This window comes from Marinobacter salicampi (assembly GCF_011074795.1).
Taxonomy (GTDB): Bacteria; Pseudomonadota; Gammaproteobacteria; order Pseudomonadales; family Oleiphilaceae; genus Marinobacter; species Marinobacter salicampi.
In genome coordinates this window covers 115,343-229,967 of record NZ_JAAMPF010000002.1, presented here as the reverse complement: position 1 = coordinate 229,967, position 114,625 = coordinate 115,343, and the positions used below count along the sequence as shown (strand labels likewise).

The window sequence follows — 114,625 nt, the reverse complement described above, 5'->3', positions numbered from 1 at the left end:
GGCGCAAGCTTGGGCATGGGGGATTGAGTGTCTGAGAAGACTGTGAAGATGGCATCCAGCAGGCCGTACCTGGTGCGAGCCTTCAATGAGTGGATCCTGGATAATGATTGCACCCCTTACATCGTCGTGGATGCGGGTGTTCAGGGGGTGCAGGTCCCGACAGAGCATGTCGCCAACGGGCAGATTGTGCTCAATATCAGCCCTGGCGCAGTAAAAAACCTGGTGGTTGGCAACGGGGCGCTCGAATTTAGCGCTCGCTTTGGGGGAGTGCCCATGCAGGTCTTTGTTCCCCTTCAGGCCGTAATGGCCATCTATGCTCGTGAGAATGGGGAAGGGATGGTGTTTGGTAGTGAGCCCGGATCACCGGATCCGGACGGCCAGGCACCCGAAGCCGAGCCTTCGGCGGGCAAGGCAGGGCAACGCCCCTCGGGCAAGCCCAGCTTGAAAGTGGTCAAATAATCTCACCTTTTGGATAAGACTTTCTACATGGCTGAATTTGAGCGACTCCACGGGTCGCTCTTATCCTCCAAACAGTTTCCTGTCGATCAATCCGCATAAAGCATTGATGATCACCAGCATCAAGGGGCCCGCCTGGCTTGGTTCAAGGTTGGGCAGGGCGACCTCATGGTCGTCCCCATGAAGCAGCGAGGTGATGTCGGTTTTCTCCTTGGCGCTCAGAACCACCACCTTCATTTCGCGGTCATGTGCTGCCTGTATGGCCTGTATGAGATTGGCCTTATGGCCATCGTCCACCACGACAAGCAGGATATCATTGGCTTTCCCTATAGCGCGGACCTGGCGGGAGAACGTGTCATTGAAGCGGTTATCACGGCAGATTGCGGAGTAGGTGGTGCCGTCAGCACCAAGGTTGATAGCCGGAAGCGCAGGTCTGTCGTGTTCGTACCGGTTCAGTAACGCTGTGCAGAAGTACTGCGCCAGCACATTGGCATTGCCGTTCGCGCAGGCGATAACTTTGCTATCGAGCAGCAGCGCTTGCACGATGGCCTCTGCCGCACGGCTGATGTCGGCAGTGGTTGAACTGGCGACCTCTGCTGTGTGTTCCATGTGGGCTGCAAACCACTGACTTATTATGTTTTCACTGTCACTCATGGCTACGCCTGAATTGCATCTTGAATCCACTGAATGCGATATTGTTTGGTAATGCCTGGAGCCAACGCAACGACATCAATCCGACTCGGATAATCCCAGAGGCTGTGGCTGTGCAAATAGTATGATGCCGCCTTGATAATCCTCCGTTGCTTATGGTATCCGATCGACTCAGCGCCGGTACTGAAACTAGAGCGGCCACGGTAACGCACTTCAAAGAACACCAATACCTCGTCGTGGATACCAATCAGGTCAATCTCACCGCCCCGGCTATAAACGTTTCTCTCAATGATCTTGACGCCTTTACTTATAAGGTAGCGCGCGGCTACACCTTCAGCATGGGTGCCTGATACCTTGCTGCCTTCCTTGGCATTCATACTTTGACTCATATTAATCTATGGAGGTTGTGCCGAAACTAGAGAGTTCCGGTCTCCGGAATGCTGTCCTCTTTTTCCTGCGCCTCGGGCTGTTGTTCGTCCGACTGGTCAGTAGGCAGTAAAGTCTGCGGCTCTCCTTTCTGGAAAATGGCCCACATCTGCTCGCGCCTGATTCGCCCATCCTTCGACATGGTTAGACGCCCAGTCTGGCCTTCTAGTGCGCTACCTTCCACTTGCTTGAGGACCGGCAAGCGGGCGCTCAAGTGATAGGCATCTGCTCCCATTGCAAACAGACGGCCCAATTGCCCGCCCATATTCGGAAAAGCTTCCCCTGCGGTCTGCCGAAAGCGTTGGTCTGAATCCAGTACCCAGGGCAGATCGGTAAAGCGCACCTGGTCCAGATCGCGGTCACGGGAAGGATCGGGCTTGCCTTCATAAACGAGCGATGAGGAATAGACCGGTATGTTGCTCGCGAAATAGAACGCGAACAGTGGCTTGAACTGCCTGGCCAGTGTCGGCGGCGCAATCATCACAATGGCATCCACATCTTGACGTCGCCGGGGTTCGAATTCGATGTTCTGGCCTACAGTCTGTTCCACCGCGATTGCGCGCTGACGACTGGTGTTTATGCCCAGTAGGTCCGCGGTTACCTCACGCAGGTTATCGGTGCGGAAGAAACGCTCGATGCTGAGCGCAGTACCTCCGGTCTCTTCCAGGCTTGCCAGTAACGCAGCTTCGACCCGATCACCCCAGTCTCCGTCAGGAATCAGGACCAGTACCTGATCCAGATCTTCCTCTTCCAGTCGCTTGGCAATTTGTCGCGCTTCGTCCTCGGCAGACAGCCCGAACTGGTACAGTCGATCCGGTGCCTCGCTCTGCTGGTCGTAATAATTCAAGGCCATTAAAGGGACTGGCATGGAGTCGCGCTCCATAACTGAGGCCAGGGCCTCCTTCTCAAGTGGGCCAACGATAAGGTCCGGATTTTCGCGACGGAGTTGATCGTAGACCTCGGTAAAGTTCTTTTCATGAGTGTCGGTTACAGTGATAATAATGTCATAGTCACGTCGGGCTTCGTCGCCATAAAAAGCGGCCATGAAGCCCTCTCTGATCGCGGTGCCTGCGCTGGCCAAAGGGCCGCTAAGAGGAAGTGCCAGGGCGATAAGTTCTGGCCGTTCCTGGGACAGGTTCATGATTAGCGCAAGCTCACTGGGCAGTTGTTCAGCTGCGGGGTGCCCGGCCCAATTGTTCTGCCAGTCCCGAACTGCCCGGCCCTGAGATTCCAGAGTCATACCCGATTCCCGAAGAATCAGGGCGAGCTCGAGCCAACCCTGGGTATCAAAGCCGATGGCGCTCTCGCTCCGATCGGCTACGAGATCGGCAGGCGTTTTTTTGAGCAGTTGCCAGATTTCATCGTTTCGCTCGGCATCGTCCATGGCGAGCAAAGGCCCCGCGCTTATCAGTGTAAGGGCGGCCTGCAAAGGTTTCTGGGCCAGCTTGAAGGTCTCTGTCTGCAGTTGCGCCGCTTGCTCCTGAAGTCCATCCCGATAACGTTGGAATTGGTCGAGGTCCAGGGATTCAGCAAGGCTCGTTGCCCAGGTTCGGTCTTCCAGGGCAACAGCGCTCGCCATGGAGAGCAACAGGTGCTGCGACTTGCTCGTTTCAGTGGTGGGGTCGAAAATGTCGCTCTGTAACAGTTTACGTGCGTCCCGGTGCTGCCCTTCGCCCTGGAAGCGATCCGCAGCTTGCAGGAGGAGACGCTGGGCTTCAGCGCGGTCATTCATATCCCGAGCGCTGTCCAGCAGTTGATCTGGGCTTTGATCTGCCTCCGGGTTGAAGGAAACCGGAGTGCAGCCGGCCAGCAGGAGTAGCAGGGCCAGCACCAGGGTGGCGGGGTAACGGAGAGTCCGAAGTTGGTCTGTCATGTCTGGTTTACACAGCTCCCGGGAGTTACGCTTGTGGCACCGGTGGAAGGCCGGCATCATGCTCGAACTCAAAGTTTACCAGTTCGCGCTCCATTTCTCATGATGTTGCTTGCATTCAGAGTGATAAAAGAAGGTATCGAGTGAACCCCGACTCCGCTCAAACAGGCCCTAAAAAAGAAGGCGTGCTTTACATCGTTGCTACTCCCATCGGCAATCTTGACGACCTTTCGCCCCGGGCGATCTCGGTGATCAGCCAGGCGGATGTGATTGCCGCTGAAGATACCCGTCATACCGGGAGGCTCCTCCAGCACCTGGGCCTCAAGAAGACCATGATGGCGATTCATGATCATAATGAGCGCGATAAGGCCGGCGCTGTGGTCGACAAGTTGGTTTCCGGCGCCAGCATTGCCCTCGTTTCAGATGCCGGAACACCACTGATTTCCGACCCTGGCTATGTGCTGGTGCGGCAGGCCCGGCAAAGCGGTGTGCGCGTGGTGCCAGTGCCCGGGCCCTGTGCTCTCGTCGCCGCGCTCAGCGCTGCTGGTCTGGCGACAGACCGGTTTCTTTTCGAAGGCTTTTTGCCAGCCAAACGGGGTGCTCGCAAGGCTGCGTTAGAAGATCTGGCTGGTGAAACGGCTACCCTGATTTTCTATGAGTCACCCCATCGTATCCTGGAAACAGCTTCGGCTATTTCAGAGGTAATGGGGGCTGGGCGCCAAGTGGTTCTGGCGAGGGAGTTAACCAAGGCTTTTGAAACCTTTTACTCGGGCTCGGCTGCCGACATCTGTGATCAGCTAGCTGCTGATCCGTACGCCACGAAAGGGGAGTTTGTGGTCATGGTGGAAGGCGCCGAGGCGTCTGCAGAAGCGCATGCAGGGCTGGATGTTGATAAGTTTTTGCGGCTTTTGCTGGCCGAGCTGCCGGTCAAGAAAGTGGCCCAGCTAGGGTCTGAATTGACCGGACTGGCGAAAAACGACCTCTATCAACGTGCGCTGACGATAAAGAATGAGTAACGGGTATGGGTTGTGCCTGAGGCTCGTTATCTGGGCGGTACGAATTTACTTGCGCCGGACCGGAGCCGCCGGTATGGTCTCGCCTGAGCTCGCCAGACAGTCGCCGCCAGTCCGCTGGGGGAGGAAAGTCCGGGCTCCGCAGGGCAAGGTGCCAGGTAACGCCTGGGCGGCGTGAGCCGACGGAAAGTGCAGCAGAAAGTATACCGCCTAAGCGCCTTCGGGCGCCGGTAAGGGTGAAATGGTGCGGTAAGAGCGCACCGCGTGACTGGCAACAGTTCACGGCGATGGAAAACCCCACCTGGAGCAAGACCAAATAGGAGTCCGATGGCGTGGCCCGCGCTGGACTCGGGTAGGTCGCTTGAGGCCTGTGGTGACGCAGGCCCTAGACGAATGACTGTCCACGACAGAACCCGGCTTATCGGCGAGCTCGCCAAATTCCCGCTCACCCTCGCGATCGTGCGAGGCTGCAACATGTGACAGCGTTCGTGCGCATTCCCCGTCCGTTATAGCCAAATAATCTTAAACCTCACTTGCCAAGTTCAATATAAATTGCATGTCGTTGATTTATAGGTTTTTCTTATCCGTAATGTCCGGTTTGAGCTAGATCTTGGTCTGTAACCCCTTGTCTTAGAAGAAACTTTCTCATGTGCGACGCCTGTTGCGTCGCTTGCATTGTCCTCGACGTGTTTCTATAGTGTGCAGAAGTGGTAAAAAGTGGTTTCTAGTGGTTTTTGGTGGTTTTTAAGCGGGGATTGGTGGGAAAATAGACCACTTACCTGAGCCCACCTGGTACCCACCGCACCCGATCACGCACCTCAGAGTCAGCGCGGATGAGCAATTTTCTTGGCAGTCATGCCATTAACATGGATGCAAAGGGTCGCCTGGCGATCCCCGCACGGGTGCGTGAAGACCTTGCGCAAGTCTGTGGCGGCCGCATTGTGTTAACGGCAAATGCTGATGAAGAGCGCTGTCTGCTGATGTACCCCGAGCCTCAATGGGAGGCTGTCAGGGCGCAGATCGAGGGCCTGCCCAACATGCACAAGAAAGCACGCCGGCTTCAGCGTCTTGTGTTGGGCCATGCCACGCCGCTGGAACTGGATAGCGCCGGTCGTATTCTGGTTCCGCCGACGCTTCGCAGCTATGCCCTTTTGGAAAAGAAGCTGATGCTGATAGGACAGGGTAAAAAACTCGAGCTATGGAGCGAAGAGCGCTGGTTCTCTTGGCTGGATGAACCTGCTGATGATGATGAGCTGCCACCAGAAATGGAGGCGCTGTCTTTATGAGTGAGCCAAAACCTGACAATGGTGCGGGTGCTGGGCACAGGTCGGTGCTGCTGGAATCGGCTGTGGACTTTCTGGTGGGGCCTCTCGATGGCCGCTATGTTGACGGCACCTTCGGACGCGGGGGGCACAGTCGACTTATTCTCTCGAAGCTCGGCTCCGAGGGTCGTCTGTTGGGTATAGACAAGGACCCAATTGCTGTAGAGACAGGGAGCCGCCTCGCCCAGTCCGACGACCGCTTCGATATGAGACACGGTTCGTTCGCAGACGTCGAGGCAGAGGCCGACGCCAAAGGCTGGCAGCAACTTGACGGTGTGTTGCTTGACCTGGGCGTTTCGTCGCCCCAGCTCGACGACGCCAACCGGGGTTTCAGCTTCATGCGTGACGGCCCGTTGGATATGCGCATGAATCCGCATCAGTCACCCAGTGCAGCGCAATGGCTGAACAGTGCGGATGAAGCGGACATTGCAGATGTCATCTGGCGATACGGCGAGGAGCGTTTCTCCCGCCGTATCGCTCGTTCAGTGGTACAGCAAAGGCTGGAGGCACCGATTACGACCACGCGCCAGCTGGCGGAGCTGGTAGCTGCTGCTGTGCCTAAGAAAGAGAAGCACAAGCATCCGGCGACGCGTGCATTCCAGGCCATCCGAATCTTTATCAACCGGGAGCTGGATGACCTGGAGGTCGGACTGAAAGGGTCTGTCGCTCGTCTCGCACCGGGGGGCCGGCTGGTCGTTATCAGCTTTCATTCGCTGGAAGACCGGATCGTCAAAAGGTTTATGCGGGACCTGGTCCGGGGGCCGCAGCTGCCTAGGGGGTTGCCGGTAACCGCCAGTGAGACCGAAACGCCATTTCGGCTTGTAAGCAAGGCGTTAAAAGCGACGTCCGATGAAGTCAGTGACAACGTGCGCGCCAGAAGTGCCGTTATGCGGGTTTTGGAAAGACGCCCGGAGACAGTTCAGGCAGGAGGCTCGTCATGAGCGCAGTAACCATTGAACGGCCAGCTAAAGAGGCAGTTCTGAACAGGCAGAAAATGCGCCAGGGCGTATCCAGCGCTATAAGGCTATCGCGCAGGATCTTCACCGGTCTTTATCGCAAAGAAGTGGCCGTAACAGTGGGTCTGGTGGTTGTGCTTATCGCGTCAGCTATTGGCGTTATCGTCAGTGCTCATCAAAACCGTCAGCTTTTCAACACCTTGTCGGAGCTCCATGCCGAGCGGGACGCGCTGCAGAGGCAGTGGAGCCAGTTGCTGCTGGAGCAGAGCGCACTGAGCGCTCACAGCCACATAGAAAGACGCATAGCCGAACAGCATACGATGGTTGTGCCTGGCAGGGACTCTATTGTTCTTGTGCCGGGTGTCAGTGAGTCAGTCGCACTCATAAAATAAACAATGAATCGGGGTTCCCCCAGCCCGGCTAATAAGGTGGCGACGTGCCAGAGCAAGGAAAGACAAAAACCGTTTCACAGTATCTGATTGCCGGGCTCAGCGCCTGGCGATTTGCATCTGTGCTGGGTGTCTTCTTCGCGGTAGTGCTGGCATTGGGCTGGCGGCTGATTGATCTGCACGTGGTGGATCAGGCATTTTTGCGGCAGCAGGGGGATGTGCGGACCATTCGTGTCGAGCCTATTGATGCCCATAGGGGAATGATCTCCGATCGTTACGGTGAGCCGTTGGCGGTCAGCACGCCCGTCAATACCTTGTGGGTAAATCCTCAGGAGATGACGGTCGATGATCCCAGGCTTGCCAACCTGGTGCGTCTGTTGGGCTTGAGCGAAGGTGGTCTGAGAGAACGTCTGCGCACTTACCAGAGCCGTGAGTTCATGTACCTCCAGCGCAAAGTGCAGCCGTCCACAGCGAAGGCGGCAATGGCACTGGAAATCCCTGGCCTCTATAACCGTCGTGAGTACCGTCGCTACTACCCCGCGGGCGAGGTAACGGCTCATGTGGTGGGTTTCACTGATATTGATGAGCGGGGCCAGGAAGGCATCGAGCTCTCGTTCAATGACTGGCTGAGCGGAACTCTTGGCAGTAAGCGGGTTCTGAAAGATAACCGGGGACGGGTGATCAAGGATCTGTCACTGATCCGGGATGCCGATCCTGGTCGCAACATGACTCTGAGTATTGATCTTCGGTTGCAGTACCTTGCTTATCGTGAGTTAAAAGCTGTGGTCCAGGCACACGACGCCCGGGGCGGAACACTGGTCATGCTGGACGTGGACACCGGAGAAGTGCTGGCAATGGTGAACCAGGAGTCCTATAACCCCAACGATCGCAACCGGATCAGTGCTCAGGGGCTGCGCAACAAGGCCATTACCGACCTGTTTGAACCCGGCTCTACCATGAAGCCCGTTACCATCGCGGCTGCGCTGGAAAGCGGTCTTTACAAACCGGACACCAAAATTGATACCTCGCCGGGCTACCGGCGCTTCGGGCGTTTTACTATCCGTGATTCTGTTAATTACAACGTTCTGGATCTTACCGGCATAGTGGCTAAATCCAGCAACGTGGGCATCAGTCATATCGCAACCAAGCTGGGCGGCGATGCAATCCGGAACCTCTACTATCGTCTGGGACTGGGCCAGGCCACCGGTGTTGGCTTTCCCGGCGAGGCGGTAGGTGTTCTGCCGAGTCCTCCCAGGTGGCGGCCGGTAGAGGAAGTCACCCTGTCTTACGGTTACGGCATGAGTGTGAATGCCCTGCAATTGGCCCAAGCCTATATGGTGCTGGCAAACGGTGGTATTCGATATCCGCTGAGCCTGCTGAAGCTCGATAAGCCGCCAGTAGGAGAGCGGGTGTTGTCTGAGGGCGTGACGTCCGAGGTTCGCAAGATGCTCCAGGTGGCCGTGGAAGAAGGCACAGGCAAGCGTGCCCGTCTCGGCTTCTACACAGCAGGCGGCAAAACCGGGACTGTCCACCTGGTGGGTAGGGGCGGTTATGAAAAAAGTAAGTACAAGGCGATATTCGCCGGCATGGCTCCGGCAGAAAATCCCCGGATCGTAACGGTTGTAGCCGTTGACGCACCACAGGGTGGGGAGTATTACGGCGGTGAGGTTGCAGCGCCCGTGTTCTCCAGAGTGATGGGTGATGCGCTGCGCCTGCTCAATGTGAAGCCAGAACTGGATCTCGGGGATCAGCGCACGGCGTCCAGTCAGCGGCCGGTTGGGGAGCGGGGATAAAATCATGAGCATCACTTCACTTAGTACATTATTGCAGGGGATCGCGTCGGTACCGTCCGTTTTTGACGTCACAATCCATGGTTTGACCACAGACAGTCGCGAAGTCAGGTCAGGCGATGCCTTTGTCGCCATATCCGGAGCAAATACACCCGCTGATCACTATGTTGAGGCTGCCATCAGATCCGGCGCCACAGTGATACTGCTTGAGGCCGACGCCTCCGGTGAGTGCGAGGAGCGGCTGGGCGCTCTTGTGGTGCCGGTTGTGTGCCTCAAGGAACGGCTGGGGCTGATTGCCGACCGTTTTTATGAGCACCCGTCTCAACGCCTCCGGGTACTGGGTGTGACCGGGACTAACGGCAAAACGTCGGTAAGTCATTACGTCGCCCAGCTTCTGAGTGACACCGGCTACCCCTGTGGCCTTATGGGAACCCTCGGTTACGGCATGCTCGGTCGATTGAGTCCGGCCAGCCACACCACGCCCGATGTTGTAAGCGTAAATCGCAACCTGGCTCACATACACAGCCAGGGCGGACGTACCGCGGTCATGGAAGTGTCGTCACATGCCCTGGAACAGGGCCGCATCGACGGCGTCAGGATTGCCGGGGCCATATTCACGAACCTTACCCGTGATCATCTGGATTACCACGGTTCGATGGAGGCTTATGGCAGCGCCAAGGCCCGGCTTTTTGCACGGGAAGAGCTTCATTTCGCTGTCCTCAACTTCGACGATCCCTTTGGTCAGCAGCTATACGAACAGTTGGAAGGCCGTTGCGACCGGATCCGCTATAGTTTGCATGAGGCTCAGACGGAGCTTTGGCTGACCAGCCTGGAGGTTGAAGTTGATGGTTTCACGGCGTCCTTAGATGGCCTCTGGGGGAAGTTCACGGTTTCAGCGCCCCTGTTGGGGACCTTCAATATCAGCAACCTGCTTGCGGCAACCGGCGCCGTGTTGAGTCTCGGCGTACCTGTTGAGAGAGTGATTCAGGCTACCAGGCGTCTATCGCCACCGCCCGGGCGCCTCGAGTCCTACATGGGTTCTGGCGGTGTTCAGGTCGTTGTCGATTACGCCCACACTCCGGACGCCCTGAAAAATGCCCTGGCAGCTTTGCGACAGCATGTCCATGGCTCTTTGATCTGTGTTTTCGGCTGTGGCGGAGACCGGGACTCGGGCAAGCGCCCCGACATGGCCCGGGAGGCTGAAGCAGCTGCTGACCGAATTTTTATTACTGATGACAACCCGCGCAGCGAGCGCCCCGAAGCTATTGTCAGCGATATAATCGCAGGTTTTTCCCGGCCGGAACGAGTTCAGGTCATCCATGACCGTGCCGATGCCATTCGGACCGCTGTCAGCCAGGCTGAGCCAGGTGACGTGGTTCTGGTGGCTGGCAAGGGCCATGAATCCTGGCAGGAAATGTCCGGCCAGCGGATTCTGTTCAGTGACGCAGAACAAGTCAGGTCTGCCCTTGCTCTGACAGGAGGTGTGGCATGATTCGTCCCTACTCGTTGAAAGAGGCTGCTCAGTGGCTCGATGCCAAGCCCGCGGCCAGAGATGTAATTTTTACCGGCATTTCAACCGATACCCGGTCCTTGCAGCCCGGAGACCTGTTTGTAGCGCTGCGGGGCGAGAACTTCGACGGTCATCAGTTCGTTGCGGCAGCGACCAAGGCAGGCGCCGCAGGAGCGGTCGTGGACCATCCGCAAGCTGATGTAGCCCTACCGCAGATTCAGGTTGCTGACACAACCCGGGCCCTGGCAAGGCTTGCCCTGGCAAACCGTCAGCAGAGTTCAGCGAAGGTGGTCGCCGTGACAGGCAGCAGTGGCAAGACCACGGTTAAGGAAATGCTGGCACAGGTGCTCTCTCATCAGGGCCGGACCCTGGCTACCGAGGGCAACCTCAATAACCATATCGGCGCACCGCTGACCCTCTTTCGGCTTTTGCCGGAGCACCGTTACGCGGTGATTGAGCTGGGTGCCAGCGGGCTGGGGGAAATCGCTCATACGGTATCTATCACCCGGCCGGATGTGGCGGTGCTCACCAACGCCGGAGAAGCCCATCTCGAGGGCTTTGGTAGTTACGAGAACATCGTTCAGGCCAAGGGCGAAATAATCGATGGGGTATCGGAGCGTGGCTCCGTGGTTCTGAATGCCGATGACCCTGCCTTTGAAATATGGCGCCGGCGAGCCGGTCAGCGGCGGGTGGTGGCGATAAGCCGTAACCGTCAGACCCAGGCTGACTATCATGCCGGTCAGCAGCGGGTGGCCACCGGCGGGCAAGAGTTTGTGGTTACCGGGCCTGATGGCTGGCGTTGCGATATCAAGTTGAGACTGATCGGCGACCACAACATGACCAACGCGTTGCTGACTATCGCTGCCCTAAGAGAACTGGGGGTTCCTGATAGCAGCCTGATACCAGGACTGACCGAGGTGGAGCCGGTCAAGGGGCGCCTGCAGCCGGTAACCCTGGGGCCGGGGATCGAGCTGGTAGACGACAGCTATAACGCCAACCCCTCAGCCATGAAGGCAGCTCTTGAGGTACTTTCCACCCGCGCTGGTAAGCGCATCGCAGTACTGGGTGCCATGGCAGAACTGGGGGCCGAGTCCGAGCGCATGCATCAGGAAGTCGGTAGTTGGGCTAGAGATCTGGGAATAGAGCAGCTCGTGACCGTAGGGCCGGGTTGTGAGGGGTACAAGAAAGGGTTCGGTGACAGAACCAGTGTGTGCGCAGACCACGGGGAAGCCGTGGACCTGATAATAAAGCAGCTTGATCCACCGATGACAGTGCTGGTCAAGGGTTCTCGCAGTTCTGCCATGGATCGCGTGGTGGATGGGATAAAAGACAGGGTGAAAAACTAATGCTCCTCTGGTTGACCGGCGTTTTATCAGAATATTTTACCGCGCTGACAGTGTTCCAGTACCTCACGCTGCGGGGGATATTCGGCATCCTGACTGCGCTTCTGATCTCGCTGTTTATCGGCCCGGTGATGATTCGCAAGCTCAGCCAGTACCAGATCGGTCAGTCGGTAAGAAACGACGGCCCACAAACGCATCTGAGCAAGGCGGGGACTCCCACCATGGGAGGCGCGCTGATTCTGGTGGCCATTGCTGTAAGTACATTGCTGTGGGCAGACCTGACCAATCGTTACATATGGATCACGCTGTTGGTCACGCTCGGTTTTGGTGCCATTGGCTGGATTGATGATTACCGGAAAGTGGTCGAGAGAAACCCCCGTGGGCTGCCTGCACGCTGGAAATACTTCTGGCAATCCGTGGTTGGTGCCACGGCTGCTTTTGCGCTCTTCTATACCTCCAGTCTGCCTCAGGAAACGGCACTGCTTGTGCCTTTTTTCAAGGAAATTTCCCTGACCCTCGGGCCGGTCATGTTCATCGTCCTGAGTTATTTCGTCATTGTCGGTAGCAGCAACGCGGTGAACCTGACAGACGGTCTTGACGGACTTGCCATTATGCCGACGGTGATGGTCGCTGGAGCCTTGGGCTTATTTGCCTATCTTTCCGGTCATGCCCAGTTTGCAAGCTACCTATTGATACCAAACCTGCCGGGAACCGGTGAGCTAATCGTGTTTTGTGGCGCCCTGGTCGGAGCAGGCCTCGGTTTTCTATGGTTTAACACCTACCCTGCCCAGGTATTCATGGGGGACGTCGGAGCGCTTGCCCTGGGAGCGGCCCTTGGCGTCGTGGCAGTCATCGTTCGTCAGGAAATCGTGCTCTTCATCATGGGCGGTATTTTCGTGATGGAGACTGTGTCTGTAATCCTGCAAGTGGCTTCGTTCCGGCTCACCGGGCGGCGCATTTTCCGTATGGCGCCATTGCATCACCATTTTGAGCTGAAAGGCTGGCCCGAACCCCGGGTCATCGTTCGATTCTGGGTGATTACTGTCGTGCTGGTCCTGGTTGGGCTGGCGTCACTCAAACTACGCTGATCAATGCTGGAAACTGAATGAGTCTCATAACGTCAGATCGTCGCACATTGGTAGTAGGGCTCGGCAAGACCGGGCTTTCCTGCGTGCGTTTCCTGCGCCAGCAGGGGCGAGACGTTGCTGTGGCTGATAATCGGTCAGCGCCCCCGGGGCTGGACCAGCTCCGGCAGCAATGGCCTGAGGTTCCGGTTTATCTGGGTACGTTTGATGGGGAGGTCTTCAGTGGCTTCAACGAGCTGATTGTCAGCCCTGGCCTCAGTATTGAGGAGCCGGCAATCCAGCAGGCGGCACGAAAAGGTTCGACCATCTCTGGGGACATTGATCTTTTCAGTACCTTTGCCGAAGCGCCTATCGTTGCGATAACCGGATCCAATGGCAAAACCACGGTGACCACTCTTGTGGGTCAAATGGCTGAGGCCGCGGGCCGCCGGGTCGCCGTGGGAGGCAACATCGGTACGCCTGCGCTAGACCTGCTGTCAGAGGACATTGAACTCTATGTGCTGGAGCTATCAAGTTTTCAGCTCGAGACAACACGAGAGTTGGCTGCAGAAGTGGCGACGGTCCTCAATATCAGTGACGACCACATGGACCGCTACCCAACCAAGATGGCTTATTTTCAGGCCAAACAGCGGATTTTCAACGCCTGCAAGATAGCTGTAGTGAATCTGGACGACCCGTTGAGTACACCCATGGCCCGGGATTCCCTTCGTTTTCTGTGTTACGGCATGCACCGGGTCAATCCGGAGACTTTCAGTACCCGGGAAGATGATGGCGGCACATGGATCACCTGGGGCTTTGAGAATCTGGTCCGGGCCGAGTCTCTTGTTTTGATGGGAACTCATAATTTGAGCAATGTCATGGCAGCGTTTGCCCTTGGGCATGCGGTCGGGCTGCCCATGTCAGTCATGGTGGAAGTTGCCTGCAACTTCCGCGGCCTGCCTCACCGCTGCGAGCACATACGGACCCTGGGGCACGTTGACTACATCAACGACTCCAAAGGCACCAATGTCGGAGCGACTGTCGCTGCAATCAAGAGCCTTGCGCCCGCCAAAGGCAAGATCATCCTGATCGCCGGAGGCGAAGGCAAAGGTGCTGATTTCACCAGTCTGGCAGAACCTGTAAGGCAACATTGTCGCCACGTTATCCTGATCGGCCGTGATGCGGGTCTTCTGGCTGAAGCACTGGAGGGCTGCACGGAGATATCACTGGCGGATAGCCTGGACCAGGCTGTAAGCCGCGCTGCCAACTGTGCCCGGCCCGGGGATCGTGTACTGCTGTCTCCCGCCTGCGCCAGCTTTGACATGTTCAGGGATTATGAAGATCGCGGTGCCCATTTCGCCCGGCATGTGGAGGCCTTGTCATGAGCACGCGTCCGATGCTGGCAAGCCTCGCCTCTGTAAGCGAAATCCCGTTGCTCTCCGTTCTGCTGGGCAGCGCTGCGGCATTGCTGGTGATGGGTGTGGTCATGATCTCCTCGGCGTCCATGGATATGGCCGAAGAGCTGACGGGAGACAGTTACTACTTCATTGTGCGGCAGCTGATCTTTGCCAGCCTTGGTTGTGCGGTGGGTCTGGTCGCTGCCAACGTACCCCTTGGCTGGTGGGAGCGCAGTGGCTGGTTACTGTTGGGTATCAGCCTGTTCGTGCTGGTTCTGGTACTGACCCCCTTTGGTACCACGGTGAACGGCTCAACGCGGTGGATCTCCCTGGGACTGTTCAATGTCCAGGTGTCAGAGATTGCCAAGCTGTGCCTGATTGCCTATCTGGCAGGCTATGTAGTGAGGCGTCGGGATGAACTGGTGAATACCTGGATCGGGTTCCTCAAGCCCGTTGCGGTTCTGACCGTGGCGTCCATGCTGCTGGTGATCGAGCCCGATTTTGGCGCCACGGTCGTCTTGATGGCCGCGGCTCTCGGCATGATCTTCCTGAGCGGGGTCAGGTTAAGCCGCTTTTTGCCACTCATTGCGATCTGTGTCTTTGTCGGTACGCTGCTCATTTTTACCCAGCCGTACCGTCTTAAAAGAGTGGTCAGCTACCTTGACCCCTGGAAAGATCAGTTTGACTCAGGTTACCAGTTGACCCAGTCCCTTATCGCTTTTGGCCGCGGAGACTGGGCCGGCGTTGGTCTGGGCAACTCGATACAGAAACTGTTCTACCTGCCGGAAGCCCATACCGATTTCATCTTCGCCATCATCGCAGAAGAATTTGGGTTGATCGGATCATTACTTGTGCTGGCGCTGTTTACCATTCTGGTGCTGAGCGGTTTTGCCATCGCGCGTAGGGCAGAGCGGGCGCAGATGCCGTTTGCGGCCTGCTTCTCCTACGGCATTACGCTTTTGATCGGGCTACAGGCGAGCATCAATATGGCTGTGGCTACCGGTCTGCTGCCGACCAAGGGGCTGACTCTGCCCCTGATGAGTTATGGCGGCAGCAGTCTTCTGATTACCTGTGTCTCGATCGGGATTCTTGCGAGGGTCGAGATTGAACGTCTGGATGCCCAGAGTCCTGACGAATCTCCTGGTGTTGGGCATGTTGGAGGTGCGGTCTATGACTAGTAAGTGCTTCCTTATGATGGCGGGCGGTACCGGCGGCCATGTATTCCCGGCGCTAGCCACGGCTCGCCTGTTGCAGGAGCGGGGCCATCGCGTTCATTGGCTTGGCTCGGTCGGCGGAATGGAGGCCCGGCTGATTGGAGAGACCGACATTCCCCTATCTCTGATTTCAGTATCGGGCCTGCGGGGCAAAGGCAAGCTTGCCCTGGTCGCCGCTCCTGCGCGCCTGGTTCGAGGTCTGGCCCAGGCCTTGAAAATCATGGCGAATGTCCGGCCGGACTGCGTGGTCGGCATGGGCGGTTTCGTCACCGGCCCCGGCGGAGTCGCCGCCTGGCTTACCCGCAGACCTCTACTGGTTCACGAGCAGAACGCTGTGGCCGGCCTGACCAACAGGCTGTTGGCCAGGTTTGCCCAAACCGTTATGGAGGCTTTCCCGGGCAGCTTCGGCAACGATGTGGTGACCCGGTGTACCGGAAATCCGGTGCGTCCCGATGTGGCTGAGATTGCTATGCCACAGAGCCGGATGGCTAATCGCGCCGGGCCGCTGCGGCTGCTAGTTGTGGGGGGCAGTTTGGGCGCCCTGGCTATCAATGAATGTGTGCCGGCTGCTCTTGCACAGATGCAGGTGGATGACCGACCCCAGGTCCGGCATCAGTGTGGGGAGCGGCATCTCGAAGCCACCCAGCAGGCCTACAGCGTTGCCGGAGTCGAGGGTCAGGTGGACCCCTTTATAAAAGACATGGCGGAGGCTTACGCCTGGGCTGATCTGGTGGTCTGCCGGGCCGGTGCTCTGACCGTCGCGGAGCTTTGTGCTGCGGGCCTGGGCGCGATTCTGGTGCCCTTTCCCCATGCCGTTGATGATCACCAGACCCAGAACGCCAACTACATGGTCAAGGCCGGGGCGGCATTGCTGGTGCCCCAGGCAAAACTTACAGCGGACTTGCTGTCAGAGGTCTTGGGTGACCTGGCCGGCAACCGCGAGCAGGTCATTCGCATGGCGCAGGCAGCACGTACGCTGGCGCGCCCCGACGCAACGGAGAGAGTAGTGAACTATTGTCTGGAGGCAGCCAATGTCTGACCTGACCAACCCGCCTCTGGTCTTCCAGGTCCCTGAGATGCGCCGGATCCGCTGCATCCATTTTGTAGGGATTGGCGGCGCCGGTATGAGTGGCATTGCCGAAGTGCTCAAGAATCAGGGCTATGATGTGTCCGGGTCCGACCTGCGCAGCAGCACCGTGACCGAGCGTCTTGAAGCGCTGGGTGTTACCGTCCGGATAGGCCACGTCGCCGAAAATACCGCCAACGCGGATGTGGTTGTGGTTTCCTCCGCGGTGGGCGAGGACAACCCGGAAGTGGTCTCTGCACGTGAGCGCCGGATTCCTGTAGTGCCCAGGGCTGAAATGCTGGCGGAAATCATGCGTTACCGTCACGGTATTGCCGTCGCGGGCACCCATGGCAAAACCACTACCACAAGTCTGATCGCCTCAATTCTTGGAGAGGCGGGGCTGGACCCTACCTTTGTTATCGGCGGCAAGCTGAACAGTGCCGGAACCAATGCCAAACTGGGCGGCTCCCGCTACCTTGTTGCAGAGGCGGATGAAAGCGACGCTTCTTTCCTTCACCTCACGCCTGTGATTTCAGTGGTAACCAACATAGAAGCCGACCACATGGATACCTATGGCGGGGATCTGGGCAAACTGAAGCAGACCTTTATCGATTTTCTTCACAACCTGCCTTTTTACGGGATCGCCGTCATGTGTGTCGACGACGGTTACGTGCAGGAAATTATTCCGCGTATTTCCCGGGCCATTATTACCTACGGCATCGACAACCCGAGAGCAGACTACCGCGCAGTGGACATTGTTTCCGACTGCCTGCGCACCCATTTCCTGGTCAAGCGTCCGGGCGGCCGGTCTGACCTCAAGGTCGAGTTGCGAATGCCCGGCCGCCATAACGTGCTGAACGCCCTCGCAGCCATTGCCGTTGCGACCGATGAAGGGGTAGACGACCAGGCTATCTGCCAGGGTCTGGCGGGCTTTGCTGGCGTTGGCCGACGCTTCCAGGTTTACGGCGACTACCGCACACCCAACGGGACCGTGACTCTGGTGGATGACTACGGTCATCACCCCACTGAGGTAGCCGCGGTTATCCGTGCTGCACGTGATGCCTGGCCTGACCGCCGACTGGTCATGCTTTATCAGCCCCACCGCTTCAGCCGCACCCGGGATCTTTACGAAGACTTCGTGCGGGTCCTTTCCGATGTCGATGCGCTGCTGCTGATGGAGGTTTACAGCGCGGGTGAGCCAGCGGTTACCGGTGCGGACAGCCGCGCCTTGTGCCGCAGTATCAGGCAAAGGGGCGAGCTGGAACCGATTTATGTGGAAAGCGACGGTGAGATCGAGCGGCTTCTGACCACCACGCTTGAAGATGGCGACCTGCTGATTACCCAAGGCGCTGGCGATATTGGTGGCGTAGCGGCAAGACTTGCAGCTGCAGGAGTGATTGCATATGAGTGAAATGAACGCGCAGGGGCATCAGGTCGATGGTTACCAGGTGGACAGAGCCACCCGTAACGCCTTTGGTCGCGTTGCCGTCCTGATGGGCGGCGATTCCGCTGAGCGGGCAGTGTCCCTGAAAAGTGGCGAAGCGGTTCTCAACGCCCTGCTGGCTGCGGGTGTCAATGCGTTCGGGCTGGATGTCCGTGGTAGTTTGCTGAAGGTTCTGGATCAGCCAGAGTTTGATCGGGCGTTTATCGCTCTGCACGGCCGCGGCGGTGAAGACGGCACCATACAGGCGATTTTGTCTCAGGCGGGCATTCCCTTTACCGGCAGCGAAACCCTGGCCTCGGCCCTGGCCATGGACAAGTTACGTACCAAGTATGTGTTCGCCGGCTGTGGCCTGCCCACACCGCGTTTCCGGGCCATGGCTTCGGCCGAAGAGGCCGATGCCGTGCTGGCAGAGCTGAGAGCGCCATTGAGTGTCAAGCCATCCCGGGAAGGCTCCAGTATCGGCATTCGCAAGGTCGTCAGCCGAGATGAACTGATTGAGGCTTATGGGGCCGCCAGTGAGCATGATCCGCTGGTTCTGGTGGAAGAGTGGATCGAGGGGCCGGAATTTACCGTCAGCGTGCTCCAGGACCAGGCTCTGCCGGCCATCGGGCTGAGCACCGACCATGTATTTTACGACTACGACGCCAAATACCTGAGCAACGATACCCGTTACCAGATCCCTTGCGGACTGGCTCCGGAGCAGGAACTGCGCCTTCACAAACTTGCGGTCGACTCGTTCAGGGTGCTGGGCTGTCGGACCTGGGGGCGGGTCGACATCATGCAGGACAAGGAAGGCGATTTCTGGCTTCTCGAGGTCAACACCGTGCCCGGCATGACCGATCACAGCCTTGTGCCCATGGCTGCAAGGGCTGCTGGTATCAGCTTTGAAGAACTTGTTGTAAGGATTCTCAAGGACACCCTGGAGCATCGTCATGCATGACCGCCTGTTGTTGCGCAGCCGCCATGTTCCGTCCGAGCCTCCCCGGCGCCGTGGCGCCAGCGCGTCTGAGCCTGAGCATGATCGCTTCGGCATGCTCAAGGTCTTCTTCAGCGTGATGCCCTGGGGACAGGTGGCCCTAGGGGTGACGGTTCTGACACTGGCTGGGCTGGTGCCCTGGGGTACCGGTCAGGTTCTGTCCGCGATGGATCGTCAGATTGAATCGGTTCAGATTGAGGGAAGTCTTACCGGAGAGAGCAGGGAAGATCTGGAGGCACAGGTCAGCAAGTGGGTCGGCCGCAGTTTCTTCGCGACCGATCTCGCCGACATCAAGGTGGCGGTTGAACAGCGTCCCTGGATCGAAACTGCTGCTGTACGCAGGGTTTGGCCCGGTACCCTCGAAGTCGAGATACGGGAGAAAAAACCTCTCGCGTATTGGAATGACGCCCAGCTTATCAGTCGGTCAGGTCGGCTGTTCCAGCCTGAGAACCTGGACGTGGCAGGTGCCCTGCCAAAGCTCTCAGGACCTGATGAGCGGTTCGAGGAAGTCGTCTCCCTGGCCCGTGGCATGGCGGAGACACTGGCGGGACGCGGCTACGGCTTTGCGGGACTGAAGCTTGAAACCCGGGGAGCCTGGACTCTGGTGCTGGCCAACGGCATAGAGGTAGCCCTGGGACGGGATCAGGTACAAGAGCGCTTCCGGCGTTTCCTTACGGTTTATGAAGGCCAGCTCGAAGCAAGGGCAGATGAAGTAAAACGAATAGATGCACGTTACACCAACGGTGTCGCGGTGAAATGGAAGCAGTTGGGCCAAGCGCCTGGCAGCAACACATGATGTCTTTAATGAACCCAGGGTTTGGTGAAACACATGTCATCGGTTGAAACAGAAAACATGATTGTCGGCCTCGACATCGGCACATCCAAAGTGGTTGCCATCGTTGGCAAGCGCAAGGTGGATGGCACCATCGAAGTGGTGGGCATCGGTTCCCACCCGTCCCGGGGTCTGAAACGCGGGGTAGTGGTCAATATCGAGACCACGGTCCAGGCGATCCAGCGAGCGGTGGAAGAGGCAGAGCTGATGGCGGGTTGTCGCATTCACTCGGTCTACGCCGGTATCGCCGGCAGCCATATCAAGAGCTTGAATTCTCACGGCATCGTGGCGATTCGTGATCGGGAAGTGACTCAGGCAGATATCGACCGGGTCATTGACGCGGCCCAGGCGGTGGCCATTCCTGCTGACCAGAAGGTGCTGCATATCCTGCCCCAGGAATTCGTCATCGATAACCAGGAGGGCATCAAGGAGCCGATGGGCATGTCCGGGGTAAGGCTCGAGGCCAAAGTCCATCTGGTCACCTGCGCCGTGAACGCTGCCCAGAACATTGAGAAGTGTGTGCGCCGCTGTGGCCTGGAAGTCGACGACATCATTCTGGAACAGCTGGCGTCCAGCTATGCGGTTCTGACTGAGGACGAGAAAGAGCTGGGTGTCTGTGTCGTGGACATCGGTGGCGGAACTACAGATATCGCGGTATTCACCGGCGGAGCTATTCGCCATACCTCGGTCATCCCCATTGCAGGGGATCAGGTTACCAACGACATCGCGATGGCCCTACGCACGCCAACCCAGAATGCCGAAGAGATCAAGATCAAGTATGCCTGTGCCCTGACCCAGTTGGCAGGTGCAGACGAGACCATCAAGGTACCAAGCGTTGGTGAACGGGCCCCAAGGGATCTGTCCAGGCAAGCCCTGGCAGAAGTGGTCGAGCCTCGCTATGAGGAACTGTTTACGCTGGTCCAGTCGGAGCTGAGACGTTCCGGCTTCGAAGACCTGGTGCCTGCGGGCATCGTGATCACAGGCGGTTCATCGACCATGGAAGGAGTGGTTGAGCTGGCTGAAGAAATCTTCCACATGCCTGTCCGGCTGGCTTCACCGCAGCGGGTATCTGGCATGACTGAAGTGGTCAACAACCCGATTTACGCCACCGGCGTGGGCCTGTTGATTTATGGCTTCCGGCAGATGGACGTTGGCCGGGGGCCGGTGCTCAAGGGCGAGCATGTGCCGTCGTTGTTTGAGCGCATAAAAAGCTGGTTTACAGGGCATTTCTGACGGTAAACCAGAGTAACAGGACGGCCGGTAGTCCGGTCAAACGAAGGTATCTCGAAAAGAACGGCCATTCAAAAAGGCCGACAACAGCACGAAGGAGTAGGGGAATGTTTGAACTAGTGGATAATGTGCAGCAAAACGCTGTGATCAAGGTAATTGGCGTCGGCGGTGGTGGTGGTAATGCCGTCCGGCACATGTTGAATAGCGACATTGAAGGCGTGGACTTTATCTGCGCCAATACCGATGCCCAGGCACTGACCGACATGGGGGCCAAGCAGGTCATCCAGCTCGGCGGCAATATCACCAAGGGACTTGGAGCGGGCGCCAATCCGGAAGTGGGCCGGCAGTCTGCCATGGAAGACCGGGACCGTATCGCAGAAGCCCTTAAAGGTGCCGATATGGTTTTCATCACCGCCGGAATGGGCGGCGGAACCGGTACCGGCGCTGCGCCTATAGTGGCAGAGGTTGCCCGGGAGATGGGTATTCTGACCGTCGCCGTGGTCACCAAGCCTTTCCTATTTGAGGGCGGCAAGCGCATGAAGGTTGCTGAAGCTGGGCTGAAAGAGCTTGAGGAGACGGTGGATTCGCTGATTACAATTCCCAACGAAAAACTGCTTTCCGTGATGGGAAAAAAGACTAGCCTTCTAGATGCCTTTGCCGAAGCCAATAATGTCCTGCTGGGTGCGGTACAGGGCATTGCTGACCTGATCACCCGCAATGGCATGATCAATGTTGACTTTGCGGACGTGAAGACGGTTATGTCCGAAATGGGCATGGCAATGATGGGTACCGCTCGCGCAACCGGCGAAAACCGCGCCCGCGAAGCGGCAGAAGCGGCGATCCGCAGTCCGCTGCTGGAAGACATCAACCTGCAGGGTGCCAAGGGCATACTGGTCAATATTACGGCTGGCATGGACCTGAACTTGGGCGAGTTCTCGGAAGTGGGGGATATCGTGCGTGAGTTCGCATCGGATTCCGCCACTGTGGTTGTAGGCACCGTGATCGATCCTGAAATGACCGATGAGCTCAAGGTTACCGTTGTTGCAACAGGCCTTGGCGGCGACCGGGAAAAGCCCACCAAGGTGGTGGACAACACCCGCACGCTGGATGGTAAAACCGATTACAACCAGCTGGACCGGCCGGCCGTATTGCGACGTCGGGCAGTGGCTCATGGCAACGTTGCCATCGACCAGCGCAGTGACACAGAAGAACACGGGGTCGACTATCTCGATATTCCCGCATTCCTGCGTCGTCAGGCTGATTGATAAAGTGTTGCTATCAGGTTTTCTATGCTAATAAAAACCATTGCGGGTTTTGCAGCGTAGGAGACACATGGCGCCGGACTGAATCACAATTCGGGTGAGCCTGAATTGGTTAAATGGTGTTCAGCCCGATTCTTTGGTATCTTAGGGCACACTTTTGCCTATACGATATCTCACTTTTGTGACGGATTTATGTACTGATGATCAGACAACGGACGCTTAAAAACACCATCCGTGCGACCGGCGTTGGTTTGCACTCGGGTGAAAAAGTTTACCTGACCCTCAAGCCGGCTCCGGTCGAAACGGGTATCGTGTTCCGACGCACAGATCTGGACCCTGTGGTGGAAATCAAGGCCTGCGCCGAGAACGTTGGCGAGACCATGCTTTCCACCACACTGGTAAAAGACACTGTCCGGGTGGCGACCGTCGAACACCTTCTGTCCGCCATGGCGGGTCTGGGTATCGATAACTGCTACGTTGAGCTCAGCGCTGCTGAAGTTCCGATAATGGATGGAAGCGCCGGTCCGTTTGTATTCCTGTTGCAGTCAGCCGGTATTGCTGAGCAGGAGTCGGCCAAACGCTTCATTCGTATCAAGCGCGAAGTCACCATTGAAGAGGGCGACAAGAAGGCGACTTTCCTGCCGTTCGAAGGCTTCAAAGTCAGCTTTGGCATTGACTTCGATCACCCTGTTTTCAAGGGGCGCGCTCAGACGGCAACCGTTGATTTCTCAAGCACATCCTTTGTGAAAGAAGTCAGCCGGGCCCGGACCTTCGGATTCATGCGCGATATTGAGAAGTTGCGTGCAATGAATCTGGCGTTGGGTGGCAGCGTGGATAACGCCATCGTCGTGGACGACTACAAGATCCTGAATGAAGATGGTCTTCGGTACGAAGATGAGTTCGTCAAGCACAAGGTGCTGGATGCCATCGGCGACCTTTACCTGCTGGGTAACAGCCTGATCGGTGAATTCCGTGGCATAAAATCAGGCCATGACCTGAATAACAAGCTGCTGCGCAAGCTCAGGGCGGAACAGGATGCATGGGAAGTCGTAACCTTCGACGACGAAGCCAATGCGCCTATTTCGTATGTAAAACCTGTGTTGGCTGCCCAGTTCTAAGGCGGGATGCCTTAGTCACGGACGTGGCTTGCGAGTTTTTCGAGAACCTCGCGTAAGTTTTTATCCTTCGTGTGCCCGGCTTCCTCTTTGAGGAGCTGGGCATTTTTATGGCTGATCGGTTCTTTGGTGTGTGAAGCCCGGTTCCGGAATCGTGCTGGTACCACCTTTATCTGCAAGCGCCAGACGTACTGGAAGACGGGTTCCTGCCGAAGGTTTGCCATTATCTCATGCTGGCGCATACGTATCTGACTTGCGACCGCCGAAGTATCGGTGCTGAGAGTCATATCCCCCTCACGGAGACTGACGAACCTGACCCGGTTTTCCAGCCCGGTCGGCAGGGCGCGAAGGACTTTCTTCTCGACTTCCCGATGGGTTTCGGCCTTGTCCAGCAGGTTTCGCAGCGTGGGGTTGCGTGTGTGCTGATTAGGGCTCAGGTCCAGCCTTGGCTTCTTCATGATATGGAGAAAAACTCGACGGATACGGTTACTATTGGTTACACTTTTGCACGGTGAATCAGGTGCCCGTGTATTACACTCCGTTTTACATTGACTTGGAGTGTATGTCTACGGCGCCTGCACAACGCTTTCGTGAACAGTTGCCGCTGCACCCCAGGCATGCATTTATGAGGCACGCTCCGATCTTCGGGTCAGTGCCCTGCACCTGGCCAGGATGCCCGGAAGCCAGTTCATGAGAGACGCACGGCAAACGGACGACTTGCGGCTCCAGAATGAATTCACAACAGCCTATGAACGTCATCATCGTTGGCAGACGATATGGAAAATCCCGTGTGCTTCCGGTCAATATTCCAGTCGCGATTGCTGTGCTGGGTATGCTTGGCCTGTTGATAGGCGGTGCAGGCTGGTTTGGATACTCGCTGGCGTCGAAGGGGGTCACGGGTGATGAGGCGGTCGTTGTCGGCACACCGGTCCTGCGTCAGTGGCAGCTAAGACTCGACTCCCAGCGGGAAGATGTCCGTCGTCTCAGCGAAAAAAGCCGTCAGCAAGTGGACGCCCTGACCCTGCGTCTGGGTGAGATGCAGGGTCGGCTTTTAAGACTTGATGCCCTTGGCCAGCGTTTTGTTGAGTCTGGGCTTGTGAGTAATGAAGAGTTCAACTTTGACCAGCCTGCGGCCATGGGTGGACCCGAAGGTTCTGTCGATGGCGATTCGTTTTCGGCGCCAGAGCTCAGCCGGATGATTGATCAGCTTGATGCCCGTCTGGCAGACCGCGAGCAACAGTTGCGCCTCCTCGACAACCTTATCTCCCGTAAGAAGCTGGAAGACGACCGTTTCGTGGCTGGCCGGCCAATTACCTGGGGATGGCTTTCTTCCCGATACGGTTACCGTTCTGATCCGTTCACCGGCAAGCGTACCTGGCATGACGGGGTGGATTTGGCTGGTAAAGAGGGAAGTGACATTATTGCGGTTGCCGCCGGTGTTGTTACCTACGCCGGAGAACGTCATGGCTACGGCAATCTGGTTGAGATCGACCACGGTGATGGCCTTGTAACTCGCTATGCCCATGCCAAAACCGTGGAGGTTGGTCTGGGTGATGTTGTACAAAAGGGCCAGGTGATTGCGCTGATGGGCAGCACCGGTCGTTCCACGGGCCCTCACGTGCATTTTGAAGTTCTGCGTCATGGCAAAAGCCGCAACCCTGAAGACTACATCCAGCGCGCGAGCAGATGACTGGGTGACGATAGTGCCGAGGATGATAGCGTTTAGCGCCCACTTGAGGCACTGCCTTTTGTCCTCCCGTTAAATAAGGTTAGAATGCCGTCTTCACCGGTGCGGGTTAAGCATTGTGTCAGTGTGTTTTTCTGACCGCCACCTGGCCGTGACCGTGCGTTGGTTTCCTCGAATCAAACGCTCTCCGAAAAACCAGAGAAGCAGTGGTCTATGTTCACGAAGCTTGCAACCAAGATGTTCGGCAGTAAAAACGCACGCGAAATCAAACGCATGCGAAAGATTGTCACACGTATCAATGAACTCGAAGAGGGATTTGAAGCGCTGTCGGACTCGGAATTGCAGGGTAAGACTATTGAGTTTCGTCGCCGTCTTGATGAGGGTGAGAGCATCGACCGGATTTTGCCGGAAGCCTTTGCCACTGTCCGCGAGGGCAGTCGGCGTGTGATGGGCATGAGGCACTTTGATGTCCAGCTCATCGGTGGTATCACCCTTCATGAAGGCCACATTGCCGAGATGAAAACCGGTGAGGGCAAGACCCTGGTGGCCACCGCTGCTGTTTACCTGAACGCGCTTAGCGGAAAAGGCGTGCACGTGGTCACCGTCAATGATTACCTGGCACGCCGGGATGCGGAGTGGATGGGGAAGCTCTACCGTTTCCTGGGCATGCAGGTGGGTGTCGTGGTCGCAGGCCAGAGCACCGAAGAGAAGCGCAACGCCTATGCGGCAGACATAACCTACGGTACTAACAACGAGTTCGGCTTTGACTACCTGCGCGACAACATGGCCTTCAGCACCGCTGACAAGGTCCAGCGAGGTATGCACTACGCCATCGTCGACGAAGTCGACTCCATTCTCATCGATGAAGCCCGTACACCGCTGATCATTTCCGGTGCTGCCGAAGACAGCTCCAAGATGTACCGGGAAGTAAACACACTTGTCCCCAGCCTGGTGAAAGGTGAGATACCCGAGGAAGGCGATCCGGAGGGCGACTTTACAATCGATGAGAAAACCCGCCAGGTAGACCTGACCGAGGCCGGCCATGAGAAGGTGGAGCAGCTATTGTCAGAGCGCGGCCTGCTTGCAGAAGGCGAGAGTTTATACTCAGCCACCAATCTGAGCCTGTTGCACCACGTCCACTCGGCTTTGCGGGCCCATCATCTGTTCCAGAAGGATGTGGATTACATCATCCAGGGCGACCAGGTCGTTATCGTCGACGAGCATACGGGGCGTACCATGCCCGGCCGTCGTTGGAGCGAAGGGCTGCACCAGGCTATCGAGGCGAAGGAAGGGATGCCCATCCACGCCGAAAGCCAGACTCTGGCCTCGACGACCTTCCAGAACTACTTCAGGCTCTACGACAAGCTGGCCGGTATGACCGGTACGGCGGATACGGAAGCATTCGAGTTCCGGCAAATTTATGGGCTCGATGTGGTGGTTATACCGCCCAACAAGCCTATCCGCCGGATTGATTACAATGACCTGATTTATCTCACCCAGGAAGAGAAGTTCCACGCCATTATTGACGAAATCAAGGACGTGACCGCGGAAGGACGGCCGATTCTTGTGGGTACCGCCTCAATCGAAGCCTCTGAGTTGCTATCCATGCTTCTCAAGAAGGCCAAGCTTGACCACAAGATCCTTAACGCCAAGCAGCACGAGAGCGAAGCCCAGATCATTGCCCAGGCTGGCCGCCCGGGGGCGGTGACCATTGCGACCAACATGGCGGGCCGTGGTACTGACATCGTGCTCGGGGGTAACTGGGAGCATGAGGTTGCGGGTCTGGAGAATCCTTCCGAAGAAGAGGTCGCCAAGATCAAGGCAGCCTGGAGCGAGCGTCATAACCAGATTCTCGAAGCCGGCGGCCTTCACATCATCGGTACCGAGCGCCATGAATCACGCCGTATCGACAACCAGCTGCGAGGCCGGGCCGGGCGTCAGGGTGATCCGGGCTCCTCCCGCTTCTTCCTCTCCCTGGAAGACAACCTGATGCGGATTTTTGCACCGGACCGGGTCAAGAACATCATGCAGGCCATGGGCATGAAGAAGGGGGAGGCCATTGAGCACCGGATGGTGACCAACGCCATCGAAAAGTCCCAGCGCAAAGTCGAAGGCCGAAACTTCGATATGCGTAAGACCCTGCTGGAATATGATGATGTTGCCAATGACCAGCGTACGGTAATTTACGATCAGCGCAATGAGGTCATGTCGTCGGAAGACATTTCGGAAATGGTCGACACCATACGCGAAGATGTGGTGAATGCAGTGATCACTGAGTACATACCGCCTCAGAGTATGCCTGAGCAGTGGGATGTCTCCGGTCTCGAAGCCCAGCTGCAGTCCGAGATGGCCATCGACCTCCCCATTCAGAAATGGCTGGATGAAGACGAGAAGCTGTTTGAGGAAAATCTGCGCGAGCGTATTCTTGAAGAGGTCGTGGCGGCCTATCGTGCCAAGGAGGAAGTGGTCGGTGCCCAGCCCATGCGCAACTTCGAGAAGCAGGTCTTCCTGCAGGTGATGGATACGCTCTGGAAGGAGCACCTGTCCAACATGGACCACCTGCGCCGGGGCATTCATTTGCGGGGTTATGCCCAAAAGAACCCCAAGCAGGAATATAAGCGCGAGGCCTTCAATCTGTTCGAGACCATGCTTGAAACCATGAAGCGTGACGTGACCCGGGTTCTTTGCCACGTCAAGGTTCAGACCAAGGAAGAGATGGAAGAGGTGGAACGCCGTCGTCGCGAAGAGCTGGACCGACAGTTGGCGGCCGCCAAATTGCGTCATGATGAGACTAGCGCTACTGCAGAGCCGAAACCTGAAAGCGGAGAGGGCGCCCAACAGCAGGCCATTCGGGATACCTTCGTTCGACAGGAGCGCAAAGTGGGTCGCAATGAGCCCTGTCCCTGTGGGTCGGGTAAAAAGTACAAGCAGTGTCACGGCAAAATCAGCTGAGCTGGCGTCCGTGACAGAGGACTAACGCAGCGCCCGCACCCTGAAAACAGGCTGCGGGTTTTTGCTTGCAGGCTGACACAAATCCACGAGGAGGCACCCATGGCGGTAGGATTAGGACCGTTACCAGAATTTTTCCCGGTAGTCGGCGTTCGGCTTGGTGTGACCAGTGCCGGCATTAAAAAACCCGGGCGCAAGGATCTGGTGGTTATTGAAGTGGATGAGGGCAGCCACGTGGCCGGCATATTCACCCGCAACCAATTCTGTGCGGCGCCGGTGACCCTGGCCCGGCAGCACATGTCGGATGCAAGCCCGCGCTATCTGTTGATCAACACCGGTAACGCCAATGCCGGCACCGGTGCCCAGGGTCTTGCCGATGCCCGGGCCTGCTGCCAGGCTCTGGCCAAGGAAACTGGTGTTGAAGCGGCCCAGGTACTGCCGTTTTCCACCGGAGTCATCGGCGAGCCGCTGCCAACTGACCGGCTTGTGCCTGCGCTGCCGGCTGCCATCCAGGCCTTGGATGCTAACGGATGGACTGACGCGGCCCATGGCATCATGACCACTGATACCCTGCCCAAAGGGGCCAGCAAACGGTTCAGGCTGGGTGATGACACCATCACCATTTCTGGCATAAGCAAGGGCGCAGGAATGATTCGCCCCAATATGGCGACCATGCTGGGATTTCTGGCCACCGATGCCAACATTGAGCCCAGGCTCCTCCAGGTGCTCGCATCAGAGTTGGGCGAAGAGTCCTTCAACCGCATAACCATTGATGGCGATACCTCGACCAATGACGCCTGCATGCTGATAGCCACCGGCAAGGCCGGCAATGAAGAAATTAACAGCGACAGCCTGCTGCTGCCGGAACTCAGAGAGGCTCTGAGGGAGGTATTCATGACTCTGGCCCATGCCATCGTGCGGGACGGCGAAGGGGCGACCAAGTTCATCACCATTGAGGTCAGTGGCGCCGCATCCCAGAAGGAGGCGTTGGACGTGGCCTACACCATTGCCCATTCGCCATTGGTGAAGACTGCTCTGTATGCATCAGACCCCAATTGGGGTCGTATTCTGGCGGCGGTGGGAAGAGCCGGGGTTCCGGACCTGGATCTGGATGCGTTGACCATCCATCTGGGCGATGTCTGCCTGGTTCGGGGCGGTGGCCGTGCTGATGACTACAGCGAGGAACGTGGTCAGGCGGTGATGAATGAACCGGAGATTACTATTGCGATAAACCTCAACCGGGGTGAGATCAGGGAGCGGGTCTGGACATGCGATTTCTCCCACGACTACGTGACAATAAACGCCGAGTACCGTTCCTGAGGTTGCTTATGGTGGTGTTGAGCCGGCTTCCATGAAGGCTGAAGTCCATGTGGCCGTCGCGGTGGTGCGGTCCGGTGACAGAGTTCTTATTGCCCGTCGGCCGGATCATGTCCACCAGGGAGGCCTGCTTGAGTTCCCCGGCGGTAAAGTTGAGGCGGACGAGGACATACGCCAGGCGCTGGTCCGTGAGCTGGCCGAGGAGACCGGGCTGGAGACGGAGGCTGGTCAGTGGCAGCCGGTCATCGGTATCCGCCACGACTACGGCGACAAGAAGGTTTTTTTGGATGTCTGGCAAACCGCCGCATTTGAGGGGAACCCCGAGGGCAGGGAAGGACAGCCCATTGGCTGGCGCGTAATTGACGACTTGCGTGATGAGGATTTTCCAGCCGCCAACCGATCGATTATCCGGGCACTCCGGCTGCCTGACTATTATGGCATTACCGGTGGCTTCCGTACGGTCACAGAGGGCTTGGTCCAGCTCCAGGACAGTCTCGCCCGCAACTGTGTTCCGTTGGTAGTGCTTCGGGCACCCTGGCTGGACCGGGCAGACTACCGCGCAATGGTGACGGAAGCCCGGGAGCTTTGCCGTGAGGCGGGTTCAGAGCTACTGGTCCATGGCCCCCATGCCCCAGTCGAGGCAGCGGGTGTGCATCTCACCTGGGCCCAGGCGTCAGCGTGTGAAAAGCGTCCCTTTTCACCAGATCGCTGGCTGGCGGTGTCCTGCCACAACGCCTGCCAGATCAGCCATGCTGTCGCTCTGGGTGCCGACTTCGTAACCCTCGGTCCGGTTACGCCCACCGCCAGCCATCCTGGAGCGCCGGCTATGGGCTGGGAGCGCTTTACCGCTCTGGTGGAAGATTCACCCGTGCCCGTTTACGCCCTGGGTGGCCTAAGGCGCTCCGATCTGGAGAAGGTTCGGGCTTGTGGCGGGCAGGGTGTCGCCGGCATAGGAAACTGGTGGCGCGGGGCTAATCTGTTATGCTGACAGAAATGTCCGGACAGGAGCGTTTGTGAGCGAACTAACTCATCTCGATGAAAAGGGCGCAGCCCGGATGGTGGACGTTTCTTCAAAGTCCGAAACGGTGCGTGAAGCCCGCGCAGAAGCCTACATATACATGGCGCCTGAGACCCTTGCCATGATTGTAGAAGGTCAGCATCCCAAGGGTGACGTGTTGGCGGTCGCCAGGGTGGCCGGCATTATGGCCGCGAAGAAGACCCATGAACTTATTCCCCTGTGTCACGCCCTGAACCTCAGTTCAGTCAAGGTCGAGCTGACGCCATCCCATAATCCCGATGCGATTCATATCGAAACCTTCTGCAAGTTGTCCGGCCAGACCGGTGTTGAAATGGAGGCTCTGACAGCGGCCTCGGTAGCGGCTCTGACCCTTTATGATATGTGCAAGGCAGTGGACCGGGGCATGACCATCGAGCGCATTCGCCTGCTGGAAAAGAAAGGTGGGCGCAGTGGGCATTGGAAGTCAGCCTGATATGGGCGTGCAAAAAACCCTCGTCGATGATTTTGGTCGTCAGGTAACCTACGTCCGGATATCCGTCACTGACCGCTGTGATTTCCGGTGTGTGTATTGTATGTCCGAGGACATGCAGTTCCTGCCCAAATCGGAAGTGCTGTCCCTGGAGGAAATGGTCGTTCTGGCTCGCAATCTCGTGGCCTCTGGAGTCACCAAGATCCGACTGACCGGGGGTGAACCCCTGGTACGCCCGGGCATAGTCGACCTGGTCAAGTCCATGGCGACACTGCCGGGTCTAGAAGAGCTCTGCATGACCACTAATGGTGGGCGTCTTCAGGATCTCGCAGAGCCTCTTCGCAAAGCCGGTCTGAACAGGCTGAACATCAGTCTCGACAGTCTGGATACTGAGCGATTTCGAGAACTCACCCGAACCGGACGCCTGGGCCAGGTACTGAGCGGGATTGAGGCGGCCCGGGCGGCCGGTTTTGAGCATACCAAACTGAACGCCGTCATATTGCGGGGCCGCAATGACGATGAGGTTCTTTCCCTGGTTGAGTTCGCGCGGGCCAAAGGTCTGGACCTGAGCTTTATTGAAGAGATGCCCTTGGGCATTATTACTGAGCACAACCGGGCAGAAGCGTTTATCCCAAGTGCGGAGATCCGCAGCCTGATTGCTGAGCGGTATAAACTGGAGGCGGTCGGTGATGCAACCGGGGGCCCCTCCCGTTACTACCGTGCACCGGGTCACGACAACCGCATTGGCTTCATTTCACCCCACAGCCACAATTTCTGCGGTGACTGCAACCGGGTTCGGGTTACCACCGAGGGGCGGTTGCTACTCTGCCTTGGCAATGAGCACTCAATGGATCTGCGTCGGGTATTGCGCGAAGGCGATGCGGGCAGCGAGGCTGTGGATGCCAGGGTGCAGGCAGCGCTCCGTGAGGCCATGGCACTGAAACCTGAAAAACACCATTTTGATCTGGATGAAGAGCCTCAGATCCTTCGTTTCATGAGCGCGACCGGCGGCTGATCAAGCTTCGCTGATCCGGTTTCCCCGCATTCGTTCAGCTTATCGCCAATCTGTATGGCTTCAGTCAGCGTAAGTGTTCACGCTCATTAGGGTATCCGCGCCCCTGCCGTAGTTTGATAACCTTAAACAGGCCAATCAAACTACGCCCAAAGTACAGCTTCTGCTAAAATGCGCGGCCAGTTTATACACACGAGGGAATGCTGTGGTCGTTCGCTACATCCAGACCTGCCGATTACCGACGCCTTTTGGTGTGTTCGATATGCATGGCTTTGAGGAATTGGCCACAGGGAAGGAGCATATCGCCCTCACACTCGGTCCGCTGGATAATCCCGAGCCCATGCTGGCCCGAACCCACTCCGAATGCCTGACCGGCGATGCGCTCTACAGTATGCGGTGTGATTGCGGTTACCAGCTCGAGGAAGCATTGCGCAGCATCGCCCGCGAAGGCAGAGGCATACTGCTATATCTGCGTCAGGAAGGGCGGGGTATTGGCCTGCTCAACAAAATCCGCGCTTACAATCTGCAGGATCAAGGTGCCGACACAGTCGAGGCCAACGAGCAGCTGGGCTTTGCAGCCGACCTGAGAGATTACACCATGTGCCGGGACATGCTGGGCCACCTGGGCATTCGCAGCCTCAAGCTGATGACCAACAACCCCAAGAAGGTGTTGGCGCTTGAGGAGCTGGGCATCGAGATTGCCGAGCGAGTGGCGATCCATGTGGGCCGCAATCCCCACAACGAGCACTATCTCAATACCAAGCAGAGCAAGCTGGGCCACTGGCTGGAAACCCATCAGGATGACGACCCGGGGCTCTGACCCGGCCGCTTCCGGTTCTCTAGGGTAGGGCTTTGAGGGTTTTGCCTGTCTTCATGCGATCCAGTCGTTTTCGCACCGCTGCGAGCATGCCATCGCTGTCCAGGCCACACTCGGCCAGCAACTCTTCGCGCTTGCCGTGATCGACGAACAGATCCGGTAGTCCCAGGTTAAGCATCGGAATATCGACGCCCTGGGCGTTAAGAAATTCTGACACCGCACTGCCAGCGCCACCTGCAATGGCGTTTTCCTCAACGGTCACCAGCAATTCATGCTGCGTGGCCAGCTCCAGAATAAGCGCTTCATCAAGGGGTTTCACAAATCGCATGTCAGCCACGGTGGCACCGAGGCTGTTTGCCACATCCAGAGCCGAGCTCAGCAGTGTGCCGAAGTTCAGGATCGCCACGGTCTTGCCTTCTCTGACACGCTGGCCTTTGCCGATGGGAAGGGGCTCAAGGTGCTGGTTAACAGCCGCGCCGGGCCCTGTGCCACGAGGATAGCGCACGGCTGCCGGGCCGGAAAAGGTAAGGCCTGTGTGCAGAAGCTGCCGGGTCTCATTTTCGTCGGACGGGGTCATGACAATGAGGTTGGGGATGCACCGGAGGTAGCTCAGGTCGAATGCGCCGGCGTGGGTTGGGCCATCTTCGCCGACTAGGCCTGCTCGGTCGATCGCAAACAGTACGTCCAGATTCTGTATGGCTACGTCGTGTATGAGCTGGTCGTAGGCACGCTGCAAAAAGGTAGAGTAGATCGCGACCACTGGTTTGGCCCCGTCGCAGGCCAGGCCTGCAGCCAGTGTTACGGCATGCTGTTCGGCAATGGCAACGTCGTAATAGCGATTCGGGAAGCGCTGACAGAAAGCCAGCATGTCCGAGCCTTCACACATGGCCGGCGTAATACCAACCACACGCTCATCCAGTTCTGCCGCATCGCAGAGCCATTGGCCGAAGATATTGGCGTATTTGGGCTTTTTGGGTGTCGGGCTGGCGGAGGCAGGGGCTACAGGTGGTGCCGGTTCAATCTTGTTAATGGCGTGATAGCCAATAGGATCTGCCTCTGCCAGCGCGAAGCCCTTGCCTTTCTTGGTGACCACATGCAAAAACTGGGGGCCATCAAGCTCTCGTATGTTCTCCAGGGTTTCTACCAGTAGTGGTAAATCATGACCATCAATAGGTCCGATATAATTGAAGCCCAGCTCCTCAAACAGGGTGCCGGGTGCAATCATGCCCTTGAAGTGCTCTTCGGTCTTGCGGGCCAGGGCCATGAGGTTAGGCGTCGCCTGGAGCACCCGCTTGCTGCTGTCTCGAACCTGATTGTAGGTCCGGCTTGCCAGCAGTTTGGCAAAATAGTTCGATAACCCGCCCACGTTGTGGGAAATGGACATGTCATTATCGTTCAGGATAACCAGCAGATCAGCCCGAATATGGCCCGCATGATTCAGGGCCTCGAACGCCATACCTGCGGTCATGGCGCCATCCCCGATGACCGCTACGCTCTTGCGTGCGGTGCCCTGCATCTGTGAAGCAATGGCCATGCCCAGGGCTGCACTGATGGAGGTGCTGGAATGGCCAACACCAAAGGTGTCATAGGGGCTCTCTGCCCGCTTTGGGAAACCTGCCAGACCATTCTTCTTGCGAATGGTTGCCATGTGCCCGCGCCGGCCGGTCAGTATTTTGTGGGGATAGGCCTGGTGACCCACGTCCCAGACCAGGCGGTCTTCTGGGGTGTTATAGACGTAATGCAGGGCGACGGTAAGCTCCAGGACCCCAAGGCCTGCGCCGAAATGACCCCCGGTCTGCCCGACGGACCACAGCAGAAACGAGCGGAGTTCCCGGGCCAGCTGGGGCAGCTGTTCCTCTGACAGCAGGCGGAGCTGGTCCGGCGTGTCAATCTGGTCCAGCAGCGGTGTATTGGGCTGCTGTGACGGGATTTCCTTGAATATGTAGGTATCCTGCATCCGCTTGGGTCTTATCCAGGTAATGAGCGTGTGTCACGAAATCGTATTATATGGGATCAAGGCTGCTACTTTCACACCCAATGCGGTCATTATTCAATGGCTGCGGGCGACCACGAAATCCGCCATCGCTCTGAGCGCATCCGCTTCTTCGCCAAAACCGTCGAGATGTGACAGCGCAGTCCGCAGAAGCCCCGCCAGGTGCTCGCGGCTGCCCGCAATGCCCAACAGGGCCGGGTAGGTAGGCTTGCAGCGTGCCGCATCGGCGCCCTGGGTCTTGCCGAGGGTCTGGGTGTCGCCCTCCACATCGAGCAAGTCATCCTGAACCTGAAAGGCCAGACCCAGAGCTCTGGCGTAGGCATGCAGCGACTCGATACGGTTGTCATCCAGGCGGTTGGCGGTCAGGACCCCGAGCCTTACGCTGACTTCGATCAGGGCACCGGTCTTGCACCTGTGCATAAGCTCCAGGCGTTCAAGCGTAAGCGTCTGGCCAACGGAAGCAAGGTCTATGGCCTGGCCGCCCACCATGCCCCGATGGCCACTTGCCACCGCAAGCTCACGTATCATTCGCAAGCGAACCGGATCGGTGAGACCGGGTGCTTCACTCAGCCATTCAAAGGCGAGTGCCTGAAGTGCATCTCCTGCCAGAATGGCGGTAGCCTCATCGAAGGCAATATGGGTGGTGGCCCGGCCCCGGCGGAGGTCGTCGTCGTCCATGGCTGGCAGGTCATCGTGGATCAGCGAATAGGCGTGTATAAGTTCAATGGCGCAGCCCGGCAGCACAGCCCGGTCTTCAGGCTCTCCCATAGCACGGGCGGACGCCATGCAGAGGGCTGGCCGGATGCGCTTTCCACCTCCCAGCACACTGTATGTCATGGCTTCTTGCAGGCGGCCGGCACCACTGACCTGTGATAGCCTCAACGTCAGTTCAGTTTCCGCCCGGGAGCGGTAGCTATCCAGGAAAGGGGGGCGTTTATCGGACACGGTCGTTTTCATTCTGCCTCATCGGGACTGAAGGGCCGGGTCTCCAGGCTGCCATCTTCCCGTTGCACCAGTTGCTCCACCCTCTGCTCCGCGGTTTTGAGGGCATGCTGACACGCCCGCGTTAACCGGACACCTCGTTCGAAGGCACCCAGGGACTGCTCGAGAGTCAGCTCACCTTGCTCAAGATCCCTCACCAGGGTCTCCAGCTCATTGAGAGAACGCTCGAAATCGGCAATGGATGGCACAGTGGTCTGGTCGGCCATGACTATGGGCCTCCGGCGGTTGGACGAGTTTTGCGGAGTATACCAGAGCCTGATGTCTAATCAGACTGGTCGGATGATTTCTGCCAGCAAAAACGTAGGAGTTCACCTGGGTGCCCGCGCTCATGCCAGGTCTGCTCGGTAACTCTAACCTCGCCGGTACCGTTTATGGTGACTATGGTAGTCGCCCGTGTACCGTAGTCATCGCTGGCAATAAACGGTGAAGACAGAAATCGCTCGGTGGCAATTCCGACACCGGTATCCGGCAGCATGCTGTCGGGCGCAGGTGTTCTGTCGTGAAGTCGCTCAAGCAAGGTGCTATGCAAGGTGTCGGCGCTTGGTGCGGTCTTCGGAGCCAGCAGTTGGGCAAGCTCCCGGCGCAGCTTGACCAGCTTGGGCCACGGACTCTGGAGCAGATGGTTGCTGACGCCGTAAACACCCCGGTGCAGATAGCGCCCGGGGTGGGAATCGCGATTGCTGAAGTACCATCCACTATTGCCGGCAAGGCGCACCAGGTTGAAGCCGCTGTAGGCCGTACTGTCCTGGCAGAGTCGGGACTCGAGGTTGTCCAGGTCCGGGGTCAGGCCCCGAATGGGCAGCTCACCTCTGGATTTGACGCCGGGGGCCTGGCTGCTTTCCCGGACGTTGGTGACGGCAGTCACAATCCCGCTGGGCGTCACGCCGAGCCAGGTTCCGCCAGAGAGTTGGTCCCGTCCTGCCAGTAGGTCCTGATCCTGCCACCAGTGCATGGGTAAGGTCGGACGTCGGTAGAATTCATCCCGGTTGGCCGCAAGCACCAGGGGAAAGTCCGGGTGTTGCTCCAGGGCGAAGAGAATCAGACACATGCAGTGCTCCGGACATGGCAAAGGATGGGTTAAGTCGCGTTCTTGGTAATAATGCTGGCCGTGCTTGTGTATTATATCAACCTTCTAATCTGCACCGGTTCTGACGCCCATGTCCATAGCTGCGATGTTTGCACTGTACCTTGTCCTTGGCTCTGTGGCGGGCGTACTTGCAGGCCTGTTCGGTATTGGCGGCGGCCTGATCATCGTTCCGATACTGATCTTCAGCTTTGACCTTCAGGGCGTCAGTTCCGAAGTGTCCACCCATCTTGCGGTCGGCACTTCCCTTGCGACGGTCGTCTTTACCTCGCTCAGCTCAATCCGCTCTCACCACGTCAAGAAAGCGGTGAGGTGGGATGTCTTTCGTCCCATGGTGGTGGGCATCGTGATCGGGGCGGTACTGGGCGCCTGGACTGCTTCACTGCTCGATGGCAAAGCGCTGCAACTGATTATTGGGGTCTTCGTCATCCTGGTAGCAATAAAGATGTTTTTTGAGGTCAATCCGACGCCTGGCCGTGATGTACCAGGTAAAGTGGGCCTGGCTGGTGCTGGCACCGGTATCGGCTGGGCCTCTGCAATTTTCGGTATCGGCGGTGGCACCCTGACCGTGCCCTTCCTGAGCTGGAGCAACGTGCGCATGCAGCACGCCGTGGGCACCTCAGCCGCCTGTGGTTTCCCTATTGCATTCGCGGGTGCAGCCGCTAACGGGGTCACAGGTTGGGGCGATGAGGCCTTGCCTGCGTTCAGTATCGGATTTATCTACCTTCCGGCGCTGCTCGGGATCGTGCTAACCAGTGTCTTCTTTGCCCGTTATGGAGCAGAGCTTGCTCATCGTCTGGATGCCCGCATGCTCAAGCGCATATTTGCTATTTTCCTGGTGCTCGTCGGCATCCGTTTTTTGACCTGACACAAGAGTTTGAATAATGCTTCGTCATCCTGAATTTGATCCTGTCGCTATCTCTCTGGGGCCATTAAAAGTGCACTGGTACGGTCTTACCTATCTGGTGGGGTTCCTGGTGGGCTGGTGGCTAGGTCGCCTCAGGACACGAAAACCCTGGTCTCCCATTACGGAAGATCAAATGGGGGACCTGCTGTTCTATATTGCCGTGGGTGTCATTCTCGGTGGCCGTTTCGGCTATGTGCTGTTCTATAACTTCGGTAACTTTCTGGGCGATCCGCTTTCTCTGCTACGGGTATGGGAGGGGGGCATGTCCTTCCACGGCGGCCTGATCGGGGTGATGCTTGCGCTGGCGTGGTTTGCCCGCAAGGTGGACCGGACATTTTTCCAGATTGCCGATTTTGTGGCGCCCCTGGTCCCCGTAGGTCTGGGTGCGGGACGTATTGGCAATTTCATTAACGGTGAACTCTGGGGCAAACCCACTGATGTTCCCTGGGGCATGGTCTTTCCCCAGGCGCCTGATGCGCTCGCCCGCCACCCATCCCAGCTTTATCAGTTTGCGCTGGAAGGGGCATTGTTCTTTATTTTGCTGTGGTGGTTTTCCTCAAAGCCCCGGCCCCGCATGGCGGTCAGTGGCTGCTTCCTGGCCCTTTACGGGATCTTCCGTTTTGTGGTGGAATTTTTCCGCCAGCCGGACCCGCAGCTGGGCTATCTGGCCTTTGACTGGCTGACCATGGGGCAGGTGCTGTCATTCCCAATGATTGTTGCCGGCATTGCCATGGTCGCGTTTGCATACAGGAGAAACACCCCATGAAGGCCTATCTGGATCTGATGAGAGATGTGGTCGATAACGGCAGTGACCGGGGAGACAGAACCGGGGTCGGCACCCGCTCGGTATTCGGGCGCCAGATACGGTTTGACCTGTCGGAAGGTTTTCCTCTGGTGACTACCAAAAAAGTTCATCTGCGCAGCATCATCTATGAGCTGTTGTGGTTTTTGAACGGGTCGACGGACAACCGCTGGTTGCAGGAGCGAAAGGTCAGCATCTGGAATGAGTGGGCGCTGGATGACGGTGACCTCGGGCCGATCTACGGCAAGCAGTGGCGCAGCTGGCAGTGTCCCGATGGTGATGTGGTGGACCAGATCAGTGAGGTTGTTGCCCAGATAAAGGCCAAGCCAAACTCTCGTCGGTTAATCGTATCGGCATGGAATCCGGCTGAGTTGCCCGATGAGTCCGTCAGTCCACAGGCCAATGTCGAGGCCGGGCGGATGGCGCTGGCCCCATGCCACTGCCTGTTCCAGTTCTACGTAGACAAGGGCAAGCTTTCGTGCCAGTTATACCAGCGCAGCGCCGACCTGTTTCTCGGCGTGCCATTCAACATCGCCTCATACAGTCTGCTTACCCACATGATCGCCCAGCAGTGCGATCTCGGTGTGGGTGAGTTTGTCCATACGTTTGGCGACTGCCATCTGTACCAGAACCATTTAACGGACGATATTGTGTTCGAACAGCTGAAGCGCCAGCCTGGCCCGCTGCCAACGCTCAACATCCGGCGTAAGCCCGATTCCCTGTTCGACTATGAGCTGGAAGACTTTGAGTTTGAAGGCTACGACCCCCAGCCGGGCATTAAAGCCCCGATTGCCATCTGACTACTTGCCTGAGCAGGCCGGTCACGGGAGAAAACTATGCGCAAGGCCTTGATCGTCGCGATGGCGGCAAACCGGGTCATCGGACGTAACAATGCATTACCCTGGTACCTTCCGGGGGATCTTCGCTACTTCAAGCAGGCGACCATGGGGAAACCCATCATCATGGGTCGAAAGACCTGGGACTCCATTGGGCGGCCATTGCCAGGGCGGCTCAATATTGTTGTATCGCGGGATCCCGAGTGGCCGGCACCGGCTGGTGCTTGTGCAGTAAACTCGCTGGAAGCCGCGTTCAGGATGGCTGAAGCCCAGGCGGAACTAGAGGGTGGCGATGAGGTGATGGTTATCGGGGGCGGCCAGATCTACCAGGAGGCCTTACCTCAGATCGACAGGATGTATGTGACCCAGGTTCATGATGAGGTCACAGGTGACGCCCGTTTTCCCGAGGTCAACTGGGACGAGTGGGAGGAAATCGGACGGGAGGATTTCTCCGCGTCCGGTAACAATCCCTACGACTACAGTTTTGTGGTCTATCAGCGTTTGTCGTCAGCCTGACGGGCGGGCCGCTTGCTCGGCTGCTTACCGCTGGCAGCGGGCTTACCTGCTGGTGGTTTACCGCGAGCCGGGCTGTTAGGCCTGCCTTTTCCACCCGGACCTTTCTTGAATCCGGGTTTGGGACCTCCCCGCTCCCCTGGCCGTCCACCGCGAGTGTTGTCTCGGCCCCGGCGTTCCGGCGACGGAACCGGCAGGGCGGCCGGCTCTTCCAGCGGCAGGGTGCCAGGCTGGATCGATTCCAGCAGGCACGCCATGGCCCCGGCCAGTTGGCCAATATCAAGCTTGTTGCGCTCGGCTATGCCTTCCAGCATTTCGACAGCCTTGGCAACCTTGTGGTCTTCTGAAAAGGTCATCAACTGTGTTTCGAACTGGTCTTCCCGAAGCTTTTGAAGGTCCGTCGGTGAAGGCAGCTGATAGGCTTCCATAGGCGAATTGGTGGCGCGCTCAAGCGTGCGCAACCAGCTACGCTCCCGCGGCGTTACCAGCAGGATGGCCTTGCCCGAGCGCCCGGCACGGCCGGTGCGGCCAACCCGGTGGATATAGGCTTCAGTGTCGTAGGGCACATCGTAATTGATGACGTGGGTGATCCGTGGCACGTCCAGACCCCGGGCGGCGACATCGGTGGCAACCAGGATGTCTTTCTTGCCCCGCTTAAGCTCATCGACCGTGAGTTCCCGCTGCCGCTGGTTCAGGTCGCCGTTGAGGGGTGCAACCGCATGACCACGGGCAAACAGCTTCTCGGCCAGTAGGGTTGTCTCGGCCTTTGTCCGCACGAATATGATCGCCGCATCAAATGGCTCCACTTCCAGGATCCGGGTCAGGGCATCGAGCTTGCGCTCGGCATAGACCGGCAGCACAAACTGGCTGATAAGGTCATCGGTCTTGGCCTGATTCTCTATTTTTACTTCTTTGGCATTGCTCAGGTAGGTCTGAGCCACCTTGCGAATGGGGCCGGGCATGGTGGCGGAGAAGAGCGCGCGCTGGCAGTTTTCTGGCGTTGCCGCAAGAATGGCCTGAATGTCATCGATGAAGCCCATGCGAAGCATCTCGTCGGCTTCGTCCAGTACCAGGGCTTTCAGTGTATCCAGCTTGAGTGTGCCCCGCCTCAGATGGTCCAGCAGACGGCCAGGCGTGCCGACAATGACCTGAACACCACGCTTGAGCGCCTTGAGCTGGGGGTAGAAGTCCTGGCCGCCATAGATCGGCAGCACGTGGAAATTCTTGAAGCTGCTGGCGTATGTGGTAAATGCTTCGGCGACCTGGATGGCGAGCTCGCGGGTGGGCGTAAGCACCAGGATCTGCGGCACATTGCTGGTACGCTCAATACGGCTGAGCAGCGGCAGGGCAAACGCAGCGGTCTTGCCGGTACCGGTCTGGGCCGTTCCCAGCAGGTTGTCACCGTTCAAAAGGATGGGTATGGCCTGGGCCTGAATGGGCGACGGTGTTTCGTAACCAACAGTGGCAACGGCTTCGAGAACAGCCGGATCAAGGCCGAGGTCGGCAAAAGATTCTATTGACATGAAATAACTCGGGATTCGAAGAGTAAGGCGCGGCGTGGGCTGCGCGTGGTGTGGCACAGTATACCTCTTTGGCGTATTGTTTTGTACGCCTACGAGGCGACTGACGATAGGTAATTACAACGGGAACTAACCGAATGAATTTTGACGAGTTATTGGCTGGTGATGACAAAAGCGGCTTGACTATGCCGGCGTCCTGGGGACAGGGTCGGGCAACATTTGGCGGTTTGGTTGCCGCCCTGGCATTTGACCGGATGGAGAAGGCGGTAGCCCCAGGACGCCCGATGCGCTCAATGCAGGTGTCGTTTGTGGGCCCTGTGACAGCGGATGAGGAAGTGGTTGTCGACACCCGCCTCTTGCGGGAAGGCAAGGCGGTTAGTCAGGCCCAGGCCCATCTTTTGCAGAACGGCGAGACCAGGCTGGCGGCCCTGGCAAGCTTTGGTGGCGGCCGCGACTCCACCGTCAATGTGGAAGCCCTGGCGGCGCCTGAGGCCGCTGATCCTGAAACTTGCGAATCACTGCCTTACATCCGGGGGGTAACCCCGGAGTTTACCCAGCACATCGAAATGCGCTGGGCTTTCGGTTCCATGCCGTTCAGCGGCAAAGGCGGGCGCGAAATGGGCGGATGGATGCGTTTCCGGTCAGCGCCGGAAATCATGACCGACGCCCATATCGTGGCACTGATTGACGCCTGGCCGCCGGCTCTGCTACCTCATCTGAAGCAACCGGCGCCCGCGAGTTCCCTGAGCTGGGCCTTTGACATCGTGCACCCGCGACCGGAAATCAAGGCCGATGACTGGCTACTCTATCGCGCCACCATAGACCAGGCCGGGTCCGGCTATGGTCACACCCATGCCGGTATATGGACCCGGCAGGGAGAACTGGTGGCATTGAGCAGACAGACGGTGACAGTGTTTGGCTAGAACTCGTTGTGGGGAGAAACCAAAGCCCGAGCTGTCGTCAGGCGGCGAGCTCGTGTTTACAGGCATCGATGATGACTCTGGCGAAATCTTCAGGTGAGTCTTCCTGAAGAAAATGGCCCCCTCTCAGCGTGATATGAGGTTGGCCGTGGGCACCGGGAATATGGCGCTGGAGGTAGCGATCGCCGCCATGGTGAATGGGGTCACCGCTACTGAAACAGGTTATGAACGGTTTTTTCCACTTTCGCAGGATTTCCCATGCTGCCCTGTTGGCCAGGCTTGCCGGGTCTGCAGGAGCGATGGGCACGAGCCGTGGAAAAGCTCGAGCGCCCGCTTTATACATGGCGGTGGGGAAAGGTGCCTCATAGGCATCAAGTTCAGCGCGGGTGAGGGTGCGGGCTGTACCCAGCTGGATAATCCGGCTGATGGGAAACCAGGGACTGTAGCGGGCAAAGGCCTTCCAGACCGTGAATACTGCAGGCACGCTCTCCTCGCCCGTGGGTAGTGTGCCGTTACCCACGATAATCCGCTCGAATCGGTGCGGATGCTTGGCGACCAGCCGCAGGCCCAGTAAGGAGCCCCAGTTCTGGCAGACCAGGGTGATATGCCGGAGGTCGAGAGCTTCCAGCCATCTTTCAAGCCAGAGAAGGTGATTCTCATAGCTGTAGTCAGCTATATCCACCGGCTTGTCGGATTTGCCAAAGCCAATCAGATCCGGGGCAAGTACCCGGTGACCCGCTTCAGCGATCCTCGGGATCATGTGGCGATAGAGGTAGGACCAGGAAGGCTCACCGTGAAGCATGACTATCGGGTGCCCCGTGGCCTTGCCTTCGTCAACGTAGTGCATTCTCAGCCCAGGTCCGACGTCCAGATAGCGTGGTTCAAAAGGGTAATCTGCAAGCCCCGCAAAGCGGGCCTCGTCGGTTCTTAGGATACGCATGCCATCGACTGTCCTGACTGATTGGTGCGCGGCCGGTGCCCCGGCCAGATCAGGATTAGCTTAAATCAGATGGCCCGAAAATATGTTTCGTTTGCGTAACAGAGCGTTGCCCGATTGCGTCAGGATGCGATATCGACAATGCTGGAAGGATTTTCCAGGTTAGCGAGGGCCGCGTCACAGCAGTTCAGAACACCGCAGTCGTCTGCCTGGCAGAGCCCAACAACGTCGCAGGGGAGCTCAAAACGTTGTGCGCCTTCGTTACGAAAAACTTTGGCGCGGGAGAGCGTGGAGCTGCAATGACCACATAAAAGCGTGGGTACTACCGAACCTTCTGCCAGACGCGCCTCGAAATGTTCCTCTTTCACCATTTTCCTTCTCCTTTGTTCCCCTGAATCCCTGGGATGACTCTGATGTTGGTAACCTTGATTTTGAAATTCTATAGGCTCAATGCTCAATTATAGGGCTGTCTTATTACATTTAAAGGTTAGGAGTCAACTGTACCGTCGGGACGCCGATTCGAGCGTTTGTCCTCCCAGTCCAGTGACTTGGGGTCATACCAGCCCAGAGCGTCCATCACCCGGCGCCGTGTCGGATTGGACAGGGTGTCCCACAGCACCAGGAAGTCTTCAAGCCCCTGGTCCCGCTGTCTTTTCTGTTTGCTCTGCAGCCGTCTTAACAACAGTGGCAGGTGCAGGGCCTGGCCTAACTGGCCGGGCACCAGTACCTCCTGGCCCATGATCTTTTTTCGATGGGTCCGGCTTGCCAATACTCGCTCAAGCGCCCGAACAGCCTCCAGAGCAGTGTCTGTGTCCATGGTTTCGCGATCCAATGATCCCGCCTGTCTTGTCTGGTTCCCGTGATTGCCGCAATATTTCCAAGATCAAACTACCACTATAACGTGCCTTTGATGACGCTGACCATGACCGTCGTGCTAGGCTGTGATCAGCACCTGAGCACGCGCATCGCCGATCATGCCGGCTTCGGGGAGATGGAAGCGGGGAGTAAAAGAGGTTATGTACGAAGCTTTGGAGAGGCGGTCTTTTCTGGCTGCACTTTTATTGGTGTCCCTGGCATTTATCCTGTTGATGAAGCCTTTTGCCGGCCCTATCTTCTGGGCGGTGGCCATCGCGCTGATTTTTTATCCGGTCCAGCAGGGTCTGCTCAGGAGGCTCGGCGACAGGCCCAACACCATTGCTCTGCTCACGTTGCTTATATGCCTGATCATCGTGGTTATTCCGGTTATCGTCCTGATTTCCTCCCTGGTGGCAGAGGGCATGTGGCTATACCAGGCGATTCAGAGCGGTGAGCTTCGCCCAGGCGAGTATATCGACAAAATCAATGCCTCCTTTCCTGCGATAGAAGCGTTCCTCTCCCAGTTCAACATTGATTTTGCCTCCCTCAGGGATCGCGCCTCCAATGCCTTTGTCGGAGGCAGCCAATTTCTTGCCAAGCAGGCCCTCGGGTTCGGCCAGAACACCTTTCAGTTTTTCCTGGGACTGGCACTGATGGGCTACCTGGCCTTTTTTCTGCTGCGGGACGGTACCAAACTGGTTGAGTTGCTGATCAAGGCGCTACCCCTTGGTGATGAGCGTGAGCGCCTGCTTTTTGCGAAGTTTGCGGAGGTTACCCGGGCGACCGTAAAAGGGAATCTGCTAATAGCGATAATCCAGGGGGCGCTGGGTGGTGGCATTTTTTGGGCACTGGGTATTCAGGGCGCGCTGTTGTGGGGTGTGGTCATGGCTGTGGTTTCACTCATTCCGGCGGTTGGCGCAGCTATTGTCTGGATTCCCGCCGCGCTCTACCTTGCGGCTATCGGAAGTATCATTCCGGCCGTCATACTGACCGTTTTTGGTGTGGTGGTTATTGGTCTGGCCGACAACATCCTTCGGCCGATCCTGGTGGGCCGGGATACCAAACTGCCGGATTACATTGTGCTGCTGTCCACCCTCGGCGGAATCGTGATGTTCGGTATTAATGGGTTTGTGATGGGGCCGCTGGTGGCAGCCCTTTTCATGGCCTTTTGGGGCATCTTTATTCGTGAGTTCAGTGAGGGTTCGGGTTCCCGTCGGCAGGCCGAAGCCCTCCCTCCCGAGGAGAGACCGGGCCAGACTGAGGTTCAGTTGTCAGATTGTGACGCAGCTCACAAAGAGCAGGGCAAGCCAGACTAAGTTGAAGACATGGCACGCCCCCCGCGCCAAGTGTGCTAAGGTTAAGGATTAGTAATGGTTTTGCTCGGTGCAGCCAGGTTCGATGTGAATTGAGCCAGGCCAAGTCTTATAAAAACGCAGTAGGAGTTGCTCATGTTCGGTTCCGGTACCAGCTATTCACGCAAACTAATGGTTTCAGGTGCACTCGTCGTTCTTCTCACGGGTGCTGCGGTCACCGCTCAGGCAAGCGAGACAGTAGCGCTCAAGCATGCCCTTTATGGTGCGGGTTACGAGGTAAACAACGTCAATACTTCAATGGACGCTGGCACCCGGGCGTCCCTGGAGGCATTCCAGAGCGATCATCCGGATCTGACCGTTACGGGTGAGGTTGATGAAGCGACAAAAAAGGCGCTGGGTATCCTGTCAGTAGAAGTGGCGGCAATGTCCCAGGGCTCGTCCCAGACCGCCAGCGCCGACACCAATGCTGCACCAGAGCCCCGGGCTGAAAAGGCCCAGGCAGAGGAAGCGGTCGAAGAAGACGATGATGGCGGCTGGTCCTTCTTTAACTGAGCCATTTTTGGATGTAGCCGGGCCCTTTCATGATATTGGAGCATTCGGACCCAAAGCCTGAATTTGGGCCCGAGTGCTCAGCACCACCTCAGTCCAGTTTTGTCAGATCCCGGACAGCGCCCTTGTCTGCACTTGTTGCCAGCAGCGCATAGGCCTTGAGGGCAGCGGAAACCTTTCTAGGCCGTGGATGCTCAGGGTGCCAGCCTGACTGGTCGCGGGCCTCACGGCGGCGGTCAAGTTCCTGTTGGTCCAGCTGGAGATGAAGGGCTCGGTTGGGTATGTCAATGCGGATAAGGTCGCCGTTCTCCACCAGTCCTATTGCGCCCCCTGAGGCAGCTTCCGGCGAAGCATGACCAATAGAGAGACCGGATGTGCCCCCGGAGAATCGACCATCGGTCAACAGCGCACAACATTTGCCCAGACCTTTTGATTTAAGGTAGCTGGTGGGGTACAGCATTTCCTGCATGCCTGGTCCGCCTTTGGGTCCCTCGTACCGTATTACTACGACCTCCCCGGGTTGAACCTGGTCGTCCAGAATGCCAGCCACCGCTGCTTCCTGGCTTTCGTATACACGAGCGGGGCCTTCGAAGACAAAAATGCTTTCGTCGACCCCTGCGGTTTTGACAACACACCCGTCCAGGGCCAGGTTCCCGAACAGAACCGCCAGGCCGCCTTCCTTCGAGTAGGCATGCTCTGCACTGCGGATGCAGCCCTGTGCCCGGTCACCGTCCACCGAGGGCCAGCGGGTGCTTTGACTGAAAGCCTGCTGGGTCGGGATGCCCGCCGGCCCGGCCCGGAAGAACTGAATCACGTCCGGGCTCGGGTTACGCATGATGTCCCAGGCCTCGAGTGCTTGGCCCAGGGTTCGCGCGTGGACGGTAGGTACATCCGCTTTAATCAGTCCGGCCCGCTCAAGCTCGCCGAGAATACCCATAACACCTCCGGCCCGGTGCACATCCTCCATGTGGTAGAGCGGGGAGTTGGGCGCCACTTTGCATAACTGAGGAACTTTCCGTGACAGTTGGTCGATTTCGTTCAGGGTAAAGGCAACGCCGCCTTCTTGGGCTGCTGCCAGCAAATGCAGGATGGTATTGGTTGAGCCCCCCATGGCGACGTCAAGCACCATGGCATTTTCAAAGGCCGCCATGGATGCAATGCTCAGCGGCAACACACTGGCGTCATCTTCCTCGTAATAGCGTTTGGCATTCTCCACAATCTGTCGTCCTGCCTTCAGGAACAGGGTTTCGCGATCAGAATGTGTTGCCAGCATGGAACCATTGCCAGGCAGCGAAAGACCAATGGCTTCGGTCAGGCAATTCATCGAGTTTGCGGTAAACATGCCGGAACAGGAACCGCAGGTGGGGCAGGCGCTACGCTCATACTCTTCGACCATTTCATCGGTGGCGTTCGGGTCGGCGGCAATGACCATGGCATCGACCAGGTCGAGCTTGTGTTCGGACAGCTTGGTTTTGCCAGCCTCCATCGGACCACCGGACACGAAAATGGCCGGTATGTTCAGTCTCAAGGCGGCCATCAGCATGCCCGGGGTAATCTTGTCGCAGTTTGAGATGCACACAAGGGCGTCGGCGCAGTGAGCATTAACCATGTATTCCACGGAGTCGGCAATGATTTCCCGAGATGGAAGTGAGTACAGCATGCCGTCATGGCCCATGGCGATACCGTCGTCAACTGCAATGGTATTGAATTCTTTTGCCACGCCGCCGGCGGCCTCGATTTCGCGACAGACCAGTTGCCCAAGGTCCTTCAGGTGCACGTGCCCCGGCACAAACTGGGTAAATGAGTTGGCCACCGCGATAATGGGCTTGCCGAAGTCGTCGTCTTTCATGCCGGTGGCACGCCATAGGGCCCGTGCTCCAGCCATATTACGGCCGGCGGTGGATGTTTTGGAGCGGTACTGGGGCATGTCGAGAGTCTCTTATAACTGAAAATCGCAAAAGCATACCAGAATCATGACAGGGCGCATGGCTGTTTTGGCGGGCTCCGGTTACAATTTGCAACAAACTGCTCACTGACTGCACTGGCTGGTATTCGGTGGCCGACTTGACTCGGGCTACCAGGTGCGAAGGTGTGGGCATGGCGTTGTCTTGCTTGTCCCTGAATGGTTGGGTGCCCCGTATCCGGCACTCCTGAACGGAGAATGACGTTGGCCAGCCCCGAAAGTCTTATATTGCAGCGCCTGAAGAAGCTGCAGCCCCTGAAGCGCCTGACTGACGAGCAGTTGATACTGCTGGCGGATCGTTGTGAGCGTAAGCGTCATAGAGCTGGTGAGCGGGTTTTGCAACGCGGTGATCAGGATGGCCTGGAGTATTTTCTGCTCGAGGGCATGGTCGATCTATGCTCGGCTGATGGGCGGAATACCAGGATAGAGGCAGATACCGAAAAAGCCGTTAATGCCATAGCACGGCTTCAGCCCCGTATGTACGATGTGACAGCTGCCAGCGCCTGTGAGTTTCTTGTGGTCAACCAGGGCGTGTTGGCACAAATGCTCCGCTCGGCGCCAATTCGGCAGGTTGAAATGGACTCGCTGCAAGAAGAAAGCGGCGCAGGTGAAGAGCATCGTCTGCTGATGGAGTTCTACGCAGAGCTTAGGTCAAACCAGCTGTCCCTGCCCAGTGTTCCCGATGTGGCGTGGAAGGTTCGCCGGGCTGCGGACCGTGAGGATTCGACAGCTGAACAGATCGCCCAGGTAATAACGGCAGACCCGGCCATGGCGGCGAAGCTGGTGAGGGCCTGTAACAGCCCCTTATACCGTGGATTTAACGACATACGAAATGTGCGTGAAACGGTAGTCAGGCTTGGCACCCGGACCACCCGGCAACTGGTCACGGTGTTTTCCATGCGGGAGGTGTTCAAAACCCGTCAGCCCGAGCTGCAGAAGCTAATGGACCATCTCTGGCGTCACTCCCGCGAAGTTGCTGCCCTGTGTTGGGTTCTGGCAGATAGCGTGACCAGGCTGGACCCGGAGGAAGCGCTTCTTGCCGGACTGCTGCATGACATCGGCACGGTGCCAGTATTAGTGCGGGCCGAAAACCACGCCATTGAGCCCGAGCAATTGCAAAAGGCCATTGCAGAGCTGCGTGGGGATGTAGGGGCGGCAGTGCTGGAGAACTGGGAGTTTCCCGTCTCTTTTGTCGAAGCTGCCAGGCACGCCGAAGACTGGCATTTTGAGAGCAGCGGCGCGGCGCCGCAGCTTGTGGATATTGTCATTGTTGCCCAGCTACACGCTATGATCGGTAGCGATCAAGGCGCTGACCTGCCGGCTTTTGAGGCGGTACCGGCGTATCATCGGCTGGGGGAGCTGGAACTGAACGCCTCCCGTAGTCTGCAGATTTTGACCCAGGCCCGGGCCCGGGTGGACGAAGTCCACCGCTTACTGTCTATTCACTGAAGCCGGCGCCGCCATACGACTGACAGAGTTACTTATGCATGTACCACTTTTTCCACTCAACTCGATTATTCTGCCGCGGGGTCGCATTCCACTGCAGCTGTTTGAGCCCCGCTACGTTGATATGCTCACCCGCTGCCTGAAGGAAGATCGTGGCTTTGTGGTGGTGCTGCTTCGGGAAGGCCTGGAAACCAGCACAGCCGCCGCTTTCTATGATATTGGCACTTACGTCCGCATTGTGGATTTCCAGCAGATGGATAACGGTTTGCTTGGCATTACCGTGGAAGGCGAAGCCAAGGTCACCGTGGTAAAAACCTGGAAGGCCCCGGATGGCTTGAACATGGGGGATGCGGAGGTGCTTCTGGATGAAGTGGATCTGCCTGTGCCCCTGGCCTTTTCCGAACTCCCGGTCGTGCTCAGGGCTCTGCTGAAGCATCCGGTAGTGAATGAGTTGGAAATGAAAGTGAATTTCGAGGATGCACGGGAGGTTGGCTGGCGTTTAACGGAATTGCTGCCTCTGGATAAGCAGGAAAAACAGAAGCTGGTTGAACTGCAGGACCCGATTGAGCGCCTCAACAGACTCCATGCTCTTCTTGAGGCGCTCGAATAATTCAGCTTAACGCCGGGCTGTAGGCAATTACCGCGGTGGGCCAAACCAGAGTCACGTAGCCTGCAGCCAGGGCACACCAGGCGACCAGTAACAGCACGTTCGGTCCATCAAGCCGTAGCGGGTAGTGGTCGTATCTGCTGAAACTTGCGCGAACATAGCCACAGATCGCAAAGCCCAGCAGCAGGCCCCCTACAATGTCCGTAAGCCAGTGCACGCCCAGGTAAACTCGACTTAGCGCGACCAGGATCACGGGAGCCAGCACAGCAAGATAGACGCGCCAGCGTTTCTGGCTGGCCAGCTCCCTGGCCACAAAACTGCCGATCAGGCCAAACAGGACGGCGGCGCCAGCGGCATGGCCGCTCGGGTAGGCGGCCGATTCCGGTGGCGACATTATGGTTACCGGCCTAGGCACGGCAAACCCGTGCTTCATCAGCCACACGGCTCCTGTGGCAATGCCAAGCGCCGCTCCTACATGAAGTGCCGCAGCGTAATAACCCCGCCAGCTCAAGACCAGTATCCCGAGCCCTGCGCTCAAGGTAAGAAATAGGGCATCTCCGAGTAATGTCAGCCCAAGCGCCAACGGGTCGAAAAACGGATGCCGCAGAGTGAGAAAAAAGTCCAGGGCAAGAAGATTCAGAGGGTCGAGAAGGTCAGTGGCGACAGCCAGCACCGACCAGATAATAAACAGCGCTGTGGCAGCGACGGCCAGGGTTAGTGACGCCAGTGGAAATTCGCCGCCGCGGTCTGGCCGCTGGCTGGTCAGCGCTCGCCAAAAGGCATGGCTGGTGTCGTACTGAGCCATAAAGGCCTGCACCCGGCGGTATACGGCACTGCTATTATCCAGCCGCAACTGGACTCGCACAAACAGCAGATAGGCAAGGGCAAGAAGCCCTAGGCTGGCACCGAGAACGGGATAGAGGTGGGGCGGAAGGTCGATCTTCTCAGTCAGGGCGCTTCCCACCAGATATCCCGGCAGAACATACACCGGCGCCCACGCCAGAGCCGAGGCGAGGTTGAAGGCCAGAAAACGACGGCCATCCATGTCGAACGCCCCGGCGACGAGGGGAATGACCGGCCGTATAGGGCCGACGAAGCGACCGAGAACAACACTTTTACCGCCGTGTTGAGCAAAGAAATGTTCACCCCGAATCATCACGCCCGGGTATCGGCTCACTGGCCATATAAGGTGGAGGCGACCGCGAAAATGGCGGCCAAGCCAGAAGCTCACGTTGTCGCCGAGAACAGCCCCCAGGCCGGCCCACGCCAACGCTTCCATGACCGGCATGGAGGTTTTTCCGGCCAGAGCTGCTGCAGCAAACAGAAGTGCCACACCAGGGACCACCAGTCCGGCCAGGGCAAGGGATTCAATAAAAGCGATCAGTACCAAAGCCACGGCCAACCAGCCGGGATTCTGGGAGAGCCAGGCAGAGAGCGCCTGAATCCATTCAGGCATGATCAGCGGGCAGCGCCATGGCTGAACCAGATGGAGTCATGGCCGCGCTTCATGGCTTCCTGCAAGGCCTCGTGAGCCCGGTCCCGCAGGGCGTCATAGCGGGTATCTGACGATACCCGGGTGGTACAGCCCAGACTAACAGTCAGCCTTCCCACCACAGGCCAGCGATGTTCACCCAGAGTACGCCGAATGCGCTCGGCAATGACCCGTAGACCTTCCTCCGGGGTGAAGGGCAAAATCAGGAAAAACTCGCCGTTGTCCAGGGCGTAAAGGGTATCGCCCGCCCGGATAACCTCAAACAACTGCTGGGTTACCTCCCGTGTTAGTGCCTGCTGGCCATCCTCCCCGTGAAGGTTCCTTACCTCGTCCATGTAGTCGAGACCCAGCTTGATAACAGACAGGCAATGCCCCGTAACAATGGCCCGGCTGATTTCCTTTTGCAGGGTCTCGTCGAGAAACCGCGCATTGTGAGCACCGGTAACGGGGTCGGTTATGGCAAGATCCTCAGCGGACTGGGCCATGTGATTGTAGTGCCAGATGTAGAAGGCGGCCGTGCTGAGAAGAATAAGGGCTGACGCCATGATCAGCAGGGCATCCGGTAGGGCTAGCTGGGTAAAAACATACAAGGCCAGGGCGGCGCATAGGGCCAGAGAGAGCGCCACTCCCTGGCGTAAGGGCAGCACCAATACATTCAGCACCAGAGCCGGCAGGCACCAGTAACTGACGTCGGTCCGCTCCAGGGTCACCAGGGCAGCCATCAGTGCAATATTGAGGAGGCTCAGGATAACAAGGTGACCGGGAGCTCGAAGCTGATGCCGACGACACAGCAGCGTATAGATCGCGCCGCCGGCGGTCAGCACAACCAGGGTGCTTGCCAGGTAGAAGAGTTCGTAGAAGCCGTAGCGAAGGTTTTGGGCGGCCAGGCTGATAATGAACAGGGCCGCGAGAATATAGGCGGTAAAATGGGTATAGGTTCGTAACCGGGTTTCAGTCATGGTTGTTCGACTCCGTTGACCTGGTCGCTGGTGTCCGAATTGCGTTGCTCAGACCAGGCGCTATAGGACTGTACCCGGTTGCCACCCTGACGCTGGGCCCGTCGGAGGGCATTTGCTGCTGACTGCTGTAGGCTGTCGGCGTCGTCGCCAATGTTCAGCCCTGCAACCCCTGCGCTTACGGTAAGGTCAAGCTCATGGGAGGCCAGAAGTGCGCTCAGGCCCCTGCGAATCTGGTTCGCTTTGCTGGCCGCATCTGCGGAGGTGTTACCAGGCAGAATAACCAGAAACTGTAGGTCAGCCACCCGGTAGTAGCTGTCAAAGTCCCGCAACTGGGAGTGCAGAAACCGTCCAATTCTGGGCAGGATCGCCCTGATATCAGCATCAGGGTCGGTATCGCTAAGGTGGGTATCGAGACCGACCATCACAATGGCCATGTCGGTACCTTCCCGCTCGCTACGCTGTATTTCCTTGTGAAGGTCGGCAGACAGATACTCCCGGCTTGCTGCCTGGGTCAGTTCGTCTGTCCGGCGCAGGGGCGCGAGCTGAAGACTCTTGTATTCACGGAGGAAAACCAGCACACAGGACAAGGCTGTGGTCAGAAACATGGAACTGACCAATTGATGCCGATTGGCGCCCAGGCTGATGGTCATGCCCGAGGCGATGACCGCGAGCAGGCAGGCCAGGGTGACCGCTGCCGCGAGTCCCAGGGGCAGGGTTGCGAAAGCAGCCAGGGGTATGACAAACAACCAGTGGGTGAGACTGAGCGGCCCCAGCCAGAGGCTTGCCAGCAGTTCCAGGGCCAGCAGGATGACCAGTCCGCGATGCAGGGATAGCCAGGGCTGGCGGGCATGAACCTGGCGGGCAGCAGGTGTTGTCCAGATCAGGGCGGCACCGGTAACCGCCGCCAGGCCAGCCAGCCAGCCAACGGTCACGAATGCATAGACCGCCAGGGCGAGAAGAATAAAACAACTGACCCGGGCAAACCGTGTCAGTAGGAACTTTTCGGCCATCTGGGCCATGCTTTCAATCCTTAATCGTGGTCCGGTTCGGCCTGAAGCTGTCAGATCCTGAAGCCGTATTATCCAGTAATCTTTCATGCCGCGGTATGATAGAGCAACTCCCGGAATTGTCTAATCCCCTGAAGGAGTGATCCAGCGTACAATTGGTTCAGCGTACAGTTGCAAGGTGCGAACCGCGCACCCTACAGGTACAGTAGGCACTTTAACGTTAGATGTGGATAGGTCCAACAAAGGTTTTTTCGATGGATATCGCAGCTTATATGGCTGAAGTGGGCCAGCAGGCCCGTTCGGCGGCAACCGTGATGGCTCGTTCGACCACTCAGGTACGCAACGATGCCCTGCTGGCAATGGCCGAGGCTCTGGATGAGGCACGCCACGAACTGGCTCTGGCCAATATCAGGGATCTTGAGAAAGGGAAGGAAAATGGCCTGGAGTCGGCGATGATTGATCGCCTTGAACTTACGCCAGCACGGATTGATGCCATGATCGAAGGCCTCAGACAAGTAGCCGTCCTGCCTGACCCGATCGGTGAAATAACCGGCATGACCTACCGGCCCTCCGGTATACAGGTGGGCAAAATGAGGGTTCCCCTCGGCGTCATCGGTATTATCTACGAGTCCCGACCCAACGTGACGGTGGAGGCCGCGAGCCTCTGCCTGAAGTCCGGTAATGCCACCGTTCTGCGTGGGGGCTCTGAAGCCATTCATTCAAATCAGGCGATCGCTGCCTGCATCAGAAAGGGGCTGGTAGCCGTCGGGCTGCCCGAAACCGCCGTTCAGGTGATAAGGACTACGGACCGGGCTGCGGTTGGGGAACTGATCACCATGCCCCAATATGTTGATGTTATTGTCCCCAGGGGCGGAAAAGGTCTGATCGAACGTATCAGCAGGGACGCCCGAGTGCCGATGATCAAGCATCTTGACGGGGTGTGTCATGTCTACATAGACGGTCAGGCCGATCCCGGCAAAGCGCTAAGGGTAGCCGTCAATGCCAAAACCCAGCGTTATGGCACCTGCAACACCATGGAAACCCTTCTGGTTGCCCGGGATGTGGCCGAAGCCCTGATGCCGGAGGTTGTTCGCGCGTTTGAGGCCAAAGGGGTGGAGCTAAGGGCCTGCCCGGTCAGTCGCGACCTGGTCGGCAGCCTTCACGCAGCAACAGAAGAGGACTGGAGTACCGAATACCTGGCGCCTGTGCTGGCGATCCGGGTTGTCGAAGGCCTGGACGCAGCCATCGAACATATAAACCGGTACGGATCCCACCATACCGACAGCATCATTACCGAGAATTATACCCGCGCCAGGCGTTTTATCACTGAGGTGGATTCAGCCTCGGTCATGGTGAACGCCTCGACCCGGTTCGCGGATGGCTTCGAGTATGGGCTGGGTGCCGAGATCGGTATCTCCACCGATAAAATTCACGCCCGTGGCCCGGTAGGGCTGGAAGGACTCACTTCCCAAAAATACGTGGTTTTCGGTGACGGGCATGTGCGGACATGAGCGCTAGATGCACGTAATTTTCGGCGGTACCTTTGATCCTGTTCACCACGGGCATCTGAGATTGGCTGTGGAACTAAGAGAGCGCCTTGGGGTCACAAGGCTGGCCCTGGTGCCGTCACATGTGCCTCCCCACCGGGAGTCGCCGGGCGCAAGCAGCGAAGATAGGTTGCGACTGCTGGAGCTGGCGATCGAGGGCGAACCAGGCCTGTATATTGATGAGCGCGAGCTTGGGCGGGCAGGGTCTTCTTTCACAGCGGACACGCTCCGTCAGTTGCGGTCCGAGTTGGGCCCTGACGAACCTGTGGCCATGGTGGTGGGCGCCGATGCCTTTGCCGCCTTTGATCAGTGGCGGGACTGGCAAGGTATTCCGTCCCTGGCGCACATCATTGTTGTGAATCGGCCGGGTACCGTGGTGGACCCGGGCAGCGCGGCAGGCCGGCTTCTGGCGGAGCGCCGTGCCGATTCGCCTGACCAGTTGCACGGCCGGCCCGGTGGTTTGTGCCTGACGCTTGATCTGCCACTGCTGGCGATTTCAGCCACCGGCATTCGTGAGCGGATCGGCTCCGGTCGCTCGCCGCGGTATTTGCTGCCTGATCGGGTGTGGGCGGAGATCCGGGCGCGAAAGCTGTACGGAGCCGTCCGGTAGCCAAATTGGTGATTTTTTCACCTGCCATGGTGCGAAGGTTTAGTGCTACAATCTCGCCCATAAATTATCAGCCAGCCGGCGCATCCAGTCCCGGCGGCGCTCTAACAGGGTGATTATGCAGGCAGAGCAATTGAAGGAAATTGTGGTTAATGCGCTCGAAGACGTTAAGGCCCAGGACATCAGTGTGATTGATGTACGCGGCCGGACCAGTGTCACGGACTATATGGTTCTCGCTTCAGGTACCTCCAACCGTCACGTCCGGTCCCTGGCAGATTCGGTCGTTACGGAAGCCAAAGGCAATGGTGTTCGCTCTGCCAATGTTGAAGGGGCCAATGCCAGCGACTGGATTCTGGTGGATCTGGGAGACATCGTGGTTCATGTCATGATGCCTGCCACCCGCGAGTTCTACGATCTGGAGCGGCTCTGGCGGGACGCGCCAGACATGGGCGCTTCAGGCAGCGAATAAGTATGCGTTTACGGCTGGTCTGCGTAGGGCAGAAAATGCCGGAGTGGGTCAGCCTGGGTTTTCAGGAGTATGCCCGCCGTATGCCCCCTGAGTTATCCCTTGAGCTGGTGGAAGTAGCCCTGGCCCACCGAGGCAAGAACGCTGACGTCGCCCGTCTGGTTCTGCGCGAGGGTGAGTCGGTTCTGGCAGCTACAGGCAAGGCCGACAGGATTGTTGCGCTTGAGGTCAGCGGCCGGTCCTGGAGTACCGAACAACTGGCAGGCCAGCTTGAGGGATGGCAGCAGGACGGGCGAGACGTGAGCTTTTTGGTGGGAGGGCCGGATGGACTTTCTGACGCCTGCCGGGCCAGAGCTGATCAGCAGTGGTCTCTTTCCCCCCTGACTTTGCCCCATCCGCTGGTTCGGATTGTGCTGGCAGAGCAGCTCTATCGTGCCTGGTCCATTACCCGTAATCACCCTTATCACCGCGTTTAGATGTTTTTGACAGGATTTACGTATGCCCTGGGGTGAATTCAAGGACACAGCCGGCGAGCGCCGGGTCTTTCAGCGCCGAACCCTTGCTGTTGTGGTTATCCTTTTGTTGCTCATGGGGGTGCTGGTCGCCCGTATGTACCAACTTCAGATAGTCCAGCACGAAACCTTTTCGACCATGTCGGATAAAAATCGTGTCCAGGTGCAGTCTGTGGCGCCTACCCGGGGGCTGGTGTACGATCGCAATGGCGTGCTTCTGGCGGAGAACCGCCCGGTTTTTAGTGTCACTGTTGTGCCCGAACGGGTCGGCAGCCTTGACGAGACACTGATCGAGCTCCAGCGCTTCCTGAGCATCTCTGACGAAGATCTTGACCGTTTTCACCGCAGGCTGAAAGAACGGCGCCGTCCCTTTCAGGAGATCCCCCTGCGCTATGACCTGAATGAGCAGGAAATTGCCAGTATGGCGGTGCATCGACATGAACTTCCCGGGGTCGAGGTCAATGCCGAGCTTGTCCGCTATTACCCCCATGCTGAAATGACAGCCCACGCCCTGGGTTACGTGGGCCGGATTAACCGTGATGAGTTGCAGCGTATCGATCCCGTTGACTATGCCGGTACCAACTACATTGGCAAGTCGGGTATTGAGCGATTCTACGAAGACCTGCTTCACGGCACCGTCGGCTACCAGCACGTTGAAACCAACGCCCGTGGTCGGACGCTCAGGGTTCTGGAGCAGGAAAGCTCGGTCCCCGGGGCTGACATTTCCCTGCATCTTGATATGCGCCTGCAAGATCGCGCCTTTTCACTACTGGAAGGCCGGCGGGGTGCTGTTGTGGCCATTGAGCCGGAAACCGGGGGCGTGCTGGCGCTTGCCAGTGTCCCGGGTTTCGACGCCAACCTGTTTGTGACGGGGATTGGGGTAGAGGCTTATCGCGAACTCAACGAATCCCTCGATAAACCACTCTTCAATCGGGCACTAAGAGGTCAGTATCCTCCCGGTTCTACTATCAAACCGATGCTGGGCATTGCGGGGCTCGATACGGATACCGTAACCCGGGAGTTTACCATCTGGGACCCGGGCTACTACCAGATCAAGTCCAAGGGGCGTCGTTACCGGGATTGGAAGCGAAGTGGGCATGGTTGGGTCGATCTGAACGACGCCATCGCAGAGTCCTGTGATATCTATTTTTATGATATGGCCGTCAAGATGGGGGTCGATCATATGCACGATTACCTGACCCAGTTCGGCTTCGGGGAGCAGACAGCCCTCGATATCAGTGGAGCTCTGCCTGGGCTGGTTCCGTCACGGGATTGGAAGCGGGCATTTCGGAATGAACCCTGGTATCCGGGGGATTCGGTGAATATGGGAATCGGTCAGGGCTTCAACCTGGCCACCCCGCTTCAGCTCGCTACAGCCACTGCCACTATGGCCAACCGTGGTCGCTGGGCTCAGCCTCGTCTTCTGAAACAGGTCATAGGTGATGCGCCAACAACAGAAGCGCTGCCTGAGCAGCAACGCCAGGACATCGTGCTGAACAATCCCGACGACTGGAATTTCATCATCAACGGCATGAAAGATGTCATGCACGGCCCCAAGGGCACGGCGCGGGCGGCTGGCAAGGATGCCTCTTATCTTATGGCAGGCAAAACCGGTACCGCCCAGGTCTTCAGCCTAGCGGAGGATGAGGAATATGAGGAAGAAGAGGTCAGGGAGCGGCTAAGGGACCATGCGTTGTTTATTGGCTTTGCTCCCATCGATAATCCCAAAATTGCGGTGGCAGTCATAGTCGAGAACGGGGGCAGTGGCAGTGGAACTGCTGCGCCTCTGGCGCGGGCCATGTTCGATGCTTGGTTACTGGAATTCAACGCCGAGGAGGCCGGGCTGATTGTCGGTGCCGCTGAAGGGGTTTCACCCTAGTGGCCAGTCGTGATTTTCTGCAGAAGCTACCATCCCAGCAATTAACCCAGTCTCGCGGGTTCTGGTCCATGGTGCACCTGGATCCGATTTTGCTGGTGCTGTTAATTGGCCTGGTCGGCTTTGGCCTGGTCATACTTTACAGTGGCGGGGATGGCAGGATTGAACTGGTGAAGGGCCAGGGTGTCCGTATTGCTCTGGCTTTCCTGGTAATGGTGGTTTTTGCCCAGCTCGATCCGGCAGTGTACCGGCGTTGGGCCCCCTGGCTGTATCTGGTCGGTATGGCGGGTCTGGTGGCGGTCCTGTTGACAGGTGTCGGTGCCAAGGGTGCCCAGCGCTGGCTCGCGCTTCCGGGGTTGCCGCGATTCCAGCCGTCTGAGCTTATGAAGCTGGTGGTGCCTATGATGGCCGCCTGGTATCTGTCCCGGCACTTCCTGCCGCCAAGGCTTTCACGGGTGGCCTTGGCCCTGGTGCTTGTTTTCATACCCATGGGACTGATTGTAAAACAGCCTGACCTGGGCACTTCGTTGCTAGTGGTCGCCTCCGGGGTTTTTGTAGTCTTCTTTGCCGGCATCAGCTGGCGGGTGCTGCTGGCATTCGGCGGCCTGGTGTCAGTTGCCGTGCCCCTGATGTGGGTATTCGTGATGCGCGAATACCAGAAGCAGCGGGTGCTGACGCTGCTGGACCCGGAGAGCGACCCACTGGGCGCGGGCTGGAACATCATACAGTCAAAAACCGCGATCGGCTCGGGAGGCTGGAGTGGCAAAGGCTGGATGCAGGGAACCCAGTCTCATCTGGAGTTCCTGCCTGAAAGCCATACAGACTTTATTGTCGCAGTGCTGGCCGAAGAGTTCGGGTTTGTCGGTGTGCTGAGCCTTATGGGCCTTTACCTGCTGATTATTTTGCGTTGCCTTTACATAGCCGTGAATGCCCAGGACTCTTTCAGTCGGTTGCTGGCAGGCGCCTTGTCCATGACCTTCTTCATCTATGTCTTTGTCAATGTTGGCATGGTGAGCGGACTACTCCCGGTAGTGGGTGTGCCATTGCCACTGATCAGTTACGGTGGCACCTCGATTGTGACCCTCATGGCGGCTTTTGGGATTCTGATGTCAATACATACCCATCGGCGCATGATTACCTCATGATCCGTTCATCGACTGATTGGGGTTACCTTTTCGTTAGGTAGAAAAACACAGATGGAGGCAGCGGATTGCGTCATGTTATCTTTGCCTGCCGCCAGTCCTGGAGCCTAAACCAGCTCCGCGTAAGTAAGTAATGAAGGAAGTGCATGACTTTTTCAGTGATCCGCCGCTCTCTGACTGCCCTGATTTTTGCTGTAGCCATACCTTTTTCTGCCTTGGCGGACAGCAGCGAGGGAACATACCTCGACTCTCAGGATGCACAGGCTTTTATTGAAGAGATGGCATCTGAACATGGCTTTGAACGCCAACAGATCGAAGGCTGTCTCGGTCATGCGACGCGGCAGGACAAGATCATCGAAAGCATCAGTCGTCCGGCTGAAAAAACCCTCGAGTGGCACCAGTACCGTAATATCTTTATCAAGCCGGAGCAGATCGAGGATGGGCTCCGCTTTATGGCAGAGCACGAGTCTGTCTTTGCCCGGGCGGAATCGACTTTTGGGGTTTCCCGTTACATCATTGCCGGCGTACTGGGAGTAGAGACCCGGTTCGGGCGCTACCTCGGAAACTACCGGGTGCTGGACGCTCTGGCCACACTGGCGTTCGATTATCCACCCAGGTCACGGTTTTTCCGCAAGGAGCTTGGCGAATTTTTCCTGATGACCCGGGAGCAGGGTTTCGATCCGCTTACCGTCAAGGGTTCCTACGCTGGCGCCATGGGGTTCGGTCAGTTCATTTCCAGCAGCTACCGCCACTATGCGGTGGATTTTGACGACGATCAGGTCGCCGATATTCTCACCAACCCGGTGGATGCCATAGGCAGCATTGCCAACTATTTCGCGCGCCATGGCTGGAAAGAAGGCCAGCCGGTGGCAGACAGGCTCGATAAAGAGTCTCTGCCGGACGACTCCTTATTGCTCACCAAGGGACTCAAGCCAAGCAAGACCGTGGCAGACTACCGGAAAGCGGGCGTGGACGTGGCCCCAGCCCTGAAAGGCAGTGCGCCAGCAAGGGCGTTATCGCTGGAGGGCGCCGACGGCCCGGAGCTATGGCTGACGTACCATAATTTTTATGTGATCACCCGCTATAATCACAGTCATCTATATGGCATGGCCGTTAACACCCTGGCACAAGAGATTCAGGCTGCAGATGAGACAAGGCAAAATTAACAGGATGGCTGGGCGCATGGCTCTGAACATGCGGACAGGTTCGGTATTACTGGGCTGCCTTTTCATTCTGGCGGGCTGTGCTTCAGGTGGTGGCGGTTCCGGGGCCAAGCCTGACCCGTCCTCACGCTACTCCATCAGCCAGGACAGAGCCCCTTCGGACAATTTCGATGCCAGCGGACTACAGGACGCGGTACCACGCTATGAAGCGCCCCGCACAGCGGGCAACAAGTCACCTTACACAGTGTGGGGCAAGAGCTATAAGGTGATGCCCTCTGCCGATGGCTATGTTGAGCGGGGCATCGCCAGCTGGTACGGCGAGAAGTTCCACGGCCATAAAACCTCCAATGGCGAGGTTTTCGATATGTACACCATGACTGCTGCCCATAAGTCGCTGCCCATACCCAGCTACGCCCGGGTAACCAACCTCGACAACAACAAGTCGGTGATCGTCCGGGTGAATGACCGGGGGCCTTTTCACGGTGACCGGATTATCGACTTGTCCTATGCGGCGGCCACAAAACTGGGTTATCAGCCGAGGGGAACGGCCCGCGTGGAAGTCGCCGCGATTACTGTGCGCAAAGACGGTACCATGACCCTGGCGGGCAAGCCGTTCCCGGACGCAGACGCTCCGGTTCCGGTCTCACGGCCTGATCCCGAGCGGCGGGAGGGGCTGTTTGTCCAGCTTGGTTCGTTCAGCCAGCTGGAGGGCGCGCAGGGGCTTTCGAAGCAGGCAGGCCGCCATGCCACACGCTCGGTTCGGGTGCGGCGGGTAGAGACCGCCGCCGGCGCCTACCATCGGGTCCAGGTTGGGCCCTTTGACGACCCGAAGGACGCACGTAACGAGCAACAGGCCATGGAGAAGTACGGGTTTGGCCAGGCCACTGTATTAACGGATTCGCTGTAGCGTAGTGAGCCACTCGCCAGCTTACATTTTGAACCTAACCAGAAGATTATGATTAGAGCCATGGCAATGATTCGGTTTTCCCAAGCATTTTCCATCCTCCTGCTGCTCACGTTTGCAGCCGCGACCCATGCGCAATCCGTGTTGATACCGGCCCCGCCTGCCATTGATGCGACATCCTATGTGCTCATGGAGCCCTTCAGCGGCACTATCTTGATGGAGGAAAACAGCCATGAGCCTATGCCCCCAGCCAGTCTGACCAAAATGATGACAGCTTACATCGTGGAGCGAGAGCTGGATGAAGGGCGCATCGCCATGAGTGACCTGGTGCCTATCAGTGTCAACGCCTGGAAGACCGGGGGGTCCCGGACGTTCGTGAAGGAAGGCACCGAAGCCACCGTGGGGGACCTGCTGCGAGGGGTGATTATCCAGTCCGGTAACGACGCCAGTGTTGCCCTGGCCGAATTCATTGCCGGCAGCGAATCCGCTTTTGCGGATATCATGAACCAGCAGGCGCAACTGCTGGGCATGAACGACACCCAGTTTATGAACGCAACAGGTCTGCCGTCACCCGAGCACTATTCTTCCGCATACGATCTTGCGGTACTGGCGCGGGCAATTATTACTGACTACCCCGAGAATTATCCGCTCTACGCCGAGAAGCACTTCACCTTCAACAATATACGGCAGCCAAATCGCAACTCGCTGCTGTGGCGCGACTCTACAGTCGATGGCCTCAAGACCGGCCATACGGAAGAGGCGGGCTACTGTCTGGTGGCTTCCGCCAAGCGTGACGATACCCGGTTCATCGCCGTCGTGATGGGTACGGACAGCACCGCAGCCCGCGCCCAGGAAGTCCAGAAGATGCTCAGTTACGGATTCCGTTACTACACCAGCGAGCGCCTGTTCACCGCCAGCCAGCAGTTGCTCGACAGCCGGGTATGGGGTGGTGCTTCGGAGCAGGTCCAGCTTGGCGTTAAAGACGATGTGTTCGTGACCATACCCCGGGGCTCAAAGGCCTCCCTCGAATCCATAGTTGATGTCGACAGTGTCATCAAGGCGCCTGTCCAGACCGGGCAGGAGCTGGGTCGGGTTACCGTCAAGCTTAACGATCAGGTGATCGTCGATGAGCCGGTGATTGCGCTGATTGGCGTGCAGGAAGGTGGGTTCTTCAAACGCATCTGGGACGCCATCAAACTGTTCTTTGTCCAGCTGTTTTGACCGAGCCTGCCCATGACTGAACAGAAACCGCCAAAAATCGAGTTTCCCTGCGACTACTCCATCAAGGTAATCGGCACGGCTGCCCCTGATTTCCGTGATTTTGTCGTTGCGGTGGTGCAGCGGCACGCGCCAGAGCTTACCGATGCGGATGTATCGGTGAACAACAGCAGCAAAGGCCGCTTCTCGTCGATACGCCTGACCATCGTCGCTACGGGAGAGCCACAGCTCAAGGCGCTGTTCGAAGAGCTCAAAGCCAGCGGCCGTGTTCACATGGTGCTTTAGCCATGCCTCCCTTGCGCATCCGCTCACTGGCACTCCAGCCTTACGAAAGCACCTGGCGAGCCATGAAGGACCTGACTTCAGGCCGGAATGAGCTCACCCCGGATGAGTTGTGGTGCCTCCAGCATCCGCCCATTTACACCCAGGGCCAGGCCGGCCGGCCGGAGCACATCCTGGCGCCGGGTGAGATACCGGTAGTCCAGGTGGACCGGGGCGGGCAAGTGACCTACCACGGGCCTGGCCAGTTGGTTGTCTACCTCATGGTGGATCTCAAGCGCGCAGGATTGGGCGTGCGCTCACTGGTGGACATTATCGAGAGATCCATCGTCGCGGTGCTTGCTGATGTCGGTATCAGCGCAGCGCCACGTCCAGATGCTCCCGGGGTCTATGTCGGGACGGCGAAGATCGCGTCACTGGGCCTGCGGGTGCGCAAGGGGTGTTCATTTCACGGTCTGGCACTTAACGTCGATATGGACATGGAGCCGTTTGGCCGCATCAATCCCTGCGGTTACGCCAATCTGCCCATGTGCCAGGTTCGGGACTTTATACCTGAGGCCAGTGTACCGGAATTCGCAGAGCGGCTGGGGCGGACCCTGGCCCTGGCATTGGGTTATCAGCCCTCTGAGACGGAACACAGTACCCTAGCATACAGCGCGGGTCAGGCCAGGCCGGATCCGAATCCGACCAGAGCTACCCCAGACTGAAACACCGCATTGCGACCTGAGGTTTTAGCCTGATAAAGGGCCTCGTCTGCCCGTTGCAACAGCCGGTCCATGGATTCCCCCTGCTGAACCTCTGCAGCGCCCACGCTAATGGTGGCCGACAACAACTTGCCTTCAAATTCAATATGGGCGGCGGCAACAGCCTCGCGAATCCGGTTTGCCGAATTGCAGGCTTCCCGGCCACCGGTCTCCGGCAGGATGACCAGAAACTCCTCGCCGCCCCAGCGGGCTACGGTGTCGATTTTCCGGCACTGCTCCCGCAGCGTAGAGGCAACCAGAACAATCATTTTGTCACCGGCCAGGTGGCCGTAACGATCATTGATCTGCTTGAACAGGTCGATATCAATGAGCAGAACCGAGAAAGGTCGATCGCTGCGACGGTAGCGCTCGTATTCGATGTCGAGCTGAACATGGCCTTCGCGCCGGTTCGCCAGACCTGTCAGGGCGTCATGCTTGGCTGCGTACTCGAACTCGGATGCCAGTTTCAGCAACCCCAGCTTGCTACGTCTGCGGCTCTGGTCCAGGACATAACAGCTGACCATTTCAAAGGTGAAGGCGGCCACCATCACAATGCGGAAGCTGATGCTGTAGGGGTTTTCAAAAATCATGTCGCCGAGCGGGCTGAACAGCAATACGACCGCGAGCAGCCCGCCTGAGCAGGCAATCACGCCAACCCGGGCTTCGCTGATGTAGAAAATGATCGGGGGATAGGCGAACAGCCACATGATGGCGGCACCATCCTCGATGGCTGCGCTTGCTAGGTAGAGGAACAGAATGGTGATCAGGACGATGAATCCGCGACGCAGGAGGGTGTCCCGGCGACTGACCAGGTAAACGACGGCATTAAGGCTCAGCAATGTTGCGGCTGCGATCAGGGCGTAGAATGTGTCGGTTTCAGCACGGAAATACGCTCGCAGTGCGAAAAAACTTAACAGGGGAATGGCCCCGAGAGTCAGCCAGATGATCAGGCTGGGAACAGGAATTTCTCCCTTTACCCGATATTGGGAAAGGTCCGAACCAGAAACTGGCGTAGCGGACTCGGTCATTGACTCACCATTTGTTGTTCTTGATGCTTAGTGATAAAACTCGTACCAAGACAAGGTTGACCGGCTAGCATAGCCGTGGGCAGGTTCAGATTCTGTTGAGAAAACGTAAACTCGCATATGCTCCAACAAAGATAGTGCCTGACTCATTAGATACGATTGTATAACAGGATCATTGGCTCATGTGCCGGTCGGATCGCGGCTTGGCAGTGACCAACGATATCCACTTGCCAGGTATAATGATGGCAACATTCATTCTCCGGACTCGGAAAGGGATTAATGGCTTCAAAGCGCGGAACCCCCGTATCGCGAATCAAGACTGGCAGTTTTGAGCGTCGGCTGAGTCTGACCCGGGCCGGTCTGTTTGCAGGCTCCCGCATGGCCGGCCATATGGCCACCAACTGGTTCGGAAACAAAGAAAGCCGCGAGGCGCGTCACCGGGCGATGTTGTCCAGCCAGGCCAGGTTCCTGGTGGATGAGTTGGGCCAGCTCAAAGGCAGTGTGGTCAAAATAGGGCAGGTGATGGCCCTGTATGGTGAGCATTTCCTGCCCGAAGAAGTCACCGAAGCGCTGCATACCCTGGAAGACCAGACCACCTCTCTTGAATGGAGCGCCATCGAACGGGTGCTGAAAAGCGAGTTTGGTGAAAAGCGCCTGGCTGAGCTGGAAGTTGACCCTGAGCCTATCGGGGCCGCGTCACTGGGCCAGGTCCACCGCGCCCGTCGACGAAGCGATAACCTTGAACTGGTGCTGAAAGTCCAGTACCCGGGCGTAGCTGAAGCAGTCGATGGCGACCTCAACTCGGTAGCCAACCTTTTGCGGGTTGCTAGACTGGTCTCCTTCGGGCCCGAGTTTACTGATTGGTTGGAGGAAGTCCGGGCCATGATGCACCGGGAGGTAGACTACCGGCTGGAGGCCAGGACCACCGAGAAATTCCGGCAGATGCTGAAGAACGACCCGCGCTTCGTGGTCCCCCGGGTGTTGGAAGAGTATTCAACGGATCTGGTCATCGCCTCCACCTACGAGCCAGGGCACTCGGTCAGTTCACTGGCCGTGCGAGAGCTGCCGCTGGAGCGACGCAGCGAGTTGGGCAGGGCAGCGCTCGAGCTGTTCTTCCGGGAGCTGTTCGTTTGGGGAGAGATGCAAACCGACCCGAACTTCGGTAATTACAGGATCCGCATTGCGGGGGAACGCAGCGGAGATCCTGATTACGACCAGATCGTGTTGCTAGACTTCGGAGCGGTCCAGAACTATTCAAGTGAATTTCTGGACCCGGTTATCCGGATGATCAAGGCCTCTTACGAGCGAGACCTGCCGGGTGTAATCGCGGGCGGTGTCGAGCTGAGATTCATGGATCCGGCTTGGCCGGAAGAGATTCTCACCCGGTTTGGGGAAGTCTGCATGTCGGTGCTGGAGCCCCTGGCGGAGACGCCTGACCAATGGCCCCCGGAAGCAGTCAACGAGCACGGCCAGTACCGCTGGAAACAGAGCGAGTTACCGTCAAGGGTTGCCCGCCAGGCAGCTCGTTCAGCTATCAGCCGCTATTTCCGCATTCCGCCCAAGGAATTCGTATTTTTGAACCGCAAGCTGATTGGCGTCTATACGTTTATCGCTGTACTGAATGCCGAGTTCAACGGGGAAGACCTGCTTCGCAAGTATATGTACGGCAACCCCCCGGTTGACGACAGTGGTAGCTAGTGTCTCGTCTCGCCCTTCGGGAGCCAGTAGGTTAGCGAAGTTGCCACACGGGACCCTAGGCAGATGCACCGGCGCCAATGACCAGCCACAGTACGGCAGCGTAACGTGCGCCTTTGCCGATGGCGACCAGCACAACAAAATTCAGCCAGGGCACGCGCATCAACCCACCAACAAGGGTAAGGGCGTCGCCGCCGATCGGCAGCCACCCCATGAGCAAGGACCACTGTCCGTAGCGTTGGAACCGGTTCTGGGCGGACACAAGCTGTTTCTCGGTGATCGGAAACCAGCGTTTGTGCTTGAACCGCTCAATCTGCCTGCCGATGATGCCATTAACCACAGATCCGAGGGTATTTCCCGCTGTGGCCCAGAACCATAACCACCAGAGCGAAAAGCCTTGCGTCACCAATCCGCCCAGCAGAACCTCTGAGTAAGCAGGCAATAGCGTGGCAGCTGCGAAGGCGGTCAGAAAAAGTGTGAGGTAGGCCACCCGGCCCTCCCTTAGTTATGCCAAAAGAAAACCAAGATAACCGCCCGTCACCCTATCGGCCAACGCCGCCGACCTGCCCTGCGGAGCTCCGATTTGTGCCTGTCCATCGGCAGTATCTATCAAGGTCATTTTTTCTACTGCTTATGAGTCTCGGGGAAATGCTGTCATGCTGCTCAGGATTTCGAAGGTGCCGGACAATATGTTAGGTTCAACGCGTCGACGTTCTGTTTCTGGAGGTGAATGATGGATCAGGTAACCATTTACGGACGCCCAAGCTGTGGTTTTTGCGTTCGAGCCGTGGACCTCTGCGAGATGAAGAACTATTCCTATCGCTTTGTCGATATGGTGAAGGAAGGTATCAGTAAAGCGGATCTTGCCAAAACCATTGGTAGGCCGGTACATACGGTTCCCCAGATTCTCGTGGGGGAAGAGTATATCGGCGGCTTTGACAGTTTCTCCCAATACGTTCGGCAGCGCGACGCAGCCAGCGTACGCTAGGGGTGAGCCACAGCCGGGCTCGGCCCGGCCATGACCCAGTAAAAAAGGCGCCTTCGGGCGCCTTTTACATTAGTGCTTTAGTTCAGATCTCGAACGCAGTCTTCAGTTTTTTCTCGGCCAGCACAGCCCTGAGGTGAGCTACCCGGGGCAGGCCGTTGTCAAAGGGCGGGAAGCTCTCCCCGGCGATCAATGGTTCAAGGTAGTCCCGGCAATCCTGGGTAATACCAAAACCGTCATCGCTGATGTAGTGAATAGGCATCTTCTTTTCCTGGTTCGCCACTTCGCTCAGGGGCGCTTCGCCAATGCGCCAACGGTACGGCCTGGATTGCTCACGCACAATCACCGGCATGACAGCCTGTTTGCCGGCCAGCGCCATTTCCACGGCGGCCTTGCCGACCGCATAGGCCTGTTCCACATCCGTAGCTGACGCGATATGCCGCGCCGCGCGCTGTAGATAGTCAGCCACTGCCCAATGGTACTTGTAACCCAGCGCCTGTTTGACCATGTTGGCGAGGGCTGGGGCGACGCCGCCAAGCTGGGTATGGCCGAAAGCGTCCTTGTTGCCTGTATCGGCAAGGAAGCGGCCATCCTCATATTGTGCGCCTTCCGAGGCTACGATAACGCAATACCCGTAGCTCTTGACGCAGTGCTCCACGCGGGCCAGGAAGGCGTCGCGGTTGAAGGGAATTTCCGGAAACAGAATGATGTGAGGCGGCTCATGTTCGTTCTGTCCTGCCAGACCCCCTGAGGCAGCAATCCAGCCGGCATGCCGGCCCATGACTTCCATGATGAAGACCTTGGTTGAGGACTCGCACATAGATCGGATGTCGAGACTGGCCTCCAGAATGGAGGTGGCCACGTACTTTGCCACTGAACCAAAACCCGGGCAGCAATCAGTGAATGGCAGGTCGTTGTCGACGGTTTTCGGAATACCGATACAGGTGATCGGGTAGCCCATGCGATCGGCGAGTTGCGACACTTTGAAGGCGGTATCCTGAGAATCACCGCCGCCGTTGTAGAAGAAATAGCCTATGTTATGAGCCTGAAAAACTTCAATCAGGCGCTCATATTCACGGCGGTTTTCGGTGAAGTTCTTAAGCTTGTATCGGCATGATCCGAAAGCTCCTCCCGGGGTGTGGAGAAGGGCCTCAATGGTTTCGTCCGACTCTTCAGTGGTGTCGATCAGCTCTTCCCTGAGAGCGCCTATAATGCCGTTACGTCCGGCATACACAGTGCCGATCTGATCCGGATGCTTGCGTGCGGTCTGGATAACGCCGCATGCACTGGCATTGATCACGGCAGTTACGCCGCCGGATTGTGCATAGAACGCATTCTTGATGGCCATCTTGGCTAGAGCCTCCTGCTGGATTTACATGTGTCGCGATCATACGCCACTTTGCCGGGTTTTTCATGGCTACTCTGACAGGGACAGCAGCGGCGACGGACAAGATTCTTACCTTGACGGCTGGCTGTATAATGCTGGACGCTTGGGTCCTCGGAAAAGCCTGGCAGGCTGCCACACCGGGGATTCACCGATAATCAGGAAAGGACAGGAATGCACATTCACATACTGGGCGTTTGCGGCACGTTTATGGGTAGTCTTGCGGTACTGGCAAGGCAGCTTGGGCATCAGGTTACCGGCTCTGACCAGGGCGTGTATCCGCCCATGAGCACCCAGCTTGAAGCCCAGGGTATCGAGCTGATGGAAGGATTCGATGCCGGGCACCTGCAACCAGCACCTGACCTTGTGCTTATCGGTAACGCCATGTCGCGGGGAAACGTGGAGGTAGAGGCGATTCTCAATCGTGGCCTTGATTACATGTCCGGGCCTGAATGGCTGGCACGTGAAGTCTTGCGCAAGCGCTGGGTGTTGGCAGTGGCAGGTACCCATGGCAAAACCACAACCACCGCCATGCTGCTATGGATATTGGAGCAAGCTGGCTTCGATCCAGGTTACCTGGTGGGTGGTGTGCCGAAAGATTTTCCAGTGTCTGCGCGACTCGGCAGCAGCGATTTCTTTGTCATCGAAGCGGATGAGTACGACAGTGCGTTTTTCGACAAGCGGTCCAAGTTTGTCCATTACCGCCCCAACACATTGATCCTGAATAACCTTGAATTCGACCACGCGGATATTTTCGACAGCGTCGAGGCCATTGAACGCCAGTTCCATCACCTGGTTCGTACAGTACCCTCTAATGGGCTAATCATACGTCCGGCTCTGGACAAGCACCTGGACAATGCGCTTGCCATGGGCTGCTGGAGCAGCATCCAGAGCACCTCAGTGGGGGGGGAGTCGGGCTTGTCTGACTGGCGTGCTGAGCTGCTCAAGGATGATGGCAGCGAGTTTGTGGTCTCCCACAAGGAGCAGCCCGTGGCTACCGTCAGGTGGTCGCAGACAGGCTTGCACAGCGTTCGTAATGGAATGGCGGCCATTGTGGCTGCGCGCCATGTGGGTGTTACGCCGGACCATGCGGTCTCCGCCCTGTGCCGGTTCTCCGGGGTAAAACGTCGCATGGAGCTGCTGGCTGATGTGGGCGGGGTTCGGGTCTACGATGATTTCGCCCATCATCCCACCGCCATCGCCACTACCCTTGAAGGTCTGCGGGCGAAGGTTGGCGATGAACGCATCATTGCATTGATCGAACCCCGGTCCAATACCATGCAGCAAGGGGTTCACCAGGCCACCCTGTTGCCCAGTGCCGCCGCTGCCGATCGGGTATTCTGGGCCAATCTCGGTGTCATGCAATGGCTGCCTGCGCTGGTCAAAACCGTGTCGCCCGAAGGCCTCGGCCGTCATCAGGTAGCCGACACGGTCGAGCATCTGATTGAGTTGGTATTGGCAGATATGACTCGACCCTGCCACATTGTCGTTATGAGCAATGGCGGTTTTGGTGGTATCCACCAACGACTGATCGGTGAACTGGAGAAAAAGCTTGTCTAGCCATAACCCTGGGAAAGTCACCATAAAAACCATCAATCTTGCCATCACGGGCGCTTCCGGTGCCCAGTATGGCCTGAGATTGATGCAGTGCCTGGTGCTAGCCGGCTGTCGCGTCCATGTCATGGTAAGTCGGGCCGCTCAGGTCGTGATTGCCACGGAGACCGAGCTTCAGCTGCCTGGGGCTCCAGCGGCCATGCAGTCGAGGCTCAGCGACTATTGCTCGGCGCAGCCCGGCCAGATACTGGTGTTCGGGCGGGAAGACTGGTTCGCGCCGCCGGCGTCCGGTTCCGGTGAAAAAGCCCCTCTGGTTATCTGTCCCTGCAGCACCGGCACCCTGTCAGCGCTGGCCAGCGGAGCGAGTAATAATCTCATTGAGCGTGCCGGCGACGTGGCGCTTAAAGAGCGCCGGACCCTTATTTTAGTGCCCCGGGAAGCACCCTATTCCGAGGTTCACCTGGAGAATATGCTTCGACTGACCCGTATGGGTGCCATCGTCATGCCTGCCAGCCCAGGCTTCTACCATAAGCCAGAACGTGTCGAAGACCTGGTGGACTTTATTGTCGCGCGCCTGCTGGATCACTTGGGTATACCGCAAACGCTTATGCCACGTTGGGGCCAGGAACGGGTCGACTCGAAACTTGCCTGACTTCAGGGCGTCGCGGCAGTTCCACTGACCAATCGGTACTAGAGAGCGATGGTTTTGGTCACTGCGATTGTTGTTTTTCACTATTGAGCAAATACCGCCCGCACCGGAGACTCTGGGGATACTGACAAGACAGACATCCACAGAGGTTCCCCATGATTCCACGCACACTCTTTGATGCAGACCTGGAAGGCTTCCGCGACTCCGTCCGAAAATTTCTTGAACAGGAGGCGGTGCCCCATCAGTCCCAATGGGAAAAAGACGGTCAGGTCAGCCGAGAGGTTTGGCAGAAAGCCGGCGAGCTGGGCTTCCTTTGTCCCACCATGCCCGAGGAGTACGGTGGGGTGGGAGCGGACTTCCGCTACAGTGCGGTGATCATGGAGGAGCTTGCCAAGGCAGGCACCACAGGCATCGGTTGGAACCTGCATTCGGATATTGTCGCGCCTTACATTCTCAACTACGGGGCTGATGCCCAGAAAGAGATGTACCTGCCCAAGCTGGCTTCCGGCGAGATGATCGGCGCTATCGCCATGACCGAGCCCGGTGCCGGGTCAGATCTCCAGGGTATAAAGACGACGGCAGTTAAAAACGGCGACCATTACATCCTGAATGGTTCCAAGACCTTTATTACCAATGGCCAGATGGCCGACCTGGTCATTGTGGTTGCCAAAACGGACCCAAAAGAGGGCGCCAAGGGCACCAGCCTGTTTCTGGTGGAGTCTGCCTGGGACGGCTTCGAGAAAGGCCAGAACCTTGAGAAAGTCGGACTCAAGGCACAGGATACCTCTGAGCTGTTCTTCCAGGATGTCAAAGTGCCCGAAAGTCACTTACTGGGCGGACGTGAGGGGCAGGGATTCTTCCAGCTCATGCAGGAGTTGCCGGCAGAGCGTCTGCAGGTTGCCCTGACAGCGGTGGCCGCTGCCGAGGCGGCCTGGGAGTGGACCCGAACTTATGTGAAAGAACGCAAGGCCTTTGGTAAACCGATAATGGCATTCCAAAATACTCGTTTCAAAATGGCTGAAATGAAGTCTGAGATTACCGCGGCCAGGGTATTCACCGATCGCTGTCTGGAACTGCACCTGGACAAGAAACTGGATATACCTACCGCAGCAATGCTTAAACAGCACACCACCGACCTTCAGTGCCGTGTAATGGACGAGTGCGTCCAGCTACACGGTGGCTACGGCTATATGTGGGAATACCCCATCGCCCGGGCTTGGGCGGACTCCCGGGTACAGCGTATCTATGCCGGCACCAACGAAATCATGAAGGAGATCGTCGCCCGTTCATTCTGAGGTGGGGCACGCCAGTAACCGGGGCGGCCATGCTCCGGTTACCTAAATTTACAAATTGCCAATCCTATCAAGGTTCCACTTATCTACATCGCATAGCATGTCGTCACAACCTCTAACAAGGATAACGGTTGCACGATGACACGCCATTCAGCAGTTACTCTCGCCTTTGCGGCACTTGCCCTTTCCGGTTGCGGTGAAGAATCCACCGAGCTTCCGGTGGATGGCCGCGATATCGACGGAGCCAGTCTCCAGGCGCCGGCAAGCTACAGTGGCCGAGTCATCGATGGCTACCTGCGCAATGCTCGGGTCTGGCTGGATGTGGACGGCGATTATCAATATACCCCGGGTCCGTTGACTGTAGAGCTTGGATCAGGCATCTCCGTAACCTTGCCCAACGGTGAGCCGACCGCTATGAGTGGCGAAGGTGGACAGTTTACCCTCGACACCTCGGAGCTTAGCCGGAACGCGGAGGAGGCCGCCGACCTGGACCCGCGGGATTACGCCCTGATTGCGATAGCGATTCCCGGCACTACTGAGGAAGAAACCCGCTCAGGCAACCTGGTGCTCAACCGTGGCTACAGGATGAGTGCCCCTGCCGGCGTCACCAATATTACCCCACTGACAACGCTTCAGCGCGCTGCGGGCGACCTTGGCCAAGACCTACGCGGTTCGCTTGCGAATATCAATCTACAGGCTGACTACATTCTGGCCGGCAATGAGCGTGCTCATACTTATGCCCGGGCGTTGGCCCGCTTCATGGCCCTGCACTTTCCCGAGCAGGCAGGTAACGAACTGGGCGACGGCACCGAGACGGTGCTCAGTGGCGGTGCCCTGAATCTGCTTCGTATCGTACTGGTGGATAACGCCGCCGCTGTGGTTGATGCCGTTGATGAGTTTGTCGCAGGGGGGGCGTATACCAACGTTTCAATTGATGAACTAGCCTTGCCTCAGGTGAGGATCGACCTCGACGACCCGGTCCTTCTCACGCGCCAGGTCGTCCGCGCCCACGGCTCAGATGGGGGTATCCCCGCCTCCCGTCCCAGCGCCATCGCGGAGTCCGCCGAGCTTGAATTTCGGTACAACCCGGCAGGGCAGCTACAGGAAGTGATGGCCAACGGATGCATGGAGCCGGATATGAAAGATCTGGTGAGGCTTGCGAATGCCGGTGGCATGATGGCGGCCACCAACATGCAGGGTATGGTGAGCGTTTCTCTTTCCCAGGCCAGCCGGGATGAATATACAGATGAAGATGAAATAGACGAGCGTCTGGTTCTTGACTGGGCCGAAAACAGCGCCCGGTTCCATTCCAGTACGGCCTGTCTGCAGAAGGCGACCGGTGGCGACCCTGAGCGGGAGTATACCTGGACCCTCAACGACGCCGGACAGGTGAGTGCTATAACTGATGGCCAGAGCGTTCTCCGGCCAGACTACACCAACGCCTCTCAGGCCTTCTTTGGTTACACCCTTGAAAAGAACTCTGTAATCCAGGAGGTAACGATCAGCGACCCGCCTCCGGACGATAGCGCCCCGGTATGCGATGGTCCCTACGATCCGGAAGACCCTCGGGTGGTTTCCTATCAGCAGTCCTATTCATTCGGAGGGGGCTCACCGTACGCGGAACTCGATTGGGATATAAGGGGCCAACGGCGGAATTTGCTCAGCTATGGGTTTAGCGTGGAACTGGAAGGCGGCAGCAATCTGCTGGAATGGGAGTTTCTTTACCAGGCCCCTGAAACTACGCCCGATCAGGTGGGTCTTGTAGAAACGGCTACATTGTCTGAATACAACGTGCCCCAGACGCCTCAGACCTGTGGCCGTGAGGTAGGAACACTGGCCAGTACTGGGCTTTACGCTATTGTGACGTCAGAGTATTCGAAGTTATCTGACTACCTGGCACAGGCCGACAGTCAACCGTTCTAGAGCCGGGAGTGGTCCACGACGACGGAAGTGTCCGAGTGGACCTGTGCCTGGGTTATAGCTGATCGTTTTGGGTGTGTACTACCGCCATTTCCTGGGGAAGGAAATGGTGCCGAGGAGAGGACTTGAACCTCCACAGGGTTGCCCCTACTAGCACCTGAAGCTAGCGCGTCTACCAATTTCGCCACCTCGGCAGGTGACTACAGATGTTCCTTCGCTCCATCGGCATTCGTTCCTGGCCTGTTAAGCCAAGTCTCAGAATGTGCCAACAAGGAGGAAATCTGAGGTCGGTTCAGAGTGTGCCTGAACCAATGGCGCGTACTTTAATCATTCGGAAAATCACTGTCAAACATTTTTTTGGAGCTCTGAAATTGCGGCTCGGTTAGGCGCGAATGGGTACTCGCGTTATACTCAGGGGCACATTCAAATACGGCACCCAGCCATCCTGGGTGGCAGGGCAGATTAAAGGCATAGTCGGAATGGCGTCCAGGAAGAAAACGGATAATGATCCCCACGCTCAGCGTGAAGCCCAGAAATACGATAACCCTATCCAGAGCCGGGAGTTCATTCTCGAGCATTTACGCTCGCGTGGTGCGCCGGCGACCCACGAAACCCTGTGTGAAGAGCTTGGCCAGCATAGCCCCGAGGGCATAGAAGCGCTGCGTCGGCGTCTGATTGCCATGTGCCGGGATGGCCAGGCCATCTGTAATCGGCGCGGTGCCTATCTGCCCATCGACGAGGCTGATCTGGTGACAGGCCGGGTTGTCGGTCACAGGGACGGATTCGGCTTCCTGGTGCCGGATGAAGAGGGCACGGACCTTTTTCTGAGCGCCCGTCAGATGCGGCAGGTGTTTCATGGTGATCGGGTTGCTGCCCGGGTCGACAGTGTCGACGATCGCGGCCGCCGCGAAGGGGTTATTGTTGAGGTGCTTGAGCACCGTACCCAGCAGACAGTAGGGCGCCTGTTCCGGGAAAGCGGTATCTCCTTTGTAGTGCCCGAAAATGCCCGCATCAACCATGAAGTGCTGATTGCGGAAGAGCACTGCGGAGATGCCTACCACGGCCAGTACGTGGTGGTGGATATCCTGCGCCCGCCCACCATGCGTTCAAAACCCACCGGTAAAGTGGTTGAAGTGCTTGGGGATCACATGGCGCCAGGCATGGAAATCGCTGTTGCCATCCGCTCCTATGATATCCCCCACAGCTGGCCCCCGTCCGTCGGTGAGCAGGCCGCAGCCATTCCCGCCGAAGTGCCCGAAGCCGACAAGGCAAACCGGGTCGATCTGCGTAATCTGCGTCTGGTTACCATCGATGGCGAGGATGCGCGGGACTTTGATGACGCTATCTACTGCGAGCGCAGGCCCCGCGGCGGCTATCGGCTTGTGGTCGCAATTGCCGATGTATCTCACTATGTCCGGCCCGGTACGCCGCTGGATGACGAAGCCATCAATCGCGGCAACTCGGTGTACTTTCCGGATCATGTAGTTCCGATGCTGCCAGAGAAGCTTTCCAATGGGCTGTGTTCACTGAACCCAGGAGTGGATCGCCTTTGCGTTGTGGCTGACATGACGATCAGCGCGGCCGGACGGATCAGTGGTTACACCTTCTACCAGGCCGTCATGCACAGTCATGCCCGACTGACCTATACCAAGGTCAGCCACATGCTGGAGCATCCAGAGTCTGAGCAGGGCCAGAACCTGAGAGAACAGTATGCGGATGTGGTACCGCACCTTGAGGTGCTTTATGACGCCTACAAGCTGTTCCGCAAGGCCCGGACCGAGCGAGGGGCGATTGACTTCGAGACTACCGAAACCAAGATAGTGTTCGACCCGTCCCGCAAGATTGAGGAAATTGTTCCGGTCCACCGGAACGATGCCCACAAGATCGTTGAGGAGTGCATGCTGTGCGCTAACGTAGCCACTGCCCGATTCCTCAAGAAGCACAAGATTCCTGCCCTGTACCGCGTTCATGATGGCCCTTCGCCAGAGCGCCTGGCCGCGGTGCGTCTGTTTATCGGCGAGCTGGGGCTGCAACTGGGCGGTGGTGATAATCCGACCTCTGCTGATTATCAGGCTCTGCTGTCTTCCATCAAAGACCGTCCGGACGCCAATGTGATTCAGACTGTCATGCTGCGCTCCCTGAGTCAGGCGGTATACAGTCCGGAGGAGAGCGGACACTTTGGCCTTGGGTTTCCCAGTTACACCCATTTCACCTCGCCGATACGACGCTACCCGGATCTGATCGTTCACCGCGCCATCAAGTCCGTGGTGCATGGGCCTGAGGTTGCTGAGACTGTTGTTCAGCCCGCCAAGAAAGATCCGGAGCTGGCCCATTATCCCTACGATCAGGCACGGATGGTTCAACTGGGCGAGCACTGCTCAATAACCGAGCGTCGTGCCGATGATGCCACCCGCGACGTGATGGCATGGCTGAAGTGCGAGTACCTCAGGGATCACGTTGGCGAAGAATTCGAAGGTGTTATCTCGTCCGTGGTGCCGTTCGGGTTCTTTGTCGAGCTGAGCGGCGTTTACATTGAGGGGCTGGTGCATGTTTCCACCCTGAGCGGCGACTTTTTCCATCATGACTCGGCAAAGCATCGCCTGATCGGGGAGCGCACAGCGGTAAGCTTCCGTCTTGGTGACGAGGTCCGGGTGCAGGTCGTGAGGGTCGGCCTGGAAGACCGCAAGATCGATCTGGAATTGATCAGTGAGCCCCAGCGCCGCCAGGCAGATCGTGATGCTCTTGCGGTCAAGAGCCGTGATGGCAAAGGCAAGAAAGGCGAGGGTAAAGGACGCGGCAAATCAGAGAAATCCGGCAAAGGCTCAGGATCCCGCTCAGCCAAGCCCAAATCGGCCAAGGCAAAGCTGTCCGAAGAGGCTGCCCGGGCCGCTGACGCTGGTCATGGCAATAGTCGCAAGGCCGAAGCAGGGGCAGACAAACCTGCTGGTAAGAAGCCCAAGGCCGGTGGAGCGTCACGTCGGCGCCCCAAGGCACGGAAGGCGAGCGAATAAACCGTGGCTGACGAATTTGTTTTTGGCTGGCACGCCATCGAGGCGGTGCTGAAGCAGGAGCCCGGCCGTCTGCAACGGGTATGGATACAGACGGGCCGCGAGGACAGGAGAGTTCAGCAAATCACCTCAGTTCTTGATGAGCTTGGTGTGGCTTGGGAGGTGGTCCACCGTCGGGAACTCGATGCCCGGGTGGCCGGGGTCCATCAGGGTGTCGTTGCCCAGGTAGGCGTCAGCCGCGAATGGGATGAAGTGGACCTGTTGTCCTCTTTGTCGGCCGGAGGCAAACCACCCTTTCTGCTGGTTCTCGATGGCGTCACTGATCCCCATAATCTCGGAGCATGCCTGAGAACGGCGGATGCCGTGGGTATTCAGGCGGTCATCGTGCCGAAAGACAAGTCAGCCTCACTCAACGCCACGGTTCGCAAGGTGGCCTGTGGCGCAGCCGAGACCGTCCCTCTGGTTAGGGTTACTAACCTTGCCCGTTTTCTGCGCAGTCTCAAAGAGGAAGGTGTCTGGCTGATTGGCACGGCAGGCGAGGCGGGGGCAACCTTGTACCAGGCCGACTTCACCGGCCCGGTCGCCCTGGTGATGGGCGCCGAAGGCAAGGGCATGCGTCGCCTGACCCGGGAGCATTGCGATCTGCTGATCAGCATCCCCATGCAGGGGCAGGTGGACAGTCTCAACGTTTCGGTGGCAACCGGCGTCTGTCTTTACGAAGCCCTGCGTCAAAGGCTTGCATAGCAGCCCTTACCCGCCTAAAATGCGTCTCCCCCTTTTGTGGGGGCGGTTCCGTATTGTCTGAAAACACTTCAGTAAGCGTTTGCCGACTGTATAAAAACAGTAAAACCGGCGGCCCAAAGCTGCCACCTCCTTGCTTCTTCGGGCGTGATCCGAGGGAAGCTGTTCAAACCGTAGGGAGAACTCATGCGTCACTACGAAGTCGTTTTTATGGTACACCCGGATCAGAGCGAGCAAGTGCCCGCGATGATCGAGCGTTACACCAACGTCATCACTGAAGATGGCGGCAAGGTGCATCGCCTGGAAGATTGGGGCCGTCGTCACCTGGCTTACCCGATCAACAAGATTCACAAGGCTCATTACGTCCTGATGAACATCGAATGTTCCCAGGCTGCGATGGACGAGCTGACTCACAACTTCCGTTTCAATGACGCGATTATCCGTGATCTGATCACACGCGCTGATGAGGCGGTTACCGAGATGTCACCCATGAAAGCCTCTGAGTCCCGTGAAGATCGTCGTCCTGGCGGCGAAGACCGTCCGGCGCGTCGTCCAGCTGAATCCGACGAATCCCGTCAGGCTGATACCCAGGACGAAGAAGAGTAAACCACCACCGGAGTTGAGGAGTTTTTCATGGCTCGTTTTTTCAGACGTCGCAAGTTCTGCCGCTTCACGGCAGAGGGTGTGAAGCAGATCGACTACAAGGATCTGGACACACTGAAAGGTTATATTACTGAAACTGGCAAAATCGTGCCCAGCCGTATCACCGGCACCAAGGCACGTTACCAGCGTCAGCTATCCAGTGCGATCAAACGCGCTCGGTTCCTGGCACTGCTGCCTTACTCGGACAGCCACGACAAGTAAGCAATAACAGGACTCGGGACCATGCGTGCATTGGCACAATTTGTAATGCGCGGTCCCCTGCAGGCAGCCGGGGTAGCCGTTGTCACGATGGCGGTCCCCTTGTTGTTCTGGATCGGAGCCGCCGTCGTTGGCCTGGTGACCTTGAGGCTTGGTCTCAAGCAGGGCCTTAATATCGGCATCTGGGCGGTGCTGCCAGCATTGGGGTGGGCTATTGCGGGGGGCGACCCTACCGCACTGGCCGTACTGATACTGGTGTTCGTCATGAGCGCTGTGCTCGGGATTACCTTTTCCTGGGAGCGGTCGCTGGTGGTGGGCAGTGCGCTCACTCTGATCATTGGCTTTTTGTTGCCCCTGCTGTATCCGGGGCTGCTCGATCAGCTGGTGCAGGCCGGCGTGTCGTTTTACGAGCAGTATAATCCGGAAGTTGCCCAGGAACTGGGTGGTCAGCTGGAGTCGGCAGTGAGACAGACAATGAACGCCAGCATGGCAGGCGCTTTTCTGATGACGGCCATAGCGCTGACTATGCTGTCGCGGTCCTGGCAGGCGAAGCTCTACAACCCCGGTGGATTTCGGGAAGAGTTTCACAGCTTCAGGCTCTCCGGACCTGTGGCCACCTTGTCAGTCGTGGCCATGGTTGGTGGCCCGCTGCTGGACCTGAATTCGGTTCTGATCGTGTGGGTCGCTGGCACGCCCCTGGTGATTGCGGCCATCGCCCTGGTGCATGGGCTGGTCGGTCGGCGGGGGATGGGGGTGCAGTGGCTGGTAATGTTCTACATTGCATTGCTGATCCTGGGTCCGAGTCTGTTATTGGTATTGGTTGTTTTGGCATTTGTGGATAGCTGGCTGGATATACGGAGGCGAATCAAGCCTGCCGGACCGGCTGAATAAAGCACGAAGAGGTTAACGAGATGGAAGTTATTCTGCTCGAAAAAGTTGCAAACCTGGGCTCCCTGGGTGACAAAGTGAAGGTCAAATCTGGCTATGGCCGCAATTTCCTGGTGCCTTACGGCAAAGCCGTACCAGCCACGGAAACCAACCTGAAAGCGTTTGAAGAGCGTCGTGCGGAGCTTGAGAAAGCTGCCAACGAGAAGCTGGCCAACGCCCAGGCGCGTGCCGAGGCTCTTAACGGCGCCTCTTTCACCATCAGCTCCAAAGCCGGTGATGAAGGCAAGCTGTTCGGTTCTATCGGCGTCCGTGATATTGCGGATGCAGTTAGCACCAGCGGAACGGAAGTTGAAAAGAGCGAAGTCCGACTGCCAGAAGGCCCGCTGCGGGCTGTTGGCGAATACGACATCGAGCTTCAGCTGCACTCGGACGTCACTACCGAAATCAAGCTGGTAGTGGTTGCCGAGTAATCATCAGGTGGGGCCCGGCCACGCCGGCCCTTTCTGATGTAGTTCGCCCAATGCTCCGATTGGAGCAGTGGTGAACCGATCAGGCCCGGAGTCGCGAGAGCGGCTTCCGGGCCTGTGTGTTTCTGATATGCTTGTACGCCTATGCAGCCTTTCCGATTCCGGACGAGGGCTAACACGGGCCGTTAAACCACCTAAGATGCAGTCATGGCGAAACCCAACCTGAAACCGTCCCCAATAGATGCTGAAACCAGCCGAATCAAGGTGCCGCCCCATTCCATAGAGGCGGAGCAGGCCGTGCTCGGTGGTCTGATGCTTGATAATCGTCGTTTTGACGAAGTCTCGGAGATCATCACTGCAGATGATTTCTACCGTCAGGGCCACCGGCTGATTTTCGGCGCCGCAGAGCGTCTGGCAGGAGATAGCGAGCCTCTGGATGTGGTGACCCTCGCTGAGTTCCTGGAGCGCGCGGGGGATATAGAAGACGCAGGGGGGCTGTCTTACCTGGCTGAACTCGCCGAGAAAACACCAGGCGCGGCAAACATAAAAGCTTACGCCCAGATCGTTCGGGAACGCTCGGTAATGCGACAACTGGTGGAGGTGTCGGGCGCTATTGCGGATTCTGCCTTCAATCCCCAGGGCCGGAACAGCGATGAACTGCTGGATGAAGCCGAGCGCAATGTATTCCGTATTGCTGAATCCCGTACCAAGGCGGGGTCGGGCCCTCAAAGCATCAATCCCATACTGACCAAGGCCCTGAGCCGTATTGAGGCCCTGTTTGAATCCGGCGACTCCATCACTGGCCTGACCACTGGTTTCAAGGATCTGGATGAATGGACATCCGGTATGCAGCCCTCTGACCTGATCATCGTGGCCGGGCGGCCGTCCATGGGTAAAACCACTTTTGCCATGAACATCGTCGAGAACGCCCTGCTCAGTTCCGACGAGCCGATACTGGTGTTCAGCATGGAGATGCCAGCGGATTCCATCGTCATGCGTATGTTGTCATCGCTGGGGCGTATCGACCAGAGTCGGATGCGAAGCGGTCGGCTGGAGGAAGATGACTGGCCACGGCTTACCTCTGCTGTCAGCTTGCTGAAAGACAAGCCCCTGTACATTGATGACACCCCCGGCCTGAGCCCTACCGAAATGCGGTCCCGTGCCCGCAGAGTGGCCAGGGAAAACAACGGCAAATTGGGTCTGATCATGGCGGACTATTTGCAGTTGATGCGAGTACCGGGCTCCACCGAAGGCCGAACTGCGGAGATTTCCGAGATCTCCCGCTCCCTGAAGGGGCTGGCCAAAGAACTGAGCTGCCCCGTCGTGGCACTGTCCCAGCTCAACCGCAGCCTTGAGCAGCGGCCCAACAAGCGGCCGGTAAACTCCGACCTGCGGGAGTCGGGCGCCATTGAGCAGGACGCGGACGTGATCATGTTTGTGTACCGGGACGAAGTCTACAATGAAGACACCCAGGACAAGGGCATCGCAGAGATTATCATCGGCAAGCAGCGTAACGGTCCGATAGGAACGGTGAGGCTGGCCTTTATCGGCAAGTTTACCAAGTTCGAGGACCTTGCCCACGGCGACTACGGCGGAGACTATTAATGCCTCGTCCGACCCAGGCCATCATTGATCTTGAGGCCCTGCGTTTTAACTACGGTCTAGCCCGCGACCGCGCTGTCCCCGGCCAGGCCATGGCTGTGGTGAAGGCTGATGGCTATGGCCATGGCATTGCCAGGGTCGCCCAGGCCCTTGCCTCGGATGCACCGTGCTACGCGGTCGCCTGTCTGGAGGAGGCTTTGGCTATTCGCAAGGCCGGGCTGGCGCATCCCATTGTCCTGCTCGAAGGCGTGCACGCAGAAAAGGACATGTCCGTGTGTCTGGAGCAGTCCCTCGAACCGGTGCTCCACAGTGACATGCAGTTGAGTTGGCTGCGAGGAATAGCGACGCCGCCTGTGGTCTGGCTGAAGCTCAATACGGGTATGAACCGATTGGGTTTCGAGCCTCGGGATTTACCGGCGCTAATGGCCCGGCTGGACCAACAGGAAGTGCGGGTGCGAGGGCTTATGACCCACTTTGCCTGCGCCGACGATCTTGCCGATCCATTCACCCAGGTTCAGACTGCCGTGCTTGAAAAGGCTGCCGAGGCGTTCCCGGGCTTACTCCTGAGTGTGGGTAATTCGGCGGCACATTTTCGTCCGGAACAGCCGCTGTTTCACTGGAGCCGGCCGGGGATCATGCTTTACGGGGCGACGCCCATGCTGGATGCCAGCGGTCCCGAGCTTGGGCTGAAGCCGGTCATGAGTCTGGTCTCGGAACTGATTTCAGTACGCACGTTGGAGCCGGGCATGACGGTCGGGTACGGCGCCACCTGGCAGGCGGAGATACCTACCCCCATGGGTATCGTCGCCATCGGCTATGGGGACGGTTACCCGCGCCATGCAGGCACCGGTACCCCGGCCGTGGTTAACGGCACCCGAGTCCGCCTGATTGGCCGGGTGTCGATGGATATGCTGGCGGTTGACCTGTCCTCTGTGCCCGACGCCCAGCCCGGAGACCCGGTGGAGCTATGGGGCGGGCAGCTGGGTATTGACGAGGTTGCAGCGTCTGCTGGTACCATTGCCTATGATCTTCTGACGGGGGTGACCCCACGGGTGCCCAGGGTCTATGTGAACTGACCGAACAGTCAGATCATGCTGCTGGTTCTGGCTCGCAGATAATCTCTTCAATAAAATCAAGAATGTCCTTCAGGCTGCGGTCGTCGAGTTTTTTCAGTACCTTGTGGACAACCATTTTGCTACCTTTGAGCATACTGCCGATGCCCATGCGGGCCATGCTCATCATCATGTTGCCAGCCCGCAGGCGGCGCAGCGGCTCCAGAAAGAAAAAATCCAGCCCGGACTCGGTGAGCTCGACAATAAGATTGTAGAGCCTGTCTATGGCCTCTTTGTCAGCGGTGCCACGTTCACGCAGTTGGTTAACCGTATTGAGGGCACGGCTTTTTAGTTCGTCGGAGATGGGTGCGACAATATGGCTCTGCTGCTTCAACATATATAACCCTGCTAAGGTATCGGAAGTTCCGGAAACGACTGAAGTTGTGTCGCTTTTTGTAACTGCATTGTAACCCTGTGAAGCCTGATTCCATTGGCTTCAATGTGAATGCGCAACCGTCAGATAAGTGATACAAATAGGACGTGAAAGCCGGTGCTGCCTGAGGTGGCGCCGCCCGACCATCAAGAGAAAGTGGAATGGCTGACGCTCTGTGAATGTTCTTGTTGTACATGACTACGGCCCACTGGGTCATCTTCTGCTGGAGAGACTGAAGCAGACCTCTCTGCACATCAGTCCCTTGCTGATTAGCGAGCCGGAGAAGGTGGAGCTGTCGGTGCTGGCTGATTGGATTCCTGAAGAGACAGATCTGATCGTCAATGCCTTGTGGCTGAGCGACCCGGAGACTGCCGAGGAAGACAGTGAAACCACCCAGCAGGGTGCTTTTTCGATCCCCATCGCGCTGGCCGAGCATGCCCGTATTCACTCCATGGCCTTGTTTCAGCTTACGACCGGTTATATTTTTGACGGGCGCAAACAGAGCGCCTACATAACCTCCAATCCCGGGCAGCCGTTCAGCCAGTTGGGGAACTGGCAATGGGAATGTGAACAGGCACTGCGGACCCTGCTGCCCCGCCACCTGATTCTGCGCACGGGCTGGAGTCTGGGGCGGTACATCCAGAAGGTTCAGCACGAGGGTGAAACCAAGTCGTCCCTGCCGTTCTCAAGCCGCCACCGCGGCCAGCCGGTCGGTAGTCGTGATCTGGCGCGGGTAATAGCAGCGATGGTGTTGCAGGTAGACTGTGGCGCCGAGGTGTGGGGTACCTACCAGTATGCCGGCGCAGAGGAAGTGACCCAGTATGACCTGGGGCTTGCCATCCTTGGCCTGGGGCAGTTGCCGGATAACCGGAAGATCATTGACAAGGTGCCGGAATGGGCGGCGCTGGAGCCGGAGAATATGACGTTGGGCTGTACCAAGATCCGTAATACCTTTGGCATAAAACAGTTGCCGTGGCGTTCGAGCCTGGAGGATGAATACCGATTGCTTGAGGAAGACCTGGCGGCTACGAGCGGCAAAGAGCTTATCGGCTAGCCTGCGCCAAAGAGAGACTTGATCAGTGTCAGCTCAGGATTTACACCGGGCGAAGGTCAATGCCACCTCCTGCAGTAATTCCACATCCAGTAGCTCTACCTCCCGGCCTTTCGCATTGATCAGGCCCTGGTTCTGAAAACGGGTCATCACCCGGCTTACTGTTTCAACCGCCAGTCCCAGATAATTGGCGATGTCGTTCCGAGCCATGGGCAGGTTAAAACGGGTCGGCGACAGACGGCGGCGCTCAAACCGGGATGACAGCGATAACAGCAGTGAGGCGATCCTCTCCTCGGCGGTGTTCTTGCTGAGCAGCATGGCGTGCTGCTGGCTACTCTGGATTTCCGAACTCATGAGCTGAAAAAAGTGGTGTTGTAGCGTGGGTAGCTTGCGCGCCAGCACTTCCATATGGTCAATGGGAAGCTCACAGACACTGGTGCGCTCCAGGGCGTAGGCTGAACAGGCATAGCTGTTGCCACTGATGCTGTCCAGACCCATGATTTCACCGGGCAAATAGAACCCGGTCACCTGCTCATCGCCACTCTTGTTAATAATGGTGGTCTTGATGGCGCCGCCACGAACCGCAAAGCAGGAAGTGGCTTTTTCGCTCTGCTCGAAAATGGTTTCGCCCCGACTGAACGAACGCCCCTGCTTGATGATGTCTTCCAGGCGCTCTATATCATCCTCCCCGACAGCCAGAGGCAAACACAGTTTGCTCAAGCTGCACTGATGGCAGAGGGCTTTCAGTTGAGGACGGGTAGTGGCGATCGGATGGCCCATGGCAGCTCTCTCATGAACTTCAAGTCCCGTAAGCGTCCACCAAGACGCGTCAGGATGACTTGACGGATATCAAGTATACAGAGTAACGGTATAGGGCCATTGTGCCAAGTGTGGAGAATCAGCTTTCTGGGTCGGCTGCACCGATCCCATGGCACAGCCGTATGTTCTCTGTAGTCTAGCTGGGCTGTTGGAAGACCAGGGAGGCATTTGTTCCGCCGAAACCGAAGCTGTTGGACATCACGGTCTCCAGATGCGCGGATTTGGCCTCGGGACCTACCAGCGGCACCCCGGTGATCTTGGCATCAGTGGAGTGAAGATTGGCGGTACCCGATATAAACCCGTTCTGGAGCATCAGTAGGGAATAAATTGCTTCCTGCACCCCGGCCGCACCTAGGGAGTGCCCGGAAAGTGACTTTGTGGATGAGATTGCCGGAATATGCTCTCCGAATACTTTTTTAACGGCGCCCATTTCTGCCACGTCACCAACCGGTGTACTTGTTCCGTGTGCGTTAATATAATCGATCGGTCCCTTTACGGTGGCCATGGCCTGTTGCATGCACCGGATCGCGCCTTCCCCAGACGGTGCAACCATATCGTGCCCGTCGGACGTGGCCCCGTAGCCGGTCAGTTCCGCAATAATGTTGGCGCCGCGGTTACGGGCATGCTCAAGCTCTTCAATAACCACCATGCCCCCGCCACCGGCAATGACAAAGCCATCCCGGCCGCTATCGAAAGGCCGCGAAGCAGTTTCTGGTGCATCATTGTATTTGGTAGAAAGTGCTCCCATGGCATCAAATAGCATGGTCAGGCTCCAGTCTTCTTCCTCGCCTCCACCGGCAAACACGATGTCCTGCTTGCCAAGCTGGATCTGCTCCATGGCATGGCCGATACAGTGAGCACTGGTTGCGCAGGCGGACGACATGGAGTAATTGACCCCCCGGATCTTAAAAGCGGTGGCCAGACACGCTGAAACAGTGCTGGTCATGATGCGCGGTACCATATAGGGGCCAATCCGCTTGACGCCTTTCTCCCTCATGATATCGATGGCTTCAACTTGGCTGGCGCAGGAGGCGCCACCGGAGCCGGCAATGATCCCAGTGCGGTCGTTGGAGATCATCTCGTCCGTCAGTCCGGAAGATTCGATGGCTTGTTGCATGGATAGATAGCTGTACATGGCGGACTGCCCCATGAACCGTCGCAGTTTGCGGTCGATCTGGGTCGTGTCCACGTCAACGGAGCCGGACACCTGGCTACGAAAGCCTTTGTCCCGATAAGCTTCATTGAACTTTATGCCCGACTTGCCCGTGCGAAGGCTTTCAAGCACCGACTCGGTAGAATTGCCAAGGCAGGAAATAATGCCCATTCCTGTTACGACGACCCTTCTCATAATTTCCTCCTTCCGATCGTCGACCGTATGAGACGACCGAGCGTGTTTGTTCAGTTAGAAACAGTGTAGGGATATTATGCGTCTGCGCATACCTGACCTTGGTACAGGTGCAGGCCACCGGCCCATGTTACCTTTTCTTCCTCTTCAGATTTTTCTCGCTCTCGACCTGCTCCCGCTGTGCTTTGGCTTGCGCCTCCAATCGGGTCTCTTCGGCCACCATGGCGGGGGTTTCCAGACTGATGGCCCCGAGTTTCCCAGAGCGGAACTCATTGAGCAGTACCTCGGAAACCTTATGCAAGTCAGGCACGCCACCGCGGGAATAGAAGTTCCGCCTGGCGGCTATGGCGTCCATGACGGCAAGACCGCTCTCTGGCAGAGGGTCGAGTCCATAGCGCCCTTTAAGCGCGTCCGGATAGGCCGTCAGAAGGTACTCGGCGGCAAACAAGGCAACATCGTCAAACTCTAGGACTGCTGCCCGAATGGCTCCGGTAACCGCAAGACGATAACCGCAGGCTTCCGGAGACAGTTTGGGCCAGAGAAATCCGGGTGTGTCGTATAAAAGGATGTTGTCCTGCAGTTTGATGATCTGCTGGGCCCGGGTCACTGCCGGTTCGTTTCCTGTCTTGGCGACCACCCGTCCGGCCAGGGTATTGATCAAGGTTGACTTGCCGACGTTGGGAATCCCAAGAATCATCACCCGCAAGGCGCTGCGTTCCAGGTTGCGGTGTGCGGTCATCTCACGCGCCAGCTTGAGGATCGCCATGGCTTCGGCACGCTGGTTGTGGGTCAGGGTTATTGCCCTGACAGCTTTGTCCTGTTCGAGGTTTTCCTGCCATTGGCGGGTAACCGCGGGGTCTGCAAGGTCACGCTTGTTGAGGACCTTGATAACCGGCGTGTCCTGCCTTAACGCCGGGACCAGCGGATTTTCACTGCTGAACGGAATACGTGCATCCAATACCTCGATGATTAGGTCCATCTGGGGCATTATTTTTTTGATTTCCTTTCGGGCCTTGTGCATGTGGCCGGGAAACCAGTTGATGGCCATGGATCTTTTCCTTGCTTGAGTTGACAGTGGTGAACCGGGTGGCAGAGAGTAACCTGGAACCTCGTCATTGTTTAATTTGAGGGCAACTGTGCGGGACTGGCGCCATTATGGACGTGAATGAAAAAATTTTCACATAGCCTCGTCGGCGCTCCTGGCGCGGGCTGGGTCCCATTTGGTCGCATTATGTGTAGATTTTCAGGGCACACCGGGGTGAAATTTTGCGAGCGTTTGTTTTAGGGTGTACCCATAACGGATGTCATTAAATGATTAATTCACTCGGAGACGGTTATGAAGCTTAACAAAATGTTTGCAATTGCAATCCTCAGCTTGGGCCTTAGCATGCCGCTGGCAGCCCAACAGACTGCCCCTGGTGGCCAGCCGGACCAGGTTGACCAGTTGGCTGAAATCGTCGGGTTGAGCGAAGACCAGCAGAAGGAAATCCGCGGTATTCTGGACGAGATGCAGAGCAAAATTGCCGAGCTTCAGGCTGAAGCGCAGCAGATGCAACAGCAGCTCCAGGCCCAGATCAAACCTGATTATGACGAAGATGCTATTCGTAACGAAGCCGAGGAACTCGGCGAGCTGACCGGTGAAATTTCAGCGCTCTCAACGCTCATGCAGGCCAAGGTTGATGAGGTATTTACCGAAGAGCAGCGTGAAAAGCTGAACCAGCGCATGCAGCAGATGCAGGAGCAACAGCAGCAAATGCGTCAACAGCAGCGTCAACAGCAGGGCATGCAGTAAACTGGCTTATTGCTCGCAGCTTCTCGCTGCCGGGCAGCGTCAGAAAAAGGCCACCCCAGGGTGGCCTTTTTCATGTGAACGCACAAAAGTATAGACCTCTGGCCTTGAAAATCTGCTACCGAGACCAAGGTTCAGGATAGAGACCGGCAACGGCGGTATACAGGAAAGGATGCTGTCCGAGGCGCACTTGCTGCCCTAAACTGGGACCCGTCTGGTGCGACATTTCGAGCGGAAAGCAAAGGGAGATTGATGCTGAGGATATTGACTCTCAATACCCATAAGGGCCTTAGCCATTTCAATCGTCGGTTTCTCCTGCCTCAACTTCGGGACGCTGTGCGCGAGGTATCAGCTGACGTCGTGTTCCTACAGGAAGTTCTGGGGGCCCACGAACTGCTTGCTCTTCGGCATGCGGAAAGCTGGCCCGAAACATCCCATTATGAGTTTCTGGCAGATACGGTCTGGCCCCACCACGCCTATGGCAGGAATGCGGTCTATCCCATGGGGCACCACGGCAATGCTCTGATGTCCCGGTATGCCATTAGCGGGTACGAGAATATCGACATTTCCGTGGACACCGCCGAAAAGCGGGGGGTGTTGCATTGCCGAATTGAGCATCCAGAAGGCGAAGACACGGTTCTGCATGGCTGCTGTGTCCATCTGGGGCTGCGTGAGCACCATCGGAAGCGGCAACTCGCCATGCTCTGTGATCTGGTGGCATCCATTCCGCAGAGCGAGCCCATAATAGTCGCGGGTGATTTTAACGATTGGCGAGGCAAGGCTCATGAGATAATGAAAGGTTGCGGACTCATCGACGTTTTCGCGGCTGAGCATGGCGCCCCTCCCAAAACCTTCCCGGCGGTCTTTCCGCTGCTGCGCCTCGACCGCATCTATGTCAGGGGAATCAGTGAGCACTGTCCGGTGAAACTGCCGAACAGGCCCTGGTCGCGCCTGTCAGACCATGCACCGCTGGCCGTGGACATTGTGCTGTGAGCAAGGAGCTGGTGGAGGGGAACGCCATTTCGTTGATGACAAATGGCGACGAATTTTTCGCCCGTGCCCTGGAGATGGTTCGAGCCGCACGTCAGGAAGTGCTGATAGAAACTTTCATGGTGATAGACGATTCGGTCGGCCGGGAACTCCAGGAAGCACTGATTGCCGCCGCAAAAAGGGGCGTCTGGATTTCAGTATTGGCAGATGGTTATGGTACGCATTTTCTGCCAGAGGGTTTCATACAGGAAATGGAAAGGGTTGGGATTCACTTTTGTCTTTATCATCCCCAACCCAGATGGCTGCGTGTAAGAGCCAATATTTTCAAACGGCTCCACCGCAAGATTCTTGTAGTCGATGGTCATACCGCTTTTATCGGCGGAATCAATTATGAAGCCGACCACCTGTCCCGGTTTGGCGCCGAGAGTAAGCAGGATTATGCCGCGGAGCTCACCGGACCAATAGTCGACGAGATTCACCTGTTTGCCCGGGAAGCGATTCAGGAGTATTCCGGAGGAAGGCTTCGGTTTGTGGAACTGGTGAAAGAAAAAGCCTCCAAAGCTGGCGGGCAAAATGCGGCAATGCGTTTTGTGGCCCGAGATAACCGGAGCCATCGCAACAGTATTGAGAATGCCTATCTGGCGAGAATCTCCGCAGCCGAGCATCGTATTGTCATTGCCAACTGCTATTTCTTCCCGGGCTACCGTGTGCTGCGTGCGCTGCGTAACGCAGCGCGCCGGGGAGTTGAGGTGACGATTCTGACCCAGGGGCGCCCGGATTCCCGCCTGGCGAGAGCCGCAGGTTCCCTTCTCTATGACTTTCTGGTGGAGTCCGATATCCAGGTGTTTGAGTACTGGGAACGACAGCTCCATGCCAAGATAGCTGCGTTCGACGATGAATGGGCCACCATAGGATCAAGTAACCTCGACCCGCTAAGCCTGTCCCTGAACCTGGAAGCCAATGTGTTCGTGCAGGACGGGGCCTTTAACTCCCGGATTCGAAAAGCCATTGGGGAACTTATATACGGCAGCGAAGTGGTTCTGATCAATGATTCCTGGTGGAAACGGCGAACCCTGCTAAAGGGCTTTATCAGTTTCCTGGTCTACCATTTTCTACGCCACCTTCCGGGCTTTACCGCCTGGGTGCCAAAGCTTGAAAGGAGGAGCTCGAGCTTTCGCTCAAGGCACCCTTCTGGACCCTCCGGACCCGACGAGTGCTCCCCCCATGAATAGCGAGCGTCCGAACACCGGGGCCCCATCATCCGGTCCGCCGGGCTTCTCCCGGCCAAGGCCAGCGAAGCTCAGGCTCTGGGGGCGGCGCATTCTGACGACTGGTTTTCTACTATTGGTAGCATGGCTGCTGTTCACCCATGCCAGGAGAACCGACTGGGAGGCGGTATGGGCAGCACTCGCCGGATATGACCTGACTCAGATCGCGATTGCCTGCCTTCTGGCAGCGTGCTCCTATCTGGCCTATGCCTCCTACGATCTCTTTGGGCGCTATTATGTCGGCCATAGGATCCCAGTTGCCAGAACCATGTCCATCGCATTCATCTGTTGCGCTTTTACCCTGAATCTGGGAGCGCTGATCGGTAGCATTGGTTTCCGCTACAAGCTTTACAGTCAGCGGGGGGTCGGAAAGGGTGACGTTGCCCACATTGTGGGCATGAGCATCACCACCAACTGGCTCGGTTATAGCCTGTTGGCGGGCCTGGTTTTTCTCAGCGGCAACTTCTCGATTCCAGCAGGCTGGGCTGCCAGCGATGCTTTAATGAAACTTCTCGGGGGTGCGTTGGTGGCTGTGGTGGTCGGTTACTGGCTGCTCTGCATGTTTGCGCAAAAGCGTTCCTGGAACATCCGGGGCCAGGTCATCACACTGCCGTCCATAAGGATGGCTTTGCTCCAGATAGCTGCTTCCGCGGCACACTGGCTTTTCATGGGCGGCGTGGTTTTCACTTTTCTGTACGGTCATGTGGGCTATTTCTCACTTCTGGGTGTGCTTCTGTTGAGCAGCATCGCCGGCCTCATTGCCCATGTACCGGGCGCACTGGGCGTGCTGGAAGCGGTTTTTCTGGCACTATTAGCCGATACCGTGGCCCCGGCACAGCTGCTGGCCGCTCTGATCGCTTATCGTGCTGTATTTTACCTTCTGCCTCTCCTGATCGCCGTTGTTGCCTATGTACTGAATGAAATATCAATGAAAAGAATAAGCTCAGACCCGCAGCAGTAACCGCGACCATGAGCCGGAACGAAATCAGTCATCATCACTAGCCAGTCCGTCCTGCCAACCGGTTGCTCACGGCATTCAAGTCGGCCATGGCCGGCGCCGGACGGCCAGTGATGCGGTTCAGTCAGCTCGCTCTGGCCCAAAAGGCTTGAACATAAGGATCAGTTTGGGCAGCAGGGTCAGGGCAGCGAGCAGGGCAGTCAGCATGGCGAAACCGGTAAACAGGCCGAAGTAGATCGTGGGTATGAAATTGGACAGCGCCAGGATGGAGAAGCCCATGATGATCGTCAGCGACGTATAGAACATGGCCCGACCGATGCTCTGGTGGGACGCGTGCATGCTCTGGAGATACCTGCCGCTTCGTTTGAATTCCTCCCCGAAGCGGTGAATGTAGTGAATGGTATCATCAACTGCGATGCCCACGGTTATGGCCGCCACTGTAATGGTCATCAGATCCAGGGGTATGCCGAGCCAGCCCATGAGTCCCAGCACACTGCCGGCTGCAAGAAGATTGGGGGCGATACCGATCAGGGCAAGTTTGAACGACCGGAACAGCACCAGGAACATGATGCTGATCGCCAGAAAAACCAGGCCCAGGGTCTTGATCTGGGAGTCAAACAGACTCTGCAGCATGTTGTTATACATGACTGTCATGCCGGTAAGCATCACCTGATCCTCTTCGTAGCCAAGGTCTGTGACCAGATGCTCCCGGATCCGGCCAAGCAACTCATCACGCTTGAGGTCAGGGGAGGAGTCCATCAGGCGCAGGCTGAAGCGGGCCTGGTCGTGCTGTTCGGAGATGTACGGGGTAAGCAGTATGTCATGGAGGTCTGTCGGCAAGGCTGAAGGTACAAAAGCGAGCTCCAGGGCATTGAGCGGTTCACCCTCGTTTATCTGCGCCAGCAGACGCAATGTGGTGGTAATGGACAGGGTTTTGCCCACTTCCGGGAGACTGTCCAGATAGTCATGGACCTGCTCGAGTTTCTGCATTTTCTGGTAAGTGAACCAGGTATCCCGGTAGTCACTTTCCTCCCCACACTCGTCCACAAACGGATCACAGTCACTGGCGAAAGGGTCGTCCCCGGCCGCTGACTCAGGCGGCGACTCGTCATTGATGATCACATCCAGTGGCGATGTGCCGCCCAGCTTGTTATCGATGGTGATCATGCCCTGATAGATCTCGGTATCCGATTTGAAGTAATCGATAAAACTGTTTTCAACGGAGAGCCGGCTAATTCCGACAACGCACAGCACCGCCAGAATCAGGCTGACCACCAATACGCTGCTGCCGAAACGCTCGGTCAGGCTGGCGAAAATGCGGGTGAATGCCCGGCCCTCGTCAGCCGGAAGATTGCTGGCGGGAGGTGGCATGAGGGAGATCAGAGCCGGGAAAACAACGAAGGCAATAATAAAGGCGAGCGCCAGCCCCAGCGTCATCATCCAGCCGAAATCAATCACCGGGCGGATACCGCTGAAGGTCAGCGAACCAAAAGCGACAATGGTGGTTACGGCCATGTAGAAACAGGGCCTGACCATGGTCCTTACTGTATTCATGAGAATGTCCCCGGGCTCAGCCTCGGGGGATTCATGCTGGAACTCACGGTAGCGCACGATCAGATGGATGGTCAGCGACAGGGTCATGATCAGCAGTAGCGACACGTAGTTCGACGATATGACGGTCACCGGCCAGTTGGTCCAGGTGAGATAGCCGGTCACCAGCCATACGGTAAAGAGGCAGCATAGCAACGGCACAACAACCCATTGCCATTGCCGGAAGATCACCGCGAGTGTCACCAGCATGAACAGCAGGACACCGATACCGAAGGTGGACAGATCACTCTCGATGAAGCTGATCATGTCGGCGACGATCATGGGCACTCCCCCAAGGTGCAGCTCTGCGGAATCCTGGTACTGGTCGAGGATGTCCCGGACCTGGGCGATGGTCTCGTCCTGGCGTTCGGTGAGGCGCTCCTTGAGTTCAATGAACCGGGTATCGACCGTTTCCAGTTCCTGTCTTTCCGATTCTGGCAAGTCCCCCCTGTCGACTTTTTCCTGAAGCCTGTTGCGCTCGTACAGAAGCTCAAAGTACTTGTCCGGCGTCGGTAGATTTACCTGTATCGCCGTGGTCTTGGCGTCTTCACTGATGAGCAGGTTCGGGTAGAGCGGATTGTCCAGAAGAGCCTGACGGGCGGTATCAAGGGGCACATCATCCTCGTCCAGAGTTTTGAGCTCCGTGTCGACGGTGTCCAGGGTGAGCTGGGGGCTGTGCAGTAAAGGAACACTGAGAATGCTGTTGGTGGAGCCCGCCGCCTCAAGTTCCGCCAGGTCATTTCTCAGGTTACGAAGTGTGCTGATGGCCGACTCGGTGAATAGGTCGCCGGCAGGGGTATAGGTAACAACGAGAAAATCATCGGAAGCGGTAAAGCGCCGATTGACCGTTCGGTATTGCTCCAGGGCCTTGTCTCCTTCCAGAACCAGTGACTCAGCCGAGGCATCAAGGCGGAACTGGTCAAGGCGCAGGCTTGCCAGTACCAGTAAAAGACCGAAGCCGATGAGAACGAAAGCAGGACGGGCAATGACAATTCTTCGGTACATCGAGACAAGGGTGGTCATAAGCATCCATGGCCTGGAGTTCAGATGAACGCAGTCTGCCACAGATTGAGGCGAAATGGTGCCCGGAAGGCCTGTGATAGGCCTCGTCGGGCAGGGCGGTAAGCGGTCAAACCCGAACTTTTCGGGCTGCGAGCTCCAGTTCCTGTATCAACTGCCTGAGGCGCTGGCCCATAGCGACGCTGTCGCCCAGCTGGGTCACCATCTCCTGAGTCGTGCTGCGGATGCTCTGAAGGTTTGTGCGGGTGTCCTCTGTACCGGCAGTCTGCCTGGCTGAAACGCTGGCAATTTCGTCGTTGCTGTCGGAAATACGAGTCACCAGGGTCGTTATTGCATCCAGAGCGCCGGCGCAGTCGTTGGCCTGCTCGACACATAGACTGGCGTTCGCGGAGCCATCCTTCATCTGCTGGACGCTGGTTGCCATAGCCGCCAGTAACCGGTCGATAAGCCCCTGGATCTGGTCCGTTGAAACCTGGACCCGCTGCGCCAGCCTGCGTACTTCATCAGCGACCACAGCAAAGCCACGACCCTGTTCCCCGGCCCGGGCCGCCTCTATGGCAGCGTTGAGGGCAAGCAGGTTGGTCTGGTCGGCAATGCCCTTAATTTCGGCCACGGCCTGGCCGATTTCCTGACTGTTTGCCGCCAGCGACTGCACGCTTCGGGCGGACCCCTCGATTGCGGTGGCCAGTTGCGTGATGGCCTGGGCCGTAGAGGCAACCTGATCATTTCCTTTAACAGCGGACTTGCGTGCTTCCTGGGACAGAGTGTTGGCCATGCCGGCCTGCTCGGCGATGCCGGCAAAGCTCAGCATCATGGAATCGACGGCCTGGGCCGAGCGTTCAGCGCCGGCTTGCTGGCTGACAAGGTCATCCCGGCGTCTGACCGCACTCTCTGAAAGCTCACGGGCCTCCTCGTGCAGGCGCCCTATAGCGTCCTTCATGCTGCGCACTACAGACATGGTGCGGTCTTGCATGGCGTTAAATGCTCTTCCCATCTCGCCAATCTCATCCCTGGAATCCACCAGGGCCCGTTGTGAGAGATCTCCGGAGGCTTGCACGGCCACCATGGTATCTTTCAAGCGATTGACGTGGCGTTCGATAAACGAAATGAGGAGCTGAGAGCCGGCCATTTCCATCAGCATGAGGATCAGAAGGACCAGGGCAAAGCCAGGCGCCTTTTCCACCAGCACATCAGCAAAGGGCTGCTCTGTTGCTGTCGCTATTTCATTGATGGCGTACAGTGACAGAAGCCCGAGCGCCAGAAGGACCAGGATGTTCAGGCACCAAAATTTGTACTTCAGGCGGGCATTTCGGAATATGTTCAGCATGCGGAATCCGTATCAGTATGACCTGGTGACCGCGCTCCAACACGTCACTCAGACTGGACCTTCAAATTAGCAGCAGCCCGAAAGGAATTCCTTGTCGCAGATCATGGGATTGGGTCTTTTGTGTGGCCAAGTTTTGTTCAGCAATGACTCAGTCCACGGCCCGGATGGGTATCTGGTTAGCCATGTCGGTTTTGGGTACCGCAGGAACCGCCAGGCCAAGATTGTTTTTTTCGAAAACCCGGTCAGCGCGGTAGCTCGAACGAACCATCGGGCCGGAGGGCACTTCCATAAACCCCTTGGCCAGGCCCAGGTCCCGGTACCGGTTGAATTCTTCCGGCGGAACGTAGCGCTCGACCGGAAGATGGTTGGGCGTGGGGCGGAGGTACTGGCCCAGGGTCAGGATATCCACACCGATGGCCCTGAGATCGTCCATGGTAGCCAGAATCTCTTCGTCCGTTTCCCCCAGCCCCAGCATCAGGCTGGTTTTGGTCAGCACATCCGGGCGGTAGCGCTTGGCGTGGGCTAGTACATCGAGGGTTTTCTGATAGCCGGCCCTCGGGTCCCGGACCGGGTGGGTGAGGCGCTCGACAGTTTCCACATTCTGGGCAAACACATCGAGGCCTGAGTCCACCACTTTTTCCACATGAGCCATAACCGCGTCAAAGTCCGGTGTCAGCGCTTCTACCGCCACATGGGGGGTTCTTGTCTTGATTGCGGCGACGCAGGCGGCGTAGTGTCCGGCGCCGCCATCCGCCAGATCGTCCCGGTCGACCGAGGTGAGCACGATGTAACGCAGGCCCATCAATTCGACGGATTTGGCGGTGTTCTCGGGTTCGTCGTGATCAAGCCAGCCGTTGGGGTTGCCGGTATCCACTGCGCAGAAGCGGCAGGCCCGGGTGCAGACTGAACCCATGACCATGATGGTCGCAGTACCATTGCTCCAGCACTCGCCAATGTTGGGGCAGTGGGATTCCTGGCATACAGTGCTGAGCTTGTGGTCCTGGACGTTGCGCTTCACCGCTTCAAACCGTTCTCCACCAGGCATGCGCGCGCGCAGCCATTTGGGCTTGCGGGTCACCGGAGTATCGGCATGGGCTGACTTTTTCTGGCCATCCTTGATGGCAGAAAAACCATGCTCGTTACGGAACTTGGAACCACTGGTGACGCGGGGCTTCACGCTGTCGCTCATGACAACCGGACTCTTTCGGAGAAATTGGATAGTCTTCAAGGGTAATGCCCAGGGGCATGCGATACAAGCCACATACGGGGAAACACGGGTGCGGAACTCACCAGACATTTGGCTAGTCAGGCGCGCGCCCGGAAGTCAACCGGGCTGCAATCAACCGGCCCTCCCCGGCCGGGAATATACCCGATCGGGGAGGGCCGCGAGTCAGGCGGTGGCGGCATCCAATGCCTGGGTGATGTCGGCCAGGATATCATCGACGTGTTCCAGCCCGATGGAAAGCCGGACCAGATCCTCACTCACGCCCGCGCTTTTGAGCTCGTCCGGGCTCAGCTGGCGATGGGTGGTGGTGGCAGGGTGGCAGGCCAGGGACTTGGCGTCGCCGATGTTGACCAGCCGGTAGATCAGCTTGAGCGCGTCAATAAACCGTGCCCCTGCCTCGCGTCCGCCCACAATGCCGAAGCTGAGGATGCCTGAAGCACGGCCGCCGCAGATTTTCTCGCAGGTTTCACGGTAGGGGCTGTCGGCCAGGGTGGCGTAGTTTACCCAGGAGACCTTGTCATGGCTGGCCAGAAAATTGGCGACCTTTTCAGCGTTCTGACAATGGCGCTCCATTCGAAGCCCCAGGGTTTCCAGCCCTTGCATGATCAGGAATGCATTGAACGGTGACAGCGCAGCGCCTGTGTTTCGCAGGGGCACGACCCGACAGCGACCGATAAAGGCAGCATCGCCCAGGGCTTCGGTATAGACGACTCCATGGTAGGAAGGGTCCGGCTCATTGAGCATGGGGAATCGCTCCCGGTTGGCGGCCCAGTCAAACTTGCCTGAATCCACCACGATGCCTGCCACGGTAGTGCCATGGCCACCGATGTACTTGGTCAGGGAGTGGACGACGATGTCTGCTCCGTGTTCGAACGGCCGGCACAGGAAAGGTGTGGCCACGGTATTGTCGACGATCAGCGGAATGCCGTGGCGATGGGCGATCTCTGCCCAGCGCTGGATATCAACGATGTTGCCAGCCGGGTTGCCGATCGATTCGCAAAACAGCGCCCGGGTATTGTCATCAATGGCTTTCTCCACCGCGTCGAAATCATCATGCCCGGCAAACCGGCATTCGATGCCCTGGTTGGGCAGAGAGTGGGCAAAGAGATTATAGGTGCCGCCGTAGAGCTGGCCGGTGCTCACTATATTGCTGCCAACCCGGCAGATGGTCTGGAGGGCATAGGTGATCGCAGCCATGCCTGACGCTACCGCCAGGGCGCCGATACCACCCTCCAGCTGGGTCATCCGCTCCTCGAGCACGGCATTGGTCGGGTTCATGATCCGGGTGTATATGTTGCCCTGGACTTTCAGGTCAAAAAGATCGGCCCCGTGCTGGGTGTCGTCGAAGGTGTAGGAGGTGGTCTGGTAAATGGGCGTAGTAGCCGCATGTGTGGTCGGGTCGCCACTAAAGCCCGCGTGAAGAGCCAGTGTTTCCAGCTTCATTATTGAGGTTCCTTATTGGTCTTTTGCAAAACGCATTAACTGAAGGGTCAGCCGGGTAACTATGCCATAGCTTAGAAACAGGAAGCATGTGTTATATCAGAGGGAAGTCCTGGATGCCCAGCAAAGTATTCCAGTAGCATACTGGCTTTGTCTGCAAACAAAAAAAGCCCGACTCTTGCAAGCCGGGCTTTAGTAATACTGGTAGCAAGGGGCGGAGTTGAACCGCCGACCCCAGCATTATGAGTGCTGTGCTCTAACCAACTGAGCTACCTTGCCAAATCATTCCGGGCAAACGGGCCCCAAACGAGGCGCGTATTTTCAGTATTTCCTGATGTGGTGTCAAGGCCCTGGCCGGATGCCAGATGAAATTTCTCAAAATAATCAGACGTTGAAACGGAAGTGGATAACATCGCCGTCCTGGACGATGTATTCTTTTCCTTCCAGTCGCCACTTGCCCGCGTCTTTGGCACCCGCCTCACCGTTGTACCGTACAAAGTCCTCGTAGCCGATCACTTCGGCCCGGATAAAGCCCCGCTCGAAGTCTGTGTGGATCACTGCCGCTGCCTGGGGGGCGGTCGCTCCGATGCGCACGGTCCAGGCACGGACTTCTTTTACCCCGGCGGTAAAATAGGTCTGCAGGTCCAGCAGGCGATACCCACCACGGATGACACGGTCCAGCCCGGGCTCATCCATGCCCATCTCTTCCAGAAACACGGATTTTTCATCGTCTTCCAGTTCCGCAATTTCCGCTTCCAGCTTGTTGCAGATAGGGACCACCACTGCATTCTCAGCAGTCGCAATTTCGTTGACGGTATCAAGGTAAGGGTTGTTCTCGAACCCGTTCTCATCAACATTGGCGATGTACATGGTGGGCTTGATAGTCAGCAGGCACAGCTCCCGCACCAGGGCACGCTCTTCGATGCTCAGGTCCATGCTGCGCACAGGCTTGCCTTCGTTGAGTACCGGCAGCAGGCTTTCAAAGACCTCCAGTTGTGCTTTGGCATGCTTATCGCCGCTCTTGGCGACGCGCTGGACCCGTTTGATGGCTTTTTCGACCGTGTCCATATCCGCCAGGGCCAACTCGGTATTGATCACTTCGATGTCCGAGGCCGGATCGATCTTGTTGGACACGTGGATGACGTTGCTATCATCAAAGCACCGGACCACATGGGCAATGGCATCGGTCTGGCGGATATTGGCCAGAAACTGATTGCCAAGGCCTTCACCTTTGGAGGCACCGGCCACCAGGCCGGCGATGTCCACAAATTCCATGGTGGTCGGCACCACCTTCTGAGGCTTCACAATTTCTGCCAGCCGGTCCAGACGCGGGTCGGGCATGCCTACCACACCGGCGTTGGGCTCGATGGTGCAGAACGGAAAATTCTCAGCTCCGATGCCGGCCTTGGTCAGCGCGTTAAAAAGGGTAGATTTGCCGACGTTGGGTAGGCCGACGATGCCGCAGTTGAAACCCATGAAAAGCCTCTGCTGGATGCGAATGCTGAATGAAGAAATCGAGAGCGGGATTATACCGAGGTGACCGGTCCGGTGCGAACAGGATCAGTTTTTTTCCGGGCGGAATGAGTGCAGGGCATTCATGGCTCGTGCCATCTGCCCCTCAGCGGCATCCGGGAGTACCCGAATGGCCTGGTTGATGACGTCCTCAAGGTCTGCGGTTTCCTGCTTGCCCAGACGCCCCAGCACATAGTTGGTCACCTGGCGGCTGTCACCGGGATGCCCTATGCCCAAGCGCAGGCGGTAGAAGTTGTTGCTGCCCAGATGGGCAATGGTATCTCTCAAACCGTTATGACCACCGTGTCCACCACCCTGCTTGAGCTTGGCCGTGCCCGGGGGCAGATCCAGTTCGTCGTGGGCGACCAGAATCTGGTCAGGTTCAATCTTGAAGAAATCAGCCAGGGCCTTGATGGCGAGACCGCTGCGATTCATGAAAGTGACGGGGTTCAGAAGGTGAAGGTCGAGGCCCTGCCAGTGGATACGGGCATAGAGTCCATGGTATTTCTTGTCGGGTCGGAGACTCTGGCCCGCATGGCGGGCCAGAGCTTCAACGAACAGGGCTCCGGCGTTGTGGCGGGTGCTTTCGTAATCGCTGCCGGGATTTCCCAGCCCCACCACCATGACGATTTGCTGTGCCATGTGCCTTCGCCTCCGGAGTGGTTACTCCTTGTTTTCGCCTTCTTCGCCTTCGGCGTCTTCGGCTTCATCAACCTTGCTGCCACGTGGCTTGTGGATAGAAACCACTGGCTGGTCGTGATCTTCGCCCTGAAGCAGGGCAGCGATACGAACACCTTCAGGCAGTTTCAGGTCGCTCAGGTGGATAACCTGATCCATTTCCACAGTGGCCATATCCACTTCGATAAACTCAGGCAGGTTCTGTGGCAGACAGATGACTTCCACTTCGTTCATCTGGTGCAGAGAAACGCCGCCCTGCAACTTGATGGCAGGTGCTGATGCTTCGTTGATGAAGTGCAGGGGCACGTTGACGTGGATCTCGTGGTCCTTGTCCACACGCAGAAAGTCGGCGTGGGTCAGCAGCGGCTTGTATGGATGGCGCTGGAGATCCTTCAGGATCACGCTTTCTTTCTTGCCGGCCAGATCGATGGTCAGAATGTGAGAAAAGAAAGCTTCGTTTTCCAGGGCTTTCTTAAGCTCGTTGTGCCAGATCGAAATGGACACGGCTTCACCCTTGCCACCATAAATGATTGCCGGGATCTTCCGTTCCTCGCGACGCAGGCGGCGGCTCGCACCTCTCCCCTGTACGTCCCGAGGGAATGCTTCAATTAAAAATTCCTGGGCCATGATATGTACCTCATTGACACCTGAAGGACTCGCGACCAAGTACACAGCAGGTGTTGTTCTGGAGTTTCCGGATATAAAACAGTTAGTTCCGGAGTATTAAACAAACAAGGAGCCTAACGAGGCTCCCGGTCTGAATGCTTTGTGCAATAGCGCTTATTCGAACATTGCGCTGATCGATTCCTCATTACTGACACGACGGATCGATTCAGCGAGCAGTTCGGCCATTCCAAGGGGGCGGATTCTATCACAATTGGCGGCCTTGTCACCCAGCGGGATGGTATCGCAGACCACCAGCTCATCCAGTTGCGAGGCGTTGATGTTATCAATCGCCGGGCCCGAAAGAACGGGGTGGGTAATGTAGGCGATCACCCGTGATGCACCGTGCTCCTTCAAGGCATCTGCAGCCTTGCACAGGGTGCCGGCGGTATCGACAATGTCGTCCACCAGGATGCAGGTCTTGTCCTTGACGTCACCAATGATGTGCATGACCTGGGAGACGTTGGCCTTGGGGCGGCGCTTGTCAATGATAGCCAGGTCGGCGTCGTCCAGGCGCTTGGCAATGGCGCGCGCGCGAACAACACCGCCGACGTCCGGAGACACAACAATGAAATTCTCGAACCGCTGTTTCTCGATATCTTCCAGTAGAACCGGCGTGGCGTAGATGTTGTCCACGGGAATATCGAAGAACCCCTGGATCTGGTCGGCGTGGAGGTCAACGGTCAGTACCCGGTCAATCCCGATGCTGGTGATCATGTCCGCCACCACCTTGGCACTGATCGAGACGCGGGTGGAGCGAACCCGACGATCCTGCCGTGCATAGCCGTAGTAGGGAATAACCGCAGTTATACGGGTAGCGGAGGCCCGGCGCAGTGCGTCGGCCATCACGATCAGTTCCATCAGGTTATCGTTGGTCGGATAACAGGTAGGCTGAATGATGAAGACATCGTGGCCGCGAACGTTTTCGTTGATTTCTACAGTGGTTTCGCCGTCGCTGAATTTTCCGACGGTTGCCTGTCCCATTGGGATGTGCAATTTCTTCGCGATACTTTTTGCCAGGTCCGGGTGGGCATTACCGGCAAAGATCATCAATTTGGACACGATGTCATCCTTCTCGATGTCAGTGTTGGATTCAGAAGAAGCGGAAGAAAGGTGGCTGGGGTGGCAGGATTCGAACCTGCGCATGACGGGATCAAAACCCGTTGCCTTACCACTTGGCGACACCCCAGTATCGTGCTCTTTTGGCATCATTTCAGCTCTGTCAGCTTTTTGTGTAGAGGTGAAAGGTTCACCCCTCTAGCTACGAACCCGGTGATGCCGGAAGGTCTGCTTGCCCAGACTTTTTGGGCTTTGGATTCTGTTGGGAAACGTCCAAATATGCAAGCCCCGGTTCCGGTTAATCTTGCAGGTCCGAATTGTGCCAGCCAATCCAGGCTTCGCTTAACCTCCGGATACAGTCTGCAAACTACATCCTCGCAGTCGTTTCGGTACCTCGATGCGTCTCCCTCAAAAGCGGGCGCTATTTTGATTCTCGGGGTGTCTCTTGTCAACCCTTGCTCCGAAAAAATCAATCCGGTGCTGATGTTGCAGTCAGGCTTAAGAACAAGGTACCAGATTTCCGGGGGCTCTGCCGGAGTCAGTTTCTCCCCGATGCCTTCACCCCAGGCAGCGAAGCCGCGCACGAAAACCGGTACGTCGGCACCCAGTTGCAGTCCGAGCTCTGCCAGCTCTTCACAGGATCTGCCGAGCTGCCAAAGACGGTTCAGCCCCAGCAGGGTAGTGGCCGCGTTGGAGCTGCCGCCACCCAGTCCGCCACCCATGGGGAGGCGCTTGGTGAGACTGAGGTTAACTCCGCAAAGGGGTTGGTCGACGGTTCTGCGCAGGGCCAGGGCAGCTAGCAGGATCAGGTTGTCACGGTCAGGCACCCCCGGAAGTGCAGGGTCAAGCAGGATCCGGTCGTCATCGCGGGGTGAAAAACCCACGTCATCGCCATAGTCCAGAAACTGGAAAAGCGTTTGCAGTTCGTGATAGCCGTCAGGTCGGCGACCGTTAATGTGAAGAAACAGATTGAGTTTGGCAGGGGACGGCAGTGTGAACATTACCGGGCCGAATCCGGACGTTGCCAGGCAGTAACGGCTACACGAACCCGCTTGTCATCCTTCAAGGCGGTGATGCGCGCAGGCAGCGGCTGCAGGTCCTCGACAAAATCCCGCCATCGGTCGTAACGAATCTCCCAGCCTTGCTGGCGGATGACTGTAAGTATCTGTTGATCATCAAACAGCAGTTGATAGTCGCCCTCAGGGGCGGGCAACCCGCGGATCCACCAGATAAGGCTGTCAATTGGCAACTGCCAGCCGGTTGCGGCCGCAATCAGCTCGGCGGGCTCGTTGGATATATAGGTTTCACCATCCGGCAGCGTCAGCTCAAGGTAACCCGGAACCCCTGAAAGTTCCGTGCGGCCCATGCCCAAAAAGGCCGATGACAGCGCCAGGTCATAATGCTCGCCGTCCTGGACCCAGCGGTTGATGATGGCGGTGCCGCTGTCTGAGTCTTGACGGACCGCCAGCTTGCCCTGCAGCTGCCAGTGCTGGAACCCTGCCAGTTGCCGCTGACGCTCTCCCCAGTCCGCCGGCGGCTGGTCTGTCAGGCCCTCGGGCAGCGGCTCGGTCGGGGTTGTGGCACAGGCTGACAGAAGCAGCATGCACGCCATCACCCAGAATACGTGGAGCTTAGTCAAGATCCGCCTCCGCCCCGAGACGTTCAATGGTTTCAATAATCAAGGTGTCGTCCGGGTAGGCCTCGAGCGCCCGGCGCCAGACGATTCTGGCCTGCTCTTCCTGGCCATCAGCCCACAGGGCTTCGCCCAGATGAGCGGCCACTTCCGGGTCAGGGAAAGCTTCATAAGCCTCCATAAGGTAGGTCAGGGCCTCCTGAACCTGGCCCTTCTGGAACAGCACCCAGCCCATGGAGTCGAGAATGGCCGGATTGTCCGGGTCCAGGCTGAGCGCACGCTCGATATAGTCCTGGGCTTCATCAAGGCGTTCGGTACGGGTGGTGAGTATGTAGCCCAGGGCGTTCAGTGCGACGGCGTTATCAGGCTGTAATTCAATGATGCGGCGGAGGTCCTGTTCGGCGGCCTCGAAGTCGCCCTTGTTGTCGAGCAGCATGGCGCGGGCGTAAAGCATGCGCACGTTGTCTGGATAGGCTTCCAGGGCCTGGTTGGCTACAGCCAGGGCGTCTTCGTTATTGCCGGTATCCAGTAGCAGGTTGATTTCCAGCAACCAGAAGTTTTCGGCTCTGTCGGGGTTTTTCATCCGCAGGCTCTGAATCTGGCTGCGGGCTTCCTCAAGTCGCCCTTGCTCGGCCTTGAGCGCACTGGCCCGTGCCAGGGCGGGGAAAAAGTGGCTGCCCTCCAGTACCTGTTCATAGTAATCAATGGCCGTTTCCGCATCGCCTGCTTCGTCGGCGATGCGGCCAAGGTAGTAATGTGCCTCACTGGTATGATGACCCTGCTCGATTAGCCGGGAAAGACCTTCCTTTGCGACCTCTGTTTCACCATTCTCAAGTGCGACCAGGGCATGTGAGAGCTGCAAGCCGGGCACATCGGGGAAGCGCTTGACCAAACGAGCAAATTCATCCTGGGCAGCCTGTAGCTCACCTTCGCTGATCAGCATGCGGCCGTACAGGGTTCCCATCTGGCGATTGTCCGGATAGCGGCGAGTGTTGCGCAACAAGTGGGTCAGGGCCTCATCTTTTTCGCCCAACTGATAGAGCAGGTCGGCTTTGAGAACCAGCGCTGGCTGAAACTCGGGATCTTCTTCAAGCAGAGGCTGTAGCTGCTCCAGGGCCGCTTCGAAGGCGCCGGTGATCTTGAGCAGCAAGGCAATGCTGTACTCGATTTCCGGGTTGTCCGGGTGGCGTTCTTCCAGGGCCCGATAAAGCTCCAGCAGTTCCTGCTGGTCGCTCGGAGGCAGATTGCTGGCCATGGCCGCCAGGCTGTCAAAGTCGGCATCGCCGCCCAGCGCCATAATGCGCTCCATATGCTCCAGGGCAGCCTCCAGGTTGTTCTGCTTGACCTCCTGGATGGCGGCCACGCGGTGAGCCTCAAGGCTATCCGGATCAATGTCCAGCCAGAGCGTCGCAAGCTGGCGCTGGGCGTTGTCTGCGTTCAGGGATTGGGCGACGCGCATGGCACGCTCGGTGACACCTTTGTCCAGCGAGCGTTTGGCCGCTTCCACGTAGTTCACCAGGGTGATGTCATAACGGCCGCGCTGGGCCGCAATTTCCGCGGCCAGGAGCAGGTAGAGAGTCTCCGGTTCGAACTCGGCATTGCCGGTTTCAGGCTCGGGGATGTCGGTCTCTTCAAGAACGACAATCTGGTCGGCAGGTGCCTGATCGGGAAGAGACTGGTCGGTGCCTGAGTCACCGTTCAGGCCGGCACAGCCGGTCAGAGTGAGCCCTATCACGCCGGTGACCAGCAAAGAGGCAAGTTTTTGCATGTTACATCCTGAAGTCGTTAAACGATGCGCCCGAAAGGCTGCTATCAGTGCCGGCTCCTATCATGGCACAAGCCTCTTTCCATGCCCAATCTGATGCGGGTTCCGGGCCGTAAACATGGTAATTGCCGCAACCTTCGTGGGATTGGCTGGCACCCGGCCCAGCGCCCCGGTAAAATGGGTTGTGGCGTCTGTAAACGCCATCATGTGACAATACAGCAGTGCATGCCTGCTGGCACAAACCCCCTGGCAAAAGGCAATTTTTACGGCATATGGCCTTGCTCACTCTGGGAATCAACCACCGAACCGCTCCAGTGGAGTTGCGGGAGCGTATTGCCTTTACGCCGGAACGCATGGCTGAAGCCTTCTCTGAACTCAGGGTGGCCTCCGGAGCCTCTGAAGCGGCAATACTATCTACCTGCAACCGCACCGAGCTCTACCTGGCCGGGGACGATGACTGTGCGGCTGCGGTTTTGCGCTGGCTATCCGGCTTTCATGGTCTGCTGCCGGCAGAGTTGGAAAACGCGCTCTATGTCTATCGTGACTCGGAGGCGGTCCGGCACATGATGCGGGTAGCTTCCGGCCTTGATTCCATGGTGCTGGGTGAGCCCCAGATACTGGGCCAGCTCAAGGACGCTTATGCCCTGGCTCGGGAACACGGAGCGAGCGGTACCTTTCTCACTCGCCTTTTCGAGCAGACGTTCACGGTCGCCAAGCGGGTAAGAACGGAAACCGCCATTGGCGAGAACCCGGTCTCGGTGGCCTATGCAGCAGTGAGCATGGCACACCATATTTTCGCCGACATGTCCCGTAACCGTGCCTTGCTTATTGGTGCCGGCAAGACCATCGAATTGGTGGCCAAGCATCTCGCCGAGGCCGGTGTGCGCGATTTTCTGGTGGCCAACCGCACCCTGGAGCGGGCGCAAGTGCTGGCAGAAGCCCGGGGTGGCCGGGGTATCCTCCTGTCCGAGATTCCCGGTGTATTGGCCGACGTGGACATGATTATTTCCTCCACAGCCAGCCCGCTGCCGATTCTGGGCAAAGGCGCGGTGGAACGGGCACTCAAGGGCCGCAAGCACCGGCCCTATTTTATGGTCGATATCGCGGTACCCAGGGATATCGAGCCGGAAGTGGCCAATCTCGCTGACGTCTATCTTTATACCGTTGATGATCTCCGGCACGTCATTGACGAGAACCTCAAGACTCGGGAAGGCGCAGCCCGGGAAGCTGAAAATCTCATCACTGCAGGTACCCAGGAATTCCTGTCCCAGCTCCGGGCGCTGGATGCAGTGGCCACGCTCAAACAGTTCCGGCAACGGGCCGAAATTCTTCGGGATATCGAAACCGAAAAAGCCCTGCGGGCCCTACGCAACGGCGGAGACCCAGAAACGGCCCTGCGGGCGCTGGCCCGGGGCTTGACCAACAAACTGCTACACGAGCCCTCGGTCCAGGTACGCAAGGCTACCGCAGAGGGCCGGGTGGAAGTGACCAACTGGCTGCGTGAACTGCACCAGTTGGAAACCCAGGACGAACCTCTTTCCACCACCCCGGAAAATTTATGAAAGCATCGTTACAAACCCGGCTCGAGCGGCTTGATGACCGTTTCGAGGAAGTCCGGGCGCTACTCAGTGACCAGGGCATAATGTCGGACCAGAACCGGTTCAGGGATCTTTCGCGGGAATTCTCGGAAATCGAGCCTGTGGTTCAGTGTTATCGCATCTGGCGGGACAGGCTCAAGGATGTGGCTGAAGCCGAAGAACTGGCTCGCGATGGCGATCCTGACATGCGTGCCATGGCAGAAGATGAACTGGCCAGTGCTCAGGAACACAGTGTGCAGCTGGAAGATGAACTTCAGGCCTTGATGCTGCCCAGGGATCCCAATGACACCAAAAATGTGTTTCTTGAGATCCGGGCCGGCACCGGCGGCGATGAGGCGGCGATTTTCGCGGGCGACTTGTTCCGCATGTATCTGAAGTACGCTGAAAGACGTCAGTGGCGGGTGGAGGTTCTCAGTGAGAGCCTGGGTGAACATGGTGGCTATAAAGAGATCATAAGCCGCGTGGCGGGCAATGGTGTCTACGGTGCCCTCAAGTTCGAGTCCGGGGCCCACCGGGTCCAGCGCGTTCCGGAAACAGAATCCCAGGGCCGTATCCATACCTCTGCCTGCACGGTCGCGGTCATGCCCGAGGCCGACGAAGCCGAAGCCATCGAGATCAACAAGGCCGACCTGCGCGTCGACACATTCCGCGCTTCCGGGGCAGGGGGGCAGCATGTCAACAAGACCGATTCGGCTATCCGCATAACCCATATTCCCACCGGCCTGGTGGTTGAATGTCAGGAAGAGCGCTCCCAGCACAAGAACCGGGCCAAGGCTCTGAGTCTGCTGCAGGCGCGGCTTGATAATGCCGAAACCGAGCGCCAGGCCAAGAGCCAGTCCGAAACCCGTAAGAGCCTTGTGGGCAGCGGCGATCGGTCCGAGCGCATACGTACCTATAACTTTCCCCAGGGGCGAGTGACGGACCATCGAATCAATCTCACCTTATACAAGCTGGAAGAAGTGGTTGGGGGCGACCTTGATCCGGTCGTCAAACCGCTCCAGCAGGAACATCAGGCCGAAATGCTGGCCAGCCTGGCAGATGAGTGACGCCCCGCTGACAACAGAAGCCCTGCTACGCATTGCCGCGGCTTCGTTCGAAAGTGACACCCCCCGCCTGGATGCCGAGCTGCTGCTGGCGGATGCCACCGGCTGGAGCCGTACGTCATTTCGCGCCTGGCCTGAGCGGGTCCCGGACACAGCGCAGCGGGCCAGGTTCCAGGCGCAGGTTGAAGAGCGGCGGCGGGGTCGGCCAATTGCCCATATTCTTGGTGAGCAGGGCTTCTGGTCATTGTCTCTGGTGGTCAATGACGCCACGCTCATTCCCCGTCCCGATACCGAATGCCTGGTGGAGGCCGCTCTTGCCCTGGCACTGCCAGCGCAAGCCCACGTGCTTGACCTTGGCACAGGCACTGGGGCGATCGCCCTGGCGCTTGCCAGTGAACGTCCGTCGTGGCAGATAATGGCGTGTGACTGCGTCCCGGCCGCGGTCGAGCTTGCCCGGCTCAACGCCAGCAAACTCGGCCTCCCCATTGACGTTGTTACGAGCCACTGGTTTGCCGGCCTGTCTGGGCAACGGTTTGATTTGATTGTCAGTAATCCGCCCTACATCGCCCGTGCCGATACCCACCTTTTCCAGGGCGATGTGCGGTATGAGCCCGAGACCGCCCTGGTTGCCGGTGCCGATGGCCTGGACGACCTGCGCCACTTGATTCTCCATGGGTCTGACAGGCTTGTCGCCAATGGCTGGCTGCTGGTAGAGCATGGGCACGACCAGGGTGAGGCGGTACGTGATCTTTTTAAGGCGTGCGCCTATGCCGATATTGCGACCGGTCAAGATTACGGCGACCGGGACCGCTATACACTTGGGCGCAAGCCATCGAACACCACTGCTGCAAATCCTAACAGGAGAGACCCTCATGCTGGATGATGACGAACTGATGCGTTACAGCCGGCAGATTCTTCTTCCCGCCTTCGATGTGGCCGGCCAGGTGAGGCTCAAAGAGTCCCGGGTGCTCATCGTCGGTGCGGGTGGGCTGGGTTGCCCGGTGGCGCTGTATCTGGGGGCGGCCGGGGTAGGTGAGCTGATCATTGCTGACGACGACGTCATCGAGGTGACCAACCTGCAGCGCCAGATCGCCTTTAATAGTAGTCAGATCGGCATCCACAAAGCCGAAGCCCTGGCTGAGCATGTGGCGGCCACCAATCCACTCGTCAAAGTGACAGCCTTGCCCCGGCGCTTGTCGGGCGCCCTGCTGGACGAGCAGGTAGCCGCAGTCGATCTGGTGATCGACTGCACTGACAATTTCTCAACCCGGTTTGCCATTAACCAGGCCTGTGTCGCTGCAAAGACACCGCTGGTTTCCGGCGCCGCTATACGGGGTGAGGGTCAGTTGAGCGTGTTTGACTTCCGTACCCCCGGTGGGCCCTGCTATCAGTGCCTTTATCCTGATCTCGGAGATCAGGAGCTCAGCTGCTCTGAAGCGGGAGTCATCGGGCCGCTGGTTGGCATCATTGGCACGTGTCAGGCCATGGAAGCGATCAAGCTACTGGCCCAGGTAGGCCATCCGGTGACCAGTAGGCTGTTGTTGCTGGATGCCTGGCGTCTTGAGTGGCGGGAAATGAAGTTTGCCCGCGACTCCCGATGTGCCGTCTGTGGAGACGGCGACTGAAGTTTGGCGCGGTCCATCAATCCTTCAGGGCTTGGAAGTTGGCTATGGCCTGTTTGCGGCTTTCCTTAAGATCCACGATGGGTTTGGGATAACCTTTAGCCGGGCCACCCTTCAGCCATGGCTGATGGATACGTTTATTGTCCAGTGATGCCAGCTCTGGCACGTAGCGGCGAATAAACTCACCTGAGGGATCGAATCGCTCGCCCTGGGTTGCCGGATTGAATATTCGGAAATAGGGCGCCGAGTCAGTGCCCGTGGACGCGCTCCACTGCCAGCCTCCGTTATTGGAGGCAAGAAATCCGTCCACAAGCCGATTCATGAAGTAGGCCTCACCCAGACGCCAGTCGATGAACAGGTTTTTGGTCAGGAACATGGCCGTCACCATGCGAAGGCGGTTGTGCATCCAACCGGTCTGATTGAGCTGGCGCATGGCGGCATCCACCAGGGGGATCCCGGTCTGTCCCTCTTTCCAGGCCTCGAAGGCATCGCCTGGATGGTTCCAGGGCAGGGCCTCGGTTTCTGGCTTGAAGGCCCGATGCATGCTGACCCTTGGGTAGTGATAAAGAATGTGTATGTAGAAGTCCCTCCAGGTTATCTCGTTAAGCCAGGTATCGAGCCCGTCACGTGCGTTACCGGCACCAGTCATGGCTTCCAGCGCCGCAGCCCAGCATTGCCGGCCTGACAGCACGCCATTGGCCAGGTAGGGAGAAAGAAGGCTGGTGCCGTCAACGGAGGGAATGTCCCTGTGCCTGTTGTAATCAGCGGCGCGTTCCTCGAGAAATTCAGCCAGTTGGTTATGGGCCGCCTGTTCGCCGACGGGGACGAGTGGTGGCGGTGCTTTACTGTATCCGTCTATTTGCGAGGGGAAGCGCGCTGGCTTCATCGCCTCGCCCTTGGCCTTGGGCACCGGATGAAGCTCTGGCATGTTATCGCCGGTCCACTGGCGCCAGCGTCTGGCGAAAGGTGTAAAAACCGAGTAGGGCTCCTGCTGTTGGGTCAGGATGCTGCCGACGGGAGCCACGGTCTGGTCGCGGTACTTGCAGGCGGTGACGTTGTCTTGCGCCAGCTTATCCCGGAGTGCCTGGTCCCGTCGCCGCTCATTCACGCCCAGCTCTTCATTAAAATGCAGCTGGCGGACCCTATGTTTCCTGCACAGGTCCGAAATTAGCGGTATGCAGTCGGAAAACCAGTCTCCCTGAAGAATATCGAAAGGAATCCCGACCCCCGCCAGGTCTTCTGCAAGACTGTTCACATGGTCGACCACAAAGCGGATGCGGGCAGGCGACCAGTCGTGACTGTGCCACTGGGCCGGAGTGGCAATGAAACAGGCGCGAACGGGTTGGTCCTGGGCACAGGCGGCGGTCAGGGCGGCGTTGTCCGCGGTACGGAGGTCATTTCGGAACCAGACGAGTTGGGTCATCACGATATCCACTTGGGCTGAGACAGGAACTTCAGCTATGTATTCGCGGGCCGGCACCGATTGGATTATAGTAAATCCCCAAGGAGCTGTTTATCTTCAATAGCTTAATGCGCAGTTGTGCGTATTGAGCTGCAACTGAAGGCCTCCTATAAAGGCGCCTCACGCCCATACCTGTACGACACAGACGGCAAGTCGGCATTTTCTGGCCAGGCCTGCGGTCTACATTAACCACGGATTGGAGAAACCAATGCCAGTGACACCGGATGACGACGCTCACCAGCCCCTCGCCCTTGAGGACAAGGTGGCTCTCGGCTGGCGGGAATGGGTGGCCTTACCGGAACTGGGCATTGATCGGATCAAGGCGAAGGTGGATACGGGTGCGCGCACTTCCTGCCTGCACACCTTCCGGATGGAACCCTACGAGGACAACGGCCAGCGCCGGGTGAAGTTCTGGGTCCACCCAATCCAGAACGATCTTCATGAGGTGATCGCCTGCGATGCCCCCGTGGTGGATGAGCGAATGGTGTCGGACTCAGGCGGACATCGGGAGTTGCGACTGGTTATTGAGACACTGTTGCTGGTGGGGGAAACCCAATGGCCAGTAGAGATGACGCTCACAAACCGCGATTCGATGCGGTTTCGGATGTTGATCGGAAGGACCGCAATGGCGGGTCGCAGTATTGTGCTGCCTGAATCCTCCTACCTGGCCGGAGATCCGGCCCTAAGGACCCCAGAATGAAGATTGCCGTACTCTCTCGCAATAAATCCCTTTACTCCACCCGGCGTCTGGTTGAAGAGGGGCTGAACAGGGGTCACGAAGTGCGGGTGATTGATGCCCTGCATTGCTATATGAACATCACCTCCGCCAACCCCCAGATTCACTACCACAGTGAAACCCTGGACGATTTCGATGTGGTGATTCCCCGTATTGGCGCCTCGGTCACGTTTTATGGCACCGCCGTCCTGCGTCAGTTCGAGATGATGGGTTGCTTCCCGGTCAACGAGTCCGTGGCTATTTCCCGGTCACGGGATAAATTGCGGTCTTTGCAGCTGCTGGCACGCAAGGGTCTGGGTATGCCGGTCACCGGTTTCGCCAACAAGCCGGATAACGTGCCCGATCTTATCAAGATGGTGGGCGGCTCGCCGGTGGTGATCAAGCTGCTTCAGGGCACCCAGGGTATCGGCGTAGTGCTGGCGGAGACCCGCAAGGCCGCCGAAAGCGTTATCGAGGCGTTTATGGGCCTGAAAGCCGACATACTGGTGCAGGAATACATCAAGGAAGCCGGTGGCGCCGATATTCGCTGTTTCGTGATCGGGGACAAGGTGATTGCGGCCATGAAGCGCCAGGCCGCCGAAGGGGAGTTCCGCTCCAATCTGCACCGGGGCGGCACCGCGTCTCTTATCCGCATTACGCCGGAGGAACGCCGCACGGCCATTGCCTCCGCCAAGGCCATGGGCCTCAATGTGGCCGGCGTCGACCTGCTGCGTTCCAGTCGCGGTCCTCTGGTGATGGAGGTCAACTCGTCGCCTGGTCTCGAAGGCATCGAGTCCGCCACCGGAAAAAATGTGGCCGGCATGATTATCGAGTGGACCGAGCGCAATCAGAAACCCTGGAAAACCCGCACAAAGGGAACCGGTTGATATGGCAAGAGCACCGTTCAATTTTGCCGGCACTGAGATCAAGGCAGGTACCCGGCAAACGGTAGAGTTCCCGGTGGCCAAACTCTATACCCATACGCCGCTTCACATTCCGGTAGAGGTGGTGCATGGGCGTCGCGAGGGGCCGGTGCTGTTGGTCTGCGCGGCGCTTCATGGCGACGAGATCAACGGTGTCGAGATCATTCGGCGGGTCCTGCGTAATGCCTCCCTGCGGCATTTGCGCGGAACCCTCATTGCGGTGCCGATTGTTAACGTGTTCGGCTTTGTCCAGCGCACCCGGTATCTGCCCGACCGGCGTGACCTGAACCGGTGTTTTCCAGGCTCTGAAACCGGTTCACTGGGCGGCCGGATCGCCTACCTATTCCGCACACAGATCATGCAGAACGTCACCCATATCATTGACCTTCACACGGGTGCGATTCACCGCTTTAACCTGCCCCAGATCCGGGCTGAGCTGAAAAATCCGGAGACTGCACGGATTGCCGAAGCTTTTGGTGCCCCGATCATCCTCAATGCCAGCCTCCGTGAAGGGACGCTTCGCGAGTACGCCGACTCCCGGGACATTCCGGTAATCACCTTCGAGGGGGGCGAGGCGCTGCGCTTTGACGATGTCGTGATCTCAAGCGGTGTGCGAGGGGTGAATCGGGTCATGCGGGCACTTGAGATGCTGCCGGCAAAAGCCGGGCGCGCCAAGCCGAGAAACCGGTCTGAGATCGCCGCAACCTCAACCTGGGTCAGGGCTGAGATCGATGGCATCATGCGTCCCATCGTCCGGCTTGGTCAGCGGGTTCGCAAAGGCCAGAGACTCGCCCTGATTGCGGATCCTTTCGGTGAAACAGAAACGGCTTTGATCACCCCCTATTCCGGTATTATCGTCGGTATGAACAACCTGCCGCTTGTTAATGAAGGCGAAGCCATCTATCACATTGCCCGGTTTGACGAGCTGGCCGAGGCCGAGAAAGCCATGGATTACTTTCGCTCTTCCATGGATCCTGAGGCTGGTGCCGATGCGGTCATGCCGGTGCACCCCTGGGACGAACAGCAGAAATAGGAGAGTTGGCAATGATCTGGGATCAGGCAACCATCGAACTCCGGGCCCGAAACCGTGGTTTCCACCTGATTACAGACGAGGTGCTCAGCCAGGGCCCGGACCTGAGCAACTGCCAGGTTGGGCTGCTGAATCTGTTCTTGCAGCACACGTCGGCGTCGCTGGCGATAAACGAAAATGCCGATCCGGATGTACGGGGGGATCTTGAGCGACACTTCAATGTCATGGTGCCCGAAGACCAGCCCCACTATGAGCATGTGCTCGAGGGACCGGACGATATGCCAGCCCATATCAAAAGCGTTCTGGTGGGTGCGTCCCTTACCATCCCGATCACCGCCGGTCGTCTGGCGCTGGGCACGTGGCAGGGCCTTTATCTGTGCGAGCACCGTGACCGGGCAGGTGGCCGTCGGGTGATCGCAACCTTGCAGGGGCGGTGGTAGCGCCCCCGTCGACGTTTAACCTGCTTGAGTAAATGTATTAGCGGGACCAGCCACCCGCCAGCGATGAGACGACCGTCGCCAACCGCAGAACTCCTTGAAACCCTGGACCGAATCACCCTCGAAACGGAGGTGTCCGACCGGTCGGCGGGTCCCCTCGGAGACAAAAATCAACAAAACTTCACGTTAGCCTGGCGATTTCTGGTTCAGTTCCTGCTTAACTCAATCAGAGCTGCGCAATTAAGTCTGTGGCGCTCGAGTCATCAGGCTTGAGGTCCGGATGAACCATGACCCGAAGTATCGAGGCAATCGATGAGTCTGACCTTCTTCAAAAACCTGTTTTCCAGCCG

Annotated in this window: 107 protein-coding genes, 3 tRNA genes, 1 other RNA gene and 1 pseudogene (1 of these 112 only partly in view); 74 read left to right on the top strand and 38 right to left on the bottom strand. The window is 57.7% G+C overall.

Features of this window, described 5'->3' with window-relative positions; all coding sequences use genetic code 11:
• Positions 1-48: 48 nt before the first annotated feature.
• Positions 49-459 (top strand): ClpXP protease specificity-enhancing factor, encoded by a 411-nt coding sequence (locus G7W63_RS01380; RefSeq protein ID WP_166251977.1) that lies wholly within the window; start codon positions 49-51, stop codon positions 457-459.
• Between the two features lie 60 nt (positions 460-519).
• Here the strand turns inward: G7W63_RS01380 and G7W63_RS01375 are convergent, their stop codons facing one another.
• The 3 genes from G7W63_RS01375 to G7W63_RS01365 are packed head-to-tail and all read right to left on the bottom strand — an operon-like array spanning position 520 to position 3,406.
• Positions 520-1,110, bottom strand: coding sequence for a D-sedoheptulose-7-phosphate isomerase (locus tag G7W63_RS01375; protein ID WP_166251974.1), 591 nt, complete (start codon positions 1,108-1,110; stop codon positions 520-522).
• Positions 1,111-1,112: 2 nt separating this feature from the next.
• Complete coding sequence (locus G7W63_RS01370) at positions 1,113-1,484, bottom strand: YraN family protein (protein WP_166251971.1); 372 nt, start codon at positions 1,482-1,484, stop codon at positions 1,113-1,115.
• A 38-nt stretch (positions 1,485-1,522) separates the two neighbouring features.
• Positions 1,523-3,406 carry a penicillin-binding protein activator gene (locus tag G7W63_RS01365; RefSeq protein WP_166251968.1) on the bottom strand — a complete coding sequence of 628 codons (1,884 nt, stop codon included), beginning with the start codon at positions 3,404-3,406 and terminating at the stop codon, positions 1,523-1,525.
• A gap of 140 nt (positions 3,407-3,546) precedes the next feature.
• Here G7W63_RS01365 and rsmI point away from each other — a divergent pair, with 140 nt between their 5' ends.
• The 18 genes and pseudogenes from rsmI (at position 3,547) to lpxC (ending at position 23,329) form a co-directional block, all read left to right on the top strand.
• Positions 3,547-4,419, top strand: a complete 873-nt coding sequence (rsmI, locus tag G7W63_RS01360) for a 16S rRNA (cytidine(1402)-2'-O)-methyltransferase (protein ID WP_166251965.1) — start codon at positions 3,547-3,549, stop codon at positions 4,417-4,419.
• Positions 4,420-4,503: 84 nt separating this feature from the next.
• An RNA gene (gene rnpB / locus G7W63_RS01355) (RNase P RNA component class A) lies at positions 4,504-4,853 on the top strand.
• A gap of 396 nt (positions 4,854-5,249) precedes the next feature.
• Positions 5,250-5,702, top strand: a complete 453-nt coding sequence (gene mraZ / locus G7W63_RS01350) for a division/cell wall cluster transcriptional repressor MraZ (protein ID WP_166251962.1) — start codon at positions 5,250-5,252, stop codon at positions 5,700-5,702.
• Complete coding sequence (gene rsmH, locus G7W63_RS01345) at positions 5,699-6,679, top strand: 16S rRNA (cytosine(1402)-N(4))-methyltransferase RsmH (protein WP_166251959.1); 981 nt, start codon at positions 5,699-5,701, stop codon at positions 6,677-6,679. The genes mraZ and rsmH overlap by 4 nt, the downstream gene beginning before the upstream one ends.
• On the top strand, positions 6,676-7,086 hold the full coding sequence (gene ftsL, locus G7W63_RS01340) for a cell division protein FtsL (RefSeq protein WP_166251956.1): 411 nt from the start codon (positions 6,676-6,678) through the stop codon (positions 7,084-7,086). The genes rsmH and ftsL overlap by 4 nt, the downstream gene beginning before the upstream one ends.
• A 44-nt stretch (positions 7,087-7,130) precedes the next feature.
• Positions 7,131-8,876, top strand: coding sequence for a peptidoglycan D,D-transpeptidase FtsI family protein (locus G7W63_RS01335; RefSeq protein WP_166251953.1), 1,746 nt, complete (start codon positions 7,131-7,133; stop codon positions 8,874-8,876).
• A 4-nt stretch (positions 8,877-8,880) separates the two neighbouring features.
• A complete protein-coding gene (locus G7W63_RS01330; protein ID WP_166251950.1) occupies positions 8,881-10,365 on the top strand; it encodes a UDP-N-acetylmuramoyl-L-alanyl-D-glutamate--2,6-diaminopimelate ligase in 1,485 nt (494 codons plus the stop codon).
• Positions 10,362-11,729 (top strand): UDP-N-acetylmuramoyl-tripeptide--D-alanyl-D-alanine ligase, encoded by a 1,368-nt coding sequence (locus tag G7W63_RS01325; RefSeq protein ID WP_166251947.1) that lies wholly within the window; start codon positions 10,362-10,364, stop codon positions 11,727-11,729. Before G7W63_RS01330 ends, G7W63_RS01325 begins: the two co-directional genes overlap by 4 nt.
• Positions 11,729-12,814, top strand: coding sequence for a phospho-N-acetylmuramoyl-pentapeptide-transferase (mraY, locus tag G7W63_RS01320; RefSeq protein WP_166251944.1), 1,086 nt, complete (start codon positions 11,729-11,731; stop codon positions 12,812-12,814). Before G7W63_RS01325 ends, mraY begins: the two co-directional genes overlap by 1 nt.
• Before the next feature lie 17 nt (positions 12,815-12,831).
• Positions 12,832-14,175 (top strand): UDP-N-acetylmuramoyl-L-alanine--D-glutamate ligase, encoded by a 1,344-nt coding sequence (murD, locus tag G7W63_RS01315; protein WP_166251942.1) that lies wholly within the window; start codon positions 12,832-12,834, stop codon positions 14,173-14,175.
• An 11-nt stretch (positions 14,176-14,186) separates the two neighbouring features.
• Positions 14,187-15,365, top strand: coding sequence for a putative lipid II flippase FtsW (gene ftsW / locus G7W63_RS01310; protein WP_423202266.1), 1,179 nt, complete (start codon positions 14,187-14,189; stop codon positions 15,363-15,365).
• Positions 15,358-16,440, top strand: a complete 1,083-nt coding sequence (gene murG / locus G7W63_RS01305; RefSeq protein WP_166251938.1) for an undecaprenyldiphospho-muramoylpentapeptide beta-N-acetylglucosaminyltransferase — start codon at positions 15,358-15,360, stop codon at positions 16,438-16,440. Before ftsW ends, murG begins: the two co-directional genes overlap by 8 nt.
• A complete protein-coding gene (murC, locus tag G7W63_RS01300) occupies positions 16,433-17,878 on the top strand; it encodes a UDP-N-acetylmuramate--L-alanine ligase (protein ID WP_166251936.1) in 1,446 nt (481 codons plus the stop codon). The genes murG and murC overlap by 8 nt, the downstream gene beginning before the upstream one ends.
• Position 17,879: 1 nt before the next feature.
• Positions 17,880-18,851: a D-alanine--D-alanine ligase gene (locus G7W63_RS01295; protein WP_166252053.1), complete on the top strand. Its 972-nt coding sequence runs from the start codon at positions 17,880-17,882 to the stop codon at positions 18,849-18,851.
• Positions 18,844-19,683, top strand: coding sequence for a cell division protein FtsQ/DivIB (locus G7W63_RS01290; protein WP_166251933.1), 840 nt, complete (start codon positions 18,844-18,846; stop codon positions 19,681-19,683). Before G7W63_RS01295 ends, G7W63_RS01290 begins: the two co-directional genes overlap by 8 nt.
• Positions 19,684-19,716: 33 nt before the next feature.
• Positions 19,717-20,952 carry a cell division protein FtsA gene (gene ftsA / locus G7W63_RS01285; RefSeq protein WP_166251930.1) on the top strand — a complete coding sequence of 412 codons (1,236 nt, stop codon included), beginning with the start codon at positions 19,717-19,719 and terminating at the stop codon, positions 20,950-20,952.
• A gap of 104 nt (positions 20,953-21,056) precedes the next feature.
• Positions 21,057-22,043, top strand: a pseudogene (gene ftsZ / locus G7W63_RS01280) (cell division protein FtsZ); the annotation flags it as partial.
• A gap of 368 nt (positions 22,044-22,411) precedes the next feature.
• On the top strand, positions 22,412-23,329 hold the full coding sequence (lpxC, locus tag G7W63_RS01275; protein ID WP_166251924.1) for a UDP-3-O-acyl-N-acetylglucosamine deacetylase: 918 nt from the start codon (positions 22,412-22,414) through the stop codon (positions 23,327-23,329).
• 11 nt (positions 23,330-23,340) lie between these two features.
• Here lpxC and G7W63_RS01270 read toward each other — a convergent pair whose 3' ends face one another.
• Positions 23,341-23,784, bottom strand: coding sequence for a DciA family protein (locus G7W63_RS01270; protein ID WP_166251921.1), 444 nt, complete (start codon positions 23,782-23,784; stop codon positions 23,341-23,343).
• A gap of 272 nt (positions 23,785-24,056) precedes the next feature.
• On the opposite strand from G7W63_RS01270, the gene G7W63_RS01265 reads away from it, so the two are divergent.
• The 7 genes from G7W63_RS01265 to ribA all read left to right on the top strand — a co-directional run bounded on the left by G7W63_RS01265 (position 24,057) and on the right by ribA (position 32,598).
• The gene (locus tag G7W63_RS01265) at positions 24,057-25,016 is read left to right on the top strand and encodes a M23 family metallopeptidase (protein ID WP_242634267.1); all 960 of its coding nucleotides are present in this window, start codon (positions 24,057-24,059) and stop codon (positions 25,014-25,016) included.
• A gap of 210 nt (positions 25,017-25,226) precedes the next feature.
• Entirely contained in the window at positions 25,227-27,965 is a 2,739-nt protein-coding gene (secA, locus tag G7W63_RS01260; RefSeq protein ID WP_166251918.1) for a preprotein translocase subunit SecA, read from the top strand.
• A gap of 99 nt (positions 27,966-28,064) precedes the next feature.
• Positions 28,065-29,282 carry a bifunctional glutamate N-acetyltransferase/amino-acid acetyltransferase ArgJ gene (gene argJ / locus G7W63_RS01255; RefSeq protein WP_166251915.1) on the top strand — a complete coding sequence of 406 codons (1,218 nt, stop codon included), beginning with the start codon at positions 28,065-28,067 and terminating at the stop codon, positions 29,280-29,282.
• Positions 29,283-29,313: 31 nt separating this feature from the next.
• Entirely contained in the window at positions 29,314-30,267 is a 954-nt protein-coding gene (locus G7W63_RS01250) for a Nudix family hydrolase (protein WP_166251912.1), read from the top strand.
• Positions 30,268-30,292: 25 nt separating this feature from the next.
• On the top strand, positions 30,293-30,769 hold the full coding sequence (moaC, locus tag G7W63_RS01245) for a cyclic pyranopterin monophosphate synthase MoaC (RefSeq protein ID WP_166251909.1): 477 nt from the start codon (positions 30,293-30,295) through the stop codon (positions 30,767-30,769).
• A gap of 1 nt (position 30,770) precedes the next feature.
• Positions 30,771-31,781: a GTP 3',8-cyclase MoaA gene (gene moaA, locus G7W63_RS01240; RefSeq protein WP_166252047.1), complete on the top strand. Its 1,011-nt coding sequence runs from the start codon at positions 30,771-30,773 to the stop codon at positions 31,779-31,781.
• Between the two features lie 202 nt (positions 31,782-31,983).
• Entirely contained in the window at positions 31,984-32,598 is a 615-nt protein-coding gene (ribA, locus tag G7W63_RS01235) for a GTP cyclohydrolase II (RefSeq protein ID WP_166251906.1), read from the top strand.
• A gap of 19 nt (positions 32,599-32,617) precedes the next feature.
• On the opposite strand, the gene dxs is transcribed toward ribA, so the two are convergent.
• The 4 genes from dxs to G7W63_RS01215 form a co-directional block, all read right to left on the bottom strand.
• The gene (dxs, locus tag G7W63_RS01230) at positions 32,618-34,552 is read right to left on the bottom strand and encodes a 1-deoxy-D-xylulose-5-phosphate synthase (RefSeq protein ID WP_166251903.1); all 1,935 of its coding nucleotides are present in this window, start codon (positions 34,550-34,552) and stop codon (positions 32,618-32,620) included.
• 93 nt (positions 34,553-34,645) lie between these two features.
• Positions 34,646-35,545: a polyprenyl synthetase family protein gene (locus tag G7W63_RS01225; RefSeq protein ID WP_166251900.1), complete on the bottom strand. Its 900-nt coding sequence runs from the start codon at positions 35,543-35,545 to the stop codon at positions 34,646-34,648.
• On the bottom strand, positions 35,542-35,796 hold the full coding sequence (locus tag G7W63_RS01220; RefSeq protein WP_166251897.1) for an exodeoxyribonuclease VII small subunit: 255 nt from the start codon (positions 35,794-35,796) through the stop codon (positions 35,542-35,544). The genes G7W63_RS01225 and G7W63_RS01220 overlap by 4 nt, the downstream gene beginning before the upstream one ends.
• 56 nt (positions 35,797-35,852) lie before the next feature.
• Positions 35,853-36,638 carry an NRDE family protein gene (locus G7W63_RS01215; protein WP_166251894.1) on the bottom strand — a complete coding sequence of 262 codons (786 nt, stop codon included), beginning with the start codon at positions 36,636-36,638 and terminating at the stop codon, positions 35,853-35,855.
• A 109-nt stretch (positions 36,639-36,747) separates the two neighbouring features.
• Here G7W63_RS01215 and G7W63_RS01210 point away from each other — a divergent pair, with 109 nt between their 5' ends.
• From G7W63_RS01210 to G7W63_RS01195, 4 genes are read left to right on the top strand one after another with little or no spacing between them, the layout of a single operon-like run.
• Positions 36,748-37,542, top strand: a complete 795-nt coding sequence (locus tag G7W63_RS01210; RefSeq protein ID WP_166251891.1) for a sulfite exporter TauE/SafE family protein — start codon at positions 36,748-36,750, stop codon at positions 37,540-37,542.
• A gap of 16 nt (positions 37,543-37,558) precedes the next feature.
• Positions 37,559-38,347, top strand: a complete 789-nt coding sequence (gene lgt / locus G7W63_RS01205) for a prolipoprotein diacylglyceryl transferase (protein WP_166251888.1) — start codon at positions 37,559-37,561, stop codon at positions 38,345-38,347.
• Positions 38,344-39,183: a thymidylate synthase gene (locus G7W63_RS01200; protein ID WP_166251885.1), complete on the top strand. Its 840-nt coding sequence runs from the start codon at positions 38,344-38,346 to the stop codon at positions 39,181-39,183. Before lgt ends, G7W63_RS01200 begins: the two co-directional genes overlap by 4 nt.
• Before the next feature lie 36 nt (positions 39,184-39,219).
• Positions 39,220-39,735 carry a dihydrofolate reductase gene (locus G7W63_RS01195; protein ID WP_166251882.1) on the top strand — a complete coding sequence of 172 codons (516 nt, stop codon included), beginning with the start codon at positions 39,220-39,222 and terminating at the stop codon, positions 39,733-39,735.
• Here the strand turns inward: G7W63_RS01195 and G7W63_RS01190 are convergent.
• Entirely contained in the window at positions 39,714-41,255 is a 1,542-nt protein-coding gene (locus G7W63_RS01190; protein WP_166251879.1) for a DEAD/DEAH box helicase, read from the bottom strand. The genes G7W63_RS01195 and G7W63_RS01190 overlap by 22 nt on opposite strands.
• Positions 41,256-41,389: 134 nt before the next feature.
• Here G7W63_RS01190 and G7W63_RS01185 point away from each other — a divergent pair, with 134 nt between their 5' ends.
• Positions 41,390-42,175 carry an acyl-CoA thioesterase gene (locus tag G7W63_RS01185; protein WP_166251876.1) on the top strand — a complete coding sequence of 262 codons (786 nt, stop codon included), beginning with the start codon at positions 41,390-41,392 and terminating at the stop codon, positions 42,173-42,175.
• Between the two features lie 37 nt (positions 42,176-42,212).
• Here the strand turns inward: G7W63_RS01185 and G7W63_RS01180 are convergent, their stop codons facing one another.
• From G7W63_RS01180 to G7W63_RS01170, 3 genes are all read right to left on the bottom strand, one after another.
• Positions 42,213-43,112 carry a haloalkane dehalogenase gene (locus tag G7W63_RS01180; RefSeq protein ID WP_166251873.1) on the bottom strand — a complete coding sequence of 300 codons (900 nt, stop codon included), beginning with the start codon at positions 43,110-43,112 and terminating at the stop codon, positions 42,213-42,215.
• 119 nt (positions 43,113-43,231) lie between these two features.
• Positions 43,232-43,480, bottom strand: coding sequence for a hypothetical protein (locus G7W63_RS01175; protein WP_166251870.1), 249 nt, complete (start codon positions 43,478-43,480; stop codon positions 43,232-43,234).
• Between the two features lie 116 nt (positions 43,481-43,596).
• Positions 43,597-43,926, bottom strand: a complete 330-nt coding sequence (locus G7W63_RS01170; protein ID WP_166251867.1) for a hypothetical protein — start codon at positions 43,924-43,926, stop codon at positions 43,597-43,599.
• Positions 43,927-44,125: 199 nt separating this feature from the next.
• On the opposite strand from G7W63_RS01170, the gene G7W63_RS01165 reads away from it, so the two are divergent.
• A complete protein-coding gene (locus G7W63_RS01165; protein ID WP_166251864.1) occupies positions 44,126-45,280 on the top strand; it encodes an AI-2E family transporter in 1,155 nt (384 codons plus the stop codon).
• A gap of 132 nt (positions 45,281-45,412) precedes the next feature.
• Positions 45,413-45,829, top strand: a complete 417-nt coding sequence (locus tag G7W63_RS01160; protein WP_242634266.1) for a peptidoglycan-binding domain-containing protein — start codon at positions 45,413-45,415, stop codon at positions 45,827-45,829.
• A gap of 88 nt (positions 45,830-45,917) precedes the next feature.
• Here the strand turns inward: G7W63_RS01160 and ilvD are convergent, their stop codons facing one another.
• Entirely contained in the window at positions 45,918-47,753 is a 1,836-nt protein-coding gene (gene ilvD / locus G7W63_RS01155) for a dihydroxy-acid dehydratase (RefSeq protein WP_166251861.1), read from the bottom strand.
• Between the two features lie 240 nt (positions 47,754-47,993).
• Here ilvD and G7W63_RS01150 point away from each other — a divergent pair, with 240 nt between their 5' ends.
• Entirely contained in the window at positions 47,994-49,238 is a 1,245-nt protein-coding gene (locus G7W63_RS01150) for an HDOD domain-containing protein (protein ID WP_166251858.1), read from the top strand.
• 34 nt (positions 49,239-49,272) lie between these two features.
• Entirely contained in the window at positions 49,273-49,845 is a 573-nt protein-coding gene (locus G7W63_RS01145) for an LON peptidase substrate-binding domain-containing protein (RefSeq protein WP_166251855.1), read from the top strand.
• Position 49,846: 1 nt separating this feature from the next.
• On the opposite strand, the gene G7W63_RS01140 is transcribed toward G7W63_RS01145, so the two are convergent.
• Genes G7W63_RS01140 through G7W63_RS01130 form a run of 3 tightly spaced genes read right to left on the bottom strand, consistent with a single transcriptional unit; the run spans position 49,847 to position 53,312 of the window.
• Positions 49,847-51,298, bottom strand: a complete 1,452-nt coding sequence (locus G7W63_RS01140) for a bifunctional DedA family/phosphatase PAP2 family protein (protein ID WP_166251851.1) — start codon at positions 51,296-51,298, stop codon at positions 49,847-49,849.
• Positions 51,299-51,300: 2 nt separating this feature from the next.
• A complete protein-coding gene (locus tag G7W63_RS01135) occupies positions 51,301-52,293 on the bottom strand; it encodes a GGDEF domain-containing protein (RefSeq protein WP_166251848.1) in 993 nt (330 codons plus the stop codon).
• On the bottom strand, positions 52,290-53,312 hold the full coding sequence (locus G7W63_RS01130) for a GGDEF domain-containing protein (protein WP_166251845.1): 1,023 nt from the start codon (positions 53,310-53,312) through the stop codon (positions 52,290-52,292). Before G7W63_RS01130 ends, G7W63_RS01135 begins: the two co-directional genes overlap by 4 nt.
• 242 nt (positions 53,313-53,554) lie before the next feature.
• Between G7W63_RS01130 and G7W63_RS01125 the strand changes: the two genes are divergently transcribed.
• From G7W63_RS01125 to lipB, 11 genes are all read left to right on the top strand, one after another.
• Positions 53,555-54,811, top strand: a complete 1,257-nt coding sequence (locus G7W63_RS01125) for a glutamate-5-semialdehyde dehydrogenase (RefSeq protein ID WP_166251842.1) — start codon at positions 53,555-53,557, stop codon at positions 54,809-54,811.
• A 7-nt stretch (positions 54,812-54,818) separates the two neighbouring features.
• A complete protein-coding gene (gene nadD / locus G7W63_RS01120; protein ID WP_166251839.1) occupies positions 54,819-55,457 on the top strand; it encodes a nicotinate-nucleotide adenylyltransferase in 639 nt (212 codons plus the stop codon).
• Positions 55,458-55,572: 115 nt separating this feature from the next.
• Entirely contained in the window at positions 55,573-55,923 is a 351-nt protein-coding gene (gene rsfS, locus G7W63_RS01115; protein ID WP_166251836.1) for a ribosome silencing factor, read from the top strand.
• Between the two features lie 2 nt (positions 55,924-55,925).
• On the top strand, positions 55,926-56,396 hold the full coding sequence (rlmH, locus tag G7W63_RS01110; protein WP_166251833.1) for a 23S rRNA (pseudouridine(1915)-N(3))-methyltransferase RlmH: 471 nt from the start codon (positions 55,926-55,928) through the stop codon (positions 56,394-56,396).
• Positions 56,397-56,418: 22 nt separating this feature from the next.
• Positions 56,419-58,311, top strand: coding sequence for a penicillin-binding protein 2 (gene mrdA, locus G7W63_RS01105; RefSeq protein WP_166251830.1), 1,893 nt, complete (start codon positions 56,419-56,421; stop codon positions 58,309-58,311).
• On the top strand, positions 58,311-59,453 hold the full coding sequence (rodA, locus tag G7W63_RS01100; protein WP_423202263.1) for a rod shape-determining protein RodA: 1,143 nt from the start codon (positions 58,311-58,313) through the stop codon (positions 59,451-59,453). Before mrdA ends, rodA begins: the two co-directional genes overlap by 1 nt.
• Positions 59,454-59,596: 143 nt before the next feature.
• Positions 59,597-60,616 (top strand): lytic murein transglycosylase B, encoded by a 1,020-nt coding sequence (gene mltB / locus G7W63_RS01095; protein ID WP_166251827.1) that lies wholly within the window; start codon positions 59,597-59,599, stop codon positions 60,614-60,616.
• Positions 60,617-60,632: 16 nt separating this feature from the next.
• Positions 60,633-61,520 (top strand): septal ring lytic transglycosylase RlpA family protein, encoded by an 888-nt coding sequence (locus tag G7W63_RS01090; protein ID WP_242634265.1) that lies wholly within the window; start codon positions 60,633-60,635, stop codon positions 61,518-61,520.
• A 60-nt stretch (positions 61,521-61,580) separates the two neighbouring features.
• On the top strand, positions 61,581-62,738 hold the full coding sequence (locus G7W63_RS01085; protein WP_166251824.1) for a D-alanyl-D-alanine carboxypeptidase family protein: 1,158 nt from the start codon (positions 61,581-61,583) through the stop codon (positions 62,736-62,738).
• A 12-nt stretch (positions 62,739-62,750) separates the two neighbouring features.
• Positions 62,751-63,020 carry an HP0495 family protein gene (locus G7W63_RS01080; RefSeq protein ID WP_166251821.1) on the top strand — a complete coding sequence of 90 codons (270 nt, stop codon included), beginning with the start codon at positions 62,751-62,753 and terminating at the stop codon, positions 63,018-63,020.
• A gap of 2 nt (positions 63,021-63,022) precedes the next feature.
• A complete protein-coding gene (lipB, locus tag G7W63_RS01075; protein ID WP_166251818.1) occupies positions 63,023-63,721 on the top strand; it encodes a lipoyl(octanoyl) transferase LipB in 699 nt (232 codons plus the stop codon).
• On the opposite strand, the gene G7W63_RS01070 is transcribed toward lipB, so the two are convergent.
• The gene (locus G7W63_RS01070; protein WP_166251815.1) at positions 63,676-64,785 is read right to left on the bottom strand and encodes a GGDEF domain-containing protein; all 1,110 of its coding nucleotides are present in this window, start codon (positions 64,783-64,785) and stop codon (positions 63,676-63,678) included. The genes lipB and G7W63_RS01070 overlap by 46 nt on opposite strands.
• Before the next feature lie 276 nt (positions 64,786-65,061).
• Between G7W63_RS01070 and G7W63_RS01065 the strand changes: the two genes are divergently transcribed.
• Complete coding sequence (locus G7W63_RS01065) at positions 65,062-66,480, top strand: ABC1 kinase family protein (protein ID WP_166251812.1); 1,419 nt, start codon at positions 65,062-65,064, stop codon at positions 66,478-66,480.
• 55 nt (positions 66,481-66,535) lie between these two features.
• Here the strand turns inward: G7W63_RS01065 and G7W63_RS01060 are convergent, their stop codons facing one another.
• Positions 66,536-66,967, bottom strand: a complete 432-nt coding sequence (locus G7W63_RS01060; protein ID WP_166251809.1) for a YqaA family protein — start codon at positions 66,965-66,967, stop codon at positions 66,536-66,538.
• A 243-nt stretch (positions 66,968-67,210) separates the two neighbouring features.
• Here G7W63_RS01060 and G7W63_RS01055 point away from each other — a divergent pair, with 243 nt between their 5' ends.
• Positions 67,211-67,465: a GrxA family glutaredoxin gene (locus G7W63_RS01055; protein WP_166252036.1), complete on the top strand. Its 255-nt coding sequence runs from the start codon at positions 67,211-67,213 to the stop codon at positions 67,463-67,465.
• 82 nt (positions 67,466-67,547) lie between these two features.
• Here G7W63_RS01055 and G7W63_RS01050 read toward each other — a convergent pair whose 3' ends face one another.
• On the bottom strand, positions 67,548-68,810 hold the full coding sequence (locus G7W63_RS01050) for a 6-phosphofructokinase (protein WP_166251806.1): 1,263 nt from the start codon (positions 68,808-68,810) through the stop codon (positions 67,548-67,550).
• Between the two features lie 210 nt (positions 68,811-69,020).
• On the opposite strand from G7W63_RS01050, the gene mpl reads away from it, so the two are divergent.
• The 4 genes from mpl to G7W63_RS01030 all read left to right on the top strand — a co-directional run bounded on the left by mpl (position 69,021) and on the right by G7W63_RS01030 (position 74,264).
• A complete protein-coding gene (gene mpl, locus G7W63_RS01045; RefSeq protein ID WP_166251803.1) occupies positions 69,021-70,406 on the top strand; it encodes a UDP-N-acetylmuramate:L-alanyl-gamma-D-glutamyl-meso-diaminopimelate ligase in 1,386 nt (461 codons plus the stop codon).
• The gene (locus G7W63_RS01040) at positions 70,399-71,052 is read left to right on the top strand and encodes a flavin prenyltransferase UbiX (RefSeq protein ID WP_166251800.1); all 654 of its coding nucleotides are present in this window, start codon (positions 70,399-70,401) and stop codon (positions 71,050-71,052) included. The genes mpl and G7W63_RS01040 overlap by 8 nt, the downstream gene beginning before the upstream one ends.
• Positions 71,053-71,204: 152 nt before the next feature.
• Entirely contained in the window at positions 71,205-72,344 is a 1,140-nt protein-coding gene (locus G7W63_RS01035; RefSeq protein ID WP_166251797.1) for an acyl-CoA dehydrogenase family protein, read from the top strand.
• 135 nt (positions 72,345-72,479) lie between these two features.
• On the top strand, positions 72,480-74,264 hold the full coding sequence (locus G7W63_RS01030; protein ID WP_166251794.1) for a hypothetical protein: 1,785 nt from the start codon (positions 72,480-72,482) through the stop codon (positions 74,262-74,264).
• A gap of 104 nt (positions 74,265-74,368) precedes the next feature.
• Here G7W63_RS01030 and G7W63_RS01025 read toward each other — a convergent pair.
• Positions 74,369-74,455: transfer RNA gene (locus tag G7W63_RS01025), tRNA-Leu, on the bottom strand.
• A gap of 285 nt (positions 74,456-74,740) precedes the next feature.
• Between G7W63_RS01025 and rnr the strand changes: the two genes are divergently transcribed.
• The 8 genes from rnr to alr all read left to right on the top strand — a co-directional run bounded on the left by rnr (position 74,741) and on the right by alr (position 82,904).
• Positions 74,741-77,272 (top strand): ribonuclease R, encoded by a 2,532-nt coding sequence (rnr, locus tag G7W63_RS01020; protein WP_166252033.1) that lies wholly within the window; start codon positions 74,741-74,743, stop codon positions 77,270-77,272.
• A gap of 3 nt (positions 77,273-77,275) precedes the next feature.
• Positions 77,276-78,013: a 23S rRNA (guanosine(2251)-2'-O)-methyltransferase RlmB gene (gene rlmB, locus G7W63_RS01015; protein WP_166251791.1), complete on the top strand. Its 738-nt coding sequence runs from the start codon at positions 77,276-77,278 to the stop codon at positions 78,011-78,013.
• Positions 78,014-78,196: 183 nt separating this feature from the next.
• On the top strand, positions 78,197-78,616 hold the full coding sequence (rpsF, locus tag G7W63_RS01010) for a 30S ribosomal protein S6 (protein ID WP_166251788.1): 420 nt from the start codon (positions 78,197-78,199) through the stop codon (positions 78,614-78,616).
• A 27-nt stretch (positions 78,617-78,643) separates the two neighbouring features.
• Positions 78,644-78,874, top strand: a complete 231-nt coding sequence (rpsR, locus tag G7W63_RS01005) for a 30S ribosomal protein S18 (RefSeq protein ID WP_166251785.1) — start codon at positions 78,644-78,646, stop codon at positions 78,872-78,874.
• Between the two features lie 21 nt (positions 78,875-78,895).
• The gene (locus G7W63_RS01000; protein WP_166251781.1) at positions 78,896-79,762 is read left to right on the top strand and encodes a YybS family protein; all 867 of its coding nucleotides are present in this window, start codon (positions 78,896-78,898) and stop codon (positions 79,760-79,762) included.
• Between the two features lie 20 nt (positions 79,763-79,782).
• Positions 79,783-80,229: a 50S ribosomal protein L9 gene (rplI, locus tag G7W63_RS00995; protein ID WP_166251778.1), complete on the top strand. Its 447-nt coding sequence runs from the start codon at positions 79,783-79,785 to the stop codon at positions 80,227-80,229.
• Between the two features lie 204 nt (positions 80,230-80,433).
• A complete protein-coding gene (dnaB, locus tag G7W63_RS00990; RefSeq protein WP_166251775.1) occupies positions 80,434-81,831 on the top strand; it encodes a replicative DNA helicase in 1,398 nt (465 codons plus the stop codon).
• Positions 81,831-82,904: an alanine racemase gene (gene alr / locus G7W63_RS00985; RefSeq protein WP_166251772.1), complete on the top strand. Its 1,074-nt coding sequence runs from the start codon at positions 81,831-81,833 to the stop codon at positions 82,902-82,904. The genes dnaB and alr overlap by 1 nt, the downstream gene beginning before the upstream one ends.
• 13 nt (positions 82,905-82,917) lie before the next feature.
• Here the strand turns inward: alr and G7W63_RS00980 are convergent, their stop codons facing one another.
• Complete coding sequence (locus tag G7W63_RS00980) at positions 82,918-83,277, bottom strand: hypothetical protein (RefSeq protein ID WP_166251769.1); 360 nt, start codon at positions 83,275-83,277, stop codon at positions 82,918-82,920.
• Between the two features lie 211 nt (positions 83,278-83,488).
• Here G7W63_RS00980 and G7W63_RS00975 point away from each other — a divergent pair, with 211 nt between their 5' ends.
• Positions 83,489-84,367 (top strand): SDR family oxidoreductase, encoded by an 879-nt coding sequence (locus G7W63_RS00975; RefSeq protein WP_166251766.1) that lies wholly within the window; start codon positions 83,489-83,491, stop codon positions 84,365-84,367.
• Positions 84,368-84,400: 33 nt separating this feature from the next.
• On the opposite strand, the gene fnr is transcribed toward G7W63_RS00975, so the two are convergent.
• The 3 genes from fnr to ylqF all read right to left on the bottom strand — a co-directional run bounded on the left by fnr (position 84,401) and on the right by ylqF (position 87,576).
• A complete protein-coding gene (gene fnr, locus G7W63_RS00970; RefSeq protein ID WP_166251763.1) occupies positions 84,401-85,144 on the bottom strand; it encodes a fumarate/nitrate reduction transcriptional regulator Fnr in 744 nt (247 codons plus the stop codon).
• 175 nt (positions 85,145-85,319) lie between these two features.
• On the bottom strand, positions 85,320-86,531 hold the full coding sequence (gene fabB / locus G7W63_RS00965; RefSeq protein WP_166251760.1) for a beta-ketoacyl-ACP synthase I: 1,212 nt from the start codon (positions 86,529-86,531) through the stop codon (positions 85,320-85,322).
• Between the two features lie 127 nt (positions 86,532-86,658).
• Positions 86,659-87,576 carry a ribosome biogenesis GTPase YlqF gene (gene ylqF, locus G7W63_RS00960; protein ID WP_166251757.1) on the bottom strand — a complete coding sequence of 306 codons (918 nt, stop codon included), beginning with the start codon at positions 87,574-87,576 and terminating at the stop codon, positions 86,659-86,661.
• 288 nt (positions 87,577-87,864) lie between these two features.
• Here ylqF and G7W63_RS00955 point away from each other — a divergent pair, with 288 nt between their 5' ends.
• The 4 genes from G7W63_RS00955 to G7W63_RS00940 all read left to right on the top strand — a co-directional run bounded on the left by G7W63_RS00955 (position 87,865) and on the right by G7W63_RS00940 (position 91,536).
• The gene (locus tag G7W63_RS00955; RefSeq protein ID WP_166251754.1) at positions 87,865-88,320 is read left to right on the top strand and encodes a Spy/CpxP family protein refolding chaperone; all 456 of its coding nucleotides are present in this window, start codon (positions 87,865-87,867) and stop codon (positions 88,318-88,320) included.
• Between the two features lie 249 nt (positions 88,321-88,569).
• The gene (locus G7W63_RS00950; protein WP_166251751.1) at positions 88,570-89,310 is read left to right on the top strand and encodes an endonuclease/exonuclease/phosphatase family protein; all 741 of its coding nucleotides are present in this window, start codon (positions 88,570-88,572) and stop codon (positions 89,308-89,310) included.
• A complete protein-coding gene (gene clsB / locus G7W63_RS00945; protein ID WP_166251748.1) occupies positions 89,307-90,539 on the top strand; it encodes a cardiolipin synthase ClsB in 1,233 nt (410 codons plus the stop codon). The genes G7W63_RS00950 and clsB overlap by 4 nt, the downstream gene beginning before the upstream one ends.
• Positions 90,532-91,536, top strand: coding sequence for a lysylphosphatidylglycerol synthase transmembrane domain-containing protein (locus G7W63_RS00940; protein ID WP_166251745.1), 1,005 nt, complete (start codon positions 90,532-90,534; stop codon positions 91,534-91,536). Before clsB ends, G7W63_RS00940 begins: the two co-directional genes overlap by 8 nt.
• Before the next feature lie 117 nt (positions 91,537-91,653).
• On the opposite strand, the gene G7W63_RS00935 is transcribed toward G7W63_RS00940, so the two are convergent.
• The 13 genes from G7W63_RS00935 to G7W63_RS00875 all read right to left on the bottom strand — a co-directional run bounded on the left by G7W63_RS00935 (position 91,654) and on the right by G7W63_RS00875 (position 105,448).
• A complete protein-coding gene (locus G7W63_RS00935) occupies positions 91,654-94,146 on the bottom strand; it encodes an efflux RND transporter permease subunit (RefSeq protein ID WP_166251742.1) in 2,493 nt (830 codons plus the stop codon).
• Between the two features lie 106 nt (positions 94,147-94,252).
• Complete coding sequence (locus G7W63_RS00930) at positions 94,253-95,470, bottom strand: methyl-accepting chemotaxis protein (RefSeq protein WP_166251739.1); 1,218 nt, start codon at positions 95,468-95,470, stop codon at positions 94,253-94,255.
• A 148-nt stretch (positions 95,471-95,618) separates the two neighbouring features.
• Positions 95,619-96,659 (bottom strand): lipoyl synthase, encoded by a 1,041-nt coding sequence (gene lipA / locus G7W63_RS00925; RefSeq protein ID WP_166251736.1) that lies wholly within the window; start codon positions 96,657-96,659, stop codon positions 95,619-95,621.
• Positions 96,660-96,860: 201 nt separating this feature from the next.
• Positions 96,861-98,138: an O-acetylhomoserine aminocarboxypropyltransferase/cysteine synthase family protein gene (locus G7W63_RS00920; protein WP_166251733.1), complete on the bottom strand. Its 1,278-nt coding sequence runs from the start codon at positions 98,136-98,138 to the stop codon at positions 96,861-96,863.
• A gap of 199 nt (positions 98,139-98,337) precedes the next feature.
• Positions 98,338-98,414 (bottom strand) — tRNA-Met (locus G7W63_RS00915).
• 105 nt (positions 98,415-98,519) lie between these two features.
• Positions 98,520-99,611, bottom strand: a complete 1,092-nt coding sequence (gene ychF, locus G7W63_RS00910) for a redox-regulated ATPase YchF (protein ID WP_166251731.1) — start codon at positions 99,609-99,611, stop codon at positions 98,520-98,522.
• An 84-nt stretch (positions 99,612-99,695) separates the two neighbouring features.
• Positions 99,696-100,289 carry an aminoacyl-tRNA hydrolase gene (gene pth, locus G7W63_RS00905; RefSeq protein ID WP_166251728.1) on the bottom strand — a complete coding sequence of 198 codons (594 nt, stop codon included), beginning with the start codon at positions 100,287-100,289 and terminating at the stop codon, positions 99,696-99,698.
• Between the two features lie 21 nt (positions 100,290-100,310).
• On the bottom strand, positions 100,311-100,952 hold the full coding sequence (locus G7W63_RS00900) for a 50S ribosomal protein L25/general stress protein Ctc (RefSeq protein WP_166251725.1): 642 nt from the start codon (positions 100,950-100,952) through the stop codon (positions 100,311-100,313).
• 153 nt (positions 100,953-101,105) lie between these two features.
• Entirely contained in the window at positions 101,106-102,050 is a 945-nt protein-coding gene (locus tag G7W63_RS00895; protein ID WP_166251722.1) for a ribose-phosphate diphosphokinase, read from the bottom strand.
• 52 nt (positions 102,051-102,102) lie between these two features.
• Positions 102,103-102,177: transfer RNA gene (locus G7W63_RS00890), tRNA-Gln, on the bottom strand.
• A gap of 19 nt (positions 102,178-102,196) precedes the next feature.
• Positions 102,197-103,048, bottom strand: coding sequence for a 4-(cytidine 5'-diphospho)-2-C-methyl-D-erythritol kinase (gene ispE / locus G7W63_RS00885; RefSeq protein ID WP_166251719.1), 852 nt, complete (start codon positions 103,046-103,048; stop codon positions 102,197-102,199).
• Positions 103,048-103,689, bottom strand: coding sequence for a lipoprotein insertase outer membrane protein LolB (lolB, locus tag G7W63_RS00880; protein ID WP_423202265.1), 642 nt, complete (start codon positions 103,687-103,689; stop codon positions 103,048-103,050). Before lolB ends, ispE begins: the two co-directional genes overlap by 1 nt.
• Complete coding sequence (locus G7W63_RS00875) at positions 103,679-105,448, bottom strand: tetratricopeptide repeat protein (protein ID WP_166251716.1); 1,770 nt, start codon at positions 105,446-105,448, stop codon at positions 103,679-103,681. Before G7W63_RS00875 ends, lolB begins: the two co-directional genes overlap by 11 nt.
• Positions 105,449-105,717: 269 nt before the next feature.
• Here G7W63_RS00875 and hemA point away from each other — a divergent pair, with 269 nt between their 5' ends.
• From hemA to G7W63_RS00855, 4 genes are read left to right on the top strand one after another with little or no spacing between them, the layout of a single operon-like run.
• Positions 105,718-107,007: a glutamyl-tRNA reductase gene (gene hemA, locus G7W63_RS00870; RefSeq protein ID WP_166251713.1), complete on the top strand. Its 1,290-nt coding sequence runs from the start codon at positions 105,718-105,720 to the stop codon at positions 107,005-107,007.
• A complete protein-coding gene (prfA, locus tag G7W63_RS00865) occupies positions 107,004-108,089 on the top strand; it encodes a peptide chain release factor 1 (RefSeq protein WP_166251710.1) in 1,086 nt (361 codons plus the stop codon). Before hemA ends, prfA begins: the two co-directional genes overlap by 4 nt.
• The gene (gene prmC / locus G7W63_RS00860; RefSeq protein ID WP_166251707.1) at positions 108,082-108,969 is read left to right on the top strand and encodes a peptide chain release factor N(5)-glutamine methyltransferase; all 888 of its coding nucleotides are present in this window, start codon (positions 108,082-108,084) and stop codon (positions 108,967-108,969) included. Before prfA ends, prmC begins: the two co-directional genes overlap by 8 nt.
• Entirely contained in the window at positions 108,959-109,711 is a 753-nt protein-coding gene (locus tag G7W63_RS00855; RefSeq protein ID WP_166251704.1) for a HesA/MoeB/ThiF family protein, read from the top strand. Before prmC ends, G7W63_RS00855 begins: the two co-directional genes overlap by 11 nt.
• A gap of 16 nt (positions 109,712-109,727) precedes the next feature.
• On the opposite strand, the gene phrB is transcribed toward G7W63_RS00855, so the two are convergent.
• The gene (gene phrB, locus G7W63_RS00850) at positions 109,728-111,131 is read right to left on the bottom strand and encodes a deoxyribodipyrimidine photo-lyase (RefSeq protein WP_166251701.1); all 1,404 of its coding nucleotides are present in this window, start codon (positions 111,129-111,131) and stop codon (positions 109,728-109,730) included.
• A 247-nt stretch (positions 111,132-111,378) separates the two neighbouring features.
• Between phrB and G7W63_RS00845 the strand changes: the two genes are divergently transcribed.
• From G7W63_RS00845 to G7W63_RS00825, 5 genes are all read left to right on the top strand, one after another.
• Positions 111,379-111,870 (top strand): ATP-dependent zinc protease family protein, encoded by a 492-nt coding sequence (locus G7W63_RS00845; protein WP_166251698.1) that lies wholly within the window; start codon positions 111,379-111,381, stop codon positions 111,868-111,870.
• Complete coding sequence (gene rimK, locus G7W63_RS00840; protein WP_166251695.1) at positions 111,867-112,772, top strand: 30S ribosomal protein S6--L-glutamate ligase; 906 nt, start codon at positions 111,867-111,869, stop codon at positions 112,770-112,772. The genes G7W63_RS00845 and rimK overlap by 4 nt, the downstream gene beginning before the upstream one ends.
• A gap of 1 nt (position 112,773) precedes the next feature.
• Entirely contained in the window at positions 112,774-113,841 is a 1,068-nt protein-coding gene (locus tag G7W63_RS00835) for a succinylglutamate desuccinylase/aspartoacylase family protein (protein ID WP_166251692.1), read from the top strand.
• An 11-nt stretch (positions 113,842-113,852) separates the two neighbouring features.
• On the top strand, positions 113,853-114,278 hold the full coding sequence (locus G7W63_RS00830) for a secondary thiamine-phosphate synthase enzyme YjbQ (RefSeq protein ID WP_166251689.1): 426 nt from the start codon (positions 113,853-113,855) through the stop codon (positions 114,276-114,278).
• Positions 114,279-114,587: 309 nt separating this feature from the next.
• A protein-coding gene (locus tag G7W63_RS00825; protein ID WP_166251686.1) for a methyl-accepting chemotaxis protein crosses the window boundary here: on the top strand, positions 114,588-114,625 show its beginning. 1,903 nt of this gene lie beyond the right edge of the window; 38 of the gene's 1,941 nt are visible here — the first part of the coding sequence; it begins with the start codon at positions 114,588-114,590; its stop codon lies off the right edge, out of view.

Coding starts and splice junctions, on each gene's coding strand:
- G7W63_RS01380 (WP_166251977.1), top strand. CDS start 49: ATGGCATCCAGCAGGCCGTACCTGGTGCGAGCCTTCAATGAGTGGATC.
- G7W63_RS01375 (WP_166251974.1), bottom strand. CDS start 1,110: ATGAGTGACAGTGAAAACATAATAAGTCAGTGGTTTGCAGCCCACATG.
- G7W63_RS01370 (WP_166251971.1), bottom strand. CDS start 1,484: ATGAATGCCAAGGAAGGCAGCAAGGTATCAGGCACCCATGCTGAAGGT.
- G7W63_RS01365 (WP_166251968.1), bottom strand. CDS start 3,406: ATGACAGACCAACTTCGGACTCTCCGTTACCCCGCCACCCTGGTGCTG.
- mraZ (WP_166251962.1), top strand. CDS start 5,250: ATGAGCAATTTTCTTGGCAGTCATGCCATTAACATGGATGCAAAGGGT.
- rsmH (WP_166251959.1), top strand. CDS start 5,699: ATGAGTGAGCCAAAACCTGACAATGGTGCGGGTGCTGGGCACAGGTCG.
- ftsL (WP_166251956.1), top strand. CDS start 6,676: ATGAGCGCAGTAACCATTGAACGGCCAGCTAAAGAGGCAGTTCTGAAC.
- G7W63_RS01330 (WP_166251950.1), top strand. CDS start 8,881: ATGAGCATCACTTCACTTAGTACATTATTGCAGGGGATCGCGTCGGTA.
- G7W63_RS01325 (WP_166251947.1), top strand. CDS start 10,362: ATGATTCGTCCCTACTCGTTGAAAGAGGCTGCTCAGTGGCTCGATGCC.
- mraY (WP_166251944.1), top strand. CDS start 11,729: ATGCTCCTCTGGTTGACCGGCGTTTTATCAGAATATTTTACCGCGCTG.
- murD (WP_166251942.1), top strand. CDS start 12,832: ATGAGTCTCATAACGTCAGATCGTCGCACATTGGTAGTAGGGCTCGGC.
- ftsW (WP_423202266.1), top strand. CDS start 14,187: ATGCTGGCAAGCCTCGCCTCTGTAAGCGAAATCCCGTTGCTCTCCGTT.
- murG (WP_166251938.1), top strand. CDS start 15,358: ATGACTAGTAAGTGCTTCCTTATGATGGCGGGCGGTACCGGCGGCCAT.
- murC (WP_166251936.1), top strand. CDS start 16,433: ATGTCTGACCTGACCAACCCGCCTCTGGTCTTCCAGGTCCCTGAGATG.
- G7W63_RS01295 (WP_166252053.1), top strand. CDS start 17,880: ATGAACGCGCAGGGGCATCAGGTCGATGGTTACCAGGTGGACAGAGCC.
- G7W63_RS01290 (WP_166251933.1), top strand. CDS start 18,844: ATGCATGACCGCCTGTTGTTGCGCAGCCGCCATGTTCCGTCCGAGCCT.
- ftsA (WP_166251930.1), top strand. CDS start 19,717: ATGTCATCGGTTGAAACAGAAAACATGATTGTCGGCCTCGACATCGGC.
- lpxC (WP_166251924.1), top strand. CDS start 22,412: ATGATCAGACAACGGACGCTTAAAAACACCATCCGTGCGACCGGCGTT.
- G7W63_RS01270 (WP_166251921.1), bottom strand. CDS start 23,784: ATGAAGAAGCCAAGGCTGGACCTGAGCCCTAATCAGCACACACGCAAC.
- G7W63_RS01265 (WP_242634267.1), top strand. CDS start 24,057: ATGAATTCACAACAGCCTATGAACGTCATCATCGTTGGCAGACGATAT.
- secA (WP_166251918.1), top strand. CDS start 25,227: ATGTTCACGAAGCTTGCAACCAAGATGTTCGGCAGTAAAAACGCACGC.
- argJ (WP_166251915.1), top strand. CDS start 28,065: ATGGCGGTAGGATTAGGACCGTTACCAGAATTTTTCCCGGTAGTCGGC.
- G7W63_RS01250 (WP_166251912.1), top strand. CDS start 29,314: ATGAAGGCTGAAGTCCATGTGGCCGTCGCGGTGGTGCGGTCCGGTGAC.
- moaA (WP_166252047.1), top strand. CDS start 30,771: ATGGGCGTGCAAAAAACCCTCGTCGATGATTTTGGTCGTCAGGTAACC.
- dxs (WP_166251903.1), bottom strand. CDS start 34,552: ATGCAGGATACCTACATATTCAAGGAAATCCCGTCACAGCAGCCCAAT.
- G7W63_RS01225 (WP_166251900.1), bottom strand. CDS start 35,545: ATGAAAACGACCGTGTCCGATAAACGCCCCCCTTTCCTGGATAGCTAC.
- G7W63_RS01220 (WP_166251897.1), bottom strand. CDS start 35,796: ATGGCCGACCAGACCACTGTGCCATCCATTGCCGATTTCGAGCGTTCT.
- G7W63_RS01215 (WP_166251894.1), bottom strand. CDS start 36,638: ATGTGTCTGATTCTCTTCGCCCTGGAGCAACACCCGGACTTTCCCCTG.
- G7W63_RS01210 (WP_166251891.1), top strand. CDS start 36,748: ATGTCCATAGCTGCGATGTTTGCACTGTACCTTGTCCTTGGCTCTGTG.
- lgt (WP_166251888.1), top strand. CDS start 37,559: ATGCTTCGTCATCCTGAATTTGATCCTGTCGCTATCTCTCTGGGGCCA.
- G7W63_RS01200 (WP_166251885.1), top strand. CDS start 38,344: ATGAAGGCCTATCTGGATCTGATGAGAGATGTGGTCGATAACGGCAGT.
- G7W63_RS01195 (WP_166251882.1), top strand. CDS start 39,220: ATGCGCAAGGCCTTGATCGTCGCGATGGCGGCAAACCGGGTCATCGGA.
- G7W63_RS01190 (WP_166251879.1), bottom strand. CDS start 41,255: ATGTCAATAGAATCTTTTGCCGACCTCGGCCTTGATCCGGCTGTTCTC.
- G7W63_RS01185 (WP_166251876.1), top strand. CDS start 41,390: ATGAATTTTGACGAGTTATTGGCTGGTGATGACAAAAGCGGCTTGACT.
- G7W63_RS01180 (WP_166251873.1), bottom strand. CDS start 43,112: ATGCGTATCCTAAGAACCGACGAGGCCCGCTTTGCGGGGCTTGCAGAT.
- G7W63_RS01175 (WP_166251870.1), bottom strand. CDS start 43,480: ATGGTGAAAGAGGAACATTTCGAGGCGCGTCTGGCAGAAGGTTCGGTA.
- G7W63_RS01170 (WP_166251867.1), bottom strand. CDS start 43,926: ATGGACACAGACACTGCTCTGGAGGCTGTTCGGGCGCTTGAGCGAGTA.
- G7W63_RS01165 (WP_166251864.1), top strand. CDS start 44,126: ATGTACGAAGCTTTGGAGAGGCGGTCTTTTCTGGCTGCACTTTTATTG.
- G7W63_RS01160 (WP_242634266.1), top strand. CDS start 45,413: ATGTTCGGTTCCGGTACCAGCTATTCACGCAAACTAATGGTTTCAGGT.
- ilvD (WP_166251861.1), bottom strand. CDS start 47,753: ATGCCCCAGTACCGCTCCAAAACATCCACCGCCGGCCGTAATATGGCT.
- G7W63_RS01145 (WP_166251855.1), top strand. CDS start 49,273: ATGCATGTACCACTTTTTCCACTCAACTCGATTATTCTGCCGCGGGGT.
- G7W63_RS01140 (WP_166251851.1), bottom strand. CDS start 51,298: ATGCCTGAATGGATTCAGGCGCTCTCTGCCTGGCTCTCCCAGAATCCC.
- G7W63_RS01135 (WP_166251848.1), bottom strand. CDS start 52,293: ATGACTGAAACCCGGTTACGAACCTATACCCATTTTACCGCCTATATT.
- G7W63_RS01130 (WP_166251845.1), bottom strand. CDS start 53,312: ATGGCCCAGATGGCCGAAAAGTTCCTACTGACACGGTTTGCCCGGGTC.
- G7W63_RS01125 (WP_166251842.1), top strand. CDS start 53,555: ATGGATATCGCAGCTTATATGGCTGAAGTGGGCCAGCAGGCCCGTTCG.
- nadD (WP_166251839.1), top strand. CDS start 54,819: ATGCACGTAATTTTCGGCGGTACCTTTGATCCTGTTCACCACGGGCAT.
- rsfS (WP_166251836.1), top strand. CDS start 55,573: ATGCAGGCAGAGCAATTGAAGGAAATTGTGGTTAATGCGCTCGAAGAC.
- rlmH (WP_166251833.1), top strand. CDS start 55,926: ATGCGTTTACGGCTGGTCTGCGTAGGGCAGAAAATGCCGGAGTGGGTC.
- mrdA (WP_166251830.1), top strand. CDS start 56,419: ATGCCCTGGGGTGAATTCAAGGACACAGCCGGCGAGCGCCGGGTCTTT.
- mltB (WP_166251827.1), top strand. CDS start 59,597: ATGACTTTTTCAGTGATCCGCCGCTCTCTGACTGCCCTGATTTTTGCT.
- G7W63_RS01090 (WP_242634265.1), top strand. CDS start 60,633: ATGGCTCTGAACATGCGGACAGGTTCGGTATTACTGGGCTGCCTTTTC.
- G7W63_RS01085 (WP_166251824.1), top strand. CDS start 61,581: ATGGCAATGATTCGGTTTTCCCAAGCATTTTCCATCCTCCTGCTGCTC.
- G7W63_RS01080 (WP_166251821.1), top strand. CDS start 62,751: ATGACTGAACAGAAACCGCCAAAAATCGAGTTTCCCTGCGACTACTCC.
- lipB (WP_166251818.1), top strand. CDS start 63,023: ATGCCTCCCTTGCGCATCCGCTCACTGGCACTCCAGCCTTACGAAAGC.
- G7W63_RS01070 (WP_166251815.1), bottom strand. CDS start 64,785: ATGACCGAGTCCGCTACGCCAGTTTCTGGTTCGGACCTTTCCCAATAT.
- G7W63_RS01065 (WP_166251812.1), top strand. CDS start 65,062: ATGGCTTCAAAGCGCGGAACCCCCGTATCGCGAATCAAGACTGGCAGT.
- G7W63_RS01055 (WP_166252036.1), top strand. CDS start 67,211: ATGGATCAGGTAACCATTTACGGACGCCCAAGCTGTGGTTTTTGCGTT.
- G7W63_RS01050 (WP_166251806.1), bottom strand. CDS start 68,810: ATGGCCATCAAGAATGCGTTCTATGCACAATCCGGCGGCGTAACTGCC.
- mpl (WP_166251803.1), top strand. CDS start 69,021: ATGCACATTCACATACTGGGCGTTTGCGGCACGTTTATGGGTAGTCTT.
- G7W63_RS01035 (WP_166251797.1), top strand. CDS start 71,205: ATGATTCCACGCACACTCTTTGATGCAGACCTGGAAGGCTTCCGCGAC.
- G7W63_RS01030 (WP_166251794.1), top strand. CDS start 72,480: ATGACACGCCATTCAGCAGTTACTCTCGCCTTTGCGGCACTTGCCCTT.
- rnr (WP_166252033.1), top strand. CDS start 74,741: ATGGCGTCCAGGAAGAAAACGGATAATGATCCCCACGCTCAGCGTGAA.
- rpsF (WP_166251788.1), top strand. CDS start 78,197: ATGCGTCACTACGAAGTCGTTTTTATGGTACACCCGGATCAGAGCGAG.
- rpsR (WP_166251785.1), top strand. CDS start 78,644: ATGGCTCGTTTTTTCAGACGTCGCAAGTTCTGCCGCTTCACGGCAGAG.
- G7W63_RS01000 (WP_166251781.1), top strand. CDS start 78,896: ATGCGTGCATTGGCACAATTTGTAATGCGCGGTCCCCTGCAGGCAGCC.
- rplI (WP_166251778.1), top strand. CDS start 79,783: ATGGAAGTTATTCTGCTCGAAAAAGTTGCAAACCTGGGCTCCCTGGGT.
- dnaB (WP_166251775.1), top strand. CDS start 80,434: ATGGCGAAACCCAACCTGAAACCGTCCCCAATAGATGCTGAAACCAGC.
- alr (WP_166251772.1), top strand. CDS start 81,831: ATGCCTCGTCCGACCCAGGCCATCATTGATCTTGAGGCCCTGCGTTTT.
- G7W63_RS00980 (WP_166251769.1), bottom strand. CDS start 83,277: ATGTTGAAGCAGCAGAGCCATATTGTCGCACCCATCTCCGACGAACTA.
- fnr (WP_166251763.1), bottom strand. CDS start 85,144: ATGGGCCATCCGATCGCCACTACCCGTCCTCAACTGAAAGCCCTCTGC.
- fabB (WP_166251760.1), bottom strand. CDS start 86,531: ATGAGAAGGGTCGTCGTAACAGGAATGGGCATTATTTCCTGCCTTGGC.
- ylqF (WP_166251757.1), bottom strand. CDS start 87,576: ATGGCCATCAACTGGTTTCCCGGCCACATGCACAAGGCCCGAAAGGAA.
- G7W63_RS00955 (WP_166251754.1), top strand. CDS start 87,865: ATGAAGCTTAACAAAATGTTTGCAATTGCAATCCTCAGCTTGGGCCTT.
- G7W63_RS00950 (WP_166251751.1), top strand. CDS start 88,570: ATGCTGAGGATATTGACTCTCAATACCCATAAGGGCCTTAGCCATTTC.
- G7W63_RS00940 (WP_166251745.1), top strand. CDS start 90,532: ATGAATAGCGAGCGTCCGAACACCGGGGCCCCATCATCCGGTCCGCCG.
- G7W63_RS00935 (WP_166251742.1), bottom strand. CDS start 94,146: ATGACCACCCTTGTCTCGATGTACCGAAGAATTGTCATTGCCCGTCCT.
- G7W63_RS00930 (WP_166251739.1), bottom strand. CDS start 95,470: ATGCTGAACATATTCCGAAATGCCCGCCTGAAGTACAAATTTTGGTGC.
- lipA (WP_166251736.1), bottom strand. CDS start 96,659: ATGAGCGACAGCGTGAAGCCCCGCGTCACCAGTGGTTCCAAGTTCCGT.
- G7W63_RS00920 (WP_166251733.1), bottom strand. CDS start 98,138: ATGAAGCTGGAAACACTGGCTCTTCACGCGGGCTTTAGTGGCGACCCG.
- ychF (WP_166251731.1), bottom strand. CDS start 99,611: ATGGGTTTCAACTGCGGCATCGTCGGCCTACCCAACGTCGGCAAATCT.
- pth (WP_166251728.1), bottom strand. CDS start 100,289: ATGGCACAGCAAATCGTCATGGTGGTGGGGCTGGGAAATCCCGGCAGC.
- G7W63_RS00900 (WP_166251725.1), bottom strand. CDS start 100,952: ATGGCCCAGGAATTTTTAATTGAAGCATTCCCTCGGGACGTACAGGGG.
- ispE (WP_166251719.1), bottom strand. CDS start 103,048: ATGTTCACACTGCCGTCCCCTGCCAAACTCAATCTGTTTCTTCACATT.
- G7W63_RS00875 (WP_166251716.1), bottom strand. CDS start 105,448: ATGCAAAAACTTGCCTCTTTGCTGGTCACCGGCGTGATAGGGCTCACT.
- hemA (WP_166251713.1), top strand. CDS start 105,718: ATGGCCTTGCTCACTCTGGGAATCAACCACCGAACCGCTCCAGTGGAG.
- prfA (WP_166251710.1), top strand. CDS start 107,004: ATGAAAGCATCGTTACAAACCCGGCTCGAGCGGCTTGATGACCGTTTC.
- prmC (WP_166251707.1), top strand. CDS start 108,082: ATGAGTGACGCCCCGCTGACAACAGAAGCCCTGCTACGCATTGCCGCG.
- G7W63_RS00855 (WP_166251704.1), top strand. CDS start 108,959: ATGCTGGATGATGACGAACTGATGCGTTACAGCCGGCAGATTCTTCTT.
- phrB (WP_166251701.1), bottom strand. CDS start 111,131: ATGACCCAACTCGTCTGGTTCCGAAATGACCTCCGTACCGCGGACAAC.
- G7W63_RS00845 (WP_166251698.1), top strand. CDS start 111,379: ATGCCAGTGACACCGGATGACGACGCTCACCAGCCCCTCGCCCTTGAG.
- rimK (WP_166251695.1), top strand. CDS start 111,867: ATGAAGATTGCCGTACTCTCTCGCAATAAATCCCTTTACTCCACCCGG.
- G7W63_RS00835 (WP_166251692.1), top strand. CDS start 112,774: ATGGCAAGAGCACCGTTCAATTTTGCCGGCACTGAGATCAAGGCAGGT.
- G7W63_RS00830 (WP_166251689.1), top strand. CDS start 113,853: ATGATCTGGGATCAGGCAACCATCGAACTCCGGGCCCGAAACCGTGGT.